Consider the following 115343-nt stretch of genomic DNA (forward strand, 5'->3'; position numbering starts at 1 on the left):
AACGAACTACAGGAATGCTAAACTGGTAGTTTAGCTAAAAAAATTGTATTACTTTTCATCAATTGGGAAATTATATGAATAAGCGAGAAGGAGGGAACAGAGATGGAAGTAAATATGAGTGTTGAAGAAGTCGTGAATCAAATTTCTGCATTGGTAGAAAAAGAAGGGAAGCCACCTCGAAAGAAAGAGGTAAAGAAGTCAGATCCGGAGTTAATGAAAAATGCATTGTATTATTTTCCTAGTTGGGATACTGCAGTGGAACATAGCATTGGATCTTAACCAAAACATTTATTTTTCAATTAGTACATATAAGACAAGGGAAGTTATGAAGGCCGCCAATTGGCGGCCTTTTGAACGTGCAATTCTTCTTTACATCATCATACATTCAAACTATCTATCGAGTGGTTTAGTTGAAAGTGAGTATCGATCTTTTTTAGTCGATAAAGTCTGATATTCAATGAAACGTAGTGTAACTTTTTTCCATATGGGACCGTATAATAATTTGTTAAAAACACATGAAAAGAGGGTTCCAATGAAAAAGATATGGTTGATTTTGGCAGCCGTTTTTTTGGTAACAGGACTTGGTGCTTGTATAGGAGTCCAGGAGGGAAATAAGGAATCACCGCCAATTTCAGAAAAGCCAAATGATAATCCTAAGCAAAACGACGGGCAAGATGAAGGTCCTTCAGGTGAACCGGTCGATGATCCGGCAAAAGATCGGCCAAATACGAAAACGGATACGATCATATTGGAAGGTATGGAAGAACCATTCCAATTCACGCTTCATCACAGTCAGGCATTGGGATTCTCAACCTACATCGTGGATGATATGGTCGTTGAAGAGGCTAGTTCTGGTGAAGGAGATGCAATGATTGTTTTTGCAAATTTTGCAGGCAAGAGAAATGAGGATGCCAAAGTTCAGATATTTTCCAACAGTGAGGGGACGAATGCGACAATAGAAGAAAAGAAGGAGTTTGCGAGGGAAGTTGTGATAAGCAATGGCTTTGAGATAAAACAGCCATCTGATAACACGCCTAAGCGATTCGATTGGTCTGAGGTCGAATTTGACATTAGTAAGAAAGACAGTAATTATTCCATAGTGGGTACAGTGTCGGTTTTTCAACAGGGTGACCGCGTTTACTATGCGATCGTTCAATACCCGGAAGAATATGAAGAAGGCTTCATACCGCGGGTCGTAAAAATGTTTGATGATATCGTATGGTATGAAACACCTTGATAAATGAGTATCCGAAAGTGGGTACACCACCATAAGGGGGGCATAAGAAGGAAACCTGTTGAACGGTAGGGAGCTAGTTTGTCTACAGTCTGAGGGCAGCTCTTTGGCTGCTCTTTTTATGCTGTTTGAATGATAGTTCTGTCTGCTTTAAACAAGGTGAAGAAGGATATATGATGGGGTTAGAGAATAAATAGTCATAGGTTTTCGAAAAACGAATTTGATAGAAAATAGGTGAAGCAAGTGGAGTTGGATACATTATATAAGACATATCGACCTTTTCTTTTTTCCATCGCATACCGGATGCTTGGATCGGTTACCGATGCAGAAGATATCGTTCATGATTTATTCCTGCAGCTTAAGCTTGATACCGCCGAAATTAAGGACATGAAAGCATATCTTGCGAAAATGACGACAAATCGCTGTTTGAATTTTTTAAAGTCAGCCCGTAAGAGAAGAGAGGTTTACACAGGACCTTGGCTGCCGGAACCTCGGGTGAACGAAACAGATCAGCCTCTGGATAAGGTTGTAACGGATGAAACGGTTGCATATGCCTTCCTCGTTTTGCTGGAACAGCTTTCACCTGTTGAAAGAGCGGTTTTCGTGCTTAGGGAAGCCTTCACTTACAGCTATGAAGATATCGCCGAGATGCTGGAAAAGAATGAAGTGAACTGCAGAAAGATCTATAGCCGGGCTAAGCGGAAATTACAGGATGATAGGCCAGTCTACCCGGAGGATACGAAACATGTCGATCTTTTGGCAAAAAAATTCATAAAAGCATCTGCGACAGGAAACTTTGAGGAGTTTTTGGATCTTCTTACAGAAGATGTTGTCCTTGTTACTGACGGTGGAGGAAAAGTGCGTTCAGCATTGAATCCAATTGTGACCAGACAGCGCGTATTCGCCTTTCTTAAAGGCGTTTCTGCTAAAGGAGGCTTCATGGGAGAACTTCTTCCGGTGATGGTCAATGGCCAGGAGGGAATTTTGCAAATGAAAGAAGGAAAGCCTATCAAAGTCATCTGCTTTGAATTAGATCCAAAACAAAAAAATATCCGCAAAATCTTCATTGTCACCAATCCCGATAAATTAAATCATATTCCTGTGATAGATTGAGGGGTCTTTTTTTTTTGATGTCACAAATCAAACCTTTATTTTGTCTTATAAGTGGAACCTAAAAAGATTTAATGGAGGAGATTGACATGGAACAACGGATTAACTATATGAAGACAAATCGTGAAGTGGTCAAATTAATGATGGGTTTGGAGGAGTACAAGAAAACAACGGAAATCGATAGCGCTTTAATCGAATTGATTAAAATCCGCGCGTCTCAAATCAATGGCTGTGCGTACTGCTTGGATATGCATACAAAGGATGCCCGGGCAATGGGTGAAACGGAACAAAGAATTTACTGTTTGAGTGCTTGGCGTGAAACACCATTCTATTCTGATTCGGAAAGGGCAGCGCTGGAATTGACGGAAGCGGTCACGGCCATTTCTGCCAACGGTGTACCTGATGAACTGTATGAGAGGGTCCGCCTTCATTTTGATGAAAAACAATATATCGATCTCGTTACCATAATCATCACGATCAATGGCTGGAACCGATTGGCCATTTCAGCCCAAAACATACCAGGGCACTATAAGCCTGTAATGGAAAAATAATGTCGTTATCAAAACCCCTTGTATGATTACAAGGGGTTTTAATTGTAAAAATCGTGGCCTTTTAATTATTTTTCTTTTTTATAAAAGCGTTCACCCGTATCAGAATTATAATACACCCTTGTTTTTTCTCCTGTCACGGGGTCTATATTTATTTCATCCGTCGATTGAAATCCATCGGGAACTTTTACCCCGTGATTGCGTTTAAACCGTTTATCATAGATAAAGTATCCAAGTAAAATGCATAAGATAACTATAATAAGTTGTAATATATAGTACCCTATGATGAATTTCATTATATTTTCTCCACAATGACGGCGGTTCCATATGCAACAATTTCGCTCATATTCGTACCGATTTCCCCAGAATCATATCTCATCATTATAATTGCGTTTGCACCCATTTCAGTGGCATTTTTTATCATACGGTCCATAGCTTCTTTTCTTGAATCTTCAAGCATCGCTGTATATTGCTTGATCTCCCCGCCTACCAGGGATTTTAACCCTGCCATGATATCGCCGCCAATCCCTCTGCTTCTTACAATTAGACCGAAGGCAGGCCCTTTTACCTCTACAATTTTGTATCCTTCAATTTTTTCTGTGGTAACTACCAACACATTAATCGCCTCCGCTTATTTACTTTATCATTTACAACTTCTCATGAAATTTTCCTGAACTGAAAGCATGAACAAATGAGCTTAAATATTCCATGCAGTTCCTTTTTTATCAAGCGCAATAATCATTCCATTAAATTTTAACATAATATAAGCTTTATCCCTCTTCAATAGGTAACATATTTCGGGTAAGCATAAAAAATCCCATTTCGCAGAAAAGAAATGGGATTAAATTCATAAGTGTTTTTACTGCTGTTTTTTGATTGTTATAAATGTGTAGATTTATATGCGAATTGCACACCTTCAAAATGAATTTCGCTTTTTATTTCCAAAAGTACTATAAATTGCGGTTTTCCAGCTTCACTTCATGAAGAATTTCATCCAATTTATTTTCATAATGCAAGCTGATTAATTGTGATCTGGAGGCCACGTCTAATTCTTCAAACAATTTATTTATATGGTTACGAACTGTAGAAACACTAATATGCAGATTATCAGCTATTTCTTTATCTTTGAGACCTTGCGTTATATTCTGGATGATCCGCAATTCAACTTTATTTTTCGGTTCCCTGGTGATTAAAGCCGATCTATCTGTTTTTATTATTTCTTCAATTAATAATTTCTCACGGTACACATGTAACTCGTAGGAGATTTGATTAGCGAGCATTTCAGAAATCATTTTGAAATTTTCACTATCATCCGTTGTGAATATACCTACATAGCCCTGCAATTCCTTATTTCTAATTTTATGGAAGGGGGAAGCTATAACACTAAAATCCTTTCCGGAAATTTGATTTTTAGTTTTTACAGTCGTATTTTGCAATGAACTTAAAATAAATGCATTATTTTCAACAGATTCTCCTATAACCAATTTACATAAATCCTTATTTTCATCATTACTTTTGGAATATAAAACATTTAGCTCTTTATCATAGATAAATATAGTAGTTACAAAATCAAATTCGAAATTCTTAATACTATTCAATACTTTTTTACTGATATAAATGATTTGATTTCTCAATTCCATATTCATACCTCATACTCGTTCCTAAAATGAAATAACCTGTTTACTTTCCTCGTTTAACAATAAACTATTTTTGGGTGTGTAGGGTTCCAAAAATGACGACTGCTATTCCAGAAATGATACGGCACGTCGGGTTGGATTTTATTCAATTGCTAACTTATTTACACACCCATCTCCTAAACCTAAAACAAAATTCGACAAGGATTTCATGGCTGGTGTAAGATGAATGAAAAAGCCAGAAATGGGGTGAATCCTTTGGTTGATTTATTACCGTCGCTGTTTGAAAAAGTGGGGATCATCGTAATTGCTGCCTTCCTGCTTTCTTATATGAAACCCTTTCGGCAAATGATAGGCCATGAACATGAAATGTCGAAGAAAATCATGTTTATCGCACTTTTTGGAACATTCGGCATCATAAGTAACTATACTGGGATTGAAATCGGAACTCATGCCTTGCCGGAGGGTGATTGGCATGCTGAGATTGCTCCCGATAACGCGATTGCCAACACAAGAATTATGGGCGTGGCTATCGGCGGTCTGCTGGGAGGACCCTTTGTTGGGTTGGGAGTAGGTTTGATTGCGGGGCTTCACCGTTATTTTCTCGGAGGCTTTACGGCGGGGGCTTGTGCTGTCGCTGCGATTTTGGCTGGGATTTTATCTGGTCTTTTGGGTAAAAGGCGGCGAAAGCATGGGACGATCACCCCTTGGTTTGCCCTTCCCATTTGCATGGCTTTGGAAGCGATCCAAATGGGCATCATCCTGGTGACGGCCAAACCATTTGAAAGGGCGTGGGAGCTCGTACAAGTAATCGGGATTCCCATGATCATCATCAATGGGTTCGGGACTTTACTATTCATGCTCATCATTCAGTCGATCACAAGGGACGAAGCAAGGACCCGGGCCGTACAAACCAATCTTGCGTTCCTGATTGCGGATCAGACTTTGCCCTTTTTCCGGCAAGGTCTGAATCAAACTTCATGCAAGAGAATAGCCCAAATCATCTTGGGTCTGACTGAAGCCGATGCCGTGGCCATTACTAATGAACATAGCGTGCTTGCCCATGTTGGTGCTGCGTCAGATCACCATGTCCCTAAGGTGGGGATAGCGACAGGTTTAACGAAACAAGCCCTTGAACAAGGGAAAATCATCGTGGCCAAAACAAAAAAGGACATCTATTGCTTTCATGATCAATGTCCATTGCAAGCGGCCGTAGTCCTGCCGTTGCAGGTCCAACAGAAAACGGTCGGGACTTTGAAGATGTATTTCAAGCATCCGGATAAATTAAGCCAAGTGGAACAAGAGTTAGCTGAAGGGTTGGCCAAATTATTTTCCACTCAATTGGAACTGGCGAAAGCGGAAATGCAAACGAAATTATTGAAAGATGCTGAAATTAAAGCATTGCAGGCACAGGTCCATCTTTATTCAATGCAATCAATACGATATCCGTTCTATGCCGGACGGATGTCGAGAAGGCAAGAAGTTTATTGCAGGAGCTCAGTGCCTTCTTTCGCTCTAATTTACAAGGGGCCCGCCAAATGCTGGTGCCGCTAGAAAAGGAATTGGAGCATGTTAACGCATATTTATCACTGGAGCAGGCGCGTTTTCCAGATAAATATCAAATCGATTATTGCATTGAGCCAAGGCTTAAAGAAGTTCTCATCCCTCCATTCACATTGCAGCCGCTTGTTGAGAATGCGGTACACCATGCATTTCCACATGTGAAAAACAAAGGCCAAATCATCATTCACGCATACTTTAAAGACGATGCGGTGCACATTGCTGTGGAGGATAACGGAAAAGGGATTCCGGGCGGGAGAATAGATGAATTGGGCAAGCATGCTGTAGAATCGGCTAAGGGAACAGGAACGGCCCTTCATAATATCAGTGAACGGCTGGAAGGGATCTATAAAGGTCAGGCCAGCCTCTCGATCGAAAGTGAAGCGGGACAAGGAACCAAAGTGAACATATCAATACCACTCAACGAAAAAGGAGTATGGCAACGATGATGAAAGCATTTATCGTAGAGGATGAACCACTGGCTAGAGATGAATTGAAATATCTGCTGAAGAGAAGCAGGCAAGTTGAAGTCGTGGGTGAGGCCGAGGGGATAGAAGATGCCATGAGGGATATCTCCCGCCTTAAACCGGAACTTGTCTTTTTGGACATTGAGCTTGCAGATGGCAATGGTTTGCATTTGGCTAAGCAATTGGCGGAACTTGACCCCGCACCTTCGCTCATTTTTGCGACCGCTTATGATGAGTTTGCCCTCCAAGCCTTCGAGTTATATGCATTTGATTATTTATTAAAGCCCTTTAATGAAAAAAGGATACGTCAAACATTGGATAAGCTCATGAAGCAGCGTCAAATCGGGAAAGAAGAATCCGGAACAACAGCTCCCGCCAGCCGAATGGCGGTGGAACAGACAGGTAAATTGGCTGTAGTGATAGATGATCGCATCGTTTTGATCGACCGGGATCATATTTTGTTCATAGGACTCGTGGAAGGAAAGACGGTCATAAAAACCGGGGAAAATGAATATAAAATCGGCGACCCTCTCATCGTTCTTGAAAAGAAGCTCGATAAGCGCTCATTTTTACGGGTGCATCGAAGTTTTATCGTGAATGTCATCCATATATCCGAAATACAGCCTTGGTTCAACTCGACTTATAATCTCATTATGAGCGACGGATCGAACATCCCGGTAAGCCGGACGTATGTAAAGGAGCTAAAGCAGCTGATCGGTTTTTAAAAATTTTCATAATTCTGCATTTTAACTTCTTCATAATGCAGTCCATCCCTCGATATCTGCATTATAACTTGAAAACCCATTGAATTCGCTTTCATTGTGATATCATTTTTTTACGATGTAAGTAATAGAGGGGGTTCAAATATGAATGCGGTTACAATTGTCATAGGCTCCATTTGTATATTAATGATTGCCTACCGTTTATACGGGACATTCATAGCACTCAAAGTATTAAAACTTGATGATTCCAAGCCGACACCGGCCCATAAATTAGAAGATGGAAAAGATTATGTTCCAACAAATAAATGGGTGGCATTCGGCCACCATTTTGCAGCCATTGCAGCGGCTGGTCCTTTGGTGGGACCCATCCTTGCTGCACAATTCGGGTATTTGCCAAGTTTATTATGGCTACTGATCGGGGCTGTAATCGGGGGAGCCGTCCATGATGCCGTCGTGCTTTTCGCATCGATGCGTAAAGATGGCAAATCCCTTTCGGAAGTTGCAAAAGAAGAACTTGGACCTGTAGCAGGCTTCTGTACAGGACTCGCGATGCTTTTTATCATCACGATCACGATGGCAGGGCTTTCAATGGTCGTTCTGCATGCTCTGGAAAACAATCCATGGGGGACGTTCGCTGTCGGGATCACCATTCCGATCGCCATGGGTGTAGGGCTTTACCATAAAAAAACCGGCAACCTGAAAGGGGCGACCATCGTCGGGTTCGGGCTCATCATGGCCGCAATTTTACTTGGGCCGAACATTCAAGGAACGGCACTTGGCGACTTATTGACACTTGAGGCGAGCACACTTGCCATCATTTTGCCGATCTATGCTTTCTTCGCAGCCGCCTTGCCTGTTTGGCTGCTGCTGGCACCTCGTGATTACCTGAGTACCTTCATGAAAATCGGTGTATTTGCCGCACTGATCATCGGCGTTTTCGTAGTGAATCCAGAAATCCAGTTTCCTGCGTTTACCGAATTCATTAATGGCGGGGGCCCGATCGTAGCCGGTCCTGTTTGGCCATTCATTTCAATCACCATCGCCTGTGGCGCGATTTCAGGATTCCATGCATTTGTCGGATCAGGCACAACTCCAAAAATGTTAAACCGATGGAGTGATATCAAATCCGTTGGTTTCGGGGCGATGCTTGTGGAATGTGTCGTTGCCATCATGGCATTGATTGCTGCGGTTTCACTGCAGCCAGGAGATTATTTTGCGATTAACTCCACACCTGAAGTATTTCAAACATTAGGTATGGAAACCGTACACCTTGACGAACTCAGTGAAGAAATCGGCATTAATCTGGAGGGACGGACAGGCGGGGCCGTTACACTTGCTGTCGGCATGACCTATATTTTCACCGAAATACCCTTCTTTGACAAATTAGCTTCATTTTTCTTCCAATTCGTCATCATGTTCGAGGCGGTGTTCATATTAACTGCCATCGATTCAGGGACACGTGTTGCCCGTTACTTAATCCAGGACTTCTTCGGGGAGTTCTATAAACCATTAAAACGAGTCGACTGGCTGCCGGGGAACATATTCGCCAGCGCATTAGCCTGCTTTATCTGGGGATATCTGCTTTACTCTGGGGACATCGGTTCGATCTGGGCACTCTTTGGCGTATCCAACCAGCTCATGGCTTCGATTGGACTCATCATCGGTGCGACCGTCGTACTGAAAATCGCAGACAAACGCTGGTATATCTGGACATGCCTCGTACCCCTTGCCTACTTATATGTAACAGTCAATGTAGCAGGGTACTGGATGGTGAAAAACGTATACCTGAACCCGGACTCTGCAGGATTCAGCATCTTGAACGGAATACTATCGATCACCATGTTAATTCTGGGCTTGATCATCCTGGTTGCCGCCTTGAAAAAATGGCGGGAGCTTTGGAAAATCCCTCAAGCAGAACTATTGAAAAGATCCGCATAAGCATATAAAAAATCCGGGCGGAAACTGCCCGGATTTTTGTTCGTTATGATGCCCGCAATTAAAATTAAGACACCAAAACCTGAAAAAGGAAAGTATCAATAACCCCAACTTTGTTAATGATAGCAAATGAGGAGGTGTGATAAGATGGCAAAAGATGTACTATGTGAAGTGAATAATTGTAAATATTGGGATTCTGGAAACAAATGCAGCGCAGATGCTATTTATGTTGTCAGCCATAAAGGGAAGCAAGCATCAAATAGCAAAGAAACGGATTGCAAAACATTTGATCCAGAAATTTAAAACATCGGGGGTAACCATCAACTGGTTACCCTTCTTTCATTTTATTATTGATAATAAAAATCATTTTCATTCAAGAATATAGAAATTCATTTTAATTTTCTTCATGAAAAGGGAATATGGGTGACAATATCGTGGCTTTGAGCGATATATTCGTGATTTTGGCCGATATAAACTCAAGTTTGATGGATAAAATCGTGATTCTAATCGATATCCCCGCAAATTCGCCGTTTACTCGTGAATTTGGGCGTTTTACTCGTGAGTTTGAGGAGTTTACTTGTGAGTTTAGGCGTTTTACTCGTAAGTTTGAGCAGTTTACTCGTGAGTTTGGGCGTTTTACTCGTGAGTTTGGGCGGTTTACTCGTGAATTTGAGCAGTTTACTCGTGAATTTGGGCGGTTTACTCGTAAGTTTGAGCAGTTTACTCGTGAGTTTGGGCGTTTTACTCGTGAGTTTGGGCGATTTACTCGTGAATTCGCACATTACTCGAGAGAGTGAGCGATAAACTCGAGTTTGATTGATATAAACTCAAGTTTGATCGATATATTAGAAATTTTGGTCGATAAAATTAAAAGTTCGAGCGATATTCACGAGAGTTCGTGCGAGCAGTTTACTCGTGAGTTTGGGCGGTTTACTCGTGAGTTTGGGCGGTTTACTCGTGAATTTGGGCGGTTTACTCGTGAGTTTGGGCAGTTTACTCGTGAGTTTGGGCACTTTACTCGTGAATTCGCACTATTTACTGGTGAGTTTGATCGATTATTACTTTTGAAAGGGTCAGCCCGTCACCGATTGGGATTAGCATGGATTCCAGTTGAGGATGTTTGGCCACGGTTTCATTGAATGCCTTCATAAAGGCAGTGTGACGTTTAGATTCAGCATCCGGATCTGCGACACTGCCCCTTGCAAGTACGTTATCCATGACGATTAAAGCGCCTGGTTCTGCGAGTTTTATGCAATATTGCAGGTAGTTTTCATAATTGTCCTTGTCAGCATCTATAAAGAAGAAATCAAATTTCTTGTTATCATGAGCGAGTTTTTCAAGGCTTTGCAGGGCTTCTCCGGTCATATAGGATACTTGATCGCCAAAGCCAGCTTTGGTTAGATTGCGATAAGCTAATTTTGCGTATTCCTCCTGTAATTCAAGGGAGGTTAATTTACCTTCACTGCCGAAACCTCTGGCAAGGCAGATCCCGCTATAGCCTCCAAGAGCGCCTATTTCCAACACATTTTTAGCTCCTGAAATCGATATGAGCATGGTAAGTAGTTTTCCAGATGAGGGAGATACAGATATGGACGGCATACCGTTTTCTTGTATGGACGCAATGACTTCTTCCAAGAGATCGTCTTTAGAATAAAATAATGAATCGATATAACTGTTAATTTGTTTCATTCATTTCCATTCCTTTCTTGCCATGATTGGAAAGTTTCCTTTTCGGCTGCTTCTTCATTTTCTTGTATTTCGAATAATTGAATGAATTCGTTGATTAACATATCAATCGCTTTTAATTCACCGACTAAGATTTGCTGAATGGATTGAAATTCTGGTTGATCTAACTGTACCTTAATGGTTGAACGTTTAAGGTTCATCATGTCTAAAAAAGCGATGGCTCTTCCGCGGCGAAACGTTTTTGGGCCCCGATGGTGTGAACCATGGTCTTTTCCTCTGTGATGTCCATTCTTATTCGATTTTTCATTTCTCATGTAGAAAACCTCTTTCTTTGTATACATACGTATACACTTTTCAATCTTATTTTAAATGTATACGTATGTATACAAAATGTCAAATGGCAATCGAATAGAAAAATTAAACTAGAAGTTTGTCTAAATTGAGAATTCGTTATTTAAAGGGGCAAAAAGTACTTACATTCAAAGATTTTTTTTGCAATAGTTACAAATAGACCGGCTGGTATGGCGGGGGTGTGCTACGGAAATGGATACAAAATATTACCGGCAGCTGCTGCCTCTGGTTCATCACTTGTATTTAAAATTAGTTTGATTCGCCAAAGTGAATGTGGTGCTTTCATTGTTCATGAAAAAACCGAGTAATAAAGATAGAAAAACAGATCACCATTCAAACGGGTGATCTGTTTTTTATTATTTTTGAACCTTACTAAGTAAATCCAAAAGCTGCTGTTTTTCCGTCTCATTCAAGTTGGCAAACTGTGATGCCTGAAAATGCTCTTGTTTTGGAACGACTTCATGAAAAAACTCTTTACCTTCCTCAGTCAAAGATAGGTACTTCGTTTTCCATTCCTGTTCCCGTTTAATCAATCCCAACTCTTCCATTTTCCTTAATAGTTGAGTGATATTGCCTTTCGTCACAAAAAGCTTGTTTGCCAGTTCTTGCTGAGACAATCGTTCATGGGAACCCACTTGAACCAAGATATCGAATTGGGCTGCCGATAGATTCCATTTCTTTAAATGTTGATTGGATTCCCGGATACTCTGGTTATATATCCGTGTGATCCGGAACCATAACATTAAACCTAGTCTTTCCTCATTATTAGATGTGGAGGGATGCATGAATGTCACCTCATACTTTCTTTGTTCCAATCAGTTTATGAATAAACCAAATGTGTGTCAAATGCAAAAACTTCCAACTTTGATATGAAGAAACCAGTATTATCGTATGATACTGGTTTCCTTGAATCCTTTATTATGTAGTCGTTAGTTTAGCATAGATGATAAAGAACAATGTTAATTCGGCTATTATCACAACATTCGGTACCCCGACAAACAAATTAAAAATAAAAAAGACGGCTAAAATCCCTAAAAATAACCCTAAATGATATATTTGCAACCGCTGGTGCTTATGTCTATATTGGTGGAAAACAAACGTGGCTGACATGAAATAGAGCAATACGGAACCAAAAACAAAATAGAGGATAAATGAATAATGTACTTCATGTAAAAACAATAACCTGATGGCTGCTGCAATCATGCTTATAGACATTAAAATAAACAGATGACCGTAAATGATGATTTGGCCGGAAGATTGTACAGATTTGTCGACTTTCTTCTCCATGTTATCGAAATATTGCCACCACATGGCTATTATCAGGGCAAATGAAATGATGGAAAAGGCTATCGAATCCCAATTTCCTTGTTTAGGCTGAATGACCGCAAGCGTGCTGACAAGAGCTTCCCCAAAGAGAATGATGGTAAATAGGCCAAAGCGCTCCAACAGGTGGGCCGTATTTGTGGGAACCTTTTCCAAGCACTTTCTTCCAAGGATCGGGACAATGATATCGACCAGGATGCCTAAATACAGCACAGCATACCTAAGCCAAGAATCAAAAAAGACGGAGAATAGTGAAATGGCGATTCCAATCCAGAAATACCTTCCCAAAAAGAGTGCTGCCTTTTTTCGAAATCCCTTTTCTATCCGCTGTACAACGAGATATTGGATAGCAGTAACGGCTCTTAGACCAATATAACCAATTAAAAAAGAAAGGTAATAAGGATTGAAATCCGCAGATAAGCTTGATGTCATGATCAGGACAAAAAACATTTGCAAGATCAAAAATAGCCGTTGATGAAATACATCCTTTCCAAACCGGTTAATAAATATGGTTTGCCCTACCCAAGCCCACCAGATAGGAATAAAAATCAGCACGAACTTTAATAAATACTCTGGATGGATATATCCATCTTCAACATGCAGTAAAACATGAGTTGCGCCCGCAACGGCCGCCACAAATAACAAATCATAAAAGAGCTCTAACCATGTAACTTTCTTTTCATCCATTTCTGCACTCCTCCCAACGCCTTATAGGTTATAGTATGTTGGAAATATTCAGAAAATGGAAGAGGTCTATTAAGTTAAGCCAAATTAATACATACAAGGTGTAATTAGGAATAACGTCACTTTTTTACTTTTGGTACATTATGGTACTATAGGTGAAAACAGGGAGGGAAGTAGATGACCAGGACCATCGGCCTTATTTGCGGCAGTTTACGGGAAAATTCTTATAATCGAATCATTGCTCAATCATTGACAGATATGGTTGATTCGTATCAATTTCGCTGGATCGAAATTAATGATCTTCCGTTTTTTAACGAAGACCTAGAAATTAGCGGGGTTCCAGAAACGGTGACATTATTTAAATCCGCCATCCAGGACGTCGACGGTATCATTATCGTAAGTCCAGAGTACAATTCTGGAATGCCAGGCGTATTAAAAAATGCATTGGACTGGGCATCAAGACCTCGGGAGTCCGCCGTACTTACCAAAAAACCAGTTGGCCTGATTGGAGCTACTCCAGGTGGAATGGGTACTGCATTTGCTCAAATGCAAATCAGGCAAGTACTGGAAGCCATGCAAGTACATGTCCTTCCATTTCAAAAAATGCTGATTTCGCAAGTACATAAAAAGATTGATTCTGATCGGAAAGTGCTTACCGACGATCAAACAAAACGTTATCTTGAGCGTTATTTACAGCAATTCATTCATTGGATCGATCACACTCCAGCTATAGATTAATCAATAATCAATGATTCTTATTATATTTATGTTTGACGGGATATAAGTTTATAGGTAAACTTATATCAATAGTCAGTTAAGTTATAAACTGATTGGAACCAACGGAGGAGTTGGGGGATTTCCCTACATATGAACTTTCTTCGATAGCTTTTAATAAAAGGAGGACTTTAAAAATGTCTGATCTCTATTCCCGTCTTTCCAAAGATGATGCTGCCGTTCTTCTGGTGGATCATCAAACCGGCCTTATTTCCGGGCTAGTGCGTGATTATGGTGTTGATGAATTCAAGAACAATGTCATGGCCCTTGCCAACACCGCAAAGTTTTTTGATTTACCGGTCATTTTAACGACAAGCTTTGAAAACGGACCAAACGGACCGCTCATGCAAGAATTGGAAGAACTTTTTCCTCACGCACCAAAAATAGCTCGGCCTGGACAAATTAACGCATGGGATAATGAAGATTTTGTTAAAGCAATCGAAGAAACTGGAAAAAAACAACTTATTATCGCGGGCGTGGTTACAGATGTCTGCGTTGCTTTCCCGGCACTTTCCGCATTGAACGCCGGTTATGAAGTATTCGCTGTCACTGATGCTTCTGGAACAGTAAGCAAACAAGTAGCTGATGCAGCATTAGCGCGCATGGCCCATGGCGGTGTGCAGCTTATGAACTGGTTTAGCGTAGCATGCGAATTACAACGTGATTGGCGCAACGATGTCGAAGGTTTTGGTGCTTTACTTTCCAGCCAGCTTCCTGGTTATCAAAATATCATCGGAAGTTATAGGGGAGCGCAGCGCGACTTCAGCAAGCAGATCTAGAGATAGAACGCAGCGATTGAATAAAGGGGGTATTTGTTCCCTCTCGGACTGTAGGCAATCTCGATGAAAATCGAGTTTGCCTACAGTTTTTTAGTATGAGTACAATTTGTCCGTCCAGGCACTCGCTTTCGGCGGGGGTCTCCCATGAACCCACTCCTGTTCCAATCTTTTAAAACAAAGTTTGGTTATCCTTCATGATTTTTTTATTGTTTTATATGGGACGAAACCATATAGGATTGAAGAAATTTGCGACACTCTGGCTAGTCGAGACCTCACAGACGCTTGCCTTGATGCGGCTTGGCAGACAGTCGGCGGAAAGGGAGCGGATTTCTGAAATCAAGCTACTTCCTCTTGAGGTTTTGTAAAATATGATCGTTTCCCTTTCATTTTGATTAGATGAAAGCTAAGTAAAACGGCTCATTCCAATCCCTCAGCTTCATCTCCGATTCCCTTTTCGGCCTCATGACCTCGCTCGCCTCCAAACTGTATAAGTATATATCTTCCAAATATATTCTGTATTGAAAACTAATTACATGCAGTATTGTGCACAAATATTTAAAGAGTATATTATTGTGCAGTACCCATGACAACATTCGGACTGAGAAACGCTACATTTTTAATAAGAAGTGAGATATCGTAGAAGCAGGGAGAGGGATTGAGAATGTTTTTAGATGAAAGAAGCGCCCATTTATTAAAACTATTACAGCATTCGCCCATTTCAAAAATGAAAGAACTTGAAGCCCAAACAGGTCTGACGAGAAGGCAGATTCAATATGGATTGAGCAAAGCGAATGACTGGCTCCAATTTCATGGCTATCAACCGATTCAATATAATCGTGAAATGGGCTACTCCTTTTCTGAAACAATCAGGGATGAAGAATTGAATGTAAAACTGACAAAACGCAATTATATATTTTCAGAGACAGATAGGGAAAAGGTTTTTTACCTCATGATCCTGTTAAGCCAAGAAGAATTGTCCGTCTATCATTTCCAGACGATCACCGGGGTTTCGCGAAATACGGTGCTGAAGGATTTAAAAAGACTTAAAGAGAAAAACAGGGACATATCGCTCAAAATCCAGTATTCCAAACAAGATGGCTACATGGTGATTGGGGACAGCCGAACAAAGAGATATATCATTGAACGTCTCGTGCATGATGTACTGAACAGTCCCAATAGTGAATGGATCATGGAGTGCATATGGGGAAATCATGAGAAGCAAATCGGCTCGATCCGGTTACAGCTTGAAAGGGCCGAACGTAAATTGGGCATCACCTTTACGGATGAACGGCTTCGTGAACTGAGCTATTTATTTCTATGTACAGATCAGCTCATAGGCAAAGGGGAAGAGTTACAGGCCGACCAGAGCTGGGCGCAGTTTGTTGCGACGGAAGAATACAAACTGGTTGAGGGGATGACCAGGACGAATGCGTTTCAATCAGTATGGAGCGAAACGGAAAACTTATACGCAGCCTTACATTTATTGAGCATGAATCGAACGAAGGATATTTCCCCGCTTAAGGATGATGAAGTCATTCAACACCTATTGCAGGAAATCGTGGAAGAGTTCGAGAGGCTGGCATTTGTTCACTTGAAGGACAAAGAGCAGCTATGCCAGCAATTATACGTTCATTTTAAACCGGCATATTATCGCCTGCGGTATGGTCTCCCGCAAATGAATCCGATGACGGGACGGGTGCAGAAGGTATATCCCGAACTGCATCATTTGACAAAAAAATCCCTGTGGGTGTTGGAGAAAGAGGTTGGCTGTCCAGTATCGGAGGAAGAAGTGGCCTATTTCACGATTTATTTTGGCGGATGGCTGCGCAGGCAAGGAACCACATTGGATGATCGAAAACGGGCGATTGTCGTATGCCCGAATGGTATCGGCATCAGCAATATCCTCATTTATACATTGAGGGAATTATTTCCTGATATTTTGTTCCTGGATGTTTTATCCGTTAGAAATGCGGCTGAATACCAACTGTCGTACGATCTTGTTTTCTCGACGGTGCATATGAGAACAAAAGCGGCATTATTCGTTGTCCCGCCTATTTTGGAAATGCAGGACAAACATACATTGCGCCAGCAGGTCATGCAGGAATTGTATGGATATACGACGGAAAGTGTGGATGTTGCAGCTTTATTAAAGATCATTTCCAAGTATGCAACCATCCATGAACAGGATCAGCTTGAAAAAGCTTTGAAGTCGAATGTGTATACACATACACCAAAAATAACCCAATTTTCTTTAAAGGAGGCAGAGAAGCCCGTGTTAGAAGAACTGCTCAATATGCAAACGATCCAATTACAGCAGAAAGTTTCCGATTGGAAAGAAGCGATTCAAGTAGCGGCCAAGCCTCTCGTGGACTTAGGTACCGTCGAAGAACGATACGTGGACGCCATGATCGAGGCCATAGAAACGAATGGGCCATATGTAGTGATAATGCCTGGAGTGGCGATTCCCCATGCACGTCCGGAGCAGGGGGTCAGGTCTTTATCCATGAGTTTGCTCAAATTGGATGAAGCCGTGGACTTCGCTCCGGATAAACCGGTTCGCCTGATTATCATTTTGGCGGCCGTAGATAACGATTCGCATCTGCGGGCATTGATCCAGCTCACTCAATTATTGAATGAGCCGGCCAATATAGAAGAAATCTTAAGCACTTCAGATAAATCGGTCCTTATGGAGTACGTTCATAAATATTCGAAGGAGGAAGCGGAATGAAAATCATGGTAGTTTGCGGAAACGGATTGGGAAGCAGCTTCATCATGGAGATGAATGTGAAGATAGCATTGACGGAAATGGGGAAGACGGCCGAGGTGGATCATACGGATCTGGCATCTGCAAAAACGGTTCAAGCTGACATTTTCCTGGGGGCGGCGGATATTGTCGGTCAGCTGGATGATGGAACCCGGACGATCGTCACATTGGAGAACATGATGAGCATCCCTGAAATCAAATCAAAATTGGAAATGCACGTAGGATAAAAAAAGGAGAGATTGATATGAAGAAAATCATGGTAGTATGCGGAAATGGATTGGGAAGCAGCTTCATCATGGAGATGAATGTGAAGAAAGCATTGACGGAAATGGGGAAGACAGCCGAGGTGGATCATACGGATCTGGCATCAGCAAAAACGGTTCAGGCCGATATTTTCCTGGGAGCGGCGGATATTGTCGGTCAGCTGGATGATGGAACCCGGACGATCGTCACACTGGAAAACATGATGAGCATTCCTGAAATCACATCGAAATTAACTTCACATCTATAAGAAGATAACATAAAGAAGAGGGGGAGAGGCAATGCTGGAACTTATCATGAATGACATCTTGGGTACACCTTCCATACTTGTGGGGCTGTTTGCCCTCATTGGACTGCTGTTACAGCGGAAATCCAGTGCGGATGTCGTATCTGGAACGCTAAAAACCGTCATGGGTTTCATTATCATCGGAGCGGGAGCGGCAGTGCTCATTGGCGCCCTTGATATATTCAGTAAAATGTTCGATCATGCATTCAACGTACAAGGCGTCATACCGAATAACGAAGCCATCGTCGCAGCCGCCCAAAGTGATTTTGGGACTTCGACTGCACTTATCATGGTATTTGGGATGGTTGTCAATGTTTTGCTTGCTCGTTTCACGCCATTTAAATATATATTTTTAACGGGACACCATACCTTATTCATGGCTTGTTTACTTGCAGTCACCCTATCCGTCGGCGGGCTCAGCGGATTTCCGCTTATCTTGGTCGGCTCCATTCTATTAGGAGTATGCATGGTGTTGTTCCCAGCCCTCCTTCAGCCATACGTACGGAAGATCACCGGCAGCGATGATTTTGCCATCGGCCATTTCGGGACAATCGGATATTTCGTATCCGCGACTGTGGGAAAATGGTTTGGAAATAAGGAAAAAACGACAGAGCAAATCAAGGTTCCCAAGTCTTTAGGATTCCTGAGGGACACATCGGTCGCTGTATCGCTTACGATGACGATGTTCTTCGTGATCGTCGCATTGTTTGCCGGTCAGAACTATATTGAGACGGAATTATCCGGCGGTTCGAACTTCATCGTATTCTCTTTCATCCAGGCGATAACATTTGCTGCGGGAGTCTACATCATCCTTGCAGGAGTACGGATGTTAATCGCTGAAATCGTCCCTGCATTCAAAGGTATTGCCGATAAAGTGGCGCCGAATACAAAACCTGCATTGGACTGTCCGACCATCTTTCCATTCGCTCCAAATGCAGTGATCATCGGGTTTCTATTCAGTTTCCTGGCTGGACTACTATCCATGTTCCTCCTTCCGGCACTTGGATTGAAAGTAATCGTTCCTGGGCTCGTACCGCATTTCTTCACCGGAGCTGCAGCAGGTGTTTTCGGAAATGCCACGGGAGGCAGACGCGGAGCGATGCTTGGGTCGTTTGCCAACGGACTCATCATCAGTTTCCTGCCGGCAATACTCCTGGTCTTCTTGGGGGATGTAGGGTTTGAAGGCACCACATTTGGTGATTCGGACTTCGGTGTGGTAGGTCTCTTGATCCTGAGTGTCATGAAACTTTTAGGATTATCCTAAAATGTTATACTGATAACGTACAGAAGTAAAAATATATGAATGAAACCAACAGCCTAAGATCTTATAGATAATGGGCTGTTGGCATTTTCATCATCATTCTGATTTTTGAGGTGAAAGGCATGGCCAACAAAGCGATTGTGCTTGATTTGGATGGCACGACATTGAACGAAAGAAATACTGTGAATGAGACGCTGGAACAATACATAGGCGAACTTAGGGAAAGCGGTAAGCTGATTTTCATTGCAACAGGAAGAACGCTGGAAGAGGTGAGGGACGTTTTACCGGCCGGCATGGAGGCCGATGGAATGGTGACCGCCAATGGAATGTCCGTATTCATCGGAAAGGAACAGATTGTCGAACACGCCCTGTCGACGGAACTTGTCGAAGAATTGGTCGCCAAAGCAGGAGCGGAAGAGATTTTTTACGAAGTTCATCCGAACGAAGGAACAAGGATGGCATTACTTAAAGATAAAGACTATATGGTTAAACAAGGTTTGATACGAAAACCTGAGACAGTCGATGAAAATGAATGGCTATCAAGACAGGATGCAGTCGAAGACAAGATAAGATGGTCAGAACAACTGGATATAAAGAGCGTCGCCAAGATCTACTTTTTCAGCAATGAAATGGAGACGATTCGAAAATGGAAAGCGGAGTTGGGGAAAATCAAGCAGTACAATGCCTTTACCACAGCTTCCTCCACCCATCATAATGTAGAAGTGACCGTGGAAGGCATCACAAAAGCAACAGGCGTCCAACTGCTGCTGAAACATTTTCAGCTAGCACCCGAAAATATCCTGGCTGTAGGCGATGGTGAAAATGACCTCCCGCTATTTAAACTCGCCGGACATTGCGTTGCCATGAAAAACGCCACTGACCTTGTCAAAGAACAAGCCGATGAAGTGACGGAGTATTCATATCGAGAAGATGGCCTGTATCGCTTTTTAAAGGCTAAGTTTCACTGAAACCTGGAAGGCGAGTGCCTTACGTTCCAAACAACGTGTAAGTTTTGACAACTTAATTATGTCTACCAAAGGGGTTCGGAATGGTATCATTCCGGACCTTGGCATTAAACAAGATTCCTTAATGGTTTTAAATTGTTTGGAACCCTCAAAGGATTGAAGAAATTTGCGACACTCCTGCCGAAAAACTAGCTAGCCAAGACCCCACAGACGCTTGCTTTGATGCGGCTTGGCAGACAGTCGGCGGAAAGGGAGCGGATTTCTGACATCAAGTGTTTTATTTTGTCTACAGTCTAGAAGTTACAGCAGTTTATAGACAAAAAGAGATCCATCTAAGTTTTAAAGGCAAAGTTGATTGGAACGGAAGGTACGAGACTCCTGCGGGAAAAGCGTGTCCAGGGAAGACCCCACAGGCGCAAAGGCGCCGAGGAGGCTTCCGGACCGCCCGCGGAAAGCGAGTGCCTGTAGTGGAAATCAACGATTTTTACAAACTCAATTAATATCGAGCTTATCTCCAGAGCCCATCTTTAAAGATCGGCTCTTTTTCCTATAGGATAAGATAAGCAACAAACGCTTACTTTTAATTTTCCGAAAAGTACACCTGACGCATCCAAAACCCAAAAGAGTTCCATAACTGGAAGTAAAATTTTAAATATTATGATATATTAAAGGGAAATCATAATGTTTATATTGATATACATACGTTATTTTAGTTTCCTAGGATAACAATTACTAGACGTAGAAAGGATTTATGAAGCATGAAGAGAGTGACGACAGAAGATGTGGCCAAAATAGCGGGTGTTTCACAATCAACCGTTTCCAGGGTGCTGAATGATTACCCCTATATTAAGAAAAATACGCGTGACAAGGTTCTTGCTGTCATTAATGAACTGGGATTTACAAGGGATGAAATTGCCAGAAGCCTCGTTGAAAAAAGAACCAAATCAATAGGGTTGATATTGGGGAGCATTTCAAATCCATTCTTTGCCGAAACGGCGGAAGTCATCATAGAAAGGGCACAAGAATTAAAATATGATGTCATCGTTTACAATACGGGGCATAAAGATGAAAACTTGGAACAAGCCATTAATTTGCTGATTGGCAAAAGGGTAGAGGGAATCATCCTTACAAGCGTTAGTAAAAATTATACTGAAAAAATTAAGAAGTTACATGATAATGGATTTCCCGTATTATTATATAATAGTTTCCTCGATATCAAGGACGTTAATTTCATCGTAATGGACAATAATAAAGGTGCCAGGCTCGCTGTTAAGCATCTAATAAAATTAGGACATAAAAAAATAGCGAAAATATCCGGCCCATCCAAATACTTGGCAACATATGAGCGAACGGTAGGTTATAAAGAAGAGATGATGGAGAACGGGTATGAAATTGATGAAGGCTTGATTTTCAATAGTGAATTTTCCTATGACAAGATATATTCATTTACAAAAAAACTGCTGAAAAAGAAGGACAGGCCGACTGCAATCATTGCCGCATCCGATCAGATGGCTCTCGCAGTCCTAGATGCAGCTTCAAGCCTGAATTTGAAAATCCCTGCTGATTTATCGGTTGTTGGGTTTGATAATATAAGATTGTCCGCTAATGAATTCATAGGGCTGACCACAATATCCCAACAAATGGATCAAATGTCTTTAACAGCTCTGGAAAAATTAATCTATCTTATCGAAAATAAGGAAACAACATCTTCATCCATACAAATTTTCCTTAAGCCTGAACTGATGGTCCGTAAAACAACAGGGCCAGCCCCCGTACAAGATTAAGGGGAATGGCCGGTTTTGGGATCGGAGCTTACGTGTATTGACTCTCATAAAAAATCTGGCATTTTTAAATTTTACTATTTACAAAAGTCAGAAAGTTGTTTATATTTTAATTTGTAATCGCTAACAAGTGTTTTGCATCATTTTGAATACGTATTCAAAATCAAAATGCAAAATGAAAAATCGCCTCGATGAGGTAAAGATAGGTGATAGATTGGATATAAATCATTTATTTAATTTAAGCAGTAAGGTGGCCATCATAACAGGTGCAAGTAAAGGAATCGGTAAAGACTTAGCCCATTTGCTTGCACAGGCCGGTGCCGATATAGCGATAGTTGCCCGCAACAAACAGCAACTTGAAGAAGCAGCACATGAAATCGGGCAAACCGGTGTAAATGTTTTACCCGTGTCATTTGACTTAACAAAGGTTGATGAAACGGCGGAAGTGATGGAAGGGATATACAAACACTTCGGTAAGATTGATATTTTAATAAATAATGCAGGAATAAACGTGGCAAAGCCAGCTGAAGTGTTGACATCGCAAGAGTGGGATACGGTCCTCGACATTAATTTAAAAAGTGTATTTTTTACGAGCCAAGCGGCAGGGAAGTATATGATCGACCAAAAAAAAGGCAAGATCATAAACATGTCTTCGCAAATGGCATTCGTCGGTTATTACAAACGGGCTGCATACTCCTCCAGTAAAGGGGGAATTACACAGCTGACGAAAGCGCTTGCGATAGAATGGGCACCGCATCAAGTCAATGTCAATGCCATTGCTCCAACCTTCATTGAAACACCGATGACCAAGCAGATGTTTGAAGATGAAACGTTCAAAGATGAAGTATTGAGCAGGATTCCGCTTGGCAGACTTGCTAAAACGGAGGATTTATTTGGCGGCGTGGTCTACCTGGCATCAGATTGTTCAGATATGATGACAGGTCAAACATTGGTGGTCGATGGCGGTTGGACTGTCTGGTGAGTTTTTTGAATACGTATTCAAAAGGAGGGTGAATGATGTCTATTGCTCAAAATATAATCCAAGATTTTCGAATGCCGACAGTTTTCCGGGTTGGTGTTGGGGCATTTACGACGTTAGTAAAGGAAATCGAAGAGCTGGGAGCCAAGAAGGTTGCGATTGTAAGTGACAAGGGACTGGAAAAAGTTGGCGTTGTCCAAAAAGTATTGGATCATATTAAGCCTCTATCCGTACCAACCATTACATATACGGAGATATCGGGAGAGCCGACGTTTCAGCTATTGAAGGAGGCCGTACTAACGATAGATGCCGAAAAATGTGATGTAATCATCGGAATCGGCGGGGGAAGTGCACTGGATGTAGCAAAAGCAACAGCAGCTTTATGCGGGAAAGACGATATAACTAGTTATCTAAACGGTGAAAAAGTGGTGAAATCGAGAGCGGTTAAATGCATTCTTTTGCCGACAACTTCAGGAACAGGTTCGGAAGTGACTATGAATGCCATTTTCGGTGATGAAGAGCAGCAAGTTAAAAGAGGGATCGTAAGCCCGGTATTCCTTCCGGATGTAGCGATCATCGATCCGGAATTGACCATTTCCTGCCCGGCACGAGTTACTGCGGCATCAGGGGTGGACGCCTTTACACATGCCATTGAATCTTATATTGCCATCAAGGCAACACCGCTTACGAAAGTTTATTCAGAGAAAGCAATGAAACTATTTCCTTCGAACATTACGAGAGCTGTCCATAACGGAAATGATTTGGATGCACGGACAGGAATGAGCTGGGTAAGTTCGTTAGCGGGTGTGGCTCTAGCAAATGCAGGGGTTGGGGCGGTTCATGCACTGGCCTATCCGCTAGGCGGTAAATACCATATTGAGCATGGTGTCGCAAATGCCCTTTTAATGCCATTCGTTTTCGAAGTGATTGGGAAGACATGCACGGAAGAAATGATGGAGGTAGCGTCCTTTTTACAGTTGGGTGATTTCAAATCACAGCCAAGCGAAGCATTGAAGGCAGTTGTTGATTATATGTATCGGCTTCTGGAGGATCTTGATTTACCTACATCGTTATCAGAACTTGGGATTGAAGAGGAATCATTACCGATGCTGGCGGAACAGGCGGCCAAAATTGATCGCTTGCTATCGAACACTCCTTATAAGCTAAATGAACAAAAGATTCTCGGAATCTATCAAAGCGCCTTTAAAGGAAGGGTGGGAAACTGACTTGATCACGACAAATTCCGATAAAAAGAGATTATACATCGGCGGCGAGTGGCTGGAAGGAAATGATAATTACGATCTTCGGTCCCCTTATTCCGGCAAGGTGATCGCGCAAGTGCCTTTGGCAGAAAAGGAGACGGTACTAAAAGCGATAGAATGTGCGGAACAAGGTGCAAAAGAAATGAAAAAGCTAACAGCCCTTGAGCGCTCCAATATCCTGGAACGTGCAGCCGAAATTTTCAAGGAAAGACTTGAGGAATGTGCATTAATACTCGCTAAGGAAAATGCTAAGCCATTAAAGGCGGCAAGGGGCGAAATTTTACGCACGATTGAAACATACAAATTTGCAGCAGAAGAGGCAAAACGGATTCATGGTGAAACGATTCCGATGGATGCCGCTAAAAATGGCAAAGGCCGCTTTGCTTATACAAAGCGTGAACCGCTCGGCGTCATTGCTGCCATCACACCATTTAACTTTCCATTTAATTTAGCGGCACATAAGCTTGGTCCCGCGTTTGCTGCAGGCAACTCGGTCATTTTAAAACCGGCTTCACAGACACCGCTTAGTGCATTGGCCGCAGCCGGAATTTTCGAAGAAGCAGGTTTACCTAAAGGCGCCCTGAATGTAGTCACTGGTAAAGGAAGCGTTGTCGGCGATGTATTGGTCACTGATCCGAGAATTAAAATGGTCACATTTACAGGAAGTGTCGAAGTCGGTTTGGGGATCAAAGAAAGAGCGGGCTTGAAAAAGGTGACATTGGAGCTTGGTTCCAATTCTGCTGTCATCATCGACAGTGCTGCTGACTTGGATGCCGTTGCACAGCGCTGTGTCGAAGGTTCCTTTGCCTATTCAGGTCAGGTTTGCATCTCTGTCCAGCGAATTTATGTACAGGAAGATGTATATGAGTCATTTTTGCAAAAGTTTACCGAAAAGACGAAGCAGCTAAAATTTGGAGATCCGGAATCGGAAGATACAGATCTTTCCGCGTTGATCAGTATAAATGAAGCAAAACGAGTGGAAGGGTGGATCGAATCGGCTAGAAACGCTGGAACGGAAGTCGCATATGGCGGTCAAAGAACAGGGGCGATCCTTCAACCAACCATCATCAAAAATGCGGGGGCAACACAGGAAGTAAGCTGCCAAGAAGCATTTGCCCCCATCGTTTCAGTCAATTCCTATAAAACATGGGATGAAGCCATCGACCTTGTGAATGATTCTTTGTACGGCCTCCAAGCAGGCGTCTATACGACTTCGATGCCAAAAGCTTTTGATGCTGTTGAACGGCTTGAGGTCGGAGGTGTCATCGTGAATGACATACCATCATTCAGGGTGGATCACATGCCATATGGCGGAGTGAAAAACAGCGGGACTGGCAGGGAAGGAATTAAGTATTCAGTCGAGGAAATGACTGAATTAAAATTAGCCGTCTTTACTCTCTAAATAGCGCGGTCATGAAAATAAAAAAATTAACGAACACGGAAGGGGAAATTAAAATGTCAGTACAAGAACCTAAAGTAAAAAAAGCGGTAACGAATGAGGAAATGGAAAACAATTGGATCGTCCGTTTCGACCAAATGAAATCAAAAGGAATACCGTTAATGTTCATTGATAGTATCATTCCGGGTCATCAACGCATCAACTATACATTAATTGGGGATACAGCAAGCGAAAATGATAATTTCACACCTGAAATTACCGAGCCGCATGGTTTTCAAATCGGAATGGTGAAAGCCCAGAAAGGAAACGGTCCTGCTTACCATACGCATGATTACATTGAATCCTTCCTTCCTCTCTCAGGAAAATGGCGTTTCTACTGGGGGAAGGGTCCTGATGAAATTGATGGCGAAACGATCATCGATCAATGGGACTTAATTTCATTACCGCCAGGATTATGGAGAGGTTTCGAAAACATCAGTGAAGAGGATGCTTGGATCTTCGCCGTTCTAGAACAACATAAAGTATTTGATGGAAAAGACCCTTACTGGTCGCCAAAAGTGATCAAGGATGCAGCTGAATATGGATTCTTTGCCAATGATTTAGGCAAAATGATTAAACCGGATAACTTCGAAGAACTTGAAAAGGAAATTGCCGATAAATTGAAAATGGGTGAAAAATAAGGATGGGTAAAGTACCGCTCATTTTGCTTCCGGGTACGCTTTGTGATGAGCGTCTATGGGAAATGGTGAACCTATCAGATCTAGCAGATGTGAAAGTCTGTGATGTATCGAAGGCTGATACTATAGAAGGAATCGCAAAGTCGGTATTGGAAGAGGCACCTGATAAGTTTGCACTTGCAGGCTTATCCCTGGGTGGCATCATTTCTCTGGAAATCATGCGAATAGCACCGGAACGGGTCATGAAGCTAGCGTTACTTGATACGAATCCAAACCCTCCCCAGCCTGAACAAATAACAGGCTGGGAGAGGTTCATCGAAATGGCGAATAATGGCCAATTTCTCGATATTACACGCAATCATCTTCTCCCGGTGTTAATCCATCCAGACCGGAGGAATGATGAAGCATTAGTTTCAAAGATCATCGATATGGCGGAAAAAGTCGGCAAAGAAGGGTATATCAATCAGTTAAAAGCCGTGATGACGCGCTCTGACCAACGTCCCATCCTTGCTGCTATTAAATGTCCGACCATGATTTTGGCAGGAAAGGAAGACAGGGTATGTCCTGTTCATATGTCTGAATTTCTAAAAGAGAACATCCCGGCGGCGAGCCTTGAAATCATAAGTCATTCGGGTCATTTAAGTACGTTAGAACAGCCTGAAAAAGTGAGCTCTGCATTGAGGAAATGGTTGTCAGGTAATTGAAGTGCCGGGAACTGGACGTGATTATTCAGCATGGAACGAGATACAGTCTGCAGAAAGAGAGGGAAGACGATGAATGCCATAAAGGAAAAAATCAAACGCGGGGAACAAGTTCTTGGTGCATTTTTGGGGCTAACTTCCCCGCCATTAGTCGAAATGCTCGGTTATGCCGGCTTTGATTTCGTCGTAATAGATGACGAGCATGGTGCATTCAGTGCATCAGAGCTTGAAAACATTATCCGTACGGCGGATTCTGTCGGGGTTGTCCCGATCGTCCGGGTTTCATATGACCCTTCCAGTATTCAAAAGGCTTTAGATCGCGGAGCAAAAGGTGTACAAGTACCAATGGTCAATACAAAAGAAGAGGCACTTGAGGTAGTTAAGCGGGCTAAATTCCCTCCATATGGAAATAGGGGAGTATCGTATTCGACCAGACCGGCGCGTTACGGAAAAGATGGCGGAAAACCCTATTTAGATGAGAGTAATGAAAATGTTATGATAATTGTGCATATTGAGACACTCGCTGCAGCAAACAATTTTGAAGACATTGCAACAGTTCCTGGTATTGATTTGGCATTTATCGGTTCTACAGACCTCTCGGTGAACATGGGATACCAACTGGAAGGCGCAAATCATCCTGAAGTGGAGAAGGTCATCGAGGAACTGTTCATAAAAGGGAAAGAGCTCGATATGCCAATTGGTACCGTAGCCAGTAGCAGCGCTGCCGCTAATGCGGCTTTTGACAAAGGCGCCCAATATGTCGGGGTCATATTGAATAATGTGATTACGTCTGCGTTAAATGATGTTGTCTCTGCTGGCAAGGCCACTCAATCTGTTAAATGACTTTACAAGAAGTACAGCATTTTGACGAAACTACTTTATACGAAAAGGATGGTAATAATGGCAGAAAAAAAGACAGGTTCAGTGCAAGTAGCTCCAAAAGAAGAAAAAACAACAATGAATGCAAGCCAACCGGTCAAGAAAACACCGAACTTCATCTTCTATGCGGATGCTGAAGACGTTAATATGCTCGATACAAAAGATGATTATGATTACATTAATATAGAAGAAACGAATCAAAAGAAACAAAGGATGAACGGCTTTGACCCGGAATACAACAACATCGTTGATTATATCGTGAAAATCACACGGCAAATCTGGAAAGAGAAAGACATCGGACTTATTTACGATACGTATAGCACAAGCATATCCGTTCATAAAGGGTTGATCAATAGCCATGGGGTTAACGAAGTCATCTCAGGTACGCTGCAAACACTGCATGCTTTTCCGGATCGGAAAGGGCTGGGATGGAGTGTAATCTGGTCGGGGGATGATGAAGCAGGATTTTTCACTTCACACCGGGGCCGTTCAGTTGCAACGAACCTTGGAGATAGTTTATACGGTCCTGCCACAGGAAAGAAAGTGATGTTCAGAACAAGCGCTGATTGTATGATCTTAAATAATAAGATTTACGAAGAATGGCTTGTTATGGATACATATCATCTGGTCCTGCAACTTGGCTTGGATCCGGTCGAGTTTGCTAAAAAAATGGCTAAAAGTACGCAGAAGCTTGCTCCTGCTATTCAGTTTGGATTTAAAGAGACAGCAGAAACGGGGCTTCCTCCAAAACTATTCACGCCATCCTCTGATGAGTTCGAGATAGGGGAGTTCATGCAGCTTGTATTCAATCGAATTTGGGCTCGGCGCTCATTTAACTTTGTTCGGGAATATTATGAGGAAAATGCAGTCGTTCATTATGTCTGCAACAAGGATGTAATCGGAGTAAGTGAAATTCAAGGAATGTTCATGAGCCTCTTTGCCTCCATACCGAATGGGAAGGTGATTCTTGAGAGGGTAACTTGCAATAGGCGCGGTTCTGACAGTGATTGGGATGTAGCGGTTCGCTGGAGAATACAAGGAGTGCACGAAGGAACGGGATACTTCGGAGCCCCTAGCGGAAAAGCCATTGATATTGCCGGCATCAGCCACTATAAAATCCGTAATGAAAAAATCTCTGAGGAATGGCTATTGTTTGATGGAATGGAAGTGTTGCGTCAAATCTATTTGCCAGATGAAAACGAATCACAACAAGATGGTGAATCCATAATGGATGATGGGAATTTTACCGGCGTATCATGATTGCCAGTTGACGGCTGTACTGCAGCCGTCTCTTCACTAAACAACGATTAGGGGGAAATTAGGATGGAATATATGAAAAAAGCGGACGTAGTTGAACAGACTTCTTCACATGACGTGGAACAAACGGTGAAGTCGATTATTGAACATGTAAAAGCAGGCGGGGATGACGCCGTACGGGAATATGAAAGAAAATTCGGTGATTCCGATCGTCCGGTCCGGGTTAGTGAAGAGGAGATCGAGCATTGTATCAGGACTCTTCCAGAAGAGGTAAAGGTGCTGATCGATCGAGTCGTGGATAGAGTATCCGATTTTGCTAAAGCACAGTTGAGCTGCCTCACTCCATTCGAAAAGGATTTTGGCGAGGGTATTAAGATGGGGCATAGAATCGTACCGATTGAAAAGGTGGGGGCTTATGTTCCAGGGGGGAGATTCCCGTTATTATCATCAGGACCCATGGTCGTTGCACCGGCAAAGGTAGCAGGAGCAAAAAGAATCGTTGCAGCAAGCCCGGCCAATTATGAAGGCGGTATCCATCCGGCCGTTTTATATGGCTTGATCCGCTCCGGTGCTACAGACATTTTTGCAATTGGCGGGGCGCAGGCCATCGCTGCCATGGCATATGGGACCGAATCCATCCCGGAAGTGGATATCATCGCTGGACCAGGAAACCGGTTTGTAGCAGAAGCAAAACGTCAAGTGTTCGGTAAAGTGGGCATAGACCTTATTGCCGGACCAAGTGAAGTGATGGTTTTTGCTGATGATTCGGCTTCACCTCAAAAAATAGCGGCCGATTTACTTGCCCAGGCCGAACACGATCCGTACGCACGGGCCATTCTTGTCACAACGTCCAGAACGGTTGCCGAAGAAACAGAAAAAGCAATCGAAGGCTTTTTGAAAACCTTCTCACCATCTTCCCCTGCACACGAATCATGGGAAAAAAGAGGGGAAATCATTTATGCAGATTCATTACAAGAAGGACTGGATATTTGCAATGATTATGCCATTGAACATCTGCATTTGCATATCAATAATAGCCGTGAGTTGATGGATAAGCTAACTAATTATGGATCATTATTCCTTGATGAAGGCAGTTCCGTCGTCTTCTCTGATAAAGTATCTGGAACGAACCATACATTGCCGACTCAAAAAGCAGCAAGATATACAGGGGGACTTTGGGCAGGAAGTTATGTGAAGGTCATGACACATCAGGAAATCACAGGTCAAGGCATTCAATTCCTGGCATCCCATGCGGAAGATCAATCCGAAATCGAAGGCTTGGAAGGCCATAAATTATCGGCCACAGTCAGGTTGACAGAGTGTGCTTCTAAATGATTATGATTGCTGAAAACGCATTCAATTAAGAATTAAGGACATGCTTCTGCTGCAGCCCTTGAAGAAATGGATATTCCCAATCTGCCTGGAATGAGTGCCAGGTGGATGGGCTGTATCTGCAGATTAGCCCCGGAAAATATAGGAGAACATGTGTAAATACTAATAGCATCGCCTTTCTGTCCAGTGGGACGAAAGGGAGGGGAATGAAAGGGTGGAATATATGGACAAAACTAATAAAATTAATAATCGGAAAGAAACCATCTTATTCTTTATCATTAGCTTGTTGTTCTTTGTCACCATTACCGCATTTGATCCATTTATCTCCTCTTATGCTAAAGATCTTGGGTTCGATTCCGTTATTATAGGCAGTATAATCGGCATTTCAGGGATTGTGGCCTTATTGACACGACTTCCGATTGGCGTATTTTCGGATATGCTGCATAAAAGAAGATTGTTCATCCAAATCGGGTTGCTGATAACGATTGTAATGTGGACGCTAGCCTTTTTCATACCAAATGCAACCACATTGTACCTTGGGAAGATTTCGGACGGGTTAACAGGTTCCACCTGGGTTATTTACAATGTTATGTTCGCCTCTTATTTTGGTGTGAAGGAAGCTGCAAGAGCCGTGGCGATATTGGGTGTTGCATCGCCGGTTGGCTCCATACTAGGGACAACCATCGGTGCAGTAGTGGCCAATAATTATGGGTATCGGTATAGCTTTTTAGTAGCGGTGGCCGCCGCCATACTTGCACTCGTTTTAACATTTTTCACAAAAGACCTAAGTATTAAAGGGGTAAGAGTAAAATACGATAAGAAAATACTTGTCGAGCAAATCACCGATAAAAAAATCTGGGTCATTTCCGTTTTGGCAACGATTGCCTTGATGGTCACCATTGGAACAAGGGATACGTTCACACCTCTAGTGGCAACCGACCTCGGAGCAAATCCGCTATTGATTGGCATGCTGGCAAACACACACCTGATCATATATGGCTTAGCCGCAGGATTATGCGGAGCCCTTTTTTATAAAAAAATCGGTTTAATGAATACGGCGATTTTAGGAGCGGCATTACAAGGGGTCATCATCATATTGATTCCTTATGCTGAAAATTTAACGATGCTTTTTCTATTGCAGGCATTCCAAGGTTTCGGTTACGGGCTGATCTTCACGGTCGTCACTTCCTGGGCTGTTGAAAATATACCGGAGATTAAACAATCTACGAGAATGGGCCTGTTCCAAAGTTTATATTCGGCTGGAATGTTTTTGGGACCCGTCCTAATTGGCATCTTGATTGAAGTGTTTTCAAGATCCACAGGTTACCTGATCATGGGGGCATTATCAATTGCTTCAACCATTCTTATCAAAACATCCATAAAACGCTCAAAAAAAGAAGCTTCCAATGAAGAATTTCCTCTTGAAGAGATGCTGATCAATAGAAAATGATTATTGAAACAGGAAAGAGCAGACCTTAACGGGTTTGCTCTTTTTTAGTTTGAGTCGGAGCCTATATTAAATACAACTACCATCTGTCATTTAAAGCTGAGCGTCAAACCAATATTCGTTTGCTAACAAAAAATGTTTGAGCTAAAAATTTCAAAACAAAGTTGATGGGAGCGAGTGTCTGGAGTGGAAATCGACGTTCGAGGATTTATGAACCCTCATAAAACTGAAGCAAACTTGATTTTCATCGATTAACTGTTAAACCGGTAGTTTAAGACTATCATGGCATGTGTACTTCACGTTATCAATAAAATGCATGCAGATTGTCTTAATGGCCATAATGATTTTTATTCACAAAACTTCATTAATATTGACGGTATCAATCTATGACTTTATCATAACAGCAGGATAATGATAATCATTTTCAATTATGATTAACTCGTGAAGAAGTTATAGATGACGGGAAGGGTGCAAAGTATGAGGGGATCTAGAAAAGTAAGAACGTTTGGGGGAGGAGCATTCATCCTGTTACTTGCTATTATGGTGATGTTATCAGGATGTAATAATTCTCAAAAAACAACAGAGGCAGAGAAGACTTCTGCTGATACAAGTAATCAAGAAATAAGGACGATTAAGCATGAAATTGGAGAAACGGAAATGAAAGATACTCCGAAAAAAATAGTTACGCTTGAGCTGTCTTTCGTTGATTCTTTAAATGCGCTAGGGATAAAACCTATCGGGATTTCGGATGACAACAAAAAAGAGATGATTACAAAACTTGTAGGTAAAGAGATGGATTATACTTCTGTAGGAACACGCGAGCAGCCTAATTTAGAGGTGATCAGTTCTTTGCAGCCGGATTTAATCATTGCGGATGCTGAGCGGCATAAAGGGATTTATAAAGATTTACAGCAGATTGCTCCAACCATCGTTTTAAAAAGCCGGGAATCTACCTATCAAGAAAATCTGGAGTCATTTAAAACGATTGCAAAGGCAGTAAATCAGGAAGATGCTGCAGAAAAAAGATTGAGCGAGCATGAAAAAACGATTAAGGAACTTAAATCAAAGCTTACTGTCGATTCAAATATGACGGTTTTACCAGCGGTTGTACGAGATACTTCATTCCAAGCCCATACTTCATCTTCTTATGATGGTGAATTGCTTGAGCGCATGGGATTGAAAAATGCCATCCAGCAGGAACTGCCACATGCCGAGATGAATCTGGAGCAGCTTGTCGAGATCGATCCGGATGTGCTGCTTTTAGCAAACAATGAGGGTAAGTTACTAACTGATGAGTGGAAAGACAATCCTCTTTGGAAAGACTTGAAGGCTGTGAAAAACGGACAAGTGTATAGTGTTGATCGAGACTTATGGACGAGATACCGCGGTGTTGTATCCGCAGAGGCCATTGCTAAAGACACTTTAAAAATGCTTGGAGAAGAATAGACGAACAAAGGCGAAGTAAGAGATCCCATTCTTACTTCGCTTTCCATTAGGATTAAATTTTGATAGGAAGTGTGTTGTATAGTCAATGGAAACTGTAGGTAGAAGTAAACTGAAAGTGTTATATACGGCTATAGCTGGAATCGTTTTGTTAATTTTAGGCATCCTGGCGAGTATTTCTGTGGGAGCGGCCGATATAGATGCATCAATGGTTTTGAAGTCCTTTTTTGATGCCGACGCGTCCAAGGAACAGATTATTATCAGGACACTTCGATTGCCGCGGGCTTTAGTTGGAGCGTTGGTCGGTGCTAATTTAGCGGTAGCGGGTGCTCTCATGCAGGCCATTACCCGGAATTCATTAGCTTCTCCGCAAGTGTTTGGTGTTAATGCCGGTGCCTCATTTTTTATTGTGTCAGCTTTTGTTTTCTTTCCTAACCTTTCTTCCGTGTCTCTAGTTTGCGTTGCATTCATTGGTGCAGCAGTGGGAGGGATGGCAGTCTATTCTTTTGCTTCGGGAGGGGGAATGACCCAAGTGAAGCTTGCATTGGCAGGAATGGCTGTTCACTTTTTTTTATCTTCTTTAACGCAAGGCATGATCATCTTTAATGAACAAGCGAAAGATGTGCTCTATTGGTTAGTCGGGTCCATTAATGGAAAAACATGGGCGCATGTGAACATGATCCTTCCTTGGTCTCTTTTCGGGCTGCTTGTTGCTGCCATGTTCTCTCGATCTGTTTCCATCCTTGTCTTAGGAGAAAATATGGCGCAGGGACTTGGGCAGCGGGTGTACCGAATCCGCATTTTAGCAGGAATATTGGTGATCATTTTGGCAGGATCTTCGGTTGCCGTCGCAGGACCGGTGGGATTTGTAGGATTGATCATTCCTCATATCGTCAGGAGACTGGTGGGCGGGGATTATCGAAGAATCATCCCTTTTTCTGCACTATTCGGCGCTTTACTCTTAGTGTACGCAGATATTCTCGCACGTTTCATCGCTTATCCTTTTGAGTCGCCGGTAGGGATCGTAACCGCTATGATCGGTGCGCCATTCTTCCTTTATTTAGCGAAGAGAGGGAGGAATATTAAGCAATGAAACTAAAACGGACATTTGGGTTGAAATCAACTTTGCCCCCTTATTCCATTATCCTGTTGCTGACGGCTACCGTGCTGATCTTAGCAATGGTGAGCCTGGGCTTAGGGGCCATTTATATTTCACCTTTAGAAATTCTCCAAAATTTCCTTGGAAATGGCATGCAAAGTCAGACATTCATTCTGCACAACTATCGCATACCGCGCATTCTAATTGCCGTGATAGTGGGGGCCGGATTGGCCACGGCCGGAGCCATTCTGCAAGGAGTCCTTCGAAATCCGCTGGCTTCTCCAGATGTGATTGGGGTAACCAAAGGGGCCGGTTTGGCAGCAGTTATCGTCATTGTTTTATTTCCGCAATCGCCCATTATCATACTGCCTCTTTCAGCTTTTATCGGAGCGGCGGTCATGGCGGCCATTTTGATGATATTCGTTTATAAAAAAGGAGCACAACCAAATACGATAGCTTTGGTCGGAATCGCTTTAGGGGCCATATGTCAAGCTGGCATAGAGTATTTCATGGTCAAGTTCCCGGATGATGTAAACACGACATTGCTGTGGTTGACTGGCAGTCTATGGGGAAGAGGATGGGATCAAGTATTCATTTTGCTTCCATGTCTTGTGCTTGTACCGGTATTGATTGCATTAACTTCTAAAATGGATGTACTGAGCCTTGGAGACGATATAGCCACAGGTCTCGGTGAAAGGTCAAAATTACTGCGTTATATATTGTTAAGCGTTTCTGTCATATTGATCGGAGTCTGTGTATCTGCGGTTGGTTCCATTGGGTTCATTGGTTTGATCGCCCCCCATATTGCAAGGAGGCTGGTCGGGTCAAAATTCAAGGTTTTACTTCCCGCTTCAGCTCTTTTTGGTTCTATCTTTCTACTAGTTGCCGATAGCCTGGGAAGAGGATTATTCCCTCCAATAGAAATCCCCGCCGGAATTATCACTGCGGTGATTGGAGTACCATATTTTTTATATCTATTGCGCCGTGAAAGAAAAATAACATAAGGAAGGCTGAATATCATGACAACATTATCAGCAGAGCATCTTTCGCTCTCTTATGGGGCAAATCGAATCATTGATAATATCGATTTGGAAATTCCTGAAGGTAAGATCAGTATAATCATTGGTTCCAATGGTTGTGGCAAATCTACCATTCTGCGGTCTCTAGCTAGATTATTGATGCCGCAGCAAGGCACGATCTATTTAGATGGAAAGGCCATTCATCAGCAATCTTCCAAAGAAGTGGCCAAGAAATTGGCCATCTTACCCCAAGCCCCGGAAGCTCCGGAAGATATAACCGTTAAGGAACTATGCTATTATGGCAGGCATCCGCACAAAGGCTTATTTTCCAGACAAACCCCAGAAGATCATAGGATTGTCGACCGTGCCTTATCAGCAACAAAAATGACCGAGTTCGCTGATCGAACATTGGATGCATTATCTGGAGGACAAAGGCAAAGAGCATGGATTTCGATGGCCTTGGTACAGGAAACGGACTTTTTACTGTTAGATGAACCGACAACTTATCTAGATTTAGCGCACCAAATTGAAATATTGGAATTACTGCGCGATTTAAACGAAACGTATGGACGCACGATTGTCATGGTTCTGCATGATTTGAATCAAGCGGCACAGTATGCCGATCATCTGATTAGCATCAAGCAGGGAAAAATCTATAAAGAGGGACCGCCTGAAACGGTATTCACAAAAGAGATGATCAAGGACGTATTCAGACTGGAATGCTGTATCATTGAAAACCCTGTCGATCAAACGCCTCTATGCATTCCCATTGGTTTATCTCAGGATTAGAAAAACTATTTCTCATAAAGTTAGAGATGCATTTAGAGTCTATCGAAGACAAAAAAAACATCAGGGGGATTTCCCATCCCCCTGATGTTTTTTTGTTCTTATTTATTTCCTGGGGCAGGTTGATCGACCCCTGTAATTCTATGTCTATGCCCATCATCTTCCGTTGTATAAAAATCATAGTAATGAACATGCATTCCATTTCCAACCGGAATGGGCGGGCCCGAATATGCCTTATAATAATGGGAATGTCCATCCTCAAATAACACATATCCTTCAGTATAATGAATATGTCCTCCCTCTTGTGATGAAATTGGCGGGGATGTTACATCTAAACATTGATGGACATGGCCGTCCGCTATGGAAGTATAATCAACAGATCCATGATTGTGATGTGGTACAAACCCAGATACAAAATCATTTTTCCCTGCCTTATTCAATCTCTTCACCTCTTGTACATAATAAAAAACGTTTTATAAAACATATGCTTGGAACAACAAGAAGATTCTTAACGACAAATTTATGGAAGGAGGGATTAAAACGTGGAAAACCAGAATCATAATATAATAATTCCACAGTTAAATGTTAAAATGGAAAGACTTATATATTAAAGGAGACTATTATTTTGGAAGCCAAATGTATTAAATTCTATGAGTTTGGAGATCCGCAAAAGGTTTTAAAGGTTGAAAATAAATGTATTCAAAAACCTTTCGAGGGGGAAGTCCTCGTTCGGATGATCACTCGTCCCATTAATCCGTCTGACTTGCTGCCCATTCGCGGTGCCTATTCCCACCGAATCCCCTTGCCTTCCATACCTGGTTATGAAGGGGTCGGCATAGTTGAAGAAGTGGGTCCAGCTGTTTCGAAAGAGCTGATAGGCAAGCGTGTTCTGCCTTTGCGCGGTGAAGGGACCTGGCAGGACTTTGTTAAAGCATCAGCGGAGCTGGCGATCGTCATTCCGGATTCGATTGAAGACCATATAGCAGCGCAATTATATATAAACCCGGTAACCGCATGGCTAATCTGTACAGAAGTATTAACTTTGAAACCGGATGATGTATTACTCGTAAATGCTTGCGGATCTTCCATTGGCCGTATACTCGCCCAGTTATCCAAGATTCTTGGATTTAAGCTTATTGCTGTAACGAGAAACGATAAGTATACGGAAGAACTGCTTAAACATGGTGCGTCATATGTGATTGATACATCCCGATCATCATTGCATGATACAGTGATGGAAATGACGAATGGGCGCGGTGCGAAAGCGGCCATAGATTCAGTGGGCGGCATCGATGGTTCAGAACTAGCTTTTTGTGTACGGCCTAATGGCATTTTATTAACGATTGGCCTTTTATCAGGACAGTCTGTGAATTGGGCGGAAATTTCACAAAGGTCAAAAGTGGATGTTAAAATGTTTCATCTTCGGCATTGGAATCAGCAGGCTTCCGTTCAAACGTGGCATGAAACATTTAACCTTTTGATGGGGTTCATTGCTGATGAAAAGTTGAAGTTCATGATGCCCGATTCTTACTACAGCCTTCAAAATGTTCAAGAAGCGATTATTGTCACGAGCAATAAAGGGAAGATATTTTTAAGCAGCTGATTTTGCAAAGGTAACCACTTAATTGAAGGAAGCATTCAGCTTGGTGCTCTTCCAATAGGTTCCTAAGGTAAAGTGAAAGGGCCCCTGATAATATGGAATTACTTGATTACCTGTAAGGTGCTAGTTTAGAATGCGGAATAGGACATCTTGATACTGATACGACTTTGGAGGAAATACTTATGAAAACAATATATGTGAATGCTACATTTTTTACGATGGATAAGGAAAACCAAATCATCGAAAACGGAATGATGATTGTACAAGATTATACCATATCCTACATCGGCCAGCATGATGAACAACAATTGGCAGATGCAGATCAAGTGGTCAACCTTGGCGGGAAATGGATCATGCCAGGCCTTGTGAATGCCCATTCTCATATTGTAATGACCCTTTTACGCGGTATCGGGGACGATATGCTGCTGAAGCCATGGCTTGAAACGAAAATATGGCCGATCGAAAGCCAGTTTACGACGGAAATCGCCTCTGTAAGTTCACAGCTAGGCATTATGGAAATGATGAAATCAGGAACCACGACATTTTCCGATATGTTCAATCCAAATGGAATAGATGCGGGTGCTGTCATGGAGACGATAGGCGAAACAGGAATGCGCGGAGCCTTTTCCTATACGATCTTCAGCTTGGGTACCGAAAAAGACCAAAAAGCGAACCTCATGGGGGCTGAGCAGTTTTCAAAAAACTATAAAGCATTTGCCGATGGCCGCCTGACTACCATGGTCGCACCACATAGCCCATATGCCTGCACGCCTGAAGCGATCATGGAAAGTGCACGAATTGCAAAAGAGAATGATTTGATGGTGCACATCCACGTATCGGAAACGGACTTTGAAATCCTCGACATCGAAAAACGTTACGGATCGCGTCCTGTCGAGCACCTTCGCCGTCTAGGCCTGTTCGATCAGCCCACAGTGATGGCACATGGTGTAGTCCTTAATGATGAAGAACGGGCGATCCTAAAACAGCATGATGTTCGCGTTGCCCATAATCCAATCAGTAACCTGAAGCTCGGATCTGGGATAGCCGATGTCGTCAGCCTTCTTGATGCAGGCATTAAAGTGGGAGTGGCAACAGATGGCGTCGCCTCCAATAACAACTTCGATATGTTCGAAGAAATGAGGACAGCCGCATTACTGCAAAAAGGAATGTATAAGGATGCCACAAAATTCCCTGCCCAAACAGCACTCGCCATGGCCACAAGAATGGGCGCCGAAGCGATAGGCATGGGTCATACAGGATCACTGGAAGCTGGTAAAAAAGCGGATTTCATCACCATTTACCCATATAACAAAGAACACCTGCAGCCACTGAGCGAAGCCTATTCGCACCTGCTTTATGCAGCACGCGGAAATGACGTATGTGACGTATACATTGATGGCAAAATGGTCGTGAAAGAAGGCCGCTGCTTAACGATCGATGAAGAAAAAGTAATCGCCGAAACCAATCGTCTGCAAGGCACCCTATCAAGATAACACTGATGGGAAAACAACCGGATGCACAGAAGAAGGAGCTGTTATTGCAGCTCCTTTTTTTTTATGAGTTGAGGGAGTAATTATTTAGCGGTATCGAATGACAGTAAAAAAAGGATTTGCCGCTAGTATTGTGGAACAAATGGTTTACTTAGAAATCCGTTTTGAGTCCAGTTTCTTAATAAGAAAATAGGTAGGGCAAAAACGGTGAAAAAAAAAGAAAGGTTCTTTTCGTAAAGATTGTTGTTTTTAAAACGAAACGATTTAAGGTTGATTGGAGCGGAAGCGCGAGACTCCTGCGGGAGCAGCGGGACAGGTGAGACACCACAGGCGTTACGCCGGGGATGCTCACCGCCCGCCCCGCGGAAAGCGAGCATCTGGAGGGGAAATCAACCACTCCAGATTACTTGGTAAATAGCAACAAAGTATGGAAAAACAGCCTTTTATAATGATCTCCTTATCTCTCTGGTAAGGGGGGCTTATCAAATTTCATCAGCGGAATTCGCATTCTCATGGATTTTATGTACGGGCAATCCAGGAACGCCGGATCGCCATCATCCATTCTCTGAAATGCTTCCTTCTATGGTATACTTAAGGGAGAATCCACCAATTCTGTACATAGGAGGCTTGATGCATGGAATTCACGAACCGGGAAATGAAAGTTTGGAATGAAATTAGTGAATGGCAGGAAAAACTCTATCAATATGAGCCAACGGATCTTGCTGCATTATATGATAAATGGTTGGAGCAGGGGTTTGCCCTGCTTCCGGAAAACGTCCAACAACAGTTTTTCGAAAAGCTTGATACTTGGCTTTTTCATTTGCATGCCATGGTTCAGAGCTCACAAGTTCAAATAGATGCAAGAGAGCGGATCTTAGCATCCGCGCGCGTGTTTCATGAAGAAATCGAAACGTTGAGTGATTTGAATCACTTATCGATCGATCAGTTGAATTACATAGCCAATCAGCATATCGCTAAGCATCGTTTATATTCTTTTGCACAAGGCGGGATGAGCGGATCAGGAGGCCTGCTTCTGCTGGGGAGCGATATCCCGGCCATGACCGTCATCAATGTCAGGATCGTACAGCTGATTGCGATGTCTTATGGTGTCGAGGTGAATACACCGTTTGAAATGATGCTCGCCCTTAAGGTATTCAATGCAGGAGCGATGCCAAAGAGGCTCCAAGGAATAGCCTGGGAAGAATTGATCCGTGAGGTCCAGACCGCAGAAGATGACTATTTTTATTTAGGAATCGAAGAATTGACAAACCCTACATGGATGGAACAGCCGCTCAAGCAGCTGTTGAAAGCATTATCCATTGCCGTTTTCCGCAAAAAACTGGTTCGGGGCATACCGTTCATCAGCATGGCCATCGGGGCTGGATCCAATTATCAAATGACCAGGAATGTCAGTGAATTTGCCCAGAAGTTCTATCAATATCGTTATTTACTGGAGAAGAAGGCTGATGGAGAATGAGTGTCAAGAATCATAAAAAAGCCGTCACGGAGGCAGTTCGCTGCATGGTGATAACCATCACCGATACGCGTGATGAAGAAACGGATAAAAGCGGGGCACTGATGAAGGAATTATTGAAATCCAGTGGTCATGAAGTGACGGATTATGTAATCGTTAAAGATGAGCGGAAGGCGATTCAGGATGCGGTCACTTCTGGCAGCCAAAGCGGCATGGTTGATGTCATATTAACAAATGGGGGCACTGGCATCGCCAAAAGGGATGTAACGATCGAGGCGGTCAAAGAATTGATGACCAAGGAAATACCCGGTTTTGGCGAGATTTTCCGTATGCTCAGCTATCAAGAGGATATCGGGGCGGCTGCCATTCTATCCAGGGCGATTGCCGGAGTCGTGAACAACAAAGCGGTTTTTTCCACCCCGGGTTCATCAGGGGCGGTTCGGCTTGCGATGAATAAATTGATTCTTCCGGAGTTGGGACATGTCGTCGGTGAACTTCGCAAGGATTTATAAGAGGGATGCAAAAAAAGCCACAGTTTTAAACTGTGGCTTTTTTTGCATGGAATAGGCCTTAATTATGCATCTTTTCCGTCACGGCTTGATTGGCACGATACCAAAGCCATAAATCATTGATGATGGAAGCAAGTTCCGCAATTTCGGAATTGAGCTGGCATGATTTGGCGAAATTACTCTCATCGGAGAGCCGAAACTGCTTTCGGTTAATCGTTGATTCCAGTTCCTTGATGCGGTCCGGGATGCTTCCCCTGATATTCTCCCAATGTACGAGTATTTGCTGCTGCTCGCCTTTTGTATATTCATCCCACTCCAGATTCAAATCGGGAATGGAGATGCCGAGCCTTTCATCATAGATAAATAGTTCTCTCATATGCCCTCCGCTTTTCGATTTATCATACTCCTAGTTTACTATATTCCCGCGGAAGCATCCAATGTGTAATTCCCTGAAAATATTAGCGGATTATTTAGCGAAATCTTTAAAATACCCCTTGTATTCCATTAATAAAGATGATAAAGTACTAATCATAGATTGAATAAAAATAACAAACGATGAATTTTTATTCACACGAAAGGACGATGGAAATGGAAAATCAAAAAGTTGTTTTAGCATATTCCGGAGGTTTGGATACTTCCGTTGCAATTAAATGGTTACAAGATCAAGGGTATGAAGTTGTGGCATGCTGCTTGGATGTCGGAGAAGGAAAAGATTTGGACTTCATTAAGGAAAAAGCGATCACTGTTGGTGCGGTAAGTTCCTATGTCATTGATGCGAAGGACGAATTCGCTGATGAATTCGCATTGACGGCTCTTCAGGCACATACTTTGTATGAAGGGAAATATCCATTGGTATCAGCTTTATCACGTCCGCTGATCGCGAAGAAATTAGTGGAAGTGGCTGAAGCGGAAAACGCGGTTGCCGTTGCGCACGGTTGTACGGGAAAAGGAAATGACCAAGTGCGTTTCGAAGTATCAATCTCCGCATTGAACCCTAATTTGCAAGTTCTTGCACCTGTTCGTGACTGGAAATGGTCTCGTGAAGAGGAGATTGAATATGCAGCGAAAAATGGGATTCCCGTTCCGATTGGCATGGCGAGCCCGTTCTCGATTGACCAAAACCTTTGGGGAAGAAGTAACGAATGCGGAATCCTGGAAGATCCTTGGGCAGCTCCGCCGGAAGAGGCCTATGATTTGACTACAAGCCTTGAATGTACTCCAGATACTGCAGATATCATTGAAATTGGTTTTGAACAAGGTGTGCCGGTTACATTGAATGATAAAAACTATAAATTGGCTGACCTGATCGTCGAGTTGAATCAAATTGCCGGCAAACACGGAGTTGGACGTATCGATCACGTTGAAAATAGAATAGTAGGGATCAAATCACGTGAAGTCTATGAAGCTCCTGGTGCGATGACATTGATAGCTGCACACAAAGAACTTGAAGATATCACGCTTGTTAAAGAACTGGCTCACTTCAAACCGGTGATCGAGAAGAAAATGACTGAATTGATTTATGAGGGACTTTGGTTCTCTCCGCTTCAAAAAGCTTTGGCTGCATTCCTGAAAGAAACACAAGTGAATGTAACGGGTACGGTACGTGTGAAACTATTCAAAGGTCATGCGATTGTTGAAGGAAGAAAATCCGAGTACTCCCTATATGACGAAAAATTGGCTACCTATACAAAAGCGGATGAATTCGATCATGATGCAGCAGTTGGATTCATTAAGCTATGGGGACTTCCAACGAAAGTGAACAGCATGGTCAATAGCAAGAAGGTGACGGTGTGAGCAGCAAGCTTTGGGGAGGGAGATTTACGAAATCTGCCGAAGAATGGGTAGATGAGTTCGGAGCTTCCATTTCCTTTGACCAGGAACTTGTCCTTGAAGATATTCAAGGCAGTTTAGCTCATGTAACCATGTTAAAGCAATGCAGCATTTTACCTGAAGAAGATGCGGATCAGATCATCGCGGGTCTGAAAAGTTTACAGGAAAAAGCTGAGAAGGGTGAATTGACTTTTAAGGTTGAGATGGAAGATATCCACCTCAACCTGGAAAGTATGCTAATAAGCGAAATCGGTCCAGTTGGCGGAAAGCTTCATACAGGAAGAAGCCGTAATGACCAAGTTGCAACCGACCTTCATCTGTATATGCGGAACCAAACGAAAGTGATTCTGGAACTCATCAATGATTTGCAAATAGCGATTTTGGGACAATCCAAGAAGAATGTGGAAACGCTGATTCCAGGTTATACACATTTACAGCGTGCACAGCCCATTTCGTTTGCCCACCATTTAATGGCTTATTTTTGGATGCTTGAGCGTGACAAGCAGCGCTTCACCGAGAGTTTCAAAAGAATCAACATTTCTCCATTGGGTGCTGGGGCATTGGCTGGGACGACTTTCCCGATTGACCGTGCCCTCAGTGCGGAGCTATTGGGATTTGACGGAATTTACGAAAACAGCCTTGATGCGGTAAGTGATCGTGATTTTGCCATTGAATTCATGAGCAACAGCGCGACAATGATGATGCATTTATCCCGTTTCAGCGAAGAAATCATTCTCTGGTCAAGCCAGGAATTCCAATTCATTGAATTGGATGATGCGTTTTCCACTGGAAGCAGCATCATGCCGCAAAAGAAAAACCCTGATATGGCGGAATTGATCCGTGGTAAAACAGGACGGGTTTATGGGAACCTAACGGGGTTATTGACTGTTTTGAAAGGACTGCCGCTTGCTTATAACAAAGATATGCAAGAAGATAAAGAAGGCGTTTTTGATACGGTTAAGACCATTGTTGGTTCACTTAAAATATTTGCCGGCATGATTTCAACGATGAAAGTGAAAACGGACATAATGGAAAAAGCAACAAAAAATGACTTCTCGAATGCGACGGAATTAGCTGATTACCTGGCTTCAAAGGGAATGCCTTTCCGTGAGGCGCACGAAGTGGTCGGGAAGCTTGTATTGTTCTGTGTCCAGAATGGCTGCTATTTAGTCGACCTGAGCATTGAACAATTCCAGGAAGCTTCCGAGTTGTTCGATCAGGATATTTATGATGCATTAAATCCTTATGAGGCAGTTAAACGCCGTAACAGTGCGGGCGGTACAGGTTTTGCCCAAGTCCTGCTGGCGATTGAAAAAGCGGAAAAACTAGTAAGTGAATAACAGGAAAAAGCTCGTTCACCAATTTGGCGAACGAGCTTTTTATCATTTTCTCTTATTGATTCGTACGCACGACCATTACATCACAGTTTGAATGGCGAACGATGCCTTCCGACACGCTGCCGATAAGGAAACGTTCGACTGCATTAAGGCCTGTTGCACCGCAGACAATTAAATCGATCGAATGCTTTTTCGCTAAATCCCTTGGAATTTGAACTTTAGGAGAACCATAGGCAACTTCTGTTTGGACCTTTGTAATCCCGGAGGCAATGGCTTCCGTTTTATACTTGTCCAATAGCTCATTGGCAAAGGTTTCAGAGTGATCACGGATAGTCATATCATAAGCTTCGACAGTAGGGAAATTCCTTGTATCCACGATGTGTGTGAGCACAAGGGTAGCATCACTGAGTTTTGCTAAGTAGATGGCCTTTTTTAAGGCCCACTCTGCTTCTTCCGAGCCGTCCACTGCTACAAGAATATTTTTATAATCTATACTATTCAAGTGAATCCCCTCCTTCTATTTCATTCCTATTATACAATGATTTACCTTATGGATCTGATTTCAATTGTAACAAATCAACGAATGTTTATGCCAATAATCTGGAAAATATATGATTCCAACCTTATTATGATGTGATGAATCATTGCATGCGAATATCTATTCTTTTTACCTTATTTGTTTATTTATGGTAACCTCTAATGTGAGAGGGGAGTTTTTTTCTTTGAGTGTTTCAAAAATAGTAAACTATGCATTATATTTATACGTGCTTTTGTATGCATTGATCTATTGCATTTTTATTTCTTACATCAATTTTGTGCATGCTACGATCAGTTTAATGAGTATATCAGCACTGCTGCTTCCATTTATTCTATTACTATTTTTTCAAAGGATTTCATGGAAATATACCAATAAGCATAATAAAAGGAAATTCAAAATTAGATTTATAGTCATATCAAGCCTTGGCTTTGCCCTTCTGGTTTTTTGTGTGGTTTTGTTAGGGGTAAATGAATCTGAATCAAGGTTCACCACTGAAAGATGGTTAAATGATGTTGAAGGAAGAGTCTACCTGGTAGATGACTTAATCAATGAACATGAATTGATAGGCATGACAAAAGATGAAGTGTTCACGCTTTTAGGGTCTCCAACAGAAACGGAATATTTTAAAGAGGAAGATAATGTTGTTTATTATCTCGGTGACGAGAGGGGAATCATAAGAATAGATAGTGAATGGCTGGTCATTTGGTTTGACGGCAGTGATAAAGCAATGAAGTATGAATTGCGGACCGATTAGGTGATATGTTGAATAAATACCCCCGTCTTAAATGAAGGCGGGGGTATTCGGATTTCGTTATATTAAATGGCTCTGCATCATCACTTTATGATTTGCAGGCTTTTCGGGAATTTGGTCAAAACCTCACAGCCGGCATCGGTGATCAATAGATCATCTTCAATCCTGACACCTGCAACATTCGGGACATATATGCCAGGTTCGATGGTATAAACCATTCCGGATTGAAGTTCGAGAGAATTCGTTTCAGTCAAGGATGGATACTCATGGACACTGATCCCAAGTCCGTGGCCGAGCCTGTGCGGGAAGAATTCACCGTATCCTTTATCCCTGATGATGTTTCTGGCCGTCAAGTCTATCTCGGAACAGGATACGCCAGGTTTACTGGCTGCAACGGCAGCTTCTTGTGCTCTCCGTACAGTTTCATATATTTCTGCCTGTTTATCATTGATATCTCCGTAAGCAACCGTTCTAGTAATGTCAGAGCAGTACCCTTCATGAACGACGCCAAGGTCAAAGAGGACAAGGTCGCCGCGCTGAACCTTCGTATTCCCAGGTGTGCCATGCGGGGAAGCGCCATTTTTACCAGTCAGGACCATGGTGGAGAAAGACATTTGGCTCACTCCGGCCTTTTTCAATTCGTATTCAATCGCTGCAAGGATTTCCATTTCCGTTTTACCTTCATGAATTTCGCTGACACCCACTTCAATCGCAAAGTCGGCAAGGCGGCATGCTTCACGGATTTTGACCATTTCATCTTCCGATTTGATCATTCGCATCTTTTGAAGTTTTTCTTCTGCGGAAACAAGCTTCGGTGCTCCGAAGTGTTGTTGGACCTTTTCATAACGTTCCACATTCATATGCTCTTTTTCAATGGCCATTGTATGGATGGTTAAACCGCGATCCTTGACTGCCTGCTTAACTTTTTCCCAAGGGTTTTCAATGTCGGTGTAACCGATGATATCTCCATCCCATCCAGCTTGTTTAGCATCCGGAACTTCCATCTGCGGGCAGACAAGGAAAGGTTCGGCATTTGCAAAAATGGCAAGTGCCAGCAGTCTTTCATGAGGATCACTAAAAAACCCGCTCAAATAGAAGATGCTCTCTGTAGATGTAAGTAAAGCGGCTTCAGCCTCATTCGCCTGTAGCCAAGTTTGTAGTTCTTTCAAACGTTCATTCATGACGGTACCTCCATTAATAAGATATAATTACCTTAGCAATATTTAAAAGTATAGTAAATGGGAAAGTCCTAAGAAAGCTACATAAAAAAATTGTTGGTATGGGAAGGGAGCATCAAAAATGAAAGTATCTTTTCATGGACATGCAGTTGTAAAAATCGAAACGAATGGTAAAACGATTTTAATCGATCCATTCATTAGTGGAAACGAATTGACCGATTTGAAGGTGGAAGATGTGAAACCGGATGTGATCATCTTAACACATGGCCATAATGACCATGTCGGTGATACGGTTGAATTGGCCAAAAGGCATGATGCGCTTGTCATCGGCATTGCAGAGATTGCCGATTACCTGGGTGATCAAGGGGTCAGGACCCACGGGATGAGCATCGGCGGAGCTTTCGAGTTCGACTTTGGAAAAGTGAAACTGACGCCAGCTTTCCATGGAACGGGATTCAATAATGGAGAGGGGCAAATCATTTATTTAGGAATGCCTGCTGGAATATTGCTTACGATAGAAGGGAAAACGATCTATCATGCAGGGGATACAGCGGTATTTTCCGATATGAAACTGATCGGGGAACGACATCCGATTGACTTGGCATTCTTGCCTATCGGCGACAATTACACCATGGGCCCGGAAGATGCAGCACTTGCAGCGAAATTCCTTCAAGCCAAACAAGTCGTGCCGATTCATTACAATACTTTCCCTGTGATCAAACAGGATCCTGAAAAATTCCTCGACTTGCTTGAAGAGGAAAATGGACTGATCATGGAAGCCGGGGATGAAATAGATTTTTAAAAGGAGCGGGAGCCCGCAGGGGCTTCCGACAGACTATAGATAAGCTCGATGATAATGGAGTGTGTCGACAGTTTTTTTAGGTTTGTAAAATTTGACCGTTTCTTTCCACTGCAGGCACTCGCTTTCCGCGGGCGGTCCGGGAGCCTCCTTGGCGCTTATGCGCCTGCGGGGTCTCCCTTGGACTCGCATTCCCGCAGGAGTGTCGCACACCCGCTCCAATCAACTCTGCATTAAAACTAAGAGAGAAACCCGATTGCCCTCAGTTTTGGAAGATTTGTAAGTTGACTGTTTCTTTCTCCATTAAGACTTAACAATTTAAATCCGCCTTTACTAAAGACTTTTTGTTTTTTATTAGAAAAGGAGAACTTTAGGAAAATAAGTCAAGTTCATTATTTTACATATACACTTCCGTATATCTCATTATCGAGATAGCGTCCAGTATCCAAAATCTAATGCATGGGAAAGCCGTGGTTGTTGGTGAGTTTGTCTGCCCCGCTGTGGACCAAGTGATGATTGGTGTTTTACCAAAACTACTGCTTCCTGTTTTCCTTGCAAACTACCTCGTACAGTGAGTTTCTTTTCTAAACTTCATTTTTATTTCTGACACTTCTTTATTATCTGTCTGTTTAGAATCATTTTCCTCTCCATTGACTGCCACTCTAGTACCTGCTTCGGAACATCCATCTATAGTTAGGGCGCTCAAAGCAAACTATTATTGAATTGATATGTTTAACAAAACTTATGTATATCGAGTAAATGCACCCCTCTTTAATGAAAAAAGAATCCATAAACTGTCGCTCAGCTGCCAGTCTTTTTTCCTTTCAAAAGCATAAAATGAATAGATGAAAAAAGGGGGGATTGGATGAAACAGAGGTTATTACTGTGTTTGCTTTTATGCGGTGTGATGCTGTATTATGCCGTGCCGCGCTTGTCGTTGGAAAGTGGCGGTCTGGAGGGTCTGTTTGCCGGAGCCTGGCTGTTGTTTGCATTGTTGGCGGTAGCTGGAAACTTGACGGGCATACTATATTCTCCTAAGAAACAAAAGGTAAAACGCCAGCCGGAATACAAAAGGTTGCGCCAATACTAGTAGTTGTTTGATAAACCGGGCTCTTTGACCTTATAATGGAGAATAGGAATACCGTGAAAAGGGTGAAGCGCTTGGCTACAAAGCATGAACAAATATTAAAACATATCGATGGGCTCCCTGTCGGCGAGAAGATTTCCGTCCGTCAAATTGCCAAAGCATTGAATGTTAGTGAAGGTACGGCATACCGGGCAATTAAAGAGGCGGAGAACCAGGGCTACGTGAGCTCGATTGAGCGGGTAGGCACGATCCGCATTGAGAAAAAGAAAAAAGAGAATATAGAAAAGCTCACTTTTGCAGAGGTAGTCAATATTGTTGACGGACAAGTTCTTGGAGGGAAAACGGGACTTCATAAGACATTAAATAAATTCGTCATCGGGGCGATGAAGCTGGATGCCATGATGAGATATACAGGGGCAGGAAACCTGCTGATCGTCGGGAACCGTACACAGGCCCATGAGCACGCGTTAAAAGCGGGTGCAGCGGTGCTGATCACCGGGGGATTCGATACCGAAGAGCCTGTTAAAAGGTTAGCCGATGAATTGGAGATGCCTGTCATCTCAACGAGTTACGATACGTTTACCGTCGCAACGATGATCAATCGGGCGATTTATGACCAATTGATCAAAAAGGAAATCTTGCTGGTGGAGGATATTTTGACACCCGTACAGGAAACGACCTTTTTGACAGTGGGTGACCGGGTTCAGACCTGGCATGAACTGAATCAGGAATCGGGGCATAGCCGTTTCCCTGTTGTCGATGACAATATGAAGGTTCAAGGAATGGTCACATCAAAAGATATCATCGGACAGGAAGAAATGACGCTCATCGATAAGGTGATGACGAAAAACCCGATGACCGTAGGCGATAAAATGAGTGTGGCATCTTCTGCACACATGATGGTTTGGGAAGGGATCGAGTTAATCCCGGTCGTGAATGACAGTCATATCCTAAAGGGAATCGTGAGCAGGCAGGATGTGCTGAAGGCATTGCAAATGAGTCAAAGGCAGCCTCAGGTCGGCGAAACGATCGACGATACGATCACCAGCCAGCTTGTAATGACTTCAAATCGCGGCAAGGGCGAGGAAGTGTATAACTATGGCGTCACCCCGCAGATGACCAATTACCTTGGTACCATTTCAAGCGGTGTGTTCACCACATTGGTCACCGACTCGGCAAATCGTGCACTTAGAAGCTATAAGCGCGGTGACTTGGTCGTGGAAAACATGACGATCTACTTCATCAAGCCAGTCCAGATCGACAGTACGCTTGAAATCCATCCGCGTGTCCTTGATGTAGGACGTAAATTCGGAAAAGTCGATGTCGAGGTGTTTAACCAAGGCAAACTTGTCGGCAAGGCGATGTTGACTTGTCAATTGCTGGACCGATCATGAAAAATAAAAAGGATAATCGAAATTCGATTATCCTTTTTGATTTGCAGCTTCTTCGATTGCATGCGGCAAATAAAATTTATACATTTTATAGCCGCCCCAAATACTGAATAAGCCAACGAAGATGAAAACGGCGGCAATGATATAAGTGATGGTCGTGTGGAATAGAAAAAGCTGATTGATTCCGAATAGTGCGACAAACGCACCGAGGGCAATGGAAGACTTCCCTGAAATCCACTTTTTCTCCATCGGCATTCTGGTTCGGACCGATTTGATTTTATAAAACAGATAGACCCCTAGTGAAAGAACGATCAAGGTGACAAGAATAGGCATCGTTTGAAATTCCCCCAATTTAACATATGTACCTTTTTATTGTAGCGGGAAATGAAAGAGAATGCCACAGTAAACAAGATCAGTCTTCCTATTTCCGCAATTTTTTGATTAAATGAAATATATCATCTTTATAAGGCTCGATAATACATATGTTAAGGGGAGATCAATATGAAAGCTGAAATATTAGCAGATATAAAGCGTTATGATACTATCATTCTCCATCGTCATGTCCGTCCAGATCCGGATGCTTATGGTTCACAGGGGGGATTGGCGGAAATCCTGAAAGCATCTTTCCCCGAAAAGCGAATTTATACGGTCGGGAAAGAGGAACCGTCATTGAATTATTTAAGAAGGCTCGATGTGATTTCGGATGAAACATATCAAGGTGCCTTGGTCATCGTTTGTGATACCGCAAATACGGACCGGATTTGTGATGCACGTTACACGACGGGGGATAAACTGATTAAGATCGATCATCATCCTAATGAAGATCCATATGGGGATATGCGTTGGGTCGATACATCGGCGAGTTCCACAAGTGAAATGATTTACGATTTTTACCAGTTCGGTAAAGAACAAGGCTTGAAGATGAGTGATGAAGCGGCACGCCTTCTATATGCAGGCATTGTTGGCGATACAGGTCGTTTCCTATTCCAAAGCACGACTGAAAAGACATTTGCCTATGCCAGTGAATTGATTCACTATTCGTTCTCCCGCCCGCAGTTATATCAGGAGATGTATGACGTCGAGGAAAGCATAGTCCGGTTGAATGGATATGTGCTGCAGCATTTTGAAATCCTTCCATATGGAACGGGGAAAATGATCATCACGAAAGATATACTTGAAAAATTCCATGCTTCCACATCTGAAGCATCTCAGCTCGTTTCCTCGCTAGGTTCGATTAAAAATGTTAAGTCATGGGTCTTTTTCATTGAAGAGGATCAAGAAATCAGGGTCCGTTTCCGTTCCAAAGGACCGATCATCAATACGATTGCCCGTAAATATAACGGAGGGGGCCACCCGTTTGCAGCAGGGGCTTCGATCTATTCTTGGGATGAAGTGGATAATATCCTTGCCGACATGGAAGAGTTGAATAAAGCGGAATGATAAAAACTTAAAGACCAAATCGCAAATGATTTGGTCTTTTAAATTCGGTGGTTATTCACCCATCCTTAAGAAGTGGTCCTTTTTAGTTTGATTTCTATATTCATTTTCGTATAAAACATGATTTCAACGACTTCAAGTCGGTAGCGCTTTTTATTGATGGTCATGATCTTATTTTCTATCGACTTTTTCAACAGCACTTTTCCGTCATAGACACTGGCGACATCTTTGGCTAGAAGAGAGGATAGGTCGTCCTCAATCACATCCTCCGCTTCTGCAATACTCAACTGATCCAGACTGTATTTTTCATTCGTGATCGTTACTTCCACTTCCTGAATCGTCAGGATTTCCTCGTTTTTCTCGTTCAATTTTTTATAATCCTGCTCCCAAATTGCGATTTTCCCGTTTAAATCCTTGATTTCTTCTCTTTGTTCGTGAAGGGACCGGATCTGCTTCTCCTGCTGGACGCCATGCATATAAAAGAAAATCACCCAGCTGATCAATCCGCCAAGTGCGGCTCCGGCAAAAAAACGCTGCCAGGTGGGAGTCCGGTGATAGGGAGGAATCCTCATGGTGAAATATGCTCCTGCGTGAACCAGTTGATGATCAGCGCTCCTGTCTGTGCCCCTCCAAGTGCAGAGAGTATCAATAGGACCTGCTTGACTATATCCTTCGTTTCCCCGTGGAAAATACCACGTTCAAAATTATAGACCATATCAAAAGTTCCCCCGATCGCAGCGACAATCGCCCAAATACGAAGGCTGTCCGACAGCCGGAATACAGTCGTCATCGGGGCTTGTCCAGTAAAAAACGCGGCGAGGCCCCCGATTATCGAGCCGCCAAGCAATACGCCAAGCGATATGAAAAAGCTGTTGAGGAAGGCTGGAACAAAGGCTTCATTCATATATCATCATCCTTTTTTGCTTGATATTCTTCTATTCCATTTATATGGGATGTCCGGAGGTATTATGATAGTCGCGGGAAATCAGGAAGTTAAATTGCATTGGTAATGAGAACATATTTTCTTTTTTTGAAATAAACACTATAATGAAAAGAAACATGCCTTACAAAGGTGGGAGAAAAAAACGTGTATACTCATCTCCATATTCAGAGCGGATACAGCCTGCTGACAAGTACGGTGAAGATCACTGAACTTGTGGCCAAAGCGAAAGCGGATGGCTGTACAAGTCTTGCCTTAACCGATCGAAATGTTATGTACGGTTCGGTCTATTTTTATAAAGAATGCAAGAAGCAGGGCATAAAGCCGATCATCGGCATACTTGCGGATGTCCTTGATGATCGGGAATCGCCACATGGACTTCTTTTATTGGCAAAGAGTCTGCAAGGATATCAAAACCTGCTTAAAATAAGCAGTGCCATAAAAACGAAATCCCCGTCAGGCATTCCAATGAATTGGCTTAAAGCCTATTCCGGGGGCTTGATTGCAGTCACACCAGGTGCAGAGGGGCAAATAGAAACGCTATTGAGAGAAGAAAACCCTGAAGAAGCCAAACAGGCAGCAGGGCGATTTCTGCAAATTTTTGGTCATGATAACTTTTATGTATCCATACAGAGACTGTCGATTGCGGATGAGGAAAAAGGTAACGAAGCCATAAGTCAGTTGGCGAGAGATTTAGAGATAAAGATTGTCGCGACGAATCCAGTTTATTATTTGAACGAAAGCGATGCACTCGCTCATGAAGTCTTATTGGCAATCGGAAATGGCGACAAGCTGGCGGATGAGACGCATACGGTTCTTGAATCCGATCAATTTTATTTGAAAAGCCGGTCTCAGATGGCAGAACTATTCCATGACAGACCGGATGCACTCGAAAATACACTGCATATTGCCGCGCAATGCAATCTGGAAATTCCATTTCATCGTTCACTTCTGCCTAAGTACCCTACTGAAGATGGAGCCACAGCCGAGGAAATGCTCGAAGCCATCTGCTTCCAAGGGCTGAAGAAAAGAGTGCCGGAGCCATCCATTCAATATGAAGAGCGCCTGCGATATGAATTGGATATCATCACCAAGATGAAATTCAGCGATTACTTTTTAATCGTTTGGGACTTCATGAAATTCGCTAAGGACCATCAAATCCTGACTGGTCCAGGAAGGGGGTCGGCCGCAGGATCGATGGTCGCTTATGTGCTATCGATCACGGATGTCGATCCAATCGAACATTCCTTGCTGTTCGAGCGATTCCTGAATCCGGAACGTGTCTCGATGCCGGATATCGACATTGACTTTCCGGATAACCGACGTGAAGAAGTGATTGCCTATGTCGCGAAGAAGTACGGGGAACTTCATGTAGCACAGATCATTACGTTCGGAACATTGGCTGCCAAGGCTGCGTTAAGGGACACAGGACGTGTTTTCGGCCTGAACTCAAAGGAACAGGAAGCGGTATCGAAAATGATTCCAGGCCGCCTGGGCATCACGCTTCCCGAGGCTTTCAAGGAATCGAAAAGGCTTAGGGAATTCGTTAATGGGAGTGACCTGAATCAAAAACTATTTCAAACCGCGTTATTGCTTGAAGGGCTGCCTCGCCATGCTTCGACACATGCCGCCGGCGTCGTCATCAGTGACCAGGCACTGACCGAGCATATCCCGATTCAGGGAGGGCATGACGGCATCCACCTGACTCAATATCCAATGGACCTTCTCGAAGAACTGGGACTTCTTAAAATGGATTTTCTTGGACTCCGCAATTTAACGCTCATCGATAATATTATAAATAACATTAAAAAGGGAACGGGGAAAAAGCTCGACTTGTCCCATATTCCGATGGATGACCCCGAGACGCTGGCCCTTTTAGGCAGGGGCGAAACAACCGGAGTGTTCCAATTTGAATCGGATGGCATCCGAAAGGTTTTGATCAAGCTGAAACCGAACCGATTCGAGGATATCGTCGCGGTCAATGCCCTTTATCGTCCAGGTCCGATGGAAAATATACCGCTGTTCATCGAGCGAAAACATGGACTTGCTTCGATTGATTACCTGCACGAGGATTTGAAGGATATCCTCGAGCCTACATACGGGGTCATCGTTTACCAAGAACAAATCATGCAAATCGCCTCCCGCTTAGCCGGGTTTTCATTAGGGGAGGCTGACCTGCTCCGACGTGCCGTTTCGAAGAAGAAGAAGGATGTTCTGGATCAAGAGCGGCAGCATTTCGTGAGCGGCGCATTGAAACAAGGATACTCCGAAAAAACGGCAGATGAGATTTATTCCTTGATTGTCCGCTTCGCTAACTATGGATTCAACCGAAGTCATGCGGTGGCATATAGTTTCATCGCTTATCAGCTGGGTTACTTGAAAACCCACCATCCGGAATATTTCATGGCAGCACTTTTGACATCGGTTGTCGGGAATGATGAAAAGATTTCGCAATATATCCGAGAAGCAAAAAAGAAAGGGATGGCGGTTCTGCCTCCCTCGATTAACCGGAGCGGTTACCCGTTTTTACCGGAAAAGGAAGGGATCCGTTATAGCCTTGGAGCCATAAAAGGGATAGGCGGGACGGTCCTAAAAGAAATCTTCGCTGCAAGGCGTCAAAAGAAGTTCGCTGATTTATTCGATTTCTGTTTGCGCGTTTCGGGGAAAATCGTAAATAGAAAAGTGTTGGAGGCGCTTGTCCATTCAGGTGCTTTTGATGAATTCGGTGAAGACCGGGCAACATTGTTGGCGAGCTTGGACGTAGCGATCAATCATACGGAATTGGTTAATCCGGATGATGACCTATTCGATATGTTTTCGGATGGCGAGTTTTCACTCAAACCGAAATACCACCGGGTCGATCCTATCCCAATCGAGGACAAACTCTCGTTGGAAAAAAGCGCATTGGGGCTTTATCTATCGAATCATCCTGTGACAAGCTACAGAGAACTTTTTCAGCACTTCGGCTGTTTGACTATAGATGAAGCTATTAATAAAAAGGAATCGAAAGTCTTACTTGGCGCTTACATCACGTCGGTTAAAACCATAAGGACAAAAAAAGGCGATGTGATGGCTTTCTTGAGCGTCAGTGATGAAGAGGGGGATATTGAAGCGGTCGTTTTTCCAAATGTTTATAAAAACCACTCTGCCGATTTGAATCATGGACAACTCGTTATGCTGCAAGGGACATTGGAAGAGCGGGATGGAAAAACACAGCTCCTGATCCGGAACGTGTACCCGCTTGAAAAAGCGAAGCAGATGAAAGAGGAAAAAAACGGAACGATATTCCTGAAAATTGAGGCTGGCAAGCAAACGAAGGATACACTGCAAAAAATAAAAAAAATTTTAATGCAGCATAGCGGTGAAACCAAGGTCATGCTTTTTTACGAGAGGGAAAACCGCTATGTACAGCTATCTTATTGGGATTGGGTCAATCCTACAGATAGATTGATGCAGGCATTATTTGACTTGGTGGGAAAAGGGAATGTGGTTTACAAGAAAGAATAACTGTTTTACAACTTTAATAGTTATGTTATATTGAAAACAGGCCGCTGTGGTCTGACCACTAGATTTCAGCATATAAGATAATGGGTTACCCAATTTGTTTTAGGAGTGAAACTATGACATTAAGAGAAGAAGCGTTACATATGCACCGCTTGAATCAAGGGAAATTAGAAACAGTTTCGAAAGTGCCGGTTAGGAACGCAGTAGATTTGAGCCTGGCTTATTCTCCTGGTGTCGCAGAACCGTGTAAAGATATTTACGATAAGCCGGAAACCGTTTATGACTATACAATGAAGGGGAATACGGTTGCCGTCATTTCTGATGGAACGGCTGTTTTGGGACTTGGAAACATCGGTCCGGAAGCTGCAATGCCGGTCATGGAAGGTAAAGCCGTTTTATTTAAAAGTTTCGCCGGAGTGGACGCTTTCCCGATTTGTTTAAAAACGACGGATGTGGACAAAATTGTAGAGACCGTTAAATTACTCGAACCGACTTTCGGTGGAGTGAACTTAGAAGACATAGCCGCACCAAATTGTTTTGAAATTGAAGAACGACTCAAGAAAGAAATGAATATTCCTGTTTTCCATGATGATCAGCACGGTACAGCCATTGTTACTGTTGCCGGTCTTGTGAACGCGTTACGACTGGTGAATAAATCAATGTCAGAAATTAAAGTGGTAGCGAATGGCGCAGGCGCTGCGGGCATTGCCATCATTAAATTGCTTTATAGCTATGGAGTTCGCGACATCATCATGTGTGATACGAAGGGTGCCATTTATGAGGGCCGTTCGACAGGTATGAATGATACAAAAGAACAAGTGGCGAAAGTGACCAATCGAAATAAGGTTTCAGGACCTTTGGAATCTGTCATTGAAAACGCTGATGTATTTATTGGTGTTTCTGCCGCAGGTGCATTGACAAAAGAAATGGTTTCTTCGATGAATCGGGATGCGATCATTTTCGCGATGGCTAATCCAGATCCGGAAATCATGCCGGAAGATGCAAAAGCAGCGGGTGCCAAGGTTGTTGGAACTGGCCGCTCGGATTTCCCGAATCAGGTCAATAACGTCCTTGCTTTCCCAGGGATTTTCCGTGGGGCCTTGGATGTACGTGCGACTCATATCAATGAAAAAATGAAGGTTGCTGCAGTAAAAGCCATCGCTGGATTAATCCAGGAGCATGAGTTGAACGAAGACTACGTGATCCCTGCTCCATTTGATGAGAGGGTGGCACCTGCCGTTGCGGCTGCTGTTGCCAAGGCAGCGATGGAAACCGGAGTAGCTAGAATCAACGTAGATCCAGAGGAAATTAAAGAAAAAACAAAGAAATTAGCGATCATTGGAAAAAGTGAGGAATAATTAATTTGGCAGGTCGTACTTCTTCATCCAAAATTTATCTCGATGTCGTTGAGAGCCTACGTAGCATGATTGAAGCGGACAGCCTCCTGCCGGGAGATAAAATCCCATCAGAACGGGAGTTATCGGATCGTTTTAATGTTGGGCGTTCCTCTGTCCGTGAAGCATTGCGTGCCTTAGAGCTATTAGGTTTAATTGAAACAAGGCGTGGTGAAGGGACGTTTATCAGGGATTTCCAGGAGCATAAGCTAGTCGAGCTTCTGGGAACCTTTTTTTTGCAAGATAAAAAAGTACAAGAAGATTTGGCTGAGACGAAAAGGCTGATTGAAATTGACTGTTTGCGGATCGTCGCCTTTTTCGCTACGGCTGAGGACATCAAAAGATTAATGGCCTGGGTCAAAGCGGATATGTTTCATGATGATGATTTCTTTTTAAGAATTGCCATTTTGAATCGCAATCGATTGCTGGAAAGAATTTGGCGCATTGTCAACAGCTATGCTAGAACATCAGAGATGGTACAGGGTAATGTGAAAAAAGAAGATTATCTGGCACTTCTTACATATTTACTCGAACGTGATGAAGAAAAAGCCATCGAAACGTATCTTATTAGAATTAGAAATATGTCGAAGGGCGAATGACACCTTTTTACAAGATACTAATTTTATTTCTGATATAGTTTGTACCAAGTATCATAAAATAGATAATTGGTGGTAAAGGGAGGATTAAGCTTGCTTAAAGAGCTATTTGCGAAGTCTAAGAAGAAATATGCAACGGTTCCTTTAGATCGGGAGAAACAAGATGTACCAGAAGGAATCATGACAAAGTGCACCGGCTGTAAAAAAATCATGTATACAAAAGAATTGGTGAAAAACAAGAAAGTCTGTCTGCATTGCGGGTACCATCATCCGATGTCTTCCCATGAGCGCATCGAATTTTTATTCGACGCAGGCACTTTTAATGAATTTGATAAAGAAATGATTTCCGTTAACCCGCTTGATTTTCCGGATTACTTAGAAAAATTGGAAAAAGATAGAAAGAAAGCCAAGATTAATGAGGCGGTTGTCACAGGAGTCGGAAACATCAATGGGTACCAAGTTTCAACAGCCATCATGGATTCGAATTTCCGGATGGGAAGCATGGGATCCGTTGTTGGCGAAAAAATCACCCGTGCCATTGAACGTGCTGGTGAATTGAAGATTCCGTTCATCATATTTACGGCATCGGGCGGCGCCCGGATGCAGGAGGGTGTTTTGAGCTTGATGCAGATGGCAAAGACAAGTGCAGCACTCAAGATATTCAGCAATGAAGGCGGGCTGATCATATCAATGATGACCCATCCTACCACAGGCGGGGTTTCGGCCAGTTTCGCGTCACTTGGCGATATTAATCTAGCCGAACCTGGAGCACTTATTGGTTTTGCGGGACGAAGAATCATTGAGCAGACGATTCGTGAAGAGCTTCCTGAAGATTTCCAAACGGCTGAATTCTTGTTGAAGCACGGTCAATTGGATGCGGTCGTCAAACGTACGGAAATGAAGGAAACCTTGACAAAGATCCTTAAAATCCATGCCCCGGGCGGTGAGTGGTTATGATTTACGAATTAGAGTTCGAGCGTCCCATTACGGACCTCAGAAATAAAATTAAAGAGCTAAAGGCAATTTCGAAGGATGCTGATGTAGACCTTACAGCAGAAATCGAAACATTGGAAAAGCGTTTAGAGAAGCTGGAAGTGGATATCTACAACCATCTTAAACCGTGGGATCGTGTTCAGATTGCCCGGCATCCAGCCCGTCCGACGACGCTTGATTACATTCCGCTGTTATTCAATGACTTCATCGAGTTTCATGGAGATCGTTATTATGGGGATGATGAAGCGATTGTCTCTGGAATCGCGGAATTCAATGGACTTGCCGTGACTGTCATCGGTCATCAACGCGGGAAGGATACGAAGGAAAACATCCGTCGTAACTTTGGCATGCCCCATCCTGAAGGTTATCGAAAAGCTTTACGTCTGATGAAACAGGCTGAAAAGTTCAATAGGCCGATTATTTGTTTCATTGATACGAAGGGAGCTTTCCCTGGTAAAGCTGCTGAAGAGCGCGGGCAAAGTGAAGCCATTGCGAAAAACCTTTTCGAAATGGCAGGGCTGAAGGTGCCGGTCATCAGTATTGTCATTGGTGAAGGCGGAAGCGGCGGTGCATTGGCGCTTGGTGTCGGAGACCGAATTTTCATGCTTGAAAACTCAACATATTCCGTGATTTCCCCTGAAGGGGCTGCAGCCTTGCTGTGGAAGGATGCCTCTCAGGCTAAGAGGGCTGCGGAAACGATGAAAATCACGGCTCCCGACTTAAACCGCTTAGGAGTCATAGATGAGATCATTCCTGAAGTGAGGGGCGGCGCCCATCGGGATTCGAATTTACAGGCAGAAGCCATCAAGGAAATCCTGAAACGTTCATTCAATGAACTGTTGCCATTGAATAGTGATGATCTTATCAACCAGCGTTATATGAAATTCAAGAAAATCGGTGAATATGAATTTGCAAAACAACAACCTGAGGGCGAACCTAAGGAAGTGGAACAGCATTCATAAACACATTTTGGAAAAGGAAAAACGTGCTGCCTGGGGCAACACGTTTTTTCATCCTTTCATTCGTGGATATGCATTCATTACCGAAACGAGTAAAGAATATGGTTTGTGTGCAGAATGTAAAGTTTTACACCATATTACTTCAATTTCTGAAGAGAATCGGTTAGGCTTATAACATCAAGTATGCATAAGTGAAACAGTTACTGCTTATTGAAGCTTGAAAAAGGGTACAATGATATAGCGAAGCTTAAAATTGATTAGTGCTGTAGAGAGGTGACATTTATGAAAAGAATAGGTGTATTGACAAGTGGAGGAGATTCTCCAGGAATGAATGCGGCAGTCCGAGCAGTTGTCCGGAAAGCGATTTTTCATGAAATGGAGGTCTTCGGTATTTATCATGGCTATCAGGGTCTGATAAATGGCAATATAAAAAAGCTTGAACTTGGGTCTGTCGGGGATATCATTCATAGAGGCGGCACGATGTTACATACGGCTCGCTGTCCGGAATTTAAGACGGAGGAAGGCCAGCTGAAAGCGATTGAACAATTGAATAAACATGGTATCGAGGGCATTGTCATAATTGGTGGCGATGGATCTTACCGCGGGGCGAGAGCTTTAACGGAAAGGGGTTTCCCTTGTATCGGGGTTCCTGGAACGATTGATAATGACATACCGGGTACGGACTTTACGATTGGATTCGATACGGCCCTGAATACAGTCATCGATGCTATCGATAAAATTCGGGATACGGCCACTTCTCATGAGAGGACTTATGTGGTGGAAGTGATGGGAAGAGATGCCGGCGATATTGCACTTTGGGCTGGATTGGCTGGCGGAGCTGAAACGATTCTTTGTCCTGAATATGAATATGATATAGAAGACTTGATTGGGAAGCTGAACCGCGGTCATGACCGTGGGAAAAAGCACAGTATCATCATTGTAGCCGAAGGTGTGGGAAGTGCCGTTGATATTTCCAGGAAAATTGAGGCGAAAGCAGGATTTGAAACTCGTGTAACGGTCCTGGGCCATGTTCAGCGCGGAGGATCTCCCTCTGCAAATGATCGGGTATTGGCAAGCCGGCTTGGGGCAAGAGCCGTAGAATTGCTTCTAGATGGAAAAGGGGGCAGGGCTGTCGGAATCGAACAAAATCAACTTGTTGATTATGATATCATCGAAGCTCTTGCTAAACCGCATACCATTGACAAGAAAATGTATGAATTATCCGCTGAGCTATCCATTTAATCATTATTGACCGATAGGAACGCTTTTTAGTAATCGGTATTTAAAAGAAGATATAAAACACTGCGCCCCCTGTCTTTCAGGAAGTGGACAGGCGGCGAGTAGTTTTCCTTAAAGGAGGATGACACTATGCGTAAAACCAAGATTGTTTGTACGATAGGCCCCGCAAGTGAAAGTATTGAAAAGCTGGTTCAATTAATAGAGGCGGGAATGAATGTAGCACGGCTTAACTTTTCTCATGGGAATCATGAAGAACACGCAGCTAGAATCCGCAATATCAGAGAAGCGAGCGAAAAAACGGGTAAACAGGTTGCCATCCTGTTGGATACAAAAGGACCTGAAATACGGACAAATAATATGGAAAATGATTCCATGGAGCTTGTAGCCGGCAATGAAGTCATTATTTCCATGAATGAAGTCCTGGGAACACCTGAAAGATTCTCCATTACCTATGAAGGGCTTCTGCATGATGTCCACCCAGGATCTAAAATCCTTTTGGATGATGGATTGATCGGGCTTGAAGTGTTGAAGATTGATGAGGTAAGAAAAGAAATCCATACGAAGATCTTGAATAGCGGTACACTTAAGAACAAAAAAGGCGTCAATGTTCCAGGAGTTTCGGTTAAGCTGCCTGGCATAACGGAGAAAGACGAACAGGATATCCTTTTTGGGATCGAACAGGGTATCGACTTCATTGCTGCCTCATTTGTACGCAGGGCTTCCGACGTGCTTGAAGTAAGTGAATTATTGCAGCAAAATGGTGCGGAGCATATTCAAATCATCCCTAAAATCGAAAATCAAGAGGGCGTGGACCGTCTTGATGAGATTTTGGAAGTTTCAGATGGCTTGATGGTGGCACGTGGAGACTTGGGAGTGGAAATTCCTGCAGAAGAAGTGCCATTAGTCCAAAAACAAATGATCAAAAAATGTAATAATGCCGGGAAACCAGTCATAACGGCTACACAAATGCTCGATTCGATGCAGCGTAATCCAAGGCCGACCCGTGCAGAAGCAAGTGATGTAGCCAATGCCATCTTTGATGGAACGGATGCAATCATGCTTTCTGGCGAAACAGCTGCTGGAACCTATCCTGTCGAAGCGGTGCAAACGATGCATAACATTGCTTCACGTGCTGAAACTGCCCTTGATTATCGGGATATATTATCAGTCAGAAGCAAAGTGAACCGTCATAATGTCACGGATGCCATTGGTCAATCCGTTGCCCACACTGCGCTTAATCTTAATGCCGGGGCAATCATCACGCCTACAGAAAGCGGTCATACGGCAAGGATGATTTCCAAATACCGCCCGAAAGCACCGATCATTGCGGTTACATCCAATGATCATGTTTCAAGAAGGCTTGCTTTGGCATGGGGAGTCTATCCGCAGATTGGTCCAAAAGCGACGACCACCGATGAAATGCTTCAAACAGCAATAGATGAAAGCCTGCATTCTGGCTTGGTTTCCCATGGGGATTTAGTCGTCATTACTGCCGGTGTGCCTGTAGGTGAAACTGGTACGACTAACCTGATGAAAATTCATGTGTTAGGAGAGGTCCTTTTGAAGGCTCAAGGAATCGGCAGGAAATCAGCGAAAGGTGAAGTGGTTATCGCTAAGAATGCCAAGGAAGCTTTGGAAAAAGTGAAGGAAGGCTCTGTATTGGTTACGATCGGTTCTGACCGCGAAATGATGCCTGCAATTGAAAAGTGTGCTGCATTGATTACGGAAGAAGGCGGTTTGACAAGCCATGCAGCTGTTGTGGGAGTCACATTGGGCATACCGGTCATCGTTGGGGCGGAGGACGCGACCAAGGTTTTCACGGATGGTCAAAGAATAACGGTCGATGCAGGTCGCGGAGTCATTTATGATGGACATGCAAACGTTCTGTAACACGAAATTTTGGCTGTTTCCTTGCCAATGAGGTAAGATGGATGTACCGGGCCAGAAATGGGCTGTGCAGGAGGAATGAAGATGAAATATTTTTTAATGTTTATCATTGCGATGCCGGTCGTTGAAATTATTGTCCTTTTGCTCTCAGGCAATCTGATTGGTTTTTGGCCAACGGTGTTCCTGATTGTAGCCACAGGTTTGATCGGAGCCTATTTGGCTAAACGGCAAGGGATGGAAACGTGGAAAAAGGCACAGGAACAGATTCGTTACGGAATGATGCCGGGAAATGAAATCATTGATGGAATCTGTATCTTTATTGGAGCTGCACTGTTGCTGTCCCCTGGGCTCATCTCGGATATCATGGGATTGATCCTTGTGTTTCCGCCAACCCGGAATCTCCTCAAACCTATTGTTATCCGGTTTATCATGAACAGGATGAATAAAGGGAAGGTTACCATCATTCGGCATAAATAATATAAGGCTGTCTAAAGGCGTAAGCTTTTAGGCAGCCTTTTTGGTCTTTGAAAAAGGTCCGCAACAGCATCCCGGTTTTTTATGGGGTGCTTTTTTGCTTTACAAATGGCTCCCTGTTTCACCATTGAATGATGATTTCCAGGAGAATGAAATCTGTATAATAACAGGATTTTTGAATGATAACCCTTGGAAACATTGGTAAATCAGGCTTTTCCATGCTAAAAAATCTTTTTTTAGATTTTTTAGAAAAAACTGGTGACAAATTTATACAACGTGTTATATAATACAAACAGGAAATAAAACAACTGTATTATAACATAGAAGAGTTGGAAAGGATGTGGAGAGGCAACATGATTACGGAAGCAAAAGGCTTACAGATTACAGGCAACATTAAGCCAGGATATGAACAAATACTTACAGCGGAAGCTCTTCAATTCATCGAAAGAATGGAACGGCATTTCAGTGGAAGAAGGGCAGAACTTCTAGAACGGCGGAAAAGCGTTCAGGAAGAACTGAATCAAGGCAAGCTCCCTGATTTCCTTGAAGAAACGAAGCATATTCGTGCAAGTGATTGGACGATTGCGCCCCTCCCGAATGATTTACAGGACCGCAGGGTTGAAATCACCGGACCTGTTGATCGGAAAATGATCATAAATGCCATGAACTCAGGTGCCAATGTATTCATGGCGGACTTTGAAGATGCCAATTCACCCACTTGGGAGAATTGCATGGATGGCCAATTGAATCTGCGGGATGCAATCCGCGGAACCATATCATTTAAAAATCCAAATGGCAAAGTGTATGAGCTAAATGAAAGAACAGCTGTGCTAAAGGTAAGGCCGCGCGGCTGGCATTTGGAGGAAAAACATGTCCTTTTGGATGGACAGCCTATATCAGCCGGCATTTTTGACTTTGGACTGTACTTTTACCACAACGCAAAAGCATTAATCGAAAAACAAAGCGGTCCATACTTTTACTTACCAAAAATGGAAAGCCATCTCGAAGCAAGATTATGGAATGAAATATTCGTATATGCACAGAACGATTTGAGAATCCCGCAAGGAACCATCAAGGCAACGGTCTTGATAGAAACAATTCTTGCTGCATTCGAAATGGACGAAATTCTGTACGAGCTGAAAGAACATTCGGCAGGCCTGAACTGTGGCCGCTGGGATTATATCTTTAGTTTCCTGAAAAAATTCCGTAACTCGGATGATGTCATTTTCCCAGATCGGCAGCAGGTCACGATGACTGTCCCGAATATGAGGGCGTATTCCTTACTGGCAATCAAAACATGTCACAGCCGTAATGCGCCTGCAATTGGCGGGATGGCCGCACAAATTCCCGTTAAAAATGACCCGGTTAAGAACGATGAGGCTTTTGCGAAAGTAAAGGCAGATAAAGAACGAGAAGCAAGAGACGGTCATGATGGAACATGGGTTGCCCACCCAGGTATGGTAAGCACGGCAAAAGAGGTTTTTGACTTGCTCGTCCCAAAACCGAATCAAATTTTCCGGAAACGGGAAGATGTCCATGTAACAGCACAAGAGTTGCTGGCTGTACCGGAAGGAACGATCACAGAGGCAGGCTTAAGGACGAATATTAATGTAGGCATCCAATATATCGCCTCGTGGTTAAGCGGCAGAGGTGCGGCACCTATCAATAACTTAATGGAAGATGCTGCAACTGCTGAAATTTCAAGGGCTCAAGTCTGGCAATGGATCCGTCATCCAAAAGGCATCCTCGAAGATGGCAGGAAAATAACCGAGGAATTATTCCATCAAATCAAAGAAGAGGAATTGGCGGTCATTAAATCGGAAATAGGGGAAGAAACTTTCAAATCAGGAAAGTTTGAAGAGTCTACTAAACTATTTGAACAATTGATTGAAGCGGATGACTTTGCAGATTTCTTAACTAACGCAGCATACGAAAAATTATCTTAATATTCAAAATATATAATGTGAATTAGGAGGAAATAATGATGATGAATGAGAGAGCGCAAAAATTACAACAAAGCTGGGAAAATGACTCACGGTGGAATGGTATTAAACGTCCTTATACGGCCGAGGAAGTCATTAAACTGAGAGGTTCCATCGACATTGAACAAACATTGGCACGCCGCGGTTCCGAAAAACTATGGAATCTATTAAATACTGAGGATTTCATCAATGCATTAGGAGCATTGACCGGTAACCAAGCCATGCAGCAGGTGAAAGCTGGTTTAAAAGCAATCTACTTAAGCGGCTGGCAAGTGGCGGCAGATGCTAACATCGCAGGGCAAATGTACCCTGACCAAAGTTTATATCCAGCCAACTCCGTGCCGCAAGTTGTTAAACGCATTAATCAAACACTTCAGCGTGCAGACCAAATTAGCTTTGCTGAAGGGAAAAATGATATCGATTGGTTCGCTCCAATCGTGGCGGATGCTGAAGCAGGTTTTGGCGGTTCCCTTAACGTTTTCGAATTAATGAAAGGCATGATCGAAGCTGGAGCGGCTGGCGTTCACTTCGAAGACCAGCTTTCTTCCGAGAAAAAATGCGGTCACCTAGGCGGTAAAGTCCTTCTTCCTACCCAAACGGCAGTACGTAATTTAGTTTCGGCCCGATTGGCAGCTGATGTAATGGGTACACCGACCATCTTGATTGCCCGTACGGATGCTGATGCTGCAGATTTGATCACGGATGATATTGATCCGGTCGATGCACCATTCATCACTGGTGAAAGGACTCCAGAAGGATTCTACCGCACGAATGCAGGTCTTGACCAAGCAATTGCAAGAGGCCTTGCTTATGCGCCATATGCCGACCTTATCTGGTGTGAGACTTCTGAACCTAATCTAGCGGATGCTCGCCGCTTTGCCGAGGCCATCCATGCAGAGTTCCCGGGAAAATTGCTTGCTTACAATTGTTCCCCATCATTTAACTGGAAAGCGAAATTAAGTGATGAAGAGATTGCCAATTATCAAGTGGAATTGGGTAAATTGGGTTATAAATTCCAATTCGTTACACTTGCAGGCTTCCATTCATTGAATCATAGCATGTTTAACCTTGCTCTTGGTTATAAAGAACGCGGCATGGCTGCATACTCTGAACTTCAACAAGCGGAATTTGCCAGTGAGCCGGATGGCTATACAGCAACACGTCATCAGCGTGAAGTGGGAACGGGTTATTTTGATGAAGTGGCACAAGTCGTTTCTGGTGGAACATCATCCACAACAGCACTTGCAGGTTCTACTGAAACAGAACAATTCGAGACGTCGAAATAATTCTAGCTTAAAACCAAAAATCCGCCTTGTACCCGAGGCGGATTTTTAAGTGGAAAAGAGTGAATGCTAATTGATGTCTGGATAACCTTAAGTGGTTTTCTTTGTATCCCCGATGATGAAAGTCCATATGGCCTTGAAGACATTGGCACGCTGAAGTGTATTGAATATGACAAGTACGACAGGTCCTGCAATCAAACCTAGGAAACCGATCAATTTGAATCCGATGAACAAGGCGATGAGAGTGGCAAGCGGATCTAAACCAATACTGGATGAAAGTACTTTTGGCTCTATCAGCTGACGCTGGACAACGACGATTATGTAAAGGACGGACAAACCGATTGCGAGACTTGTATTCCCGGCGATGAATTCAAAGATGATCCAAGGGATGAAAATCGTACCTGTCCCTAAATAGGGAATGATATCGACCAGTCCGCATATCAAGGCAATGGTAATTGAATAATTCACCCCTAAAATGAGAAAGCCGATTAAAATCGTGACAGTCGTCAATGAAACAAGAGTGAATTGTGCCCGGATGAACCCGAATAATGCCCGTTTTAAATCCCTGAATAAACGCTTTGCACCCGCAAAAATCTTATCAGGCAACACTTTTCCGGTCATGCGGCCGAAGGTATCCCAATCTTTGCTGATGAAGAATGTGCCAAGCAAAGTAAAAAGGAGTGCCGTTGCTGTAGTTGGAAACCATCCGATGATTGTAGGGATGTTCTTCAAGAAGGCTTGAATGAAGCCGCTTACTCCCGTCGTGATCGATTCACCGATATTTTGGATATTCTTGAGGATTGTGTCTTGCTGTTCGGTATCCAAATTATTGAACATGGCAGCTATTTGATTATATAAAGGGATGACGGTGGTAGCGATATATGTTTCTATATAATCCACGATGGTTTCAATATGTTTCGGGATGACTCCGGCAAGGTAATTGGTGCCCGAAATGATCTCGGTGACCAGTAAGGTGACAAGACCCGCAAATAAAAGGAATATGAGTAAAAGGGAAACGAATACAGCCAACCCCCGTGGCAGCCGCCCTTTCTTTTCGAAAAAAATGACCAGGGGATTCATCAAGAACGCGATGATCATGGCAATGATGAATGGATATGTATATTTAGATAAATAAAACAAGGCAATCCCACCTAAAACTATCCCTCCGACGACCAGTAAAGAACGAATGAAACGATACATATATACCGGATTCAAGTCATATCCTCCTTCAACCATTAAGTTTGTATTATAATTGTAACGATGGTGGAAAAGAAAGGAAAGATTCTTTCATCTTTCGTTTTGAATTTTTTCTGCAGATGCATCGTTCCTTAAATCATTTTTCTCCCAAGAACAAGGGAGTTTGTTATGTTAAAATAACAAAAAACAGAAGGAAGAAGGTGAATGGATAATGATCAACGGTCCTGTCGTATTTTTAATTCTGCTTGCTGCAATCGGTTGGTTTGGGAAAAATACCTCACTGATAATAGCTGCGGGTTTTCTTTTAAGCATGAAACTGATTGGCCTTGACGCTAAAGTGTTTCCATATCTGGAAGCGAAAGGAATTAACCTGGGCGTCACGATCATCACGATTTCCGTCCTCATTCCCATAGCGAACGGGGCGATTGGTTTCAAGGAACTAGGAGACGCGATAAAATCACCTTATGCCTGGATTGCACTTGCATCCGGAATAGCCGTGGCACTCATAGCGAAAAATGGGATTACATTGCTGTCGCATGATCCGCACATTACCACGGCTCTTGTATTTGGGACGATTCTTGCGGTCGCCTTATTCAAAGGTGTGGCTGTCGGCCCGTTAATCGGGGCAGGAATTGCTTATTTATGCATGCAGATCTTCAATTTTTTTAAATGAAGCGAGTGGCTAAGGGGAGAAAAGCCCGTCAGAACTGGAAATGAAAATTTTCTATTTAATGTTTCGTTTATTCTGCTTTGAGACATTTTTTTTGAAAAAAACGATTTTAAACGCATGAATAAAGCAAGAGAATATGTAGCTAATTTTTCTAATAAAATAATAATTTTTTCACATTTTAAGTGCTTTTCATTCCCAAAAAAGTGTTTATTGTTTATAATAATCATGTAACTGCTCTGATTTATTAAAATTGGGATTCAGAATATCATTGATATTTTTGAGGAATCTTAAAAAAAAGATGTAGTTATTGAGCAAGCGCTCACTAGGAATAGCTACAAGCATTATTTTTAGAATTTCTTATTTAAAGATTATCGTACATTTTACTATTGTTGGGGTCATATTCTGTGAACGCTTCCAATACAAGATGTATGTCTTCTGCTAAAAAATAGATGGTTGTTTGCAATAGCTAATTTCTTGGAAGCGCTACATTTATACGCTAATAGCAAGGGCATAGGGGAATATCTAGGAAAAGGAGAGATTTAGTATGACAGCAACAAAAGGTCTTGAAGGTGTGGTAGCAACAACTTCATCAGTAAGCTCCATTATCGATGACACATTAACGTATGTAGGTTATGACATCGATGATTTGGCTTCGAACGCAACATTCGAGGAAGTAATCTATCTTTTATGGCACGGAGCTCTTCCGAACAAAAGCCAACTAGAAGAATTAACTAAACAACTTGCTGAAAATGCTGAAATTCCAGCTGAAGTGGTTAATCACTTCAAAACATACCCAATTGATAAAGTACATCCAATGGGAGCTCTTCGCACTGCAGTATCTCTTCTTGGTCTTTATGATGAAGAAGCAGATGTAATGAGTGAAGATGCTAACTATCGTAAAGCAATCCGCATCCAAGCAAAAATCCCTACATTGGTAACAACTTTCGCTCGCGTCCGTCAAGGGAAAGAAGCTGTTGCTCCACGTACAGATTTAAGCTTTGCTGCTAACTTCTTATATATGTTAAGCGGTAATGAGCCAACGGCAATCGAAGAAGAAGCATTCAACAAAGCATTGGTTCTTCATGCTGACCATGAATTAAACGCTTCTACATTCACTGCACGCGTTTGTGTGGCTACATTAGCTGATATCTATTCTGGTGTAACTGCTGCCATCGGCGCTTTAAAAGGCCCACTTCACGGCGGAGCTAACGAACAAGTCATGAAAATGCTTACGGAAATTGGTTCAGTTGATAACGTTGAGCCATATATCAACGAAAAATTAGCCAATAAAGAAAAAATCATGGGCTTTGGCCACCGTGTATACCGTAAAGGTGATCCTCGTGCTAAACACCTTAAAGAAATGTCACAGAAACTGACTGAACTTACTGGACAACCGCAATATTATGATATGTCCATCAAAATTCATGAAATCGTAACCGGTCAAAAAAATCTTCCGCCAAACGTGGATTTCTATTCAGCTTCCGTATACCACAGTTTAGGCATCGAGCATGACCTATTTACACCAATCTTTGCTGTAAGCCGTGCTTCAGGCTGGATCGCTCATATCCTTGAGCAATATTCAAACAACCGCCTTATCCGTCCGCGTGCAGAGTATGTTGGACCAGGTATGCAAAAATATGTACCGATTGAAAACCGCTAATTAAAAGTTTTTTCGAAAAATCATTTTTTATTTCATCGAATTTGTAGTAAATTAATAGATGTGAGTAAAAAAGGTTAGTGGTTCTGCCTTATTTAATGGCAGGCCATCTAACCTTTGAATTTGAATCGGAGGTAAGAGACATGACACAAAGCCAAAAAATCACAGTTACTAACGGTGTTCTTAACGTACCAAACAACCCAATCGTTCCTTATATTGAGGGAGACGGAATCGGTCCTGATATCTGGGCTGCAGCATCCCGCGTTTTAGACGCAGCAGTTGAAAAAGCTTACAATGGCGAAAAGAAAATCGAATGGAAAGAAGTTTTAGCTGGACAAAAAGCATTTGACCAAACGGGCGAATGGCTTCCACAAGAAACTCTTGATGTCATTAACGAATATCTAATCGCTATTAAAGGACCTCTTACAACTCCAATCGGTGGCGGTATCCGCTCATTGAACGTTGCATTGCGTCAAGTATTGGACTTATTCGTATGTCTTCGTCCAGTACGTTACTTTGATGGTGTACCTTCACCAGTTAAACGTCCAGAAGACACTGACATGGTCATCTTCCGTGAAAACACTGAAGACATCTATGCTGGTATCGAATATGCAAAAGGTTCTGACGAAGCTAAGAAATTAATCGAATTCCTTCAAAATGAATTCGGTGTTCAAAAAATTCGTTTCCCTGAAACTTCAGGTATCGGAATTAAACCGATTTCCGAAGAAGGAACAAAACGTCTTGTTCGCGCTGCACTTAACTATGCGATCAAAGAAGGCCGTAAGTCACTAACGCTTGTTCATAAAGGTAACATCATGAAATTCACTGAAGGTGCATTCAAAACTTGGGGTTATGAAGTTGCTGAACAAGAATTCGCCGATAAAGTGTTTACATGGAACCAATATGACAAAATTAAAGATGCTGAAGGCACTGAAGCTGCTAACAAAGCACAATCTGCTGCTGAAGCTGAAGGCAAAATCATCGTTAAAGATTCCATTGCCGATATCTTCTTACAACAAATCCTGACTCGTCCTAAAGAGTTTGATGTTGTTGCAACAATGAACTTGAACGGAGATTACATTTCTGATGCATTAGCTGCACAAGTTGGCGGAATCGGCATCGCTCCAGGAGCAAACATCAACTACGAAACTGGACATGCCATCTTCGAAGCAACTCACGGAACGGCTCCTAAATATGCTGGTCTTGATAAAGTTAACCCATCTTCAGTTCTTCTTTCAGGCGTTCTTTTACTTGAGCACCTTGGTTGGAACGAAGCTGCAAACAGCATCACTAAATCAGTGGAACAAACAATCGCTTCTAAAGTTGTTACATACGACTTTGCCCGCCTAATGGATGGTGCAACGGAAGTTAAATGTTCTGAGTTCGCTGACGAGCTTATCAAAAACCTTAAATAATTCATTATATGCTTTCTGGAAAAGTGCCTGAACGGGCTTCTTTTCCAGGAGGCTTATATATATTTTCAGAGGATGTTAAAAGTATTCCAAAAGTATTTATATATTTTAAGGAGGAAATAACATGTCTAAACGTAAAAAAATCACAGTAGTTGGTGCTGGATTCACTGGTGCTACAGCAGCATTCCTGGCAGCTCAAAAAGAGCTTGGTGATATCGTTTTAGTTGATATTCCGCAAGCTGAAAACCCTACAAAAGGTAAAGCCCTTGATATGGCGGAGGCAGGACCTGTTCTAGGTTTCGATGCTAACATCATCGGTACATCCGACTATGCAGAAACAGCTGATTCCGACGTGGTGATCATCACTGCCGGAATTGCCCGTAAGCCCGGCATGAGCCGTGACGACTTAGTTCAAACTAACCAAAAAGTTATGAAATCAGTAACAAAAGAGGTCGTTAAATATTCCCCTAATACAACAATCATCGTTTTGACTAACCCTGTAGATGCAATGACTTATACTGTATACAAAGAATCCGGTTTCCCTAAAGAACGCGTTATCGGACAATCAGGTGTTCTTGATACAGCTCGTTTCCGCACTTTCGTGGCTCAAGAATTAAACTTATCCGTTAAAGATGTAACTGGATTCGTACTTGGCGGACACGGAGACGATATGGTTCCTCTAGTGCGTTACTCTTATGCAGGCGGAATTCCTTTGGAAAAATTGATTCCTCAAGATCGTTTAGAAGCAATAGTGGCTCGTACCCGCACTGGCGGCGGGGAAATCGTAAATCTTCTAGGAAACGGAAGCGCCTATTATGCACCGGCTGCATCCCTGGTGGAAATGGCTGAAGCGATCCTTAAAGATCAACGTCGCGTTCTTCCATCAATCGCTTATCTCGAAGGTGAATACGGATTTGAAGGCATCTACCTTGGAGTGCCGACAGTACTTGGTGCAAACGGCATTGAACAAATCATCGAACTTGATTTGACTGAAGGCGAAAAAGCGGCACTTTCAAAATCAGTTGATTCAGTCAAAGCAGTCATGCAAGTCCTTCAATAAGATTATCATTATCGGACTGCCCGGATATTGGAAGATAAGGCCAAGGTCTTATTCCGACTCCGGGCAGTTTTTTAATCCCTTCAAACAAACCTTGGAACTTGTAATCTCCCTGCTGAAGATAGGGATAACTTTATTTCCGTTTTTTTATGTGTAAATTTCATATAATATTCTTTATAATGGAATTGGATGAGTAGACCAAGAAATTGGTCTTTTGGGTAATACATAATTCAGGAGGATCTAATGTCAAAGAAAATTCTCGTAGTGGATGATGAGCAATCAATAGTTACCTTACTTCAGTACAATTTAGAACAATCAGGCTATACGGTGATCACAGCTTTGGATGGAGAACAAGGGCTGGCGGCTGCCGTGGATATACGCCCCGATTTAGTGGTATTGGATTTGATGCTGCCTAAAATGGACGGGCTTGAAGTATGTAAGCAGCTTCGCCAGCAAAAAATCAATATACCGATCTTGATGCTGACAGCTAAGGACGATGAATTTGACAAGGTGCTGGGACTGGAACTGGGGGCGGATGATTACTTGACCAAGCCATTTAGTCCCAGGGAGGTAGTGGCCCGGATTAAAGCCATTTTAAGAAGATCCCAGTTGCAATCGAACGGAAGTGAGTCAAATCAGGATCAGGAAGAGGGTCTCCTGAAATTAGGGGAATTGAAAGTGTTCCCGGAACGATACGAAGCATTCTTTGATGAACAGCAATTAGAATTGACTCCAAAGGAATTTGAATTACTTTTATATTTGGCGAAGAATAAAGGAAGAGTGCTGACTAGGGATCAACTTCTCAGTGCGGTATGGAATTATGATTTCGCGGGGGATTCACGGATCGTCGATGTCCATATTAGCCATCTTCGTGAAAAAATAGAGAAAGATACAAAAAAACCACTCTATATTAAAACGATAAGGGGCTTGGGGTATAAGCTTGAGGAGCCTAAAAAGGAATGACGACCTACCGTAAAAAGCTCTTATATACCCTCATCACATTGGTGATGGTCGTCCTGATGGCCGTGGGCTTTTTATTGGGGCACTTGTTCAAAAGTTATTATATTAAAACGTTCAATGAGCGCATACAGAACGAAACATTTTTCATTTCTACATATATTAAGGAGCATGGCGGGATCGAGTCCTTTTTGGAAAAAGGGAAGACGGCAAAACTGACACCCCTTTTAGATTCTAATTTAACCATTCTTTCCACGAGCGGGGAAATATTATACGATTCGACATCATCCAATGAAATACTTAAAAGCCATGCCAATGTCCTTCGCAAAATAACTTTGGAAAAAGGGCTTAAGAATGGGGAAGGGTATGAAGTGGTCGAAGGCGAATCGGACCTCCATTATTATTGGAAGACGGTTGAAAAGGACGGCGAGATCGAAGGCTTTGTCGTCCATAGCAATGAAATAGAGGCCATCCATCAAGTGAATAAACAAATGTGGCAAATATTGATCATTTGTTTAGGGGTTGCCTTGATCATCATCCTGATGCTTGCGAGTAAAATCACTTCATATTATACCCGTCCGATCGAAGAGGCGACGATGGCAGCCATTGAACTGGCAAAAGGGAATTACGGAACCCGGACATTCGGGAGGCATTCCGATGAAACGGGAATGCTGACAACTTCCTTGAACATATTGGCGAGGAATCTTCAGGAAACAGAGATAGCGAGGGAAATGAATCAGGATCGTTTGGAAACTCTTGTTGAGAATATCGGTAGCGGGGTCTTGCTGATAGACAGTAAAGGGTATACGACCTTGATCAACCGGGAATTCAAGAAAAGCTTCCGTGTGAACGCCGCTACGTTTTTGTTTCAGGAATATTATTCGGTCATTAAAGACCAGGAAGTGATAGCCATCATCGAAGAGATCTTTCGAACGGAAAAAACGATAAAACGGCAGGTGAAGATACCGCTTGCCATAGAACGTAAGCATTTTGAGATTTATGGCGCTCCAATAATCGGGAATCATGATGAATGGAAGGGGATCCTCCTCATTTTCCATGATATCACCGAATTGAAAAGGCTCGAGCAGATGCGGAAGGATTTCGTGGCCAATGTGTCCCATGAATTGAGGACTCCGATCACTTCCATTAAAGGCTTCTCTGAAACATTGTTAGATGGCGCCTTAAAAGACGAAAAGACCTTAAAGCACTTTTTATCGATTATCTTGAAAGAAAGTGACCGGCTGCAAGAACTCATTCAGGAGCTTCTGAATTTATCCAAAATGGAGCAACAGGAATTCGTTTTAAACGCAGGGGTCGTGGATATTACGAAAGTGCTTGGCGAAATACAAGAGATGCTTATAGGCAAGCTGAAGGAAAAAGAAGTGTCCCTTGAAATTAAAACATCACCGGAACCAGTTTTCATTGAAGGGGAATCTGACAGGATCAAACAGGTCTTCATCAATTTGATTACGAACGCACTGACCTATACACCCAATGGCGGCAGGGTCACCGTTGACATCATTGAAAATGAACAGACCGTCGATATTACAGTTCAAGACAACGGGATCGGCATCGAAGAAAAAGAACTGCCAAGGATTTTTGAACGGTTCTACCGGATCGATAAGGCGAGGAGCCGCGATTCAGGAGGAACGGGCATAGGACTGGCAATCGTCAAACATATAATAGAAGTCCATAAAGGTAAAATCAACGTGGAAAGCACACCTGGAACCGGGACGACTTTTACAGTGACTTTAAATAAAAGCTTAAAAGGGAAAATGTAGCGGGCATCTTATTTACATGTCCTTTACAATTCCTTAAAACGGACTTCATAATGCAGGGGTACAATGGTTGTACAACCCCTCATCCAAGGAGTTAAACATTGACAGAGACATAGTCTCTGTTTGATTTTTTCAGAAGTTCAACCAATATTTTTAAGCAAAAGATGATTGGAACAGGTAAACAAAACTCCTGTAGGAATAACCCGTCCAAGGAGCCCCTGCAGGTGCATAGGGCGTCTATGTTGCAATCAACATTCAAATCGTACAAACCTTAAAAAACTTAGGCAGAGACATGGTCTCTGCCTTTTAATTTTGGCTATGTTCCCCGGGAACCATTCCTCTATCCTATTTTTCTAGGAAAATATTTGATTTTTATGAAACTTTAGGCCCTTTCTTGCGTAAATAAGATATAACTTCAAAGAAGGGGTGATACATATCGTCAGCTTAAAAAGGATATATACAATTACAGGACTTGTCTTTCTTATTTTAATTTTGGGTGTAGTTGCGATATCGACCTGGTACACGGTTGATGAATCCGATCAAGCTGTCATAATGACGTTTGGTAAAGTGGAGGAGACGATAACGGAACCAGGACTTCACTTTAAACTGCCTTGGCCAGTTCAATCGGTCGAGAAATTATCCAAAGAAACATTCAGTCTTAAATTTGGATATAAGGAAGAGGATGGAGAGGTGAAGGATTACCCGAGTGAGACCAAAATGATTACGGGTGATGAAAATATTGTGCTGGCCGACCTAGTCGTTCAGTGGAAAATCACCGACCCTCCAAAATATCTATATAATGCAGAAGATCCAGAAAAAATATTATACGATACGACTTCAGCTGCATTACGGAGCATAATCGGCAGCACGAAAATCGATGATGCCCTTACATCTGGTAAAGCGCAAATCGAAGCGGATGTACGCGATTTATTGTCACAGCTAATGGGGAAATACGATGTCGGGATTTCCATATCTGCGGTTAAACTCCAGGACGTGGAGTTACCGAATGAAGAAGTGCGGAAAGCATTTACTAATGTAACGGATGCCCGGGAAACGGCGAATACGAAAATCAACGAAGCGGATAAATATGAAAATAAGCGTATGAATGAAGCGGAAGGGGAAAAAGATGCCATCATTTCACAGGCCAATGGGGATAAAGCTGCCCGTACGGAAGCTGCCCGCGGAGATGTTGCGGTCTTTGAAAAATTACTCAGTGAGTATAAAGGCAATAAGGGGATTACGAAGGACCGTCTAATTATTGAGACCCTTGAGGAAGTATTGCCGAATGCAGAGATTTATATTATGAATGATGATGGAAACACAATGAAGTACTTGCCGCTGCGCTCGCTTGAAAAGGAGGAAACGAAAAAAACTCCTGCCCCAGATGATGCCGCCATGGAAGAAACGAAAAAAGGGAATGCATCGGAAGAAAAAGCGACAGGGGAAGGGGGCACTAAACAATGAGTGGAAAAATAATAGATTTCTCTGAGTTGAAAAAAGGGGATTTTCATTGGAGGGGCTATGTGAGAATCGGCATTTTCCTGATTATTTTCATCGCGCTGCTGCTAATCATCTTCACCAATGTCTATATCGTAAAAGAGGGCGAATACAAGGTCGTCCGCCAATTCGGTGAGGTGGTAAGGATCGATAAGACCCCGGGATTGAAGGCGAAGGTGCCATTCATTCAGAGTATCATGACCTTACCGAAGTATCAGATGACTTCCGATGTTTCCGAAGCGGAAATCAATACGAAAGATAAAAAGCGGATGCTGATCGATAACTATGCAGTTTGGAGAATAGAAGATCCGAAGAAATTGATTACAAATGCAAGGACACTGGAGAATGCCGAAACGAAAATGGAAGAGTTCATCTATTCGGCAGTTCGTTCAGAGCTCGGTCAGCTGAATTATGATGAGATCATCAATGATGAGAAGTCATCCAGGGGAAGTTTAAACGACCGCATTACCGAAAAAGTCAACGATTTACTGCAAAAGGACAGTTATGGAATCAGCTTGACCGATGTCCGGATCAAGCGGACTGACCTGCCCGCCGAAAACGAAGCATCCGTCTTCAAGAGGATGATTTCCGAGCGGGAATCGAAAGCGCAAGAATACCTGTCCAAAGGTGATGCGAAGAAAAACCGTATCATTGCGGATACCGATCGGAAAGTGAAAGAACTGCTTTCCACTGCAGAGGCTGATGCAGAAGTGATCAGGGCTGAAGGAGAAGGGGAAGCAGCGAAAATCTATAATAAATCGTTTTCCAAAGACCCCGAATTCTATAAACTATACCGGACCCTTGAATCCTACAAGAAAACGATTGGAGATCAAACGGTCATTGTGCTGCCTTCTGATTCCCCTTATGCCAGCTTGTTAATGGGAAATACTAAATAACCTTGATGCCGTCATTTTTCTTTCCGCTTCTACTCATGGTAGAATAGAGAAGGAAAATGAACGGCTTTTTGCGTTTTTATATAGAAGCTATAACTACATAAACCTGTATGACTGGAGGAAGAAGGATTTGGATAAAAAGCTAGTTCTCATAGATGGAAACAGCATTGCATACCGTGCGTTTTTTGCGCTTCCGCTCTTGAATAATGATAAGGGGGTCCATACGAATTCCGTGTACGGATTCACCATGATGCTCAACCGCATTCTTGAAGAAGAAAAGCCAACGCACATACTTGTTGCATTCGATGCGGGTAAAACGACATTCAGGCATGCATCCTTTAAAGAATATAAGGGCGGGCGCCAAAAAACGCCGCCAGAATTATCCGAGCAATTCCCTTTCATTCGGGAGCTGCTTGATTGTTTTCAAATAAAAAGGTATGAACTGGAGAACTACGAAGCCGATGATATTATCGGTACGCTGTCTTTACAAGCGGAAAAAGATGGTTTTGAAGTGAAGGTCATTTCCGGAGATAAGGATTTAACACAATTATCCTCCCCTAGTACGACAGTTTCCATCACGAAAAAGGGGATTACTGAAATTGAGGAATACACTCCAAAGCATATACATGAAAAATACGGTCTATCCCCTTTGCAAATCATTGATTTAAAAGGGCTGATGGGTGATGCCTCCGACAATATCCCCGGTATTCCGGGTGTTGGTGAAAAGACTGCCCTTAAATTATTGCATCAATTTGAAACGGTTGAAAACCTTCTGCAGTCGATCGATGAGGTAAGCGGACAAAAATTGAAAGAGAAAATTGAAGAGCATAAAGACCTGGCCTTATTAAGCAAGGAGCTGGCTACGATAACGAGGGAAGCGCCGCTTGAAGTTTCCGTTAACGAGACCGAGTACTCTGGCATGGATCAGGATCGAGTCATCTCATTCTATAAGGAGCTTGGCTTTTCGACTTTGCTCGATAAATTGGATGTAACGGAAAGCGCACCGCTTGAACAGGAGAAGATAGAGGTGCACACTGCTGAAATGACAGAAGGGATGTTTGCAGATGAAAGTGCCTTGTATGTTGAAATTTTAGAAGATAATTATCATCGAGCCGACATAATAGGGATCGCCATCAGTAATGAACAAGGTCATTTTTACTTCAATGGAGAGGATGCTCTGAGTTCCATTGCATTTAAATCCTGGGCAGAGGATGAAACAAAAAAGAAAACGGTTTTCGATGCGAAGCGTACGGTCGTGGCACTGCGTCATCGGGGAGTCGAAATAAAAGGCATCGATTTTGATGTGTTTTTGGCATCCTATATCCTTGATCCGGCAGAGTCAGTGGACGAAGTCGCAGAAATCACGAAAACCCAAGGTACTATCCGGCTTGAAACAGATGATGTTTTTTATGGAAAAGGTGCAAAACGCAAAATACCTGAGGAAGCGGAATTGAGGGAGCATATCGCCAGAAAATCGAAGGCGATCTTTTCTCTGAAAGAACCGATGATAGATAAGCTGCAAGAGTTCGAGCAGTATCACCTATTTACGGAACTGGAGCTGCCATTGTCAATCATCCTGGCAAATATGGAATGGCAGGGAATCAAGGTGGACATAGGCCGACTGAAAAACATGGGACAGGAATTAGCCATTCGCTTAAGAAATATCGAAGCGCGAATTTTCGAATTGGCTGGAGAGGCGTTCAATATCAATTCACCTAAACAGCTTGGGGCCATCCTGTTTGAAAAGTTGGAGCTTCCGGTCATGAAGAAAACCAAAACAGGTTATTCGACTTCGGCCGATGTGCTGGAAAAACTGGAGAGCAAGCATGATATCGTTAAGGAGATACTGCTGTATCGCCAGCTTGGTAAGCTGCAATCCACTTACATTGAAGGATTGCTTAAAGTGGTCAATGGCAAAACGGACAAGGTGCACACCCGGTTCAACCAAGCGTTGACCCAGACCGGCCGGTTAAGTTCTACAGATCCCAATCTCCAGAATATCCCGATCAGACTGGAAGAAGGAAGGAAAATCAGGCAGGCCTTCATTCCTTCCGAAAAGGATTGGATCATTTTTGCTGCCGACTACTCTCAGATCGAATTACGTGTCCTGGCTCATATCGCCAATGACAGCGGATTGGTGGAAGCATTCCAGGCCGGGATGGACATCCATACAAGGACAGCCATGGACGTATTCCATGTATCGGCAGATCAAGTCACCTCGAACATGAGGCGCCATGCCAAAGCGGTCAACTTCGGAATCGTTTATGGTATAAGTGATTACGGACTATCGCAAAGCCTTGGAATCACGAGAAAAGAAGCTGGAGAGTTCATCGAGAAGTATTTACGAAGCTTTCCGGGCGTTCAGGAATATATGGAAGAAAGCATACATGAGGCCCGTCAAAAAGGATTTAGCACGACTCTGATGCAAAGAAGGCGGTATATACCTGAGATAACAAGCAGGAATTTCAACATCAGGAGTTTTGCCGAACGTACAGCGATGAACACGCCGATTCAAGGCAGTGCCGCTGATATCATCAAGCTTGCCATGATCAACATGAATAAACGCCTGAAAAGGGAAGGGCTCAAAACGAGAATGCTTCTACAGGTTCATGATGAATTGATTTTTGAAACCCCTCCTGAGGAACTCGAAATCCTTAAAGTGATCGTTCCGGAGGAAATGGAAAATGCCATTGAATTGAACGTGCCCCTTAAAGTGGATTATGCTTTCGGGCCAACATGGTTTGATGCCAAATAATAAAAGATAGGTGATTGCAATGCCAGAACTTCCAGAAGTGGAAACAGTCAGAAGAACGTTAGAGCAACTCGTACTCGGAAAAGAGATCAAGGAAGTGTCCGTTTTCTGGCCAAAGATCATTAAAGCGCCTGAGCCCGTCGAACAGTTTCAGGATGCCTTAAGGGGGCAGACGATTTCTGCAATAGGCCGTCGGGGCAAGTTCCTCATTTTCACCTTGGATGATTATTCGTTGGTTTCGCATTTAAGGATGGAAGGGAAATACGGCGTACATCCAAAAGAAGAGCCGTATGATAAGCATACCCATGTGATCTTCACTTTCACGGATGGCAGTGAACTTCGGTACAGGGATGTCCGGAAATTCGGAACGATGCATCTATTTGCCAAAGGGGAAGAATTTGAACAGTTGCCCCTGTTGCACTTAGGGCCTGAACCGTTGTCTGAAGATTTTACTGTCGAGGGTCTTCGTGCGAAGTTGGCAAGAACCAACAGGAAAATCAAGCCCGTCCTCCTTGATCAAACCGTTGTCGTCGGGATTGGGAATATATATGTGGACGAGTCGTTATTCCGTTCCGGTATCCATCCGGAGAGAATGGCATCTTCACTCTCGTTGCAGGAAATCGAAACGTTGCATGCTGAAATCATAGCGACGTTAGGTGAAGCTGTGGAAAAAGGAGGAAGCACGATTCGTTCATACATTAATTCCCAAGGGCAAATCGGCATGTTTCAGTTGGAACTGAATGTTTATGGACGAAAAGGCGAGAACTGCAAAACATGCGGCACGCCACTTGAAAAAATGGTTGTTGCAGGACGCGGCACACATATTTGCCCGTCATGCCAGCCGCTAAAATAGGTCATGTTTTTTCAAACACATCGGATGGGCTCCTTCCATATACTAGGGTAGCAACGAGTAGGGAAGGAGTAATATTCCGATGTGGCTACAAATTATTTTTCTCGCTTTTGCAGTTAGTATTGACGGATTTGGCGTCGGTTTGACATTCGGTATGCGGAAGATGAAAATCCCCTTAAGGTCAATAGCGGTCATCTCATTTTGTTCTGCATTGAGTTTAGGTATAGCGATGGTCATCGGACAATTCATCAGTCAGCTCATATCTATCGGGGCGGCTGAAAAAACAGGCGGCATCATCCTCATTTTGCTTGGTGCCTGGATGGTGTACCAGTATTTTAAGCCTGAAAAAGATTTGAATGATGATAGATATCATGAAAAGATCATCTTTAACTTTGAAATTAAATCACTTGGGGTAGTCATTAATATTTTACAAAAACCATTGAATGCCGATTTTGATAAATCAGGTACGATTACAGGTGTTGAAGCGCTTGTTCTGGGGTTTGCACTTTCGCTGGATGCGTTCGGGGCCGGGGTTGGAGCGGCTATGATCGGGATTTCACCGATCATCCTCGCAGGGTGCATCGCTGTTATGAGTTCGATTTTCATTTGGAGCGGAATTCAAAGCGGAAAATTGCTTTCAAATAATAAAGTTGTCCAGCATTTGACCTTTCTCCCAGGTGTATTATTGATTATCATCGGTTTATTCAAGTTATGATAAGGATAAAAGGGGGGGAGCTTATGGGACAAATCATCGGAATCACCGGAGGCATTGCCAGTGGGAAAAGCACCGTCAGCCTCTATTTACAGGAACTCGGATTCACGATTGTCGATGCAGATCTGGCTTCCCGTGCTGTCGTTGAGCCAGGTGAAGAAGCCTATCACCAAGTTGTGAAAGCATTTGGAGAAGATATCTTATTGACGGATGGGAATATAGATCGCGTAAAGCTTGGGTCGATCATATTTAATGATCAAGAAAAGAGATTGCTGTTGAATGGCATCGTGCATCCTGCCGTCAGGAATTGGATGCGGGTGAAAACGGAAGCAGCACTATCATCAGGAGAAGAAACGGTGTTCATGGATATTCCGCTCCTATTCGAAAGCAAGCTGACATTCATGGTGGATAAGACGCTTTTGATCTATGTGGATGAGCAAGTTCAATTGAAGCGATTAATGAACAGGAATGGTCTTTCGGAGACGGAGGCAGTTGCCAGGATCAATTCACAAATGCCCTTGGCCGATAAAAAGGCCTTAGCGGATGCCGTCATCGATAATAATGGTGACATTAATGAAACGAAGCGGCAAGTGAAGAGCATACTTAGCGAATGGTATGTCATATAATGATGATAAAAAGAAGAAACCGCCTGGTTTCTTCTTTTTATGTTGAAAAAATAAGAACAATCCGCATTTTTATTAGCACAATTCCTCTGAATTATGTTATACTAATTACATGCGAAAGGTAATAAGTATAACACTAATATTTCTGGAGGGTCCGAACAATGAATTCAAGAATAGCGATTAACGGATTTGGGAGAATTGGAAGAATGGTTTTCCGAAAAGCCATATTAGACGAGAGTTTGGACATTGTTGCCATAAATGCAAGCTATCCAGCTGAAACTTTAGCACACTTACTAAAATATGATACGATACATGGTAAATTCGACGGTATCATTATAGCTGAAGATGATTCATTAGTAGTGAATGGCCGCCGAGTAAAACTAATAAATAACCGCGATCCAAAGCTATTGCCTTGGAAAGAGATGAACATAGATATTGTAATTGAAGCCACTGGCAAATTCAATGATCGTTCTAAAGCGGCTCTTCATTTAGACGCAGGAGCAAAAAGAGTAATATTATCAGCCCCGGGTAAAAATGAAGACGTTACCATTGTAATGGGAGTGAATCAGGAGGTGCTGGAAATTGACAAGCATTTCGTCATATCCAATGCATCTTGTACAACGAACTGCCTTGGACCTGTTGCAAAAGTGCTTGATGAAAAATTCGGCATAAACAATGGTTTAATGACAACGATACATTCTTATACAAATGATCAAAATAATATCGATAACCCGCACAAAGACTTGAGACGTGCCCGTGCCGCTGCGGAAAGCATGATTCCTACGACTACAGGAGCTGCAAAAGCCATCTCACTAGTGTTGCCGCAATTAAAAGGCAAGCTTCATGGAATGGCGATACGCGTACCGACACCAAACGTATCTTTAGTCGATCTTGTTGTGGATTTAAACCGTGATGTCACGATTGAAGAAGTGAACCAAGCCTTCATCGATGCTTCAGAAAATGAACTCAAAGGAATCATGGAATTCACGATGGAACCTTTAGTTTCCAGTGATTTCAAAACGAATCCACACTCTGCAATCATCGATGGATTGACGACGATGATGATCGGGGACAGGAAAGTGAAGGTCCTTGCTTGGTATGATAATGAGTGGGGTTACTCCAACCGTGTAGTGGACCTTGTAAAATTGGTTGGCTCCGAGTTGAAAAAAATGTCCGAAGTCGAATTATCAGTAAATTAAAATGAAAACCCGAGCCTGCTAAAATTTTTTAGCGGGCTATTTTTGATTTTTTATTGGATTTGAAGCAGTTATTAACCAGAAGCTCTAAGATATGATTATCATGCTTATTTCGGGTGTTACTATCGTCCCTAACACAAATTCATTGCGGATGATGCCGCATGAAACGAATAGGCAAACTTATTTTGTTCGTTCATCATTCACATAATAGTAGCTAAACTCAGTATCAGTTGAACTGCCCTTAATCCCCTTTGTTTCTTCCTTAAATAGACTGGAGGTAAAAGGAGTTCTATCTTACTGTTAAAACAAAGTTGATTGGAGCGGGTGTTCGAGACTCCTGCGGGGAAAGTGCGTCCAAGGGAGACCCGACAGGCGCAATGGTGCCGAGGAGGCTCCCGGACCGCCCGCGGAAAGCGAGTGCCCTACGTTCCAATCAACGGCCTAGTATAAAATAACTACTAAAAACTTTAGACATTATTGAGTTTGTCTAAAGTCAGAGCCTGCTAAAATTTTTTAGCGGGCTATTTTTCATGCAGTGATCCATGAATTCCCCTCTGCTTTATGGCACTGAATAAACCGATGACGGAATTTGCTCCACATTGGAACCTTTGCTATATCCCCATTACATATAAAGTTTATCTTTCCAAAAATACAATTTGGAGTTGCAAAAAAAATTCAAACCATATATACTATGAATCGTGAACTTCTTCAAAACGGTTTGCATGATGGCTACTTAAAGGGTTAGGACCTCTTTGGACTAACTTTCCCCCGTGGTAGTTATCAGAACTTATTTTTAAATCATGGTAAGGGGGAAGCTTAATATGGAAACAGCTTACACTATGGAAACAATGGGTAGACATGTAATTTCTGAACTTTGGGGTTGTGACTTTGAAAAACTGAACAATATCGATTTAATTGAAAAGATTTTTGTTGACGCTGCTTTGAAATCAGGTGCAGAGGTACGAGAAGTTGCCTTTCACAAATTTGCTCCACAAGGAGTCAGCGGGGTTGTCATCATTTCTGAATCACACTTAACGATTCACAGTTTTCCAGAACACGGCTATGCGAGCATTGATGTCTATACATGCGGTAACTTGGATCCGAATATTGCGGCAGATTATATTGCAGAAGCTTTGAATGCGCAAACACGTGAAAACATAGAATTACCACGTGGATTAGGTCCTGTACAAATGAAAAAAGCCAATATAAGTGCCCTATAAAAAAATGTATACACAGAGATGCCATGGGTGCATCTCTTTTTTAATGCAATGAATCGGCAGTCTGCTTCACTTTATTGGAGAGGATTGCCTTGTAGCACAATGCACTTGGCAACGGTGCTTCAACGGCAGAACAAAAAGTGCCTGCTGCCGGAAGTTACACTTTTTACTTGTACTGTCCGTTCCTTTTAATATAAGATTAAGATAGAGAAGTAATTCCTTGGGGAACATTTAGATAGGGGAGTCCTACATAAAATACGGAGCTGATAATGATGAAATGCCCATCATGTCAATATAACGGAACAAGAGTGCTCGATTCCAGGCCAGTCGATGAAAGTAAATCGATTCGACGACGCCGTGAATGTGAGGCATGTGGTTTTCGATTCACGACATTTGAAAAGGTGGAGGAAACACCGCTTATTGTAGTGAAAAAGGGCGGGACACGTGAAGAGTTCAGTCGTGATAAAATCCTGCGTGGCTTAATCAGGGCTTGCGAAAAACGTCCGGTTCCCTTGAAAGAACTTGAGCAAATTACCAGTTATGTAGAAAAAGAACTACGCAACCAGGGCATATCGGAAGTGAAAAGCGACAGTGTCGGCGAAATGGTAATGGACAAGCTGGCAGAAGTCGATGAAGTTGCCTATGTAAGGTTCGCATCCGTCTATCGACAATTTAAAGATATTAATGTCTTTATTGATGAACTGAAAGATTTAATAAATAAAGAAAGAAAGTAGAGCTGAAGATTCACTTTGGCTCTTTTTTCACTACATCTTTTGAAAGGTTTGAATGGAGATGTCAATGCATTGGCAAGAATTGCTCCCAGCTGATTCATATCTGGTCTCATCTGCGGGGCTGCTTCATGACTATGATCGGAAAATACTTACCCGACTATATCAACCTCTTATTGGACCTATCTGCATTAGCCTATATATGACGTTATGGAGTGAGTTGGAGGAAAACAGGCTATGGTCGGAAACCTCCTCGCATTATCAATTAATGAATACCATCGGCCTTAAGTTAGGCGATATTTACGAAGCACGCCTTTTACTTGAAGGAATCGGCCTGGTGAATGTATATAAGAAATCGAAAAATGAAACGAAGGAATTCATTTATGAGTTAAACCCGCCGCTTTCCCCCCAGCAGTTTTTCACGGATGGAATGCTGAATATTTACTTATACAAAAAAATCGGTAAAGCTCAATTCAACCGGTTAAAGAGATTCTTTTGTGATGACCATATCTTAACCGATCAATATGAAGGTGTGACCAAATCTTTTGCGGAAGTATTCTCATCAGATCATTTGGACTCTTTATATGTAACGGATGAAGCGAAAAACGAATGGAAACCGGTGCCTGAACAGCAATACATCGATCGGGCGGAAGGCGTCGAGCCATCTGGGTTCGATGACTTATTCGATTTTGACCTTTTATTTGCCGGAATGAAATCCTCGATCGTGCCGAAAAAGGCTTTCACTCCGAAAATAAAAAGTACGATTGCCAAACTCGCTTTTTTATATGGCATCGATCCGCTGGAAATGCAAAAACTAGTAATGGATGCCGTTTCATTGGATGATGAGATTGATGAGGAATTGCTTAGAAAGGCTGCAAGGGACTGGTACCAGATCGAACGGCAGGCCGATATGCCTTCCCTTGTCAATCGGGTGCAGCCAATTCGTGAACGGACACAAAAAGAAGAACCGAAAACCAAGGAACAAGAGTTAATTCGTCATTTGGAGACGATCTCCCCGAGGGAGCGGCTGATGCAATTGTCTGGCGGTGCAGAGCCGTCAAGCGGTGATTTGAAAGTGGTTGAGGGCGTGATGATCAATCAAAAGCTGAATCCGGGTGTCGTCAATGTCTTGATTGAATATGTCATGCTCAAAACGGATATGAAGTTCACGAAGGGTTATGTGGAAAAGCTGGCAGGCCATTGGGCACGGCTAAAGGTCTCAACAGTCGTCGAGGCGATGGAACTGGCCAAAAATGAACATAGGAAATATCAGGACTGGGCTCAAGGAAGCAGGAATGTTGCGAAGGGCAGCCGGAAAAAGGCGATACGGGAAGAAGTGGTTCCTGAATGGCTTGAGAAAAAAGAAGAAGCACAGCAGGAGCAGAATGCAGATCAGCCTGAATTGGATGCCCAAAAACGCGAACTTCTGGAGAAATGGAAGCTGTGGAAAGCGGGAGGTGAAATGAACGATGGAAAAGATTAATAGGTCCCTTAATAAATTGGCCAATACAAATCAATTTCAACAGCGTTATGAAAAGCTGAAACAGGAGATTTTTGAAAACGAACAAGTGCGGTTATTCATGAATGCCAACAGCTCGACGGTCACGAAGGAAATGATTGATAAAAACTTGGGGAAGCTTTATGAGTTCACTTCACAGAGCAATAAGTGTGATAAATGCCCGAGCTTGGATGGCTGCATCAATATGATGCAAGGGTATTATCCCAAATTGGTGGTGCAAGGAAAAGCCCTGAACCTGCATTATGAAGTCTGCCCGAGGAAATTGGCAGAGGATGAAAAGCGGAAACGGGAAAAACTGATCCGCAGCCTGTATGTACCGAAGGATATTTTAAAGGCGAGCATCGAAGATTTTACCCAAACGGATAATGAAAATAAACGCTTGTCTGTCCTAAGTAAAGCGATGTCGTTCATTATGGAATATGAGCCGGGTAAAAGACAAAAAGGCTTGTATATATACGGGAAATTCGGTGTTGGGAAAACGTACTTATTAGGTGCGATCGCCAATGAACTTGCAAAAAGGCAAATTTCCTCCCTTATAGTTTATGTACCTGACTATTTGAGGGAACTTAAGGGTTCGATAGGTGATAATACGGTCAATGAAAAAATTGAAATGGTGAAAACGGCACCTATCCTCATGCTTGATGATATTGGGGCGGAATCCATGACGAGCTGGGGACGCGATGAGGTTTTTGGTCCGATTTTGCAATTTAGGATGCTGGAAAACCTGCCGACATTTTTCACTTCGAATTTTGACTTGAATGGCCTGGAGAACCACCTGACCTTTTCACAGCGCGGTGAGAAAGAAGAAGTGAAGGCGGCCAGGGTACTGGAAAGAATTCAATATTTAGCTGAGCCGGTCAAGCTTGATGGCGTGAATCGGAGAAGATGAAGAAAAGTGGTCTCTTAATGGAGGTCACTTTTTTCTTCTTACAAGGCCCATCCTACTTCTAAACACGTCCCCATCCCCATATACATGAAAAAAGAAGCAAGGGGGAAGGGGGGATGTCGTAGTGCAAATTTTGTTTCAAAACGATTCAGAGGCATTGAAATTACTGAATTTCGTTTCTGTCCATCCACTGGGGGCAGAATTTCAAGCATATATTCGATTTATTCCGCAACAAGGCATGCATGTGGATATGACGGAATCTTCAGGTGATGAATGGCTAATCCTGCTTCGTGATGCATTCCATTCTTTTTTATTGGAAGAAAAGACGCTTCCTGTTCTGGAGCAAATTATAGTCGGTAAATTTTTTTATAGGGAACGGGAAGAAATTGAAGCCATCATTGAAATTGCATCATCCATCATCGAAGCGGAAAGAGCCAGGAATAAAGATGGAGCATTCAGTACGGAGAAACGATTGATTGAGGAAGGACTTCAAAGCATCTTGGCTGGAAAGGTATCTTTTTCATTCGATTCTTTTACGACCTTCCGTTTAAAATCGTTTCAGCACACTTTGGAAAAGTATGTCGTCAAGGCAATTGATGAATATAAGCTGGAACAGGACTATCAAAATTTCATTGCTACGCTCCGTGATTGCCTTCAAGGGCAGGAGTCGAAATTAAGAAAGCTTCACCTGGTCAACCGGGACGGTTTTCACTTCTATGATCAGAAATTCAGCAAACTCGACCGTCCAAAAATCAATAGTATGATCGACAGGAGGCTTCTTGCCAGAAGCTCACTTTTTCTCGATACGGTGATACTTGCCCCGCTTTTATCGATCGCTCCTGAAAACTTGTGCATATATACCGATGACAAGGAAGAGGGGCTCATCCAGACCATTTCAAGGATTTTCGAAGAACGGGCGACCATCTTGCCACTTTCGTCATTTTCTATGCAGTTGAATGAACTTTCGTGGAAAAAAGAAAATTAACCTTGATTTTCACCGTATAACAAATTATAATTTCCTACATACTATTAAAAAACTAAAAGTTATGATGAGGACAAGGGTATTCTAGTCGCCGATTATCAGAGAGGGAAGCCAACAGGCTGTAAGCTTCCTATTCGCATGGAACACTTACCACCTTTAAACTTCGGCTCGGAAAGCAGGCATACTGCGAATATGAGCTGACGGGAAGCTGCCGTTACCAAGTTACAAGTGCCATTTTGCCGTGAAAAGCAAGCTGGAACGAGGGTGGAACCGCGGGTTAATGATATCTATTACTAAGCTCGTCCCTGTTTTATACAGGGGCGGGCTTTTTTGTGTTGTAATGGAATCAAAAACCTGTAATTTGTTCGAACAAATAAGAAGGAGTGAAACTGAATGTCAGAACTACTGAAAATATCTTTTCCTGACGGAGCGGTCAAGGAGTTTGCTAAAGGCACAACAACTGAAGACATCGCTGCATCCATCAGTCCTGGTTTAAGGAAAAAATCCATTGCCGGAAAATTCAATGGTGAATTATATGATTTAAAACGTCCGATTGAACAAGATGGTACAATCGAAATCGTCACACAGGACGCAGCGGATGCTCTTGAAGTATTGCGTCACAGTACAGCGCATTTGATGGCACAAGCGATCAAACGTTTGTACAAAAATGCTAAATTCGGCGTAGGTCCAGTCATTGAGGGCGGCTTTTACTATGATATGGATCTGGAGGAATCATTGACTCCCGAAGACCTTCCATTGATTGAAAAAGAAATGAAGAAAATCGTCAACGAAAACTTGGAAATTTCCCGCATCGAAGTGAGTCGTGATGAAGCGATTTCCCGTTTTAAAGAAATCGGCGACGAGTATAAATTGGAATTGATCGATGCGATTCCTGCCGATCAGCAGGTAACACTTTATGAGCAGGGTGAATTTTTTGACCTTTGTCGTGGAATTCATGTTCCATCAACTGGGAAAATCAAAGAGTTCAAGCTATTGAGCATCGCTGGAGCATACTGGAGAGGCGATAGCAAAAACAAAATGCTTCAACGCATTTACGGTACGGCTTTCTATAAAAAAGAAGATTTGGCCGAACACCTGCGTTTCCTTGAAGAAGCCAAGGAACGTGACCATCGTAAAATCGGGAAAGAATTGAACTTGTTCATGAGCTCACAAAAAGTGGGGCAAGGGTTGCCGATGTGGTTGCCAAAAGGCGCGACCATCCGTCGGACAATCGAAAGATATATCGTGGACAAGGAAGAACGTTTAGGTTATGACCATGTCTACACACCTGTAATGGGAAGCGTGGACCTTTATAAAACATCCGGACACTGGGATCATTACCAGGACGGCATGTTCCCGGTCATGGAGATGGAAAACGAACAGCTTGTCCTGCGTCCGATGAACTGTCCGCATCACATGATGGTCTATAAAAACAGCATCCACAGCTACCGCGAACTGCCAATCCGGATTGCCGAGCTAGGCTTGATGCACCGCTATGAAATGTCAGGTGCCCTTTCAGGCCTTCAGCGTGTACGTGGGATGACATTGAATGATGCACACATTTTCGTCCGTCCCGACCAAATCAAAGAAGAGTTCAAGCGTGTTGTGAACCTAGTTCTGGAAGTATATAAAGATTTCGATATCAAGGATTATTCATTCCGTCTGTCTTATCGCGATCCTCAGGATACAGAAAAATACTTCGATGATGATGACATGTGGGAAAAAGCGCAAAGCATGTTAAAAGGCGCCATGGATGAGCTTGGCCTGGATTACTTTGAAGCGGAAGGTGAAGCGGCATTCTACGGTCCTAAGCTTGATGTCCAGGTGCGTACGGCCTTAGGGAAGGATGAAACGCTTTCCACTGTTCAGCTTGATTTCTTGCTTCCTGAACGCTTTGACCTTAATTACGTCGGTGAGGACGGCAAGCAGCACCGTCCGGTTGTTATCCATCGCGGCGTCGTTTCCACAATGGAACGTTTTGTAGCCTACTTGATCGAAGAATACAAGGGGGCATTCCCGACTTGGCTTGCACCTATCCAAGCACAAGTGATCCCGGTCTCACCTGAAGTGCACTTGGATTATGCGAAAGAAGTACAGGAAAAACTTAAAGCGCAAGGCATTCGTGTCGACCTGGATACACGTGACGAGAAAATCGGTTACAAAATCCGTGAAGCGCAAATGCAAAAAATCCCGTATATGCTGGTCGTTGGAGACAATGAAGCCAAAGAAGGCAGCGTGAATGTACGTAAATACGGTGAACAAAAATCCGAAACGATAGCATTTGAAGATTTCGTTTCAGCGATTAAGGCGGAAGTGAGCCGTTAATAGCAAAAAGAGGGGCACATATAGTTGTGTCCCTCTTTTTAATCATGGCATGATAAAATGAAACCATCATGTGAAAATATGTACAGCAATGAAAAGGAGGGGCAGCATGAAAAAGAAATTTACTTATCTATTCGGACCGACATTCCTTGTCATTATCATCTTATTGTTATTGGATGATTATCGGCAATATGCCATCGTCCCGGTCCTGTTTTTTTGGATAGCGCTATTTTCTTGGGATGCCATTGAGAAAAAGAAAAAGGCGAAAGAAGACTCTTAACATGTGATGGCTTCGGCCAGTATGGACTGTATCCAAAGGGGGAGTGGGATAAATGGAGATTAGGAAGGCTTCAAGGAAAGACGCGGGTAACTTGGCTGCTCTGTTCAATCATGTAGAAGATTCCGGGTATATGCTGTTTAACCCTGGGGAAAGAAAAGCTACGGCGAAACAAATGGAAAAGCAATTGGAGCAAATCGAAAAAAATCCCCCTTCCATTGTCCTCGTTGCTGCTAGCGGCAATGAGCTGAATGGTTACCTAATCTTATTGGGCAATCAAATGGGCCGAACGAGGCATTCAGCCAAAATCGTCATCGGCATCCATGAACAGGACCGAGGAAAAGGCATCGGTACGAAGTTATTTCAGAAAATGGAGGAGCATGCGCGGACAAACGAAATACGGCGCCTGGAATTGTCCGTGATTGCAAATAACGCCCCTGCGCTTTCTTTATATCGAAAGATGGGGTTCGAAAAGGAAGGAATAAAGCGGGAATCACTGTTTTTTGATGGAAAGTATCATGATGAATATTTTTTGTCCAAATTACTTTAAAAAACGTATTGTCAAATAACTGAATGTCTGATAATATTAATTTTGTTGTGAAAAACGAATAAAATTTAGCATTTGACAAGTCATCAGTGTTTATGATATATTTCTAAAGTGAATTGAATACGTGTTTGATGAAAAGAAGAAGCACCCGCTTCTCACCTGGTTGACGCAAACAATGCAGTTAACAGGTCATGATTTGATTATTTGGATCTTTCTGAATGAGTCTATCAGTGTGGGTGCAGCATGCATCCACACTTTTTTATTATGATTATATCCTGTAAGCGAGTTGTGAGCGTGACCGAATTTATTCAAATATTCGTATTCGCCAATATCTTTGGAGGTGGCTAACTATTAGTAAAGACGCGATGGTAAACGAGGGCATCCGAGCCCGTGAAGTTCGTCTTATTGACCAAAACGGAGAACAACTTGGAATTAAAACGAAATTCGAAGCATTGGAAATTGCCGCTCGTGTAAATCTTGATCTAGTTTTAGTTGCTGCAAATGCAAAGCCTCCGGTAGCCCGGATCATGGACTACGGAAAACACCGCTTCGAGCAGCAAAAGAAAGACAAGGAAGCACGTAAAAATCAAAAAGTCATCAGTCTGAAAGAGGTTCGTTTGAGCCCGACGATTGAAGAGCATGATTTCAATACGAAGCTTCGCAACGGTATTAAATTCCTTGAAAAAGGCGATAAAGTAAAAGCTTCTATCCGATTCAAAGGACGTGCCATTACGCATAAGGAAATTGGTCAACGTGTACTCGTTCGTTTTTCTGAAGCATGTAAAGAAGTGGCTACAATCGAGCAACACCCAAAAATGGACGGGCGCAGCATGTTCATTATCTTAGCACCGAAAAACGAAAAGTAATTGTAAAGTAATTTGTAATGAGGAGGAATACCTTATGCCTAAAATGAAAACTCACCGCGGATCTGCTAAACGTTTCAAAAAGACTGGATCCGGCAAACTTAAGCGTTCTAACGCTTACACAAGCCATTTATTTGCTAACAAATCTACTAAGCAAAAGCGTAAGCTTCGCAAAGCTAGCCTTGTAAGCAAAGGTGACTTCAAACGTATTCGTCATATGTTAGATAACATTAAATAAGTTCGATTTATCGAGTTAAATAGGAGGGAAATAACATGCCACGTGTAAAAGGCGGTACTGTTACTCGCAAACGTCGTAAAAAGGTAATAAAATTAGCTAAAGGTTACTATGGCGCGAAACATATTCTTTTCAAAGTAGCTAACCAACAAGTAATGAAGTCAGGAAACTATGCTTTCCGTGACCGTCGTCAAAAGAAACGTGATTTCCGCAAACTTTGGATCACTCGTATCAACGCTGCAGCACGCATCAACGGTCTTTCTTACAGCCGTTTAATGCATGGCCTAAAGCTTGCTGGTATCGAAGTGAACCGCAAAATGCTTGCTGATCTTGCTGTTGCTGACGAACAAGCTTTTGCTCAATTAGCAACTGCTGCTAAACAACAATTAGACAAATAAGTCTGACTGATACAGCCACTCTCTTTTCAAGAGGGTGGCTTTTTACATATTTAAAGGAGGCATGGGAATGCAAGGAGTATGGTTCATTGCTGCTTATATGATCATCACGAACATCATCGGGTTTGCCTTAATGGGAATCGACAAAAGGAAAGCGCGTAATGGGGAGTACCGGATCAGCGAAAAGACACTTTGGTTTTGGGCAGTCATAGGAGGAGGGACGGGGTCCTTTTTGGGGATGAAGCAATTCCGCCATAAGACGAAGCATGCCGCTTTTAAGTGGGGCCTGCCTATATTGATGATTCTTCAGATAGGCTTATTGATTAAGTTATTCATTCAATTGTAATATGTAGCCAGTATAGTGTATATGCTTGTAGAAGCAGCAAAGAGTAGCTGGAGGGAGAGCATGAATGATAAACTGACACTTGTGATGAGCTACGTTCAATCTGGAAGCGTGTTTGCACCGTTGATTTTTATCACTTTTCATTTATTAAGGCAATTTTTATTCATTCCCGTCATTGTCGTTTGCATGTCTGGAGGAGTATTATTCGGGGCAGCTTTTGGAACGATCTATTCGGTAATCGGTTTGACGCTGTCCAGCATGGCCTTTTATTTCGTGATAGGCAAATTTCCGAAAACAAAGGATAGGCTGCTGCGGCTTAAGAATAAGCTGTTTGGAAACCGAAAGCTGAACAGCCGGCAAATTGCAGTACTCAGGCTAATACCATTCATACACTTTTATTTACTGTCGCTTTGTTTATTGGAATCCAATAAAGGGCTGAAAAATTATTTTTACCTATCATTCATGACCAATCTCCCTGTAGCATTCGTATACACGGTTTTTGGCCACTATATTGCAGATTTCAGTCCCACTCTGATCGTCATCATTTTATTATCCTTAACCTTATTGATCTATTTATTGAGAGAGAAGCAGACGGTCGTCCCCTGGAAGGAATTTTTTCGTTCAGATGATTAATATGGAGCCTTGAGTCCGTTTTCCTCAAGGCTCTTCATTATGCGTGATTTTTTTCAATTTTGTAAGAACTCCTTGACCGGGCTCTTCCAATCAATAACGGCATCCGGGTATTGTTTTTTTATGGCTGCCTCGATTTTCAAGAAATCATTTCGCTTCAAGCCTTTCAGGCCTGCCACTTTTTTAGGCCAAATGAAGATGGAGATGACCTCGAAGGAGCGTTCCGTCGTCCCTAAATACTTTTCCCCTTCAAACATCACCCCGTTGTACGTCAATAAAAAATTCTTTCGTATATTGGCTGTATCGTCGAGCAAAAAGAATTTTTTCTGTTCATGGGCCAGCTCTAATTTTCTTTTCGGATTAAATAGGTATTTAATGACTGTATAGATTAAGAAAATGATGAGAGCCAAAAGAATGAACCGCATGATCAATACCATGGAGCTACCTCCTTAAACAGAGTGATTCCCTTTCATTTACGTATGGGTTTTTAATAAGTTTCATTTATTTGATATAATTTAGAGGAAGACGAAGGAAAGAAGTGATGAAAATGAACATAAGTAAATTAATGGAAATGCAGGCGGCTTTGGATGAGCATATACAATCCAAGCATGATTTGGGTGCGGAAGACTTGGTGGAACGGAAGATACTTGCTCTTTTAGTGGAGCTTGGAGAGCTTGCCAATGAAACAAGATGTTTTAAATTCTGGAGTCTTAAAGGACCTTCTGATAAAGAAACTATTTTGGCTGAATATGTGGATGGCATTCATTTCATTTTGTCACTCGGGATCGAACGGGGTTTTGTACCGGAAGTTCCATCTGCCATAAAGATGCATCAGGAGGATTTGACGGTTCAATTTACTGCCATTTACGGCTATATCAGTGAATTTCGCACACAGTTGACAGAGTCATCTTACCAAAAGGTTTTTACTGCGTATTTACATTTAGGGGAGTTTCTCGGATTTTCGGCAGCGGATGTGGAAAAAGCATATGTAAGCAAAAATGAAGTGAATTACGAAAGGCAAAAGCAAGGCTACTGATTGTTTATGAAATCGATTGTCTGTATAATTATTCTTGTAATGTAAGTTATAAGGAGGTAAGGGAATGGCTCAATTGGATGAAACGTTAAAGATGCTTGCTGCCTTGACGGATGCTAAAGGCATTGCAGGAAATGAAAGTGAAGTAAGAAAAGTGATGACCGAATACATAACACCATTTGCGGATGAAATATCGACAGATGGCCTGGGAAGTTTGATCGCCAAGAAAACGGGAGATGAAAACGGACCAAAAATCGTCGTTACCGGGCATATGGACGAAGTCGGTTTCATGATCACCCAAATTGATGATAAGGGATTTTTGCGTTTTCAGCCGGTAGGGGGCTGGTGGTCACAGGTAATGCTGGCCCAGCGCGTGACGATCGTTACGGGTAAAGGAGATATAACGGGCATTATCGGTTCCAAGCCGCCACATATCCTGTCAGCGGAAGCGCGGAAGAAGCCGATTGATATTAAGGATATGTTCATTGATATTGGTGCATCAAGCAAAGAAGAGGTTAAGGAATGGGGCGTCAAGCCAGGGGATATGGTTGTGCCATATTTTGAATTCACGGTTATGAATAATGAAAAGATGCTGCTCGCCAAAGCCTGGGACAATCGAATTGGCTGTGCAATCGCCATTGATGTGCTTAAACAGCTGAAAGACAGCGACCATCCTAACGTAGTTTATGGAATTGGCGCAGTGCAAGAAGAGGTCGGCCTGCGTGGCTCCAAAACATCCACATACAAAATTCAGCCGGATATCGGTTTTGCCGTCGATGTCGGCATTGCTGGTGATACACCGGGGGTTTCCGAAAAAGAAGCGATGAGCAAGATGGGGGAAGGCCCGCAAATCGTCATCTATGATTCATCGATGGTGGCACATAAGGGATTACGCGATTTCGTCACCGACACGGCCGATGAAATGAATATTCCTTATCAATATGAATCGATTCCTGGCGGCGGGACGGATGCCGGCTCCATCCATTTAACGGCAAATGGTGTTCCCGCCCTGGCGATCACGATTGCCACACGCTACATTCATTCACACGCAGCAATGCTTCACAGGGATGATTATGAGAATGCAGTTAAGCTCATTGTCGAAGTGATTAAACGCCTCGATCGCGAAGCGGTTGACCGGATCATTTACGATTAATATAGTAAGTTATAAATGGAGAGGCCTAATATAGGTCCTCTCCATTTTCTTTTTCTTATTTCTACTTGTCTTCGACGATTATATAGACGGCTTTGATGGGTCCATGGACGCCGACGACAAGGTCCATTTCGATATCAGCCGAATTGCTCGGCCCTGTTATGAAATTGATGCAGGAAGGAACGACTTCGCCCCGGGTAACTTTTGAGCGGATGGCCGCAGCAGCCTGGGTCATTCGCGGAACGATGGTGCTTTTTGGAATGATGGAAACATGGCAGGAAGGAAGGAAGCTGATGGAACGGCCGTGGTCCTTGTCACTGAACAAGACGACGGTCGCTGATTCTGCTAGTGTCATCTCACTGAAAGTGATTCCGATGTTAGCTCTTTCTGCTTTTTCGATATTTTCATTCCCGGCTTGGTGATCCCATATATGGACATCTTTTTCCTTTAAGATGCCCTCTAACCCATACTCGGAAAATCGACCGTCCTTAGGGATGATCACGGGTCCGTTTCCAAGTTCCTCGATCACCTGACTTAAACAATGCATCACTTGCTTGGAGTCGGTAACGTGAAATCGAGTATGCACCCGTTTACATTGCTCCTTCAATTCCGCGACAAGATCATTCTGTGTCGCATGTTTCAAAACTTCTTTTTGGGGGGCGTGCTTCCATTCCGGAACGGAGATGCCTTCCGTAATAGGAGCCCTTCCCAGGTTTTTGGCTATATTGTTTAAAAATGCCCCTTCATTATGGATGATTCCATTCATGATGGTTTCCCTCCTTTTTCCCGATTTTTGAACCAGTCCCGAAAGCTCTCTTTCCCTGGAGCAGGGAACTCCCGGCTTTCTGTCCAAGTTTTGAGCGGTCCCGGTCCTTTCGAGATGATATCCCCCGTTTTAAAAGGTGACATCGCTGATGGGGCCATTTTGGAGCCTAATTTATAAAGCATGGGCGATGCCGCACCAATCCCAAAGGCCTTCATGGCCATCTTTTCTGAAAACGGCGACATTTTTTCCTTTTCAACGATGACTTCCCGATGCTTCCTCAGTAAATCATGGAGTGGAATCTTTACCGGACAGGCATCTGTACAGGCTGCACAAAGAGTGGAGGCATACGGCAGTTCCTTGAAATCATCATATCCTCCGAGTAAGGGTGAAAGCACAGCGCCGATTGGTCCGGGGTAAATTGAACCATATGAATGACCGCCAACCTGGCGATAGACCGGGCAGACATTTATACAGGCAGCACAGCGAATGCATTGAAGAACGGATTGAAACTCGGTTCCTAGGATGGAGGAGCGTCCATTATCCACGATCACTAAGTGAAACTCCTCGGGTCCGTCTACGTCACCTTCATCACGCGGACCGGTAAGCGCGGTGATGTAACTGGTCAATCTTTGGCCGACAGCGCTTCTTGTCAATAAGCTGACAAGGACTTCGAATTCATCGAATGTCGGTACAAGCCGTTCCATCCCCATCACGGTGATTTGCGTTTTTGGGAGGGCAGTGACCAAATCGGCATTTCCTTCATTCGTCACCAGTCCGATCGAGCCTGTTTCCGCAATCGCAAAATTACAGCCGGTAATGCCCACATCGGCGCTTAAGAAATCTTTCCGCAGAATGCCCCGCACATGGGCGGTAAGCTCTTCCGGTTTTTCAGTTTGCGTATAGGCAAGCTTTTCTTTAAAAACATCCCTAATCTGCTCTTTATTTTTATGGAGGGCAGGTGCGACGATATGGGAAGGGGGATCATGATCATCCACTTGTAAAATGTATTCTCCAAGGTCCGTTTCAACGACATCGAGGCCAACTGCCTCAAGGGTTGCATTCAAATTGATCTCTTCCGTGACCATCGATTTGGATTTCACGACCTTTTTGGCATTCTTTTTTACAATGACATCCTTGATGTAGCCGCTTGCTTGTTCAGCGGTTTCAGCGAAGAAGACATGACCGCCCCTTTTCGAAACGTTTTCGGCAAGCTGGTGCAAATAGAAATCAAGGTTACTGAGCACATGCTGCCGGATTTCTTCCCCAAGGGAACGCCAATCCTCCCAGCTTCCCAATTCATCAACGGCAGTCAGCCGCCGTCCGTGTAATCGTTCTTGGGCACTGGATACGGCCAATCGCATAAAGTCATTATGTATTCCTTCATCCACCCGGTCTTTAAATTTGGCAGAGCTGGTTTTCATAGCCATAAGTTTTTCCCTCCTCGCTTTCTTTAAATGCTATTCAGGACTTCCGCAATGTGAAGGACTTTCACCGGTTGCCCCTTCCTTTGGATCCGTCCGCCGATATTCATCAAACATCCTGCATCCCCGCCGATTAAAAAGTCGGCACCTGTAGCTTCAATATTGCATACCTTCTCCTCGACCATCTGCCCGGAAATGTCACCCATCTTAACCGAAAAGGTCCCCCCGAACCCGCAGCAGTTTTGGGCATCCGGAAGTGGTGTCATTTCCAGCCCCCTGACATGGCTTAATAAAATGGCAGGTGCTTCCTTCACCTTAAGCAGCCGTGTCATATGGCATGAAGTATGATAAGTGGCCTTTCCCTTGAGGGTCGCCCCGACGTCGGTCACTTTTAAGACATCCACGATGAATTGGGACAATTCATATGTTTTAGCCGCTAATGATGCCGCTTTCCTTTCCCATACGGCATCGCCTTTGAAAAGAACCGGATATTCCTTGAACATCGCTGCACAGGAACCGGAAGGGGTTACGATGTATTCAGCATCTGCGAACGTTTTAATCATCTTTTTCATGGCGTCCTTCGATTCCTTCGTATACCCGCTATTATATGCCGGCTGTCCGCAGCATATCTGTGACTCCGGGAAATCGATCTCACAGCCTAATCTCTCGAGTAGCTCCACTGTCGCTTTGCCGACATTGGATTGAAACAAATCCACTAAACATGTTGCAAAGAGAGTAACTTTCAATCTGAACTCCTCCTTTTTCAAAATAAGTTAACAGGTCATCTGATGACTAGAAAATGGAAAAAGGAAATGGCTAAGAGAAGATACCAATTTCCAAGATTTTTTAAATGAAGTGATCGTTTTCAAAATAATATATCAATTTAATCGTTTTTTGTATAGGGTATTTTTGAAATTTAAAGGAATGTCAATGATTCTTTTGCTGATTTTTTTGGATGACCCGGTCCAGCGATTCCTCGACGCTTTGAAGATGAAACAGCATGGCACTGCGGGCTCCGTCTTCATCCTGTGCCACGATTGCATCATATATCCTGACATGCTGCTGGTAAAGCTGCTTGAGTGTCATCTCTTCGGAATAAAGCGCAACCCGACGGATATCACGCATCTTTTCCGTCATTAATTCTGAAACATGGTTCATCAATGTAATCAGCAGCTCATTTTGTGATGCATTTGCCACGGCAACATGGAAGGAGATATCCGCTTTATCACTTAGTTCTTCATCATCCGAGACCATTTCCATATTAGAAAGCATGTCCTTGAGTTCGATAAGGTTTTCTTCCGTTCTCTTCTTCGCTGCCACTTCCGCCGTACCGGACTCAAGGATTTTCCGAACTTCCAGTAAATGCTTGATATTGTCTTGATCCATCAAAAGGGCGGCAGACAAGGGATGGTTCATGATGGCGGGATCGAAGGTTTTGACGAATGTTCCTTCACCTTGTTTTATTTCAATAAGACCCATTGAACTCAATGCACTTAATGCTTCGCGGATGGCCGGGCGCCCGACTTGGAAATTTTCCGCAAGCTGCTGAATGGAATCCAATTGTTCACCTGGTTTCAGGCTGCCTGACCGAATCATTTCATAAAGTTCATCGCTGACTTCTTCATAAATTTTTTTCGGCTTTATTTTTTTATATACCAAGTAGTAGCACCTCTATTTTCTATGAGTTTCTCTAGTTAATATTATATAACACAAATGATCTTTGACACTTCCAGAAGAGTTAAAAAATCAACAAAAAATAAAAAAAATCTTGATTTTATATTTTCAATCATTTAATTTAAATGAGTACTCATCAAGTCATCTGATGACTTTGAATATTTGGATATGTAAGGGGTTTCAATTAGGGTTAAATTTCTGAATTTTTTAAAAAGTTTATAGAAAAAGGAGTCGAAATGAATGACATGGACACAAAACTTTACGCCGATCACCGATAATTTAGTTTTATCATCTCTTGCCGCACTCATTCCAATTCTTTACTTTTTCTGGGCGCTTACCATCAAACGCATGAAAGGTTACATGGCAGGTATAACGACGTTGCTTGTAGCTCTTGCAGTGGCTGTATTGATATATGGGATGCCTGCAGGAAAAGCAGTGATGTCCGCTTCACAAGGAGGCGTATATGGGCTGCTCCCAATCGGATGGATAATCATCACTTCCGTATTTTTGTACAAGATGACTGTCAAAAGCGGACAATTCAATATCATTCGTTCATCTGTGCTTTCGCTTACGGAAGATCGGCGCCTCCAGGCATTATTGGTGGCATTTTCTTTCGGGGCCTTTTTAGAAGGTGCTGCGGGATTTGGAGCACCGGTCGCCATTTCAGCCGCGCTTTTAGTCGGTCTCGGCTTTAACCCGCTATATGCAGCCGGGATTTGTTTGATTGCGAATACCGCTCCGGTAGCATTCGGGGCGGTTGGAATACCGATCATCGCCATGGAAGGCCCTACTGGCATAGCCGCCATGGAGATCTCAAAAATGGTCGGCCGCCAATTGCCATTCCTTTCTGCTTTCATTCCGCTTTATCTCATTTTGATCATGACTGGGTGGAAAAGGTCGCTTGAGGTCTTGCCGGCAATTTTGGTTTCCGGAGTTTCCTTTGCCATCACACAATACTTAAGTTCGAATTTTCTTGGTCCCGAATTACCCGACATCCTATCCGCGTTAGTGTCACTGTTTGCATTGGCGATTTTCCTTAAATTCTGGAAACCTAAAACGATCTTTCGCTTTGCATCAGAGGAAACGGCGGCTGCTGTCGAACCATTATATACAGCCGAAACGGAAACGAAATATACGAAATGGCAGATATTCCATGCTTGGTCGCCATTCCTTCTGTTAACGCTTTTCATCACAATATGGGGGATGAACCCAATAAAGCCGGCGCTATCCGGACATTATGAAGGCAACAATGTGCTGCTTGGCGGAATCAATGAAATCGGGAAACTATTAACCTTCCAAATCGAAGTGCCAGGTCTGCATAATGAGATAATCAGAAGCAATGGATTGCCGATTGCGGCTTTCTATAAAATAGAACTGCTCGGAGCAGCCGGGACGGCCATTTTACTGGCTGCCATCGTAACGAAGTTCATCGCACACATGTCTGCAAAAGACTTTTATGGAACCTTTGTTGAAGCGATGAAAGAGTTGGCCAAACCAATCTTGATGATTTCTACCGTGGTCGCTTTTGCTTATGTGACGAATGCTTCAGGCATGTCGACAACATTAGGGATGACCCTGGCAAAATCGGGTGATTTATTTCCGTTCTTCGCACCGGTTCTCGGCTGGCTGGGTGTGTTCATTACCGGATCGGATACATCAGCCAACCTCTTATTTGGCAGTCTGCAGAAAGTGACTGCGCTTAAAGTGGGGATGGAACCAGTCCTGGCGTTGGCGGCGAACTCTTCCGGAGGGGTCACCGGAAAGATGATTTCCCCCCAATCGATAGCGATTGCTTGTGCTGCCGTAGGATTGGCCGGCAGGGAATCGGAATTATTGAGATTCACGCTCAAACATAGCATATTTTTATTGCTGCTTGTTTGTGTGATTACCTTCTTGCAAAATGGCGTCCTGTCCTGGATGATTCCATAAGTAGAATGAGGCTCTCTTTTCATCGGGGAGCCTCGAAATATTTTCAAGTCCATTCAAAAAAGGAGGACATATCATGCAATTGGCAGCTGTGGCAGGAAAATTGGTGCATGAGGTTCGAAAACTGATTGATGAGGAGATCATCATTATTGATCATGCTGGCATGATTATCGCCAGCACCGATGGCAGCCGTATTGGATCTTTTCATGAAGGGGCCATCCACGCTTTCAACAATCGTGAGAAATTGATCATAAATAAACAGGATGAACGAAGTTGGAAAGGAGTGAAGGCAGGGATAAACCTGCCTATTTTCTTCAATCAGGAAGCCGTTTGTGTCATTGGAATTACAGGTGACCCCAAACATGTTTCCCCTTATGCGGAACTATTAAAGAAAATGACGGAGATGTTCATCCAGGAAAGCTATCATATTGAACAAGCAGAATCCCAATCACGTCTGATGGAATTCTTTGTATTTGAATGGCATCAGCTGCAGACGTTCAATGAGCACTTCCTTCAGAAGGCAAAGTTGCTTGGGATTGATGTTCATGCGGACCGGATCATCACCCTTGGTGAATTCAAGACTGAGGAAATCATTGAACCGCATGTATGGAGAACGCTTCAGATATTCATAAGACAGCAGCATCCCAATGACATCGCAGTACGTTGGGGGAGGAACCGATTCGTCATTCTTTCGATGGCCGATTTCATCGGTTCAAAAAACCAGCAATATAAGAAACTAAGTAAACTGCAAAAAAAGCTGGAAGAGAGTTCGGGTTATAAAGTGTGTGCAGGAGTTAGTTCGCGTGCATCAGGAACCGCTTTCAGGCCAGCGTTTTTTAAAGCGGAACGTTCCTTGAAAATCGCGTCTTCTTCATCAGGTATCATATTTGACGAAGACTTGAAACTTGAGGTCCTGCTTGATGAAGTTACCGCTGAAACAAGGCAGGAATATTTATCCAGGACAATTCAGGAGTTGCTTCCTAATGAGGAGCTGCTTAAAACCCTTACCATGTATTTTGCATGTGATCTATCCTTAAAAGAGACCGCTAGAGCCCTGCATATCCATATCAATACCCTCCATTACAGGCTCAAGCGCATAGAGGATTTGACCCGGCTGAATCCTAGGAAGCTAGCCGATTTAGTCACGATGTATCTAGCAGTATGTGTATTGGATAAACATACAAATTAATTCTTTGTAAAGCTCAAAATTTTATATGTTCGTACATAGAAGGCCGAGTGTTTTTTTTCTTATACTTACATCATATAAAAAAGTCTCGAATTTCCTATGTTTATATGAGGAGGATGTACATGTTAACAAAGCAGGTTAAGCAGCTACTTCTTACCATCGTAGGTCAGGAGAATTACGATGACTCGAAAGTGGAATGTCTGGTCTATTCATATGATGCAACGCCTGGGTTTCAAGCGATGCCGGATGCTGTCATCAAACCGGGCAGCACAGCTGAAGTCGCAGCCATCGTCAAAGTTTGCAACGAATACAATGTTCCGATCGTTCCGCGCGGTTCTGGGACGAATTTAAGCGGAGGCACATGCCCGACAGAGGGGGGGGCTTGTCCTTTTATTCAATCGAATGAATTCATTACTTGAAATAGATGAGGAGAACTTAACGGCGACCGTACAGCCTGGGCTCATCACTTTGGACTTGATTTCAGCAGTTGAAGAGAAGGGATTGTTTTATCCGCCGGATCCAAGTTCGATGAAAATCTCCACGATTGGCGGCAACATTAATGAGAATTCTGGTGGACTGCGAGGTTTAAAGTATGGAGTCACCCGTGATTATGTCATCGGGCTTGAAGTGGTCCTTCCGAATGGGGACATCATTCGAACAGGGGGCAAGCTTGCCAAAGATGTAGCCGGATACGATGAAGGCCCCGTATTTTGAATGGAAGCTGAAGAAAGAAGGGATTGATGCCATGAGGGCGATTAAACAGGCTTTCGATCCCAATAACATCATGAATCCCGGCAAAGTATTTGCCAAGGAAACCAGGAAAAGGGTGGTGGTTTCTACATGACGACAGTACAGGAAAGGGAAACCATTGCCATTCAATTCGCGAAAAAAATGAATGAAGATGAATTGTTGAATTGTATGCGCTGCGGCTTCTGCTTACCCCATTGCCCGACATACATAGAATCGGGCCTGAAGGAATCCCATTCACCAAGGGGCCGGATTGCACTTATGAAAGCGGTGGCGGATGGCGTGATTGAGCCAGATAGGGATGTAGAACGGTCGTTGAGTCTTTGCCTCGGCTGCAGGGCCTGTGAACCTGTGTGCCCTTCAGGTGTGAAATACGGACACCTTCTTGAAGAAGCAAGGGATATCATCCATCAGAATAAAAAACACAGTTTCCCTGTAAAAACGATCCGCAAGGCCGTTTTCAGTGGACTATTCCCGCACCAGGAGCGAATGCAGACCATGACAAGTTTGCTTGGCTTCTATCAGAAATCAGGCCTGCAATACATGGCCCGTAAAACGGGAGTCCTCAACATGCTTCCGGATAATTTGGCAGCCATGGAAAAAGTGCTGCCGAAAGTCCCGAAAAAAGCAGAAATGAAAAATCGGCCAACCGAGCTGCCTGCAATCGGAACGCCGCTCAAAACGGTGGCTTTCTTTTCCGGCTGCTTGATGGATACGATGTTTTTGGAAACGAACAAGGCCACACTAAAGCTTCTTCAGCTGGCCGGATGTGAAATCGTCATTCCGAAATCCCAGGCCTGTTGCGGGGCGCTGCATGGGCACAGTGGTGAAAAAGCAGGTGCAAAGCAACTGGCCAAGCGTAATATTGAAGCCTTTGAAACGGAGGGAGTTGATTATATCATTACGAATGCCGGCGGCTGTGGCGCTTTTCTCATAGATTATGACCATCTGCTCCAAGATGAACAGGAATGGCACGACCGAGCAATCTCATTTAAAAATAAGTTGAAAGATATCAGCCAGATCCTTGTTGATTTGCGTTTTCAGGAAAAAGTTCGCCTGAAACTGCCAGCTCAATCCGTAACTTTCCAGGATTCCTGTCACTTACGGAATGTGATGAACACCTCCTCGGCTCCGCGAATCCTCCTTCAATCAATAGAAGGAATCGATTTCAGGGAAATGAAGGATGCCGATCGCTGCTGCGGCTCAGCTGGGATATATAATATTGTTGAATCAGAGATGTCCATGAACATTCTCGACTCTAAAATGGAGCACACGAAATCGACACAGGCCGATATTGTTGTCACGGCAAACCCTGGCTGCCTGTTGCAAATGCAATTGGGGATCGAGCGGGAAAACTTGGGGGAATGCACAAAAGCGGTGCATATTGCGGACCTGCTAATAAAGGCTGTGGCATTATAATAGAAGAAAAAAGATCACAAGCAGTTCATGAAAAAATGAAATGGCATGATTTGGTTAAACATTACATTTTTATAAAGGGGGAAACCCTTGTAAAGGCTTGATCTCAATTAAAAATGCGTTCTGTGCTGAGAACGAATTGTAAATGATATAACAAAAATGAAATATGGATTCCTCGTTTACTTAGGAACATGGCGGGTATTGTTTATATATAGCATCCACTAAACGAAACAACAAAACCTAAGGAGGAATGTAAAATGAATAAAACAGTATATGGAGTATATGAATCAAATGCAGAAGTGATCCAAGCAATTAATGCACTTAAGGCAAAGGGTTTTGAAGGGGACGATATTACGGTCGTGGCAGATAAGGAAGAAACATTGGATTTCACGAACCATCAACGTGAAACGGATGTTCACACAATGACGAATGTTCCTAACGATGAATCGTTTATGGACAAGGTGGCACGTTTCTTCATGCCGGAAGATACGGCAGACCTTTCAACAAGATTGGCGAATGCAGGCCTTTCGAATAGCGATGCGGCTGAACATGTCTTTGATGTAGAAAATGGAAAAGTCCTGGTTCTGGTTGAAGAAGGTGAAGGCCATCTTGGAACGGCAAGAGATAAATTCACGACCGGAACAATGGACACTGCCGGTACAAGGCTTGATACTAACTCCACCAACCCACTATATAATGGTACGGAAAAAACCGATCCATTAAATAAAGAAGATGTTTATGGAGTCAATGGACAAGGCCGTGAATTGCCAGAAGATGAAAGGACACTTACACTTCGGGAAGAACAGCTGAACATTGACAAAGAAAGAGTTCAGACAGGAGAAGTCGTCATTAATAAAGAAGTCAATGAACAGCATAAAACGATCAATGTCCCGGTTGAACACGAAGAAGTGACAGTTGAGCATAGATCGGTTTCAGGACGTGAAGCGAATCGGGAAACCGGAACCATTGAAGATGGGGAAACATTACGAATCCCGGTTGTTGAAGAAAAACTGGAAGTTTCGAAAAAACCGGTTGTCACAGATGAAATTGTCATCAAGAAACATGCTGTACAAGAAACGGAACAAGTTCAGGATACTCTTAAAAAGGAAGATATCCAGCTTGATAGTACAGATGAATCGATCGTGAATGAGAAAAAGGCAGCTGAACGTAGAACCGACCGCTTCTAAGAGTGAAGGAAATGGCCTGCAGTTTAAAACTGCAGGTTTCCTTTTGGTTATAAGGACTGTTTAAAGGTCCGAGCTTAGGGAAGGCAAACCTTTTTGTTTAATTGGCATCCATCAGGGTATAAATACACATAAGAAGAAATATCGGAAAAAGGAGGAGGAAGATGCATGGGAAAAACATTATATGGTGTTTTTGATACGGAAAGAGAAATGATCCAGGCTATACAATCCCTCAAGGAAAAGGGCGTTCATGAAGGGGAAATAACGGTAATGGCTGATAAGAAAGAAGATTTGGATTTCGTCAATGAAAAGCATGATCCGGATGTCGACGTCGTTACTAACTATAACGAGGAATCCTTCATTGATAAAATGAAACAATTTTTCCTGAACGAGGGTTCCGAAGATATAAGGAACCGTCTAGGTGAGCTAGGGCTTGCCGATAGTGAAGCAACCGCTTATATAAATGAAGTGGAGGCCGGAAAATTCCTGATACTTTTAGATGAATCGGAAACCGTAACAGCACGTGAAAACACAACTTCCAATCGCATCGAGGATACGGACGAACCTTTAGTGAATCCGCTTAAAACAGGTGTGGTGAACAATCCGGACCCGAACCTTTTTCCGGAAACAACCGCGAATGCCTTTCAAACAAGGGAAATGGAAGCACAGCCAGGAAGAAGCGAAGAGCTTCATGGAAATTCCGCCAACATCTATAAAAATGAAGAGATGGATGCGAAGCGAGCTCAAGAAAGGGAAATCTGGGGAAACTCCACAGAAAAATTCAAGAAGCAAAAATCAAGGAATCATGAAGACCCGATTTATGCGGATACGGACGAAAACCTTGACGTTCAAGGATCACTGGATCGGACCGCGAGACCGGCAGGCAGCGGACAGCAAGAGATAGGCTTACAAGATGAATACATCAAAAATCGAATCAATACCGACAATCTGTAATACACAACAAGAACAGCCTGCATAGGGCTGTTTTTGTTTGTTTTCTTACTGTAGTCGTTATTGGATTGAAGAAATGTGCGACACTCCTGCCGGATTACTGGCTAGCCGAGCCACCGCAGCCGCTTTTTGATGTGGCTTGGCAGACAGTTGGCGAAAAGGGAGCGGATTTCTGAAATCAACTGCAACGTTTTTTAATAAAACTAAGAGTTTGCTACAGGCTATTTATTTTTATAAAAACCCTTTAGGCAGAGGGTTCCCTTGTGCGTCTCCATGGACTATTTGCTTGTTTATTGATAAAGCGGCAAGGTATAATGACAAAGGAATTTTATTTTAAGTAGAGTAACAAGGAGGGGGAGAAACATGGAAAAAAACGTATATGGTGTTTTTGACTCTAATCCGGAACTACTTGCTGCAATTTCAGACTTAAAAGCAAAAGGCATATCTGGCACCCAAATGACAGTGGCAGCTGATATAAAAAATTATGTGCAGCTTGGAAATGAACATACGGATATACTGATCATCGCCAATCAGGATAAGGAGGACACTCTTTTTTTGAAAATCTTCCATTACTTCACAGATGAAGGATCTGGAGATTTACGCAGCTTTTTCACGAAATACGGCTACTCTTTTGCTGAGGCAAAAGCGATGCTTGAAGAAGTAAAAGCAAAGAAATTCATCTTGCTGCTTGATGAAGAAGTCTCCATTGAAGAACTGAAGGCTGGCGAAGCGAGATTAAAAAAATAACAGCCTTTGAAGGCTGTTATTTTTTTAATCCTGCTTCGAGGGCAGTGATCATTTCCTGTTTTTCCTGCTCGGATGAATTTTGCCAGATGACCTCGAATAATACTCCCAAACCAGGAAGCATTTTTTCCTCGCCATTTTGTATGGCATCGACAATCGTGTCTTCCAGCTGCTCTTGCGTATTTCCAGATACATTTTGGATGATCGCATTACGTAAGTTTAAATTCATAATTATTCCTCCTCTAACACATAATGACTGACATTAATAGCATTTCACAAACTCGCATGCAATATGTATGTGAATTGCGTTATAATAGGAAAATCAGTGTGAAGTTAAAGGAGCGTTTACCCTTGAAATATATCGAATCCGTAAAAAACCCGCAAGTTAAGCAATGGAAAAAACTTTTGACCAAAAAAGAACGAGATAAAACAGGTAAATATTTAGTCGAGGGTTTTCACCTAGTTGAAGAAGCCTTAAAAGAGGAAATCGTCTTGGAAGTGATCATCAATGAAGAAACTGAAATGCCTGCCCATTTTAAGGTGGAAGGCACAGAACTCATTTATGTGAAAAATGATATTATGAAGGCGATTTGCGATACCGAAGCACCGCAGGGAATTGCTGCGGTTTGTGAACAGAAATCAACGAGCATGGCGTCGATCAATCCGGATAAATTATTGTTGATCGATGCCGTCCAAGATCCTGGGAATATTGGAACGATGATCAGGACAGCTGATGCAGCGGGAATAGATGCGGTCATCCTCGGGGAAGGGTGTGCTGACTTGTATAATCCCAAAGTGGTCCGTTCGACGCAAGGGAGCCTTTTCCATATGCCTGTCATTAAAGGGAACCTATCCGAAATCATCGATGAGCTGAAGCAAAGCGGAACACCGGTTTATGGCACGGCATTAGAAGGGGCATCGCCATTTGAAGAAGTGGAAAAGTCTTCCCGATTTGCCCTGCTGGTCGGTAATGAAGGCCAAGGAGTATCGAAGGAATTACTGGAGAAAACGACTAAAAACCTCTATATTCCCATCTACGGAAAAAGTGAATCTTTGAATGTGGGGATCGCTGCCGGGATTTTAATGTACCATTTACGAAAATCGATTTGAAACGGCCGAAGAATTATAATATAATAAAACAGAATTTTATAATGAAAACAACGATGACAAAGAGTAGTAGCTTAAAGTTAACCATATCCAGGGAGAAAATGCCTTGACTGAAAGCATTTTTATGGCACTGCTTAAGTGAATTCACCTTTCGAGTTGGCATTGGGAAGACAGATTGTCTGAAAAATGTTCCGGTGAAGAGCCGTTATTTTTAATGAAGTGAGTGCAGAAGTTTTTTTGTTTGTGCACTAATAAGGGTGGTACCGCGATACATAAACCTCGTCCCTTTAGGGATCGGGGTTTTTTTGTGTTCATTTTTACAAAAGGAAAATAAAGGAGGAAGACATGATGCAGGAACGTTTACTAGAACTGCAGGAAGAAGCGTTGCAAAAAGTTGCCGCCGCTTCCGAATTAAAAGAACTGAATGAAGTCCGTGTTGCTTATTTAGGGAAAAAAGGGCCAATCACGGAGGTATTGCGCGGCATGGGTAAATTATCTACTGAAGAACGCCCGAAAATCGGGGCACTAGCCAATGACGTACGTGAAGCGATCGCAACAAAGATCGAGGAGAAACAAAAAGCGCTTGAAACCGCGGCAGTCAATGCCAAGCTAGCAACTGAAACGATTGACGTCACACTTCCAGGACGTCCGGTAAACAAGGGGAATCTTCATCCATTAACTCGAATCGTGGAAGAAATCGAAGACTTATTCATCGGGATGGGCTATACCGTTGCGGAAGGTCCTGAAGTCGAAAGCGACTACTACAACTTCGAGGCACTTAACTTGCCAAAAAGCCATCCGGCACGTGATATGCAGGATTCTTTCTACATCACAGATGAAATCCTGATGCGTACGCACACTTCACCGGTTCAAGCCAGAACGATGGAAAAACATAAAGGTCAAGGCCCTGTAAAAATCATTTGCCCAGGAAAAGTATATCGCCGAGATAACGATGATGCGACACACTCCCATCAATTCCAGCAAATTGAAGGCTTGGTAATCGATGAGAACATCAGCATGAGCGACCTGAAAGGAACGCTAGACGTATTTGCGAAAAAAGTATTCGGTCAAGACCGTGAAATCCGTCTTCGTCCAAGTTTCTTCCCATTTACCGAGCCTTCCGTCGAAGTGGATATTTCTTGTAAAATCTGCAGCGGTAAAGGCTGCAGCGTATGTAAAAAAACAGGCTGGATCGAAGTGCTTGGCGCTGGGATCGTTCATCCGAACGTCCTTGAGATGGCTGGCTTCGATTCCAAGAAATACTCTGGATTCGCATTTGGAATGGGCGTGGAACGGATTGCCATGTTGAAGTACGGTGTGGACGATATCCGTCATTTCTATACGAATGATGTTCGATTCTTAAAACAATTCAACCATCACGAAGCATAAATTTTTATTTTAAAAAGGAGGACCTACCATGTTTGTGTCTTATAAATGGTTACAAGATTATGTTGACCTTTCAGGCATCAATGCGACGGAGCTAGCTGACAAAATCACGAAAAGCGGCATTGAGGTTGAAGGGGTGGAAAAGAAAAGTGAAGGGCTAAAAGGGGTCGTCATCGGGCATGTCTTAGAACGTGAACAACATCCAAATGCGGATAAATTGAATAAATGCCAAGTTGATATCGGGGCCGAAAATCCCGTTCAGATCATCTGCGGGGCACCGAATGTCGATAAAGGCCAAAAAGTCGCAGTCGCTACTGTTGGCGCAGTCCTTCCAGGTAATTTCAAAATCAAGAAAGCGAAACTTCGCGGAGAAGAATCGCACGGAATGATTTGCTCGCTTCAAGAATTGGGCTTCGAATCCAAACTCGTTTCCAAGGATTATGCTACAGGAATCTTCGTCTTCCCCAATGATGTGGAAGTAGGGAAAGATGCATTGGAGGAACTTGGTTTAAGTGATGAAGTGCTGGAACTTGGACTGACTCCAAACCGTTCCGATGCTTTGAGTATGCTTGGAGTAGCATACGAAGTGGGATCCATTCTAGGACGGGAAGTGAAATGGCCGGTAATCGAGAAAGAAGAGGCAGCTGAAAAAGCAACTGATTATATCAGTGTCAAAGTGGAAGCGAAAGAAGATAACCCGATATACATGGCTAAAATCATCAAGGATGTTAAGATCGGACCTTCACCGCTTTGGATGCAGACTAGGTTGATGGCTGCAGGTATCCGACCACATAATAATGTGGTGGATATCACGAACTACATTTTACTTGAATACGGCCAACCGCTCCATGCCTTTGATTATGACCGCTTTGGTTCGAAGGAAATCGTCATCCGCAGAGCGAAGGATGCTGAAAAAATCGTAACATTAGATGAAGCGGAACGCACTTTGACACCTGACCATTTAGTGATCACGAATGGCAGTGAGCCAGTTGCAATTGCTGGTGTGATGGGCGGAGCGGATTCCGAAGTCAAAAATGATACGACGAACATCATTATTGAAAGTGCATATTTTGCAGGTACAGTAGTTCGCAAAGCTTCCAAGGACCATGGATTACGCAGTGAAGCCAGTGCCCGCTTTGAAAAAGGCGTCGACCCGGCACGTGTTCGTGAAGCAGGGGAACGTGCTGCACAATTGATTGCACAATATGCAGGCGGAACAGTCTTACAAGGAGCAGCAGAAGTTGACGAATTGTCAATGGAACCTGCGGTCATTAGCATCACGCTTGAAAAAATCAACACACTCCTTGGAACAAGCATGACCGTATCGGTTGTGGAGTCAATCTTCAAACGTCTGCAATTCGGCGTGGAACTTGACAATGAAACATTCACGATCACTGTCCCTACGCGCCGTGGTGATATTACGATTGAAGCCGATTTAGTCGAAGAGGCTGCACGTTTATATGGATATGATAACATCCCCGTTACACTGCCGATCGGTTCTGCTACACCAGGACAATTGACAGACTATCAAATTAAACGGAGGAAGGCACGCCGTACACTTGAAGGCGCAGGCCTTTATCAAGCGGTGACCTATTCACTGACAAGCGAGGAAAAAGCGTCCCAATTCGCATTGGAAGCAAGAGAATCCATTCGATTGGCAATGCCAATAAGTGAGGAAAGAAGCCAGCTGCGTTTAAGCATCGTGCCTCAATTGCTGGAAGTCGTGAAATATAACAATGCCCGCCAAATTGATTCACTGGCACTGTATGAAATCGGTTCGGTATTCTTTAAGCGAGACGAACAAGAACTTCCTGAAGAAAAAGAACATGTTGCTGGAGCGATCACAGGCCTATGGGAGTCACATCTATGGCAAGGTGAAAAGAAACCAGTGGATTTCTTTGTAGCCAAAGGCGTTATCGAAGCATTATTCGACACACTTGGATTAGCCGATCAAATAAGTTACCGCCAAGCGGAAATCAACGACATGCATCCAGGACGGACAGCGGAAGTACTATTGAATGGTGAAGTAATTGGCTTTATCGGCCAAGTGCACCCAACTGTCCAAAAAGACTTGGACATTAAAGAAACATACATTTTCGAACTATCCTTAAAAGCATTGGCCGAAGCAGAAGTCGCGCCGATAGCATACCAAACGATTCCGCGCTATCCATCAACCACACGCGATATCGCGCTCGTTGTGGATCAAGCCACGAAAGCCGGGGACATTCAAAACATTATTGAAGAAGCCGGCGGCAAACTGCTGAAAGAAGTAAACATCTTCGACTTATACGAAGGTGAAAGAATGGAGGAAGGCAAGAAATCCATTGCCTACTCACTGAAATACTACGACCCGGAACGTACCCTGACGGACGAAGACATTACAAAAGCACATGATAAAGTGCTTGAAGCCGTTAAAGAAAACGCCGGCGCAGAGCTAAGAGGATAAAACCAAAAAGACAGCTCCCTGAATCTTGGGGAGCTGTCTTTTTTGATTTTGCGAGTAAAAGGTGAATTCACGAGTAAAAGGTGCAAACTCACGAGTAAATGGAGCAAACTCACGAGTAAAAGGTGAATTCACGAGTAAAAGGTGCAAACTCACGAGAAAATGGCGTAAACTCACGAGAAAATGGCGTGAATTCACGAGTAAAAGGTGCAAACTCACGAGAAAATGGCGTAAACTCACGAGAAAATGGCGTGAATTCACGAGTAAACCGCGCAAACTCACGAGTAAACGGCGTGAACTCACGAGAAAAAGGCGGCTGTTCAGGAAGATCAGCCGCTTTCTTCTATTTATGATATTTCTGTTGATAGAGTCGCTTCGCTTTTTCTGTGTTGGCAAAATGGGTTTTCGTGAATTCGTGTAATGAATCGATTCCTTTTTCATGAATCAATCTTGCGGCCGCTTCATCGACTGCAAATCCTGCACCTTTAGGGATTTTGAATCCGGCTTTCTCACTCAGCAAGTCAAAGCGTTTGACGAATGCATATCGGGCCAGGATGGATGCGGCTGCCACTCCAAGGTGAATGCCTTCCGCTTTTGTGCATAGATAGGTGGCATTAGCTTGGAATAGTTCTTGGCCTTTTAGGTAATTGAAAAATACCTTTGGTTGAGCGAATTGATCAATAAGGACGGCTTCCGCTTGTTCTGGCTGGATTTTTTGCATGAGGTGCTTGATTGCTTGGTTATGGAGTAGTGCCTTCATTTTTCCTTGTGACATTCCCTTTGCCTGCAGCGCATTATATTTCGGGTTGTCGCAGGTGAGCAGGCTGAAGGGCACTACATCCTTAATCTGTTTGGCAATGTCGATGATCTGTGGGTCTTTCAGATTTTTGGAATCCTGGACACCAAGCTCCTTTAAAAGAGCGAGTTGCTCCTTCTT

The 115343-nt window shown here is 43.0% G+C and carries 111 protein-coding genes, 2 pseudogenes and 2 other annotated features (1 of these 115 running past the window's edge); of the genes and pseudogenes, 91 read left to right on the forward strand and 22 right to left on the reverse strand.

What is annotated here, in order from left to right; translation table 11 throughout:
- The first annotated feature begins 102 nt into the window (after positions 1-102).
- The 4 genes from J7I96_RS13910 to J7I96_RS13925 all read left to right on the forward strand — a co-directional run bounded on the left by J7I96_RS13910 (position 103) and on the right by J7I96_RS13925 (position 2895).
- Positions 103-279, forward strand: coding sequence for a hypothetical protein (locus J7I96_RS13910; RefSeq protein WP_164855090.1), 177 nt, complete (start codon positions 103-105; stop codon positions 277-279).
- Between the two features lie 253 nt (positions 280-532).
- Positions 533-1237, forward strand: coding sequence for a hypothetical protein (locus tag J7I96_RS13915; protein ID WP_214923484.1), 705 nt, complete (start codon positions 533-535; stop codon positions 1235-1237).
- Positions 1238-1477: 240 nt separating this feature from the next.
- Entirely contained in the window at positions 1478-2347 is an 870-nt protein-coding gene (locus tag J7I96_RS13920; RefSeq protein WP_214923487.1) for an RNA polymerase sigma-70 factor, read from the forward strand.
- A gap of 86 nt (positions 2348-2433) precedes the next feature.
- On the forward strand, positions 2434-2895 hold the full coding sequence (locus J7I96_RS13925; RefSeq protein ID WP_054399644.1) for a carboxymuconolactone decarboxylase family protein: 462 nt from the start codon (positions 2434-2436) through the stop codon (positions 2893-2895).
- A gap of 65 nt (positions 2896-2960) precedes the next feature.
- Here the strand turns inward: J7I96_RS13925 and J7I96_RS13930 are convergent, their stop codons facing one another.
- The 3 genes from J7I96_RS13930 to J7I96_RS13940 all read right to left on the reverse strand — a co-directional run bounded on the left by J7I96_RS13930 (position 2961) and on the right by J7I96_RS13940 (position 4532).
- A complete protein-coding gene (locus tag J7I96_RS13930; RefSeq protein WP_214923489.1) occupies positions 2961-3188 on the reverse strand; it encodes a hypothetical protein in 228 nt (75 codons plus the stop codon).
- Positions 3188-3508 carry a YbjQ family protein gene (locus J7I96_RS13935; protein ID WP_095391560.1) on the reverse strand — a complete coding sequence of 107 codons (321 nt, stop codon included), beginning with the start codon at positions 3506-3508 and terminating at the stop codon, positions 3188-3190. Before J7I96_RS13935 ends, J7I96_RS13930 begins: the two co-directional genes overlap by 1 nt.
- A 334-nt stretch (positions 3509-3842) precedes the next feature.
- Positions 3843-4532, reverse strand: a complete 690-nt coding sequence (locus tag J7I96_RS13940) for a response regulator transcription factor (protein WP_214923491.1) — start codon at positions 4530-4532, stop codon at positions 3843-3845.
- Positions 4533-4784: 252 nt separating this feature from the next.
- On the opposite strand from J7I96_RS13940, the pseudogene J7I96_RS13945 reads away from it, so the two are divergent.
- The 5 genes and pseudogenes from J7I96_RS13945 (at position 4785) to J7I96_RS13965 (ending at position 10007) form a co-directional block, all read left to right on the forward strand.
- Positions 4785-6535, forward strand: a pseudogene (locus J7I96_RS13945) (LytS/YhcK type 5TM receptor domain-containing protein).
- Positions 6532-7278, forward strand: a complete 747-nt coding sequence (locus tag J7I96_RS13950) for a LytR/AlgR family response regulator transcription factor (RefSeq protein ID WP_214923493.1) — start codon at positions 6532-6534, stop codon at positions 7276-7278. Before J7I96_RS13945 ends, J7I96_RS13950 begins: the two are co-directional and overlap by 4 nt.
- Before the next feature lie 141 nt (positions 7279-7419).
- Positions 7420-9213, forward strand: coding sequence for a carbon starvation protein CstA (gene cstA / locus J7I96_RS13955; protein WP_063575196.1), 1794 nt, complete (start codon positions 7420-7422; stop codon positions 9211-9213).
- Positions 9214-9357: 144 nt separating this feature from the next.
- Positions 9358-9513 carry a DUF1540 domain-containing protein gene (locus J7I96_RS13960; protein WP_065421101.1) on the forward strand — a complete coding sequence of 52 codons (156 nt, stop codon included), beginning with the start codon at positions 9358-9360 and terminating at the stop codon, positions 9511-9513.
- 131 nt (positions 9514-9644) lie between these two features.
- On the forward strand, positions 9645-10007 hold the full coding sequence (locus J7I96_RS13965) for a hypothetical protein (protein ID WP_214923495.1): 363 nt from the start codon (positions 9645-9647) through the stop codon (positions 10005-10007).
- Positions 10008-10245: 238 nt separating this feature from the next.
- On the opposite strand, the gene J7I96_RS13970 is transcribed toward J7I96_RS13965, so the two are convergent.
- From J7I96_RS13970 to J7I96_RS13985, 4 genes are all read right to left on the reverse strand, one after another.
- Positions 10246-10899, reverse strand: coding sequence for an O-methyltransferase (locus J7I96_RS13970; RefSeq protein ID WP_214923496.1), 654 nt, complete (start codon positions 10897-10899; stop codon positions 10246-10248).
- Positions 10896-11210: a hypothetical protein gene (locus J7I96_RS13975; protein ID WP_214923498.1), complete on the reverse strand. Its 315-nt coding sequence runs from the start codon at positions 11208-11210 to the stop codon at positions 10896-10898. Before J7I96_RS13975 ends, J7I96_RS13970 begins: the two co-directional genes overlap by 4 nt.
- A gap of 393 nt (positions 11211-11603) precedes the next feature.
- Positions 11604-12032: a MarR family winged helix-turn-helix transcriptional regulator gene (locus J7I96_RS13980; protein WP_095391529.1), complete on the reverse strand. Its 429-nt coding sequence runs from the start codon at positions 12030-12032 to the stop codon at positions 11604-11606.
- 133 nt (positions 12033-12165) lie between these two features.
- Positions 12166-13257, reverse strand: a complete 1092-nt coding sequence (locus J7I96_RS13985; protein WP_214923501.1) for a low temperature requirement protein A — start codon at positions 13255-13257, stop codon at positions 12166-12168.
- Positions 13258-13431: 174 nt separating this feature from the next.
- On the opposite strand from J7I96_RS13985, the gene J7I96_RS13990 reads away from it, so the two are divergent.
- The 22 genes from J7I96_RS13990 to J7I96_RS14095 all read left to right on the forward strand — a co-directional run bounded on the left by J7I96_RS13990 (position 13432) and on the right by J7I96_RS14095 (position 36408).
- The gene (locus tag J7I96_RS13990; protein ID WP_214923503.1) at positions 13432-13992 is read left to right on the forward strand and encodes an NADPH-dependent FMN reductase; all 561 of its coding nucleotides are present in this window, start codon (positions 13432-13434) and stop codon (positions 13990-13992) included.
- A 173-nt stretch (positions 13993-14165) separates the two neighbouring features.
- On the forward strand, positions 14166-14807 hold the full coding sequence (ycaC, locus tag J7I96_RS13995) for an isochorismate family cysteine hydrolase YcaC (RefSeq protein ID WP_048681500.1): 642 nt from the start codon (positions 14166-14168) through the stop codon (positions 14805-14807).
- Between the two features lie 194 nt (positions 14808-15001).
- Positions 15002-15172, forward strand: coding sequence for a hypothetical protein (locus tag J7I96_RS14000; RefSeq protein WP_214923506.1), 171 nt, complete (start codon positions 15002-15004; stop codon positions 15170-15172).
- Positions 15173-15468: 296 nt separating this feature from the next.
- Positions 15469-17535 (forward strand): BglG family transcription antiterminator, encoded by a 2067-nt coding sequence (locus J7I96_RS14005; RefSeq protein ID WP_214923509.1) that lies wholly within the window; start codon positions 15469-15471, stop codon positions 17533-17535.
- Positions 17532-17798 carry a PTS sugar transporter subunit IIB gene (locus J7I96_RS14010; RefSeq protein WP_215048086.1) on the forward strand — a complete coding sequence of 89 codons (267 nt, stop codon included), beginning with the start codon at positions 17532-17534 and terminating at the stop codon, positions 17796-17798. Before J7I96_RS14005 ends, J7I96_RS14010 begins: the two co-directional genes overlap by 4 nt.
- Positions 17799-17815: 17 nt before the next feature.
- A complete protein-coding gene (locus tag J7I96_RS14015) occupies positions 17816-18082 on the forward strand; it encodes a PTS sugar transporter subunit IIB (protein ID WP_053536259.1) in 267 nt (88 codons plus the stop codon).
- Between the two features lie 31 nt (positions 18083-18113).
- Complete coding sequence (locus tag J7I96_RS14020) at positions 18114-19382, forward strand: PTS ascorbate transporter subunit IIC (RefSeq protein WP_048689424.1); 1269 nt, start codon at positions 18114-18116, stop codon at positions 19380-19382.
- A gap of 119 nt (positions 19383-19501) precedes the next feature.
- The gene (locus J7I96_RS14025) at positions 19502-20347 is read left to right on the forward strand and encodes an HAD family hydrolase (RefSeq protein ID WP_214923513.1); all 846 of its coding nucleotides are present in this window, start codon (positions 19502-19504) and stop codon (positions 20345-20347) included.
- Between the two features lie 755 nt (positions 20348-21102).
- Complete coding sequence (locus J7I96_RS14030) at positions 21103-22128, forward strand: LacI family DNA-binding transcriptional regulator (protein ID WP_214923517.1); 1026 nt, start codon at positions 21103-21105, stop codon at positions 22126-22128.
- A gap of 211 nt (positions 22129-22339) precedes the next feature.
- Positions 22340-23107, forward strand: a complete 768-nt coding sequence (locus J7I96_RS14035) for an SDR family NAD(P)-dependent oxidoreductase (RefSeq protein WP_251029173.1) — start codon at positions 22340-22342, stop codon at positions 23105-23107.
- Between the two features lie 35 nt (positions 23108-23142).
- Positions 23143-24330: an iron-containing alcohol dehydrogenase gene (locus J7I96_RS14040; protein WP_251029174.1), complete on the forward strand. Its 1188-nt coding sequence runs from the start codon at positions 23143-23145 to the stop codon at positions 24328-24330.
- Positions 24331-24334: 4 nt separating this feature from the next.
- The gene (locus tag J7I96_RS14045) at positions 24335-25768 is read left to right on the forward strand and encodes an aldehyde dehydrogenase family protein (protein WP_311315207.1); all 1434 of its coding nucleotides are present in this window, start codon (positions 24335-24337) and stop codon (positions 25766-25768) included.
- A 53-nt stretch (positions 25769-25821) separates the two neighbouring features.
- Positions 25822-26445, forward strand: a complete 624-nt coding sequence (locus J7I96_RS14050; RefSeq protein WP_063594732.1) for a cupin domain-containing protein — start codon at positions 25822-25824, stop codon at positions 26443-26445.
- A gap of 2 nt (positions 26446-26447) precedes the next feature.
- Complete coding sequence (locus J7I96_RS14055; RefSeq protein WP_214923524.1) at positions 26448-27146, forward strand: alpha/beta fold hydrolase; 699 nt, start codon at positions 26448-26450, stop codon at positions 27144-27146.
- Positions 27147-27215: 69 nt separating this feature from the next.
- A complete protein-coding gene (locus tag J7I96_RS14060) occupies positions 27216-27986 on the forward strand; it encodes an HpcH/HpaI aldolase family protein (protein WP_214923526.1) in 771 nt (256 codons plus the stop codon).
- Between the two features lie 57 nt (positions 27987-28043).
- A complete protein-coding gene (locus J7I96_RS14065) occupies positions 28044-29282 on the forward strand; it encodes an ester cyclase (RefSeq protein WP_214923529.1) in 1239 nt (412 codons plus the stop codon).
- Positions 29283-29345: 63 nt separating this feature from the next.
- A complete protein-coding gene (hisD, locus tag J7I96_RS14070; RefSeq protein WP_214923530.1) occupies positions 29346-30614 on the forward strand; it encodes a histidinol dehydrogenase in 1269 nt (422 codons plus the stop codon).
- Positions 30615-30834: 220 nt separating this feature from the next.
- On the forward strand, positions 30835-32061 hold the full coding sequence (locus J7I96_RS14075) for an MFS transporter (RefSeq protein ID WP_214923532.1): 1227 nt from the start codon (positions 30835-30837) through the stop codon (positions 32059-32061).
- Positions 32062-32535: 474 nt separating this feature from the next.
- Positions 32536-33504, forward strand: coding sequence for an ABC transporter substrate-binding protein (locus J7I96_RS14080; protein ID WP_214923535.1), 969 nt, complete (start codon positions 32536-32538; stop codon positions 33502-33504).
- 85 nt (positions 33505-33589) lie between these two features.
- On the forward strand, positions 33590-34594 hold the full coding sequence (locus J7I96_RS14085) for a FecCD family ABC transporter permease (protein ID WP_214923538.1): 1005 nt from the start codon (positions 33590-33592) through the stop codon (positions 34592-34594).
- Positions 34591-35604 carry a FecCD family ABC transporter permease gene (locus tag J7I96_RS14090; protein WP_214923541.1) on the forward strand — a complete coding sequence of 338 codons (1014 nt, stop codon included), beginning with the start codon at positions 34591-34593 and terminating at the stop codon, positions 35602-35604. Before J7I96_RS14085 ends, J7I96_RS14090 begins: the two co-directional genes overlap by 4 nt.
- 15 nt (positions 35605-35619) lie before the next feature.
- The gene (locus tag J7I96_RS14095) at positions 35620-36408 is read left to right on the forward strand and encodes an ABC transporter ATP-binding protein (RefSeq protein ID WP_214923543.1); all 789 of its coding nucleotides are present in this window, start codon (positions 35620-35622) and stop codon (positions 36406-36408) included.
- 98 nt (positions 36409-36506) lie between these two features.
- Here J7I96_RS14095 and J7I96_RS14100 read toward each other — a convergent pair whose 3' ends face one another.
- Positions 36507-36845 (reverse strand): YmaF family protein, encoded by a 339-nt coding sequence (locus J7I96_RS14100; RefSeq protein ID WP_214923547.1) that lies wholly within the window; start codon positions 36843-36845, stop codon positions 36507-36509.
- Positions 36846-37030: 185 nt separating this feature from the next.
- Here J7I96_RS14100 and J7I96_RS14105 point away from each other — a divergent pair, with 185 nt between their 5' ends.
- The 4 genes from J7I96_RS14105 to J7I96_RS14120 all read left to right on the forward strand — a co-directional run bounded on the left by J7I96_RS14105 (position 37031) and on the right by J7I96_RS14120 (position 41481).
- Positions 37031-38008, forward strand: coding sequence for a zinc-dependent alcohol dehydrogenase family protein (locus tag J7I96_RS14105; RefSeq protein WP_214923551.1), 978 nt, complete (start codon positions 37031-37033; stop codon positions 38006-38008).
- A gap of 179 nt (positions 38009-38187) precedes the next feature.
- Positions 38188-39498 carry an amidohydrolase family protein gene (locus J7I96_RS14110; protein WP_214923554.1) on the forward strand — a complete coding sequence of 437 codons (1311 nt, stop codon included), beginning with the start codon at positions 38188-38190 and terminating at the stop codon, positions 39496-39498.
- A gap of 631 nt (positions 39499-40129) precedes the next feature.
- The gene (locus J7I96_RS14115) at positions 40130-40972 is read left to right on the forward strand and encodes an EcsC family protein (protein WP_214924401.1); all 843 of its coding nucleotides are present in this window, start codon (positions 40130-40132) and stop codon (positions 40970-40972) included.
- Positions 40969-41481 (forward strand): MogA/MoaB family molybdenum cofactor biosynthesis protein, encoded by a 513-nt coding sequence (locus J7I96_RS14120; RefSeq protein WP_214771012.1) that lies wholly within the window; start codon positions 40969-40971, stop codon positions 41479-41481. The genes J7I96_RS14115 and J7I96_RS14120 overlap by 4 nt, the downstream gene beginning before the upstream one ends.
- Before the next feature lie 58 nt (positions 41482-41539).
- Here J7I96_RS14120 and J7I96_RS14125 read toward each other — a convergent pair whose 3' ends face one another.
- Positions 41540-41854 carry a hypothetical protein gene (locus J7I96_RS14125; RefSeq protein WP_034309161.1) on the reverse strand — a complete coding sequence of 105 codons (315 nt, stop codon included), beginning with the start codon at positions 41852-41854 and terminating at the stop codon, positions 41540-41542.
- 212 nt (positions 41855-42066) lie between these two features.
- Here J7I96_RS14125 and J7I96_RS14130 point away from each other — a divergent pair, with 212 nt between their 5' ends.
- Both J7I96_RS14130 and argH read left to right on the forward strand, forming a co-directional pair.
- On the forward strand, positions 42067-43272 hold the full coding sequence (locus J7I96_RS14130) for an argininosuccinate synthase (protein ID WP_214924399.1): 1206 nt from the start codon (positions 42067-42069) through the stop codon (positions 43270-43272).
- A complete protein-coding gene (gene argH / locus J7I96_RS14135; RefSeq protein WP_214771015.1) occupies positions 43269-44648 on the forward strand; it encodes an argininosuccinate lyase in 1380 nt (459 codons plus the stop codon). Before J7I96_RS14130 ends, argH begins: the two co-directional genes overlap by 4 nt.
- A gap of 52 nt (positions 44649-44700) precedes the next feature.
- Here argH and J7I96_RS14140 read toward each other — a convergent pair whose 3' ends face one another.
- Positions 44701-45138, reverse strand: coding sequence for a universal stress protein (locus J7I96_RS14140; protein WP_034311454.1), 438 nt, complete (start codon positions 45136-45138; stop codon positions 44701-44703).
- A gap of 229 nt (positions 45139-45367) precedes the next feature.
- On the opposite strand from J7I96_RS14140, the gene J7I96_RS14145 reads away from it, so the two are divergent.
- Positions 45368-45937, forward strand: a complete 570-nt coding sequence (locus tag J7I96_RS14145; RefSeq protein ID WP_214771018.1) for an outer membrane protein assembly factor BamE — start codon at positions 45368-45370, stop codon at positions 45935-45937.
- A gap of 80 nt (positions 45938-46017) precedes the next feature.
- Here the strand turns inward: J7I96_RS14145 and J7I96_RS14150 are convergent, their stop codons facing one another.
- Positions 46018-47115 (reverse strand): M24 family metallopeptidase, encoded by a 1098-nt coding sequence (locus J7I96_RS14150; RefSeq protein ID WP_048681093.1) that lies wholly within the window; start codon positions 47113-47115, stop codon positions 46018-46020.
- Positions 47116-47233: 118 nt separating this feature from the next.
- Here J7I96_RS14150 and J7I96_RS14155 point away from each other — a divergent pair, with 118 nt between their 5' ends.
- The 3 genes from J7I96_RS14155 to J7I96_RS14165 all read left to right on the forward strand — a co-directional run bounded on the left by J7I96_RS14155 (position 47234) and on the right by J7I96_RS14165 (position 50392).
- Positions 47234-47914, forward strand: a complete 681-nt coding sequence (locus J7I96_RS14155) for a metal-dependent hydrolase (protein ID WP_214771021.1) — start codon at positions 47234-47236, stop codon at positions 47912-47914.
- Between the two features lie 862 nt (positions 47915-48776).
- Positions 48777-49001 (forward strand): hypothetical protein, encoded by a 225-nt coding sequence (locus J7I96_RS14160; protein WP_214771024.1) that lies wholly within the window; start codon positions 48777-48779, stop codon positions 48999-49001.
- Between the two features lie 71 nt (positions 49002-49072).
- Complete coding sequence (locus J7I96_RS14165; RefSeq protein WP_034311452.1) at positions 49073-50392, forward strand: DRTGG domain-containing protein; 1320 nt, start codon at positions 49073-49075, stop codon at positions 50390-50392.
- Positions 50393-50419: 27 nt separating this feature from the next.
- On the opposite strand, the gene J7I96_RS14170 is transcribed toward J7I96_RS14165, so the two are convergent.
- On the reverse strand, positions 50420-50722 hold the full coding sequence (locus J7I96_RS14170) for a YtpI family protein (protein WP_034309143.1): 303 nt from the start codon (positions 50720-50722) through the stop codon (positions 50420-50422).
- Between the two features lie 168 nt (positions 50723-50890).
- Here J7I96_RS14170 and J7I96_RS14175 point away from each other — a divergent pair, with 168 nt between their 5' ends.
- On the forward strand, positions 50891-51829 hold the full coding sequence (locus tag J7I96_RS14175) for a DHH family phosphoesterase (RefSeq protein WP_214771026.1): 939 nt from the start codon (positions 50891-50893) through the stop codon (positions 51827-51829).
- A gap of 65 nt (positions 51830-51894) precedes the next feature.
- On the opposite strand, the gene ytrI is transcribed toward J7I96_RS14175, so the two are convergent.
- A complete protein-coding gene (gene ytrI, locus J7I96_RS14180; RefSeq protein WP_098863985.1) occupies positions 51895-52398 on the reverse strand; it encodes a sporulation membrane protein YtrI in 504 nt (167 codons plus the stop codon).
- Positions 52395-52730, reverse strand: coding sequence for a sporulation membrane protein YtrH (gene ytrH, locus J7I96_RS14185; RefSeq protein ID WP_034309135.1), 336 nt, complete (start codon positions 52728-52730; stop codon positions 52395-52397). Before ytrH ends, ytrI begins: the two co-directional genes overlap by 4 nt.
- Positions 52731-52913: 183 nt before the next feature.
- Here ytrH and dnaE point away from each other — a divergent pair, with 183 nt between their 5' ends.
- From dnaE to aceA, 10 genes are all read left to right on the forward strand, one after another.
- The gene (gene dnaE, locus J7I96_RS14190; RefSeq protein ID WP_214771028.1) at positions 52914-56273 is read left to right on the forward strand and encodes a DNA polymerase III subunit alpha; all 3360 of its coding nucleotides are present in this window, start codon (positions 52914-52916) and stop codon (positions 56271-56273) included.
- Positions 56274-56386: 113 nt separating this feature from the next.
- Positions 56387-57628: an NADP-dependent malic enzyme gene (ystJ, locus tag J7I96_RS14195; protein ID WP_034309132.1), complete on the forward strand. Its 1242-nt coding sequence runs from the start codon at positions 56387-56389 to the stop codon at positions 57626-57628.
- Between the two features lie 5 nt (positions 57629-57633).
- Complete coding sequence (locus tag J7I96_RS14200) at positions 57634-58263, forward strand: FadR/GntR family transcriptional regulator (protein ID WP_096337904.1); 630 nt, start codon at positions 57634-57636, stop codon at positions 58261-58263.
- Between the two features lie 90 nt (positions 58264-58353).
- Positions 58354-59217, forward strand: a complete 864-nt coding sequence (gene accD / locus J7I96_RS14205; RefSeq protein WP_214924397.1) for an acetyl-CoA carboxylase, carboxyltransferase subunit beta — start codon at positions 58354-58356, stop codon at positions 59215-59217.
- Positions 59214-60215 (forward strand): acetyl-CoA carboxylase carboxyl transferase subunit alpha, encoded by a 1002-nt coding sequence (gene accA, locus J7I96_RS14210; protein ID WP_034309128.1) that lies wholly within the window; start codon positions 59214-59216, stop codon positions 60213-60215. Before accD ends, accA begins: the two co-directional genes overlap by 4 nt.
- Before the next feature lie 279 nt (positions 60216-60494).
- On the forward strand, positions 60495-61454 hold the full coding sequence (gene pfkA / locus J7I96_RS14215; protein ID WP_214771034.1) for a 6-phosphofructokinase: 960 nt from the start codon (positions 60495-60497) through the stop codon (positions 61452-61454).
- Between the two features lie 126 nt (positions 61455-61580).
- Positions 61581-63341 carry a pyruvate kinase gene (pyk, locus tag J7I96_RS14220; RefSeq protein WP_214771037.1) on the forward strand — a complete coding sequence of 587 codons (1761 nt, stop codon included), beginning with the start codon at positions 61581-61583 and terminating at the stop codon, positions 63339-63341.
- 81 nt (positions 63342-63422) lie between these two features.
- Complete coding sequence (locus tag J7I96_RS14225) at positions 63423-63815, forward strand: FxsA family protein (RefSeq protein ID WP_214771040.1); 393 nt, start codon at positions 63423-63425, stop codon at positions 63813-63815.
- 350 nt (positions 63816-64165) lie between these two features.
- Entirely contained in the window at positions 64166-65758 is a 1593-nt protein-coding gene (aceB, locus tag J7I96_RS14230; RefSeq protein ID WP_214771043.1) for a malate synthase A, read from the forward strand.
- A 38-nt stretch (positions 65759-65796) separates the two neighbouring features.
- On the forward strand, positions 65797-67080 hold the full coding sequence (gene aceA, locus J7I96_RS14235; RefSeq protein ID WP_214771046.1) for an isocitrate lyase: 1284 nt from the start codon (positions 65797-65799) through the stop codon (positions 67078-67080).
- Between the two features lie 87 nt (positions 67081-67167).
- On the opposite strand, the gene ytvI is transcribed toward aceA, so the two are convergent.
- Positions 67168-68292, reverse strand: a complete 1125-nt coding sequence (gene ytvI / locus J7I96_RS14240; RefSeq protein ID WP_214924396.1) for a sporulation integral membrane protein YtvI — start codon at positions 68290-68292, stop codon at positions 67168-67170.
- A 193-nt stretch (positions 68293-68485) separates the two neighbouring features.
- Here ytvI and J7I96_RS14245 point away from each other — a divergent pair, with 193 nt between their 5' ends.
- The 26 genes from J7I96_RS14245 (at position 68486) to J7I96_RS14370 (ending at position 95275) form a co-directional block, all read left to right on the forward strand.
- Entirely contained in the window at positions 68486-68947 is a 462-nt protein-coding gene (locus J7I96_RS14245; protein ID WP_214771052.1) for a DUF441 domain-containing protein, read from the forward strand.
- Positions 68948-69488: 541 nt separating this feature from the next.
- Positions 69489-70604 (forward strand): citrate synthase, encoded by a 1116-nt coding sequence (gene citZ / locus J7I96_RS14250; protein WP_095390768.1) that lies wholly within the window; start codon positions 69489-69491, stop codon positions 70602-70604.
- Positions 70605-70699: 95 nt separating this feature from the next.
- Complete coding sequence (gene icd, locus J7I96_RS14255) at positions 70700-72016, forward strand: NADP-dependent isocitrate dehydrogenase (RefSeq protein ID WP_255256669.1); 1317 nt, start codon at positions 70700-70702, stop codon at positions 72014-72016.
- Positions 72017-72137: 121 nt separating this feature from the next.
- A complete protein-coding gene (gene mdh / locus J7I96_RS14260; RefSeq protein ID WP_054400042.1) occupies positions 72138-73073 on the forward strand; it encodes a malate dehydrogenase in 936 nt (311 codons plus the stop codon).
- 240 nt (positions 73074-73313) lie between these two features.
- Positions 73314-74033 carry a response regulator transcription factor gene (locus J7I96_RS14265; RefSeq protein ID WP_048681145.1) on the forward strand — a complete coding sequence of 240 codons (720 nt, stop codon included), beginning with the start codon at positions 73314-73316 and terminating at the stop codon, positions 74031-74033.
- The gene (gene pnpS / locus J7I96_RS14270; protein WP_063590459.1) at positions 74030-75808 is read left to right on the forward strand and encodes a two-component system histidine kinase PnpS; all 1779 of its coding nucleotides are present in this window, start codon (positions 74030-74032) and stop codon (positions 75806-75808) included. Before J7I96_RS14265 ends, pnpS begins: the two co-directional genes overlap by 4 nt.
- 432 nt (positions 75809-76240) lie before the next feature.
- Positions 76241-77269, forward strand: a complete 1029-nt coding sequence (hflK, locus tag J7I96_RS14275) for an FtsH protease activity modulator HflK (RefSeq protein ID WP_214771353.1) — start codon at positions 76241-76243, stop codon at positions 77267-77269.
- Positions 77266-78198: a protease modulator HflC gene (gene hflC, locus J7I96_RS14280; RefSeq protein WP_133349630.1), complete on the forward strand. Its 933-nt coding sequence runs from the start codon at positions 77266-77268 to the stop codon at positions 78196-78198. Before hflK ends, hflC begins: the two co-directional genes overlap by 4 nt.
- Before the next feature lie 127 nt (positions 78199-78325).
- Positions 78326-80950, forward strand: a complete 2625-nt coding sequence (gene polA / locus J7I96_RS14285) for a DNA polymerase I (protein ID WP_214771058.1) — start codon at positions 78326-78328, stop codon at positions 80948-80950.
- Positions 80951-80969: 19 nt separating this feature from the next.
- Positions 80970-81800 (forward strand): DNA-formamidopyrimidine glycosylase, encoded by an 831-nt coding sequence (gene mutM, locus J7I96_RS14290; protein ID WP_214771061.1) that lies wholly within the window; start codon positions 80970-80972, stop codon positions 81798-81800.
- Positions 81801-81879: 79 nt separating this feature from the next.
- Positions 81880-82512 (forward strand): sporulation membrane protein YtaF, encoded by a 633-nt coding sequence (gene ytaF / locus J7I96_RS14295; protein WP_214771064.1) that lies wholly within the window; start codon positions 81880-81882, stop codon positions 82510-82512.
- A gap of 23 nt (positions 82513-82535) precedes the next feature.
- The gene (gene coaE, locus J7I96_RS14300; RefSeq protein WP_214771067.1) at positions 82536-83135 is read left to right on the forward strand and encodes a dephospho-CoA kinase; all 600 of its coding nucleotides are present in this window, start codon (positions 82536-82538) and stop codon (positions 83133-83135) included.
- Between the two features lie 158 nt (positions 83136-83293).
- Positions 83294-84331 (forward strand): glyceraldehyde-3-phosphate dehydrogenase, encoded by a 1038-nt coding sequence (locus J7I96_RS14305; protein WP_096337888.1) that lies wholly within the window; start codon positions 83294-83296, stop codon positions 84329-84331.
- Between the two features lie 836 nt (positions 84332-85167).
- Positions 85168-85548 (forward strand): adenosylmethionine decarboxylase, encoded by a 381-nt coding sequence (gene speD, locus J7I96_RS14310; protein WP_034311443.1) that lies wholly within the window; start codon positions 85168-85170, stop codon positions 85546-85548.
- Between the two features lie 269 nt (positions 85549-85817).
- Complete coding sequence (gene nrdR / locus J7I96_RS14315) at positions 85818-86279, forward strand: transcriptional regulator NrdR (protein WP_034309080.1); 462 nt, start codon at positions 85818-85820, stop codon at positions 86277-86279.
- A 64-nt stretch (positions 86280-86343) separates the two neighbouring features.
- Complete coding sequence (locus J7I96_RS14320; RefSeq protein WP_311315235.1) at positions 86344-87756, forward strand: replication initiation and membrane attachment family protein; 1413 nt, start codon at positions 86344-86346, stop codon at positions 87754-87756.
- Positions 87743-88681, forward strand: coding sequence for a primosomal protein DnaI (gene dnaI, locus J7I96_RS14325; RefSeq protein WP_048681168.1), 939 nt, complete (start codon positions 87743-87745; stop codon positions 88679-88681). Before J7I96_RS14320 ends, dnaI begins: the two co-directional genes overlap by 14 nt.
- Before the next feature lie 121 nt (positions 88682-88802).
- Positions 88803-89663: a sporulation protein YtxC gene (ytxC, locus tag J7I96_RS14330; protein ID WP_214771070.1), complete on the forward strand. Its 861-nt coding sequence runs from the start codon at positions 88803-88805 to the stop codon at positions 89661-89663.
- Between the two features lie 390 nt (positions 89664-90053).
- The gene (gene thrS, locus J7I96_RS14335) at positions 90054-91985 is read left to right on the forward strand and encodes a threonine--tRNA ligase (protein ID WP_214771073.1); all 1932 of its coding nucleotides are present in this window, start codon (positions 90054-90056) and stop codon (positions 91983-91985) included.
- A gap of 106 nt (positions 91986-92091) precedes the next feature.
- On the forward strand, positions 92092-92262 hold the full coding sequence (locus tag J7I96_RS14340) for a hypothetical protein (protein ID WP_214771076.1): 171 nt from the start codon (positions 92092-92094) through the stop codon (positions 92260-92262).
- 52 nt (positions 92263-92314) lie between these two features.
- Positions 92315-92809, forward strand: a complete 495-nt coding sequence (locus J7I96_RS14345) for a GNAT family N-acetyltransferase (protein WP_214771079.1) — start codon at positions 92315-92317, stop codon at positions 92807-92809.
- A 127-nt stretch (positions 92810-92936) separates the two neighbouring features.
- Positions 92937-93073 (forward strand) — a sequence feature (ribosomal protein L20 leader region).
- Between the two features lie 98 nt (positions 93074-93171).
- A complete protein-coding gene (infC, locus tag J7I96_RS14350; protein WP_034309072.1) occupies positions 93172-93672 on the forward strand; it encodes a translation initiation factor IF-3 in 501 nt (166 codons plus the stop codon).
- A gap of 34 nt (positions 93673-93706) precedes the next feature.
- On the forward strand, positions 93707-93907 hold the full coding sequence (rpmI, locus tag J7I96_RS14355) for a 50S ribosomal protein L35 (RefSeq protein WP_034309070.1): 201 nt from the start codon (positions 93707-93709) through the stop codon (positions 93905-93907).
- A gap of 35 nt (positions 93908-93942) precedes the next feature.
- Positions 93943-94302, forward strand: a complete 360-nt coding sequence (gene rplT, locus J7I96_RS14360) for a 50S ribosomal protein L20 (RefSeq protein WP_034309067.1) — start codon at positions 93943-93945, stop codon at positions 94300-94302.
- 67 nt (positions 94303-94369) lie between these two features.
- Positions 94370-94645 (forward strand): DUF1294 domain-containing protein, encoded by a 276-nt coding sequence (locus J7I96_RS14365; protein ID WP_048681184.1) that lies wholly within the window; start codon positions 94370-94372, stop codon positions 94643-94645.
- Positions 94646-94705: 60 nt separating this feature from the next.
- On the forward strand, positions 94706-95275 hold the full coding sequence (locus tag J7I96_RS14370; protein ID WP_034309063.1) for a TVP38/TMEM64 family protein: 570 nt from the start codon (positions 94706-94708) through the stop codon (positions 95273-95275).
- A 53-nt stretch (positions 95276-95328) separates the two neighbouring features.
- Here the strand turns inward: J7I96_RS14370 and J7I96_RS14375 are convergent, their stop codons facing one another.
- Positions 95329-95709 carry a hypothetical protein gene (locus tag J7I96_RS14375; protein ID WP_048681192.1) on the reverse strand — a complete coding sequence of 127 codons (381 nt, stop codon included), beginning with the start codon at positions 95707-95709 and terminating at the stop codon, positions 95329-95331.
- 110 nt (positions 95710-95819) lie between these two features.
- On the opposite strand from J7I96_RS14375, the gene J7I96_RS14380 reads away from it, so the two are divergent.
- Together J7I96_RS14380 and J7I96_RS14385 are read left to right on the forward strand one after the other, a co-directional pair.
- Positions 95820-96308, forward strand: a complete 489-nt coding sequence (locus tag J7I96_RS14380; protein ID WP_214771081.1) for a dUTP diphosphatase — start codon at positions 95820-95822, stop codon at positions 96306-96308.
- Positions 96309-96372: 64 nt separating this feature from the next.
- Positions 96373-97458, forward strand: a complete 1086-nt coding sequence (locus J7I96_RS14385) for a M42 family metallopeptidase (RefSeq protein WP_214924392.1) — start codon at positions 96373-96375, stop codon at positions 97456-97458.
- A 61-nt stretch (positions 97459-97519) separates the two neighbouring features.
- Here J7I96_RS14385 and J7I96_RS14390 read toward each other — a convergent pair whose 3' ends face one another.
- From J7I96_RS14390 to J7I96_RS14405, 4 genes are all read right to left on the reverse strand, one after another.
- Complete coding sequence (locus J7I96_RS14390; protein WP_214771357.1) at positions 97520-98224, reverse strand: LutC/YkgG family protein; 705 nt, start codon at positions 98222-98224, stop codon at positions 97520-97522.
- Positions 98218-99648 carry a LutB/LldF family L-lactate oxidation iron-sulfur protein gene (locus J7I96_RS14395; RefSeq protein ID WP_214771087.1) on the reverse strand — a complete coding sequence of 477 codons (1431 nt, stop codon included), beginning with the start codon at positions 99646-99648 and terminating at the stop codon, positions 98218-98220. The genes J7I96_RS14390 and J7I96_RS14395 overlap by 7 nt, the downstream gene beginning before the upstream one ends.
- Before the next feature lie 23 nt (positions 99649-99671).
- Positions 99672-100388 (reverse strand): (Fe-S)-binding protein, encoded by a 717-nt coding sequence (locus J7I96_RS14400; protein ID WP_034309052.1) that lies wholly within the window; start codon positions 100386-100388, stop codon positions 99672-99674.
- Positions 100389-100569: 181 nt separating this feature from the next.
- A complete protein-coding gene (locus J7I96_RS14405; RefSeq protein WP_214771089.1) occupies positions 100570-101301 on the reverse strand; it encodes a FadR/GntR family transcriptional regulator in 732 nt (243 codons plus the stop codon).
- 255 nt (positions 101302-101556) lie between these two features.
- Between J7I96_RS14405 and J7I96_RS14410 the strand changes: the two genes are divergently transcribed.
- The 8 genes and pseudogenes from J7I96_RS14410 to J7I96_RS14445 all read left to right on the forward strand — a co-directional run bounded on the left by J7I96_RS14410 (position 101557) and on the right by J7I96_RS14445 (position 109473).
- A complete protein-coding gene (locus J7I96_RS14410) occupies positions 101557-103245 on the forward strand; it encodes an L-lactate permease (RefSeq protein WP_214771091.1) in 1689 nt (562 codons plus the stop codon).
- Between the two features lie 73 nt (positions 103246-103318).
- A complete protein-coding gene (locus J7I96_RS14415; RefSeq protein WP_214771093.1) occupies positions 103319-104431 on the forward strand; it encodes a PucR family transcriptional regulator in 1113 nt (370 codons plus the stop codon).
- Positions 104432-104550: 119 nt separating this feature from the next.
- Positions 104551-105124: pseudogene (locus tag J7I96_RS14420) on the forward strand (FAD-binding oxidoreductase); the annotation flags it as partial.
- 49 nt (positions 105125-105173) lie between these two features.
- Positions 105174-105272, forward strand: coding sequence for an FAD-linked oxidase C-terminal domain-containing protein (locus J7I96_RS28855; RefSeq protein ID WP_396020112.1), 99 nt, complete (start codon positions 105174-105176; stop codon positions 105270-105272).
- Entirely contained in the window at positions 105269-106594 is a 1326-nt protein-coding gene (locus J7I96_RS14430) for a (Fe-S)-binding protein (protein WP_214771097.1), read from the forward strand. Before J7I96_RS28855 ends, J7I96_RS14430 begins: the two co-directional genes overlap by 4 nt.
- A 254-nt stretch (positions 106595-106848) precedes the next feature.
- On the forward strand, positions 106849-107778 hold the full coding sequence (locus tag J7I96_RS14435; RefSeq protein WP_214771100.1) for a YsnF/AvaK domain-containing protein: 930 nt from the start codon (positions 106849-106851) through the stop codon (positions 107776-107778).
- 165 nt (positions 107779-107943) lie between these two features.
- A complete protein-coding gene (locus J7I96_RS14440) occupies positions 107944-108729 on the forward strand; it encodes a YflT domain-containing protein (protein WP_214771103.1) in 786 nt (261 codons plus the stop codon).
- A gap of 360 nt (positions 108730-109089) precedes the next feature.
- A complete protein-coding gene (locus tag J7I96_RS14445) occupies positions 109090-109473 on the forward strand; it encodes a general stress protein (protein ID WP_214771106.1) in 384 nt (127 codons plus the stop codon).
- A 16-nt stretch (positions 109474-109489) separates the two neighbouring features.
- Here the strand turns inward: J7I96_RS14445 and sspI are convergent, their stop codons facing one another.
- Positions 109490-109699, reverse strand: a complete 210-nt coding sequence (gene sspI, locus J7I96_RS14450) for a small acid-soluble spore protein SspI (protein WP_034309032.1) — start codon at positions 109697-109699, stop codon at positions 109490-109492.
- 122 nt (positions 109700-109821) lie between these two features.
- Between sspI and J7I96_RS14455 the strand changes: the two genes are divergently transcribed.
- The 3 genes from J7I96_RS14455 to pheT all read left to right on the forward strand — a co-directional run bounded on the left by J7I96_RS14455 (position 109822) and on the right by pheT (position 114409).
- Positions 109822-110580 carry a TrmH family RNA methyltransferase gene (locus J7I96_RS14455; RefSeq protein WP_063232763.1) on the forward strand — a complete coding sequence of 253 codons (759 nt, stop codon included), beginning with the start codon at positions 109822-109824 and terminating at the stop codon, positions 110578-110580.
- A gap of 44 nt (positions 110581-110624) precedes the next feature.
- Positions 110625-110867, forward strand: a binding site (T-box leader).
- Positions 110868-110925: 58 nt separating this feature from the next.
- A complete protein-coding gene (gene pheS / locus J7I96_RS14460) occupies positions 110926-111966 on the forward strand; it encodes a phenylalanine--tRNA ligase subunit alpha (protein ID WP_214924388.1) in 1041 nt (346 codons plus the stop codon).
- A gap of 28 nt (positions 111967-111994) precedes the next feature.
- A complete protein-coding gene (pheT, locus tag J7I96_RS14465) occupies positions 111995-114409 on the forward strand; it encodes a phenylalanine--tRNA ligase subunit beta (protein ID WP_214924386.1) in 2415 nt (804 codons plus the stop codon).
- 340 nt (positions 114410-114749) lie between these two features.
- On the opposite strand, the gene rnhC is transcribed toward pheT, so the two are convergent.
- A protein-coding gene (gene rnhC, locus J7I96_RS14470) for a ribonuclease HIII (RefSeq protein ID WP_214924383.1) crosses the window boundary here: on the reverse strand, positions 114750-115343 show its 3' portion. 366 nt of this gene lie beyond the right edge of the window; only the last 594 of its 960 coding nucleotides appear in the window; its start codon lies beyond the right edge, outside the window — the gene reads right to left on this strand; the stop codon is at positions 114750-114752.

Origin of the sequence: Bacillus sp. ISL-78, from assembly GCF_018613455.1 — a bacterium.
GTDB classification, from domain to species: domain Bacteria; phylum Bacillota; class Bacilli; order Bacillales; family DSM-1321; genus Peribacillus; species Peribacillus frigoritolerans.

What these genes read in the sequence shown, in the direction of transcription:
- J7I96_RS13910 (WP_164855090.1), top strand. Translation starts at nt 103, where the DNA reads ATGGAAGTAAATATGAGTGTTGAAGAAGTCGTGAATCAAATTTCTGCA.
- J7I96_RS13915 (WP_214923484.1), top strand. Translation starts at nt 533, where the DNA reads ATGAAAAAGATATGGTTGATTTTGGCAGCCGTTTTTTTGGTAACAGGA.
- J7I96_RS13925 (WP_054399644.1), top strand. Translation starts at nt 2,434, where the DNA reads ATGGAACAACGGATTAACTATATGAAGACAAATCGTGAAGTGGTCAAA.
- J7I96_RS13930 (WP_214923489.1), bottom strand. Translation starts at nt 3,188, where the DNA reads ATGAAATTCATCATAGGGTACTATATATTACAACTTATTATAGTTATC.
- J7I96_RS13940 (WP_214923491.1), bottom strand. Translation starts at nt 4,532, where the DNA reads ATGGAATTGAGAAATCAAATCATTTATATCAGTAAAAAAGTATTGAAT.
- J7I96_RS13950 (WP_214923493.1), top strand. Translation starts at nt 6,532, where the DNA reads ATGATGAAAGCATTTATCGTAGAGGATGAACCACTGGCTAGAGATGAA.
- cstA (WP_063575196.1), top strand. Translation starts at nt 7,420, where the DNA reads ATGAATGCGGTTACAATTGTCATAGGCTCCATTTGTATATTAATGATT.
- J7I96_RS13960 (WP_065421101.1), top strand. Translation starts at nt 9,358, where the DNA reads ATGGCAAAAGATGTACTATGTGAAGTGAATAATTGTAAATATTGGGAT.
- J7I96_RS13970 (WP_214923496.1), bottom strand. Translation starts at nt 10,899, where the DNA reads ATGAAACAAATTAACAGTTATATCGATTCATTATTTTATTCTAAAGAC.
- J7I96_RS13975 (WP_214923498.1), bottom strand. Translation starts at nt 11,210, where the DNA reads ATGAGAAATGAAAAATCGAATAAGAATGGACATCACAGAGGAAAAGAC.
- J7I96_RS13980 (WP_095391529.1), bottom strand. Translation starts at nt 12,032, where the DNA reads ATGCATCCCTCCACATCTAATAATGAGGAAAGACTAGGTTTAATGTTA.
- J7I96_RS13985 (WP_214923501.1), bottom strand. Translation starts at nt 13,257, where the DNA reads ATGGATGAAAAGAAAGTTACATGGTTAGAGCTCTTTTATGATTTGTTA.
- J7I96_RS13990 (WP_214923503.1), top strand. Translation starts at nt 13,432, where the DNA reads ATGACCAGGACCATCGGCCTTATTTGCGGCAGTTTACGGGAAAATTCT.
- ycaC (WP_048681500.1), top strand. Translation starts at nt 14,166, where the DNA reads ATGTCTGATCTCTATTCCCGTCTTTCCAAAGATGATGCTGCCGTTCTT.
- J7I96_RS14000 (WP_214923506.1), top strand. Translation starts at nt 15,002, where the DNA reads ATGATTTTTTTATTGTTTTATATGGGACGAAACCATATAGGATTGAAG.
- J7I96_RS14005 (WP_214923509.1), top strand. Translation starts at nt 15,469, where the DNA reads ATGTTTTTAGATGAAAGAAGCGCCCATTTATTAAAACTATTACAGCAT.
- J7I96_RS14010 (WP_215048086.1), top strand. Translation starts at nt 17,532, where the DNA reads ATGAAAATCATGGTAGTTTGCGGAAACGGATTGGGAAGCAGCTTCATC.
- J7I96_RS14015 (WP_053536259.1), top strand. Translation starts at nt 17,816, where the DNA reads ATGAAGAAAATCATGGTAGTATGCGGAAATGGATTGGGAAGCAGCTTC.
- J7I96_RS14020 (WP_048689424.1), top strand. Translation starts at nt 18,114, where the DNA reads ATGCTGGAACTTATCATGAATGACATCTTGGGTACACCTTCCATACTT.
- J7I96_RS14025 (WP_214923513.1), top strand. Translation starts at nt 19,502, where the DNA reads ATGGCCAACAAAGCGATTGTGCTTGATTTGGATGGCACGACATTGAAC.
- J7I96_RS14030 (WP_214923517.1), top strand. Translation starts at nt 21,103, where the DNA reads ATGAAGAGAGTGACGACAGAAGATGTGGCCAAAATAGCGGGTGTTTCA.
- J7I96_RS14040 (WP_251029174.1), top strand. Translation starts at nt 23,143, where the DNA reads ATGTCTATTGCTCAAAATATAATCCAAGATTTTCGAATGCCGACAGTT.
- J7I96_RS14050 (WP_063594732.1), top strand. Translation starts at nt 25,822, where the DNA reads ATGTCAGTACAAGAACCTAAAGTAAAAAAAGCGGTAACGAATGAGGAA.
- J7I96_RS14055 (WP_214923524.1), top strand. Translation starts at nt 26,448, where the DNA reads ATGGGTAAAGTACCGCTCATTTTGCTTCCGGGTACGCTTTGTGATGAG.
- J7I96_RS14060 (WP_214923526.1), top strand. Translation starts at nt 27,216, where the DNA reads ATGAATGCCATAAAGGAAAAAATCAAACGCGGGGAACAAGTTCTTGGT.
- J7I96_RS14065 (WP_214923529.1), top strand. Translation starts at nt 28,044, where the DNA reads ATGGCAGAAAAAAAGACAGGTTCAGTGCAAGTAGCTCCAAAAGAAGAA.
- hisD (WP_214923530.1), top strand. Translation starts at nt 29,346, where the DNA reads ATGGAATATATGAAAAAAGCGGACGTAGTTGAACAGACTTCTTCACAT.
- J7I96_RS14075 (WP_214923532.1), top strand. Translation starts at nt 30,835, where the DNA reads ATGGACAAAACTAATAAAATTAATAATCGGAAAGAAACCATCTTATTC.
- J7I96_RS14080 (WP_214923535.1), top strand. Translation starts at nt 32,536, where the DNA reads ATGAGGGGATCTAGAAAAGTAAGAACGTTTGGGGGAGGAGCATTCATC.
- J7I96_RS14085 (WP_214923538.1), top strand. Translation starts at nt 33,590, where the DNA reads ATGGAAACTGTAGGTAGAAGTAAACTGAAAGTGTTATATACGGCTATA.
- J7I96_RS14090 (WP_214923541.1), top strand. Translation starts at nt 34,591, where the DNA reads ATGAAACTAAAACGGACATTTGGGTTGAAATCAACTTTGCCCCCTTAT.
- J7I96_RS14095 (WP_214923543.1), top strand. Translation starts at nt 35,620, where the DNA reads ATGACAACATTATCAGCAGAGCATCTTTCGCTCTCTTATGGGGCAAAT.
- J7I96_RS14110 (WP_214923554.1), top strand. Translation starts at nt 38,188, where the DNA reads ATGAAAACAATATATGTGAATGCTACATTTTTTACGATGGATAAGGAA.
- J7I96_RS14115 (WP_214924401.1), top strand. Translation starts at nt 40,130, where the DNA reads ATGGAATTCACGAACCGGGAAATGAAAGTTTGGAATGAAATTAGTGAA.
- J7I96_RS14120 (WP_214771012.1), top strand. Translation starts at nt 40,969, where the DNA reads ATGAGTGTCAAGAATCATAAAAAAGCCGTCACGGAGGCAGTTCGCTGC.
- J7I96_RS14125 (WP_034309161.1), bottom strand. Translation starts at nt 41,854, where the DNA reads ATGAGAGAACTATTTATCTATGATGAAAGGCTCGGCATCTCCATTCCC.
- J7I96_RS14130 (WP_214924399.1), top strand. Translation starts at nt 42,067, where the DNA reads ATGGAAAATCAAAAAGTTGTTTTAGCATATTCCGGAGGTTTGGATACT.
- J7I96_RS14150 (WP_048681093.1), bottom strand. Translation starts at nt 47,115, where the DNA reads ATGAATGAACGTTTGAAAGAACTACAAACTTGGCTACAGGCGAATGAG.
- J7I96_RS14155 (WP_214771021.1), top strand. Translation starts at nt 47,234, where the DNA reads ATGAAAGTATCTTTTCATGGACATGCAGTTGTAAAAATCGAAACGAAT.
- J7I96_RS14160 (WP_214771024.1), top strand. Translation starts at nt 48,777, where the DNA reads ATGAAACAGAGGTTATTACTGTGTTTGCTTTTATGCGGTGTGATGCTG.
- J7I96_RS14170 (WP_034309143.1), bottom strand. Translation starts at nt 50,722, where the DNA reads ATGCCTATTCTTGTCACCTTGATCGTTCTTTCACTAGGGGTCTATCTG.
- J7I96_RS14175 (WP_214771026.1), top strand. Translation starts at nt 50,891, where the DNA reads ATGAAAGCTGAAATATTAGCAGATATAAAGCGTTATGATACTATCATT.
- ytrI (WP_098863985.1), bottom strand. Translation starts at nt 52,398, where the DNA reads ATGAGGATTCCTCCCTATCACCGGACTCCCACCTGGCAGCGTTTTTTT.
- ytrH (WP_034309135.1), bottom strand. Translation starts at nt 52,730, where the DNA reads ATGAATGAAGCCTTTGTTCCAGCCTTCCTCAACAGCTTTTTCATATCG.
- ystJ (WP_034309132.1), top strand. Translation starts at nt 56,387, where the DNA reads ATGACATTAAGAGAAGAAGCGTTACATATGCACCGCTTGAATCAAGGG.
- accA (WP_034309128.1), top strand. Translation starts at nt 59,214, where the DNA reads ATGATTTACGAATTAGAGTTCGAGCGTCCCATTACGGACCTCAGAAAT.
- pfkA (WP_214771034.1), top strand. Translation starts at nt 60,495, where the DNA reads ATGAAAAGAATAGGTGTATTGACAAGTGGAGGAGATTCTCCAGGAATG.
- pyk (WP_214771037.1), top strand. Translation starts at nt 61,581, where the DNA reads ATGCGTAAAACCAAGATTGTTTGTACGATAGGCCCCGCAAGTGAAAGT.
- J7I96_RS14225 (WP_214771040.1), top strand. Translation starts at nt 63,423, where the DNA reads ATGAAATATTTTTTAATGTTTATCATTGCGATGCCGGTCGTTGAAATT.
- aceB (WP_214771043.1), top strand. Translation starts at nt 64,166, where the DNA reads ATGATTACGGAAGCAAAAGGCTTACAGATTACAGGCAACATTAAGCCA.
- aceA (WP_214771046.1), top strand. Translation starts at nt 65,797, where the DNA reads ATGATGAATGAGAGAGCGCAAAAATTACAACAAAGCTGGGAAAATGAC.
- J7I96_RS14245 (WP_214771052.1), top strand. Translation starts at nt 68,486, where the DNA reads ATGATCAACGGTCCTGTCGTATTTTTAATTCTGCTTGCTGCAATCGGT.
- citZ (WP_095390768.1), top strand. Translation starts at nt 69,489, where the DNA reads ATGACAGCAACAAAAGGTCTTGAAGGTGTGGTAGCAACAACTTCATCA.
- icd (WP_255256669.1), top strand. Translation starts at nt 70,700, where the DNA reads ATGGCAGGCCATCTAACCTTTGAATTTGAATCGGAGGTAAGAGACATG.
- mdh (WP_054400042.1), top strand. Translation starts at nt 72,138, where the DNA reads ATGTCTAAACGTAAAAAAATCACAGTAGTTGGTGCTGGATTCACTGGT.
- J7I96_RS14265 (WP_048681145.1), top strand. Translation starts at nt 73,314, where the DNA reads ATGTCAAAGAAAATTCTCGTAGTGGATGATGAGCAATCAATAGTTACC.
- pnpS (WP_063590459.1), top strand. Translation starts at nt 74,030, where the DNA reads ATGACGACCTACCGTAAAAAGCTCTTATATACCCTCATCACATTGGTG.
- hflC (WP_133349630.1), top strand. Translation starts at nt 77,266, where the DNA reads ATGAGTGGAAAAATAATAGATTTCTCTGAGTTGAAAAAAGGGGATTTT.
- mutM (WP_214771061.1), top strand. Translation starts at nt 80,970, where the DNA reads ATGCCAGAACTTCCAGAAGTGGAAACAGTCAGAAGAACGTTAGAGCAA.
- ytaF (WP_214771064.1), top strand. Translation starts at nt 81,880, where the DNA reads ATGTGGCTACAAATTATTTTTCTCGCTTTTGCAGTTAGTATTGACGGA.
- coaE (WP_214771067.1), top strand. Translation starts at nt 82,536, where the DNA reads ATGGGACAAATCATCGGAATCACCGGAGGCATTGCCAGTGGGAAAAGC.
- J7I96_RS14305 (WP_096337888.1), top strand. Translation starts at nt 83,294, where the DNA reads ATGAATTCAAGAATAGCGATTAACGGATTTGGGAGAATTGGAAGAATG.
- speD (WP_034311443.1), top strand. Translation starts at nt 85,168, where the DNA reads ATGGAAACAATGGGTAGACATGTAATTTCTGAACTTTGGGGTTGTGAC.
- nrdR (WP_034309080.1), top strand. Translation starts at nt 85,818, where the DNA reads ATGAAATGCCCATCATGTCAATATAACGGAACAAGAGTGCTCGATTCC.
- J7I96_RS14320 (WP_311315235.1), top strand. Translation starts at nt 86,344, where the DNA reads ATGCATTGGCAAGAATTGCTCCCAGCTGATTCATATCTGGTCTCATCT.
- dnaI (WP_048681168.1), top strand. Translation starts at nt 87,743, where the DNA reads ATGGAAAAGATTAATAGGTCCCTTAATAAATTGGCCAATACAAATCAA.
- thrS (WP_214771073.1), top strand. Translation starts at nt 90,054, where the DNA reads ATGTCAGAACTACTGAAAATATCTTTTCCTGACGGAGCGGTCAAGGAG.
- J7I96_RS14340 (WP_214771076.1), top strand. Translation starts at nt 92,092, where the DNA reads ATGAAAAAGAAATTTACTTATCTATTCGGACCGACATTCCTTGTCATT.
- J7I96_RS14345 (WP_214771079.1), top strand. Translation starts at nt 92,315, where the DNA reads ATGGAGATTAGGAAGGCTTCAAGGAAAGACGCGGGTAACTTGGCTGCT.
- infC (WP_034309072.1), top strand. Translation starts at nt 93,172, where the DNA reads ATGGTAAACGAGGGCATCCGAGCCCGTGAAGTTCGTCTTATTGACCAA.
- rpmI (WP_034309070.1), top strand. Translation starts at nt 93,707, where the DNA reads ATGCCTAAAATGAAAACTCACCGCGGATCTGCTAAACGTTTCAAAAAG.
- rplT (WP_034309067.1), top strand. Translation starts at nt 93,943, where the DNA reads ATGCCACGTGTAAAAGGCGGTACTGTTACTCGCAAACGTCGTAAAAAG.
- J7I96_RS14365 (WP_048681184.1), top strand. Translation starts at nt 94,370, where the DNA reads ATGCAAGGAGTATGGTTCATTGCTGCTTATATGATCATCACGAACATC.
- J7I96_RS14370 (WP_034309063.1), top strand. Translation starts at nt 94,706, where the DNA reads ATGAATGATAAACTGACACTTGTGATGAGCTACGTTCAATCTGGAAGC.
- J7I96_RS14375 (WP_048681192.1), bottom strand. Translation starts at nt 95,709, where the DNA reads ATGGTATTGATCATGCGGTTCATTCTTTTGGCTCTCATCATTTTCTTA.
- J7I96_RS14380 (WP_214771081.1), top strand. Translation starts at nt 95,820, where the DNA reads ATGAACATAAGTAAATTAATGGAAATGCAGGCGGCTTTGGATGAGCAT.
- J7I96_RS14385 (WP_214924392.1), top strand. Translation starts at nt 96,373, where the DNA reads ATGGCTCAATTGGATGAAACGTTAAAGATGCTTGCTGCCTTGACGGAT.
- J7I96_RS14395 (WP_214771087.1), bottom strand. Translation starts at nt 99,648, where the DNA reads ATGGCTATGAAAACCAGCTCTGCCAAATTTAAAGACCGGGTGGATGAA.
- J7I96_RS14410 (WP_214771091.1), top strand. Translation starts at nt 101,557, where the DNA reads ATGACATGGACACAAAACTTTACGCCGATCACCGATAATTTAGTTTTA.
- J7I96_RS14415 (WP_214771093.1), top strand. Translation starts at nt 103,319, where the DNA reads ATGCAATTGGCAGCTGTGGCAGGAAAATTGGTGCATGAGGTTCGAAAA.
- J7I96_RS28855 (WP_396020112.1), top strand. Translation starts at nt 105,174, where the DNA reads ATGAGGGCGATTAAACAGGCTTTCGATCCCAATAACATCATGAATCCC.
- J7I96_RS14430 (WP_214771097.1), top strand. Translation starts at nt 105,269, where the DNA reads ATGACGACAGTACAGGAAAGGGAAACCATTGCCATTCAATTCGCGAAA.
- J7I96_RS14435 (WP_214771100.1), top strand. Translation starts at nt 106,849, where the DNA reads ATGAATAAAACAGTATATGGAGTATATGAATCAAATGCAGAAGTGATC.
- J7I96_RS14440 (WP_214771103.1), top strand. Translation starts at nt 107,944, where the DNA reads ATGGGAAAAACATTATATGGTGTTTTTGATACGGAAAGAGAAATGATC.
- J7I96_RS14445 (WP_214771106.1), top strand. Translation starts at nt 109,090, where the DNA reads ATGGAAAAAAACGTATATGGTGTTTTTGACTCTAATCCGGAACTACTT.
- sspI (WP_034309032.1), bottom strand. Translation starts at nt 109,699, where the DNA reads ATGAATTTAAACTTACGTAATGCGATCATCCAAAATGTATCTGGAAAT.
- pheS (WP_214924388.1), top strand. Translation starts at nt 110,926, where the DNA reads ATGCAGGAACGTTTACTAGAACTGCAGGAAGAAGCGTTGCAAAAAGTT.
- pheT (WP_214924386.1), top strand. Translation starts at nt 111,995, where the DNA reads ATGTTTGTGTCTTATAAATGGTTACAAGATTATGTTGACCTTTCAGGC.